The 110,714-nt window shown below is 56.8% G+C and carries 112 protein-coding genes, 7 tRNA genes, 1 other RNA gene and 1 pseudogene (1 of these 121 only partly in view); 60 read left to right on the top strand and 61 right to left on the bottom strand.

Annotation, left to right across the window (positions count from 1 at the left end; genetic code table 11):
- Window positions 1-333: 333 nt before the first annotated feature.
- From NQF87_RS03455 to NQF87_RS08840, 11 genes are all read right to left on the bottom strand, one after another.
- Window positions 334-933: a hypothetical protein gene (locus NQF87_RS03455; RefSeq protein ID WP_266127003.1), complete on the bottom strand. Its 600-nt coding sequence runs from the start codon at window positions 931-933 to the stop codon at window positions 334-336.
- Window positions 934-1,626: 693 nt separating this feature from the next.
- Window positions 1,627-2,274 carry a hypothetical protein gene (locus NQF87_RS03450; protein ID WP_266127002.1) on the bottom strand — a complete coding sequence of 216 codons (648 nt, stop codon included), beginning with the start codon at window positions 2,272-2,274 and terminating at the stop codon, window positions 1,627-1,629.
- Entirely contained in the window at window positions 2,267-3,163 is an 897-nt protein-coding gene (locus NQF87_RS03445; protein ID WP_266127001.1) for a DnaT-like ssDNA-binding domain-containing protein, read from the bottom strand. The genes NQF87_RS03450 and NQF87_RS03445 overlap by 8 nt, the downstream gene beginning before the upstream one ends.
- Before the next feature lie 2 nt (window positions 3,164-3,165).
- Window positions 3,166-3,579 carry a hypothetical protein gene (locus NQF87_RS03440; protein WP_266127000.1) on the bottom strand — a complete coding sequence of 138 codons (414 nt, stop codon included), beginning with the start codon at window positions 3,577-3,579 and terminating at the stop codon, window positions 3,166-3,168.
- A complete protein-coding gene (locus NQF87_RS03435) occupies window positions 3,576-3,806 on the bottom strand; it encodes a hypothetical protein (RefSeq protein ID WP_266126999.1) in 231 nt (76 codons plus the stop codon). The genes NQF87_RS03440 and NQF87_RS03435 overlap by 4 nt, the downstream gene beginning before the upstream one ends.
- Window positions 3,803-4,057 carry a DUF2312 domain-containing protein gene (locus NQF87_RS03430; protein ID WP_266126998.1) on the bottom strand — a complete coding sequence of 85 codons (255 nt, stop codon included), beginning with the start codon at window positions 4,055-4,057 and terminating at the stop codon, window positions 3,803-3,805. Before NQF87_RS03430 ends, NQF87_RS03435 begins: the two co-directional genes overlap by 4 nt.
- Entirely contained in the window at window positions 4,054-4,218 is a 165-nt protein-coding gene (locus NQF87_RS03425; RefSeq protein WP_266126997.1) for a hypothetical protein, read from the bottom strand. The genes NQF87_RS03430 and NQF87_RS03425 overlap by 4 nt, the downstream gene beginning before the upstream one ends.
- Entirely contained in the window at window positions 4,218-4,703 is a 486-nt protein-coding gene (gene ssb, locus NQF87_RS03420; RefSeq protein ID WP_266126996.1) for a single-stranded DNA-binding protein, read from the bottom strand. The genes NQF87_RS03425 and ssb overlap by 1 nt, the downstream gene beginning before the upstream one ends.
- Window positions 4,703-5,386 carry a hypothetical protein gene (locus tag NQF87_RS03415; RefSeq protein ID WP_266126995.1) on the bottom strand — a complete coding sequence of 228 codons (684 nt, stop codon included), beginning with the start codon at window positions 5,384-5,386 and terminating at the stop codon, window positions 4,703-4,705. The genes ssb and NQF87_RS03415 overlap by 1 nt, the downstream gene beginning before the upstream one ends.
- A complete protein-coding gene (locus tag NQF87_RS03410; protein ID WP_266126994.1) occupies window positions 5,383-5,877 on the bottom strand; it encodes a hypothetical protein in 495 nt (164 codons plus the stop codon). Before NQF87_RS03410 ends, NQF87_RS03415 begins: the two co-directional genes overlap by 4 nt.
- The gene (locus NQF87_RS08840; protein ID WP_407651995.1) at window positions 5,855-6,073 is read right to left on the bottom strand and encodes a helix-turn-helix domain-containing protein; all 219 of its coding nucleotides are present in this window, start codon (window positions 6,071-6,073) and stop codon (window positions 5,855-5,857) included. The genes NQF87_RS03410 and NQF87_RS08840 overlap by 23 nt, the downstream gene beginning before the upstream one ends.
- A 16-nt stretch (window positions 6,074-6,089) precedes the next feature.
- Here NQF87_RS08840 and NQF87_RS03405 point away from each other — a divergent pair, with 16 nt between their 5' ends.
- From NQF87_RS03405 to NQF87_RS08830, 10 genes are all read left to right on the top strand, one after another.
- Window positions 6,090-6,977 carry a S24 family peptidase gene (locus NQF87_RS03405; protein WP_266126993.1) on the top strand — a complete coding sequence of 296 codons (888 nt, stop codon included), beginning with the start codon at window positions 6,090-6,092 and terminating at the stop codon, window positions 6,975-6,977.
- Window positions 6,978-7,146: 169 nt separating this feature from the next.
- Window positions 7,147-7,422: a hypothetical protein gene (locus NQF87_RS03400; protein ID WP_266126992.1), complete on the top strand. Its 276-nt coding sequence runs from the start codon at window positions 7,147-7,149 to the stop codon at window positions 7,420-7,422.
- Window positions 7,419-7,742, top strand: coding sequence for a hypothetical protein (locus tag NQF87_RS03395; RefSeq protein ID WP_266126991.1), 324 nt, complete (start codon window positions 7,419-7,421; stop codon window positions 7,740-7,742). Before NQF87_RS03400 ends, NQF87_RS03395 begins: the two co-directional genes overlap by 4 nt.
- Window positions 7,743-7,783: 41 nt before the next feature.
- A complete protein-coding gene (locus NQF87_RS03390) occupies window positions 7,784-7,975 on the top strand; it encodes a hypothetical protein (RefSeq protein WP_266126990.1) in 192 nt (63 codons plus the stop codon).
- Window positions 7,976-8,099: 124 nt separating this feature from the next.
- Window positions 8,100-9,065: a bactofilin family protein gene (locus NQF87_RS03385; RefSeq protein ID WP_266126989.1), complete on the top strand. Its 966-nt coding sequence runs from the start codon at window positions 8,100-8,102 to the stop codon at window positions 9,063-9,065.
- The gene (locus NQF87_RS03380) at window positions 9,065-9,961 is read left to right on the top strand and encodes a PD-(D/E)XK nuclease-like domain-containing protein (protein ID WP_266127043.1); all 897 of its coding nucleotides are present in this window, start codon (window positions 9,065-9,067) and stop codon (window positions 9,959-9,961) included. Before NQF87_RS03385 ends, NQF87_RS03380 begins: the two co-directional genes overlap by 1 nt.
- Window positions 9,958-11,043: an AAA family ATPase gene (locus NQF87_RS03375; protein WP_266126988.1), complete on the top strand. Its 1,086-nt coding sequence runs from the start codon at window positions 9,958-9,960 to the stop codon at window positions 11,041-11,043. The genes NQF87_RS03380 and NQF87_RS03375 overlap by 4 nt, the downstream gene beginning before the upstream one ends.
- Window positions 11,034-11,219, top strand: coding sequence for a hypothetical protein (locus NQF87_RS03370; protein WP_266126409.1), 186 nt, complete (start codon window positions 11,034-11,036; stop codon window positions 11,217-11,219). The genes NQF87_RS03375 and NQF87_RS03370 overlap by 10 nt, the downstream gene beginning before the upstream one ends.
- A gap of 187 nt (window positions 11,220-11,406) precedes the next feature.
- Entirely contained in the window at window positions 11,407-11,775 is a 369-nt protein-coding gene (locus NQF87_RS08835) for a Lar family restriction alleviation protein (RefSeq protein ID WP_407651983.1), read from the top strand.
- Entirely contained in the window at window positions 11,745-11,969 is a 225-nt protein-coding gene (locus NQF87_RS08830) for a helix-turn-helix transcriptional regulator (RefSeq protein WP_407651982.1), read from the top strand. Before NQF87_RS08835 ends, NQF87_RS08830 begins: the two co-directional genes overlap by 31 nt.
- Here the strand turns inward: NQF87_RS08830 and NQF87_RS03365 are convergent.
- The 4 genes from NQF87_RS03365 to NQF87_RS03350 form a co-directional block, all read right to left on the bottom strand.
- The gene (locus tag NQF87_RS03365; RefSeq protein WP_266126987.1) at window positions 11,887-13,152 is read right to left on the bottom strand and encodes a tyrosine-type recombinase/integrase; all 1,266 of its coding nucleotides are present in this window, start codon (window positions 13,150-13,152) and stop codon (window positions 11,887-11,889) included. The genes NQF87_RS08830 and NQF87_RS03365 overlap by 83 nt on opposite strands.
- Before the next feature lie 153 nt (window positions 13,153-13,305).
- Window positions 13,306-13,395, bottom strand: a tRNA-Ser gene (locus tag NQF87_RS03360).
- A gap of 516 nt (window positions 13,396-13,911) precedes the next feature.
- Window positions 13,912-15,213 carry a DUF2130 domain-containing protein gene (locus NQF87_RS03355; RefSeq protein ID WP_266126986.1) on the bottom strand — a complete coding sequence of 434 codons (1,302 nt, stop codon included), beginning with the start codon at window positions 15,211-15,213 and terminating at the stop codon, window positions 13,912-13,914.
- Window positions 15,214-15,225: 12 nt separating this feature from the next.
- Window positions 15,226-15,993, bottom strand: a complete 768-nt coding sequence (locus NQF87_RS03350; protein ID WP_266126985.1) for an NAD(P)H-dependent oxidoreductase — start codon at window positions 15,991-15,993, stop codon at window positions 15,226-15,228.
- A gap of 202 nt (window positions 15,994-16,195) precedes the next feature.
- On the opposite strand from NQF87_RS03350, the gene ffh reads away from it, so the two are divergent.
- From ffh to NQF87_RS03300, 10 genes are all read left to right on the top strand, one after another.
- Window positions 16,196-17,617 carry a signal recognition particle protein gene (gene ffh / locus NQF87_RS03345; RefSeq protein ID WP_266126984.1) on the top strand — a complete coding sequence of 474 codons (1,422 nt, stop codon included), beginning with the start codon at window positions 16,196-16,198 and terminating at the stop codon, window positions 17,615-17,617.
- A 54-nt stretch (window positions 17,618-17,671) separates the two neighbouring features.
- Complete coding sequence (rpsP, locus tag NQF87_RS03340; RefSeq protein ID WP_266126983.1) at window positions 17,672-18,022, top strand: 30S ribosomal protein S16; 351 nt, start codon at window positions 17,672-17,674, stop codon at window positions 18,020-18,022.
- 25 nt (window positions 18,023-18,047) lie between these two features.
- Complete coding sequence (gene rimM, locus NQF87_RS03335; protein ID WP_266126982.1) at window positions 18,048-18,590, top strand: ribosome maturation factor RimM; 543 nt, start codon at window positions 18,048-18,050, stop codon at window positions 18,588-18,590.
- Entirely contained in the window at window positions 18,587-19,291 is a 705-nt protein-coding gene (gene trmD / locus NQF87_RS03330) for a tRNA (guanosine(37)-N1)-methyltransferase TrmD (protein WP_266126981.1), read from the top strand. Before rimM ends, trmD begins: the two co-directional genes overlap by 4 nt.
- A gap of 22 nt (window positions 19,292-19,313) precedes the next feature.
- On the top strand, window positions 19,314-19,691 hold the full coding sequence (rplS, locus tag NQF87_RS03325; RefSeq protein ID WP_266126980.1) for a 50S ribosomal protein L19: 378 nt from the start codon (window positions 19,314-19,316) through the stop codon (window positions 19,689-19,691).
- A 30-nt stretch (window positions 19,692-19,721) separates the two neighbouring features.
- On the top strand, window positions 19,722-21,164 hold the full coding sequence (gene leuC / locus NQF87_RS03320; RefSeq protein WP_266126979.1) for a 3-isopropylmalate dehydratase large subunit: 1,443 nt from the start codon (window positions 19,722-19,724) through the stop codon (window positions 21,162-21,164).
- A 2-nt stretch (window positions 21,165-21,166) separates the two neighbouring features.
- Window positions 21,167-21,829, top strand: a complete 663-nt coding sequence (gene leuD, locus NQF87_RS03315; RefSeq protein WP_266126978.1) for a 3-isopropylmalate dehydratase small subunit — start codon at window positions 21,167-21,169, stop codon at window positions 21,827-21,829.
- Window positions 21,826-22,935 (top strand): 3-isopropylmalate dehydrogenase, encoded by a 1,110-nt coding sequence (gene leuB / locus NQF87_RS03310; RefSeq protein ID WP_266126977.1) that lies wholly within the window; start codon window positions 21,826-21,828, stop codon window positions 22,933-22,935. Before leuD ends, leuB begins: the two co-directional genes overlap by 4 nt.
- Before the next feature lie 85 nt (window positions 22,936-23,020).
- Window positions 23,021-24,223 carry a pyridoxal phosphate-dependent aminotransferase gene (locus tag NQF87_RS03305; protein ID WP_266126976.1) on the top strand — a complete coding sequence of 401 codons (1,203 nt, stop codon included), beginning with the start codon at window positions 23,021-23,023 and terminating at the stop codon, window positions 24,221-24,223.
- Window positions 24,223-25,428, top strand: coding sequence for a pyridoxal phosphate-dependent aminotransferase (locus NQF87_RS03300; protein ID WP_266126975.1), 1,206 nt, complete (start codon window positions 24,223-24,225; stop codon window positions 25,426-25,428). The genes NQF87_RS03305 and NQF87_RS03300 overlap by 1 nt, the downstream gene beginning before the upstream one ends.
- A gap of 51 nt (window positions 25,429-25,479) precedes the next feature.
- Here the strand turns inward: NQF87_RS03300 and NQF87_RS03295 are convergent, their stop codons facing one another.
- A complete protein-coding gene (locus NQF87_RS03295) occupies window positions 25,480-25,992 on the bottom strand; it encodes a thioredoxin family protein (protein ID WP_266126974.1) in 513 nt (170 codons plus the stop codon).
- Between the two features lie 235 nt (window positions 25,993-26,227).
- Between NQF87_RS03295 and NQF87_RS03290 the strand changes: the two genes are divergently transcribed.
- The gene (locus tag NQF87_RS03290; RefSeq protein ID WP_266126973.1) at window positions 26,228-26,473 is read left to right on the top strand and encodes a hypothetical protein; all 246 of its coding nucleotides are present in this window, start codon (window positions 26,228-26,230) and stop codon (window positions 26,471-26,473) included.
- Here NQF87_RS03290 and NQF87_RS03285 read toward each other — a convergent pair.
- On the bottom strand, window positions 26,470-26,898 hold the full coding sequence (locus NQF87_RS03285) for a DUF423 domain-containing protein (RefSeq protein WP_266126972.1): 429 nt from the start codon (window positions 26,896-26,898) through the stop codon (window positions 26,470-26,472). The two genes, NQF87_RS03290 and NQF87_RS03285, sit on opposite strands and share 4 nt — an antisense overlap.
- A gap of 75 nt (window positions 26,899-26,973) precedes the next feature.
- On the opposite strand from NQF87_RS03285, the gene NQF87_RS03280 reads away from it, so the two are divergent.
- The 3 genes from NQF87_RS03280 (at window position 26,974) to NQF87_RS03270 (ending at window position 29,573) form a co-directional block, all read left to right on the top strand.
- Window positions 26,974-27,528, top strand: coding sequence for a DUF4142 domain-containing protein (locus tag NQF87_RS03280; protein WP_266126971.1), 555 nt, complete (start codon window positions 26,974-26,976; stop codon window positions 27,526-27,528).
- Window positions 27,529-27,778: 250 nt separating this feature from the next.
- Window positions 27,779-28,390, top strand: coding sequence for a hypothetical protein (locus tag NQF87_RS03275; protein ID WP_266126970.1), 612 nt, complete (start codon window positions 27,779-27,781; stop codon window positions 28,388-28,390).
- 79 nt (window positions 28,391-28,469) lie between these two features.
- Window positions 28,470-29,573: a glycosyltransferase gene (locus tag NQF87_RS03270; RefSeq protein WP_266126969.1), complete on the top strand. Its 1,104-nt coding sequence runs from the start codon at window positions 28,470-28,472 to the stop codon at window positions 29,571-29,573.
- A 7-nt stretch (window positions 29,574-29,580) separates the two neighbouring features.
- Here NQF87_RS03270 and NQF87_RS03265 read toward each other — a convergent pair whose 3' ends face one another.
- Entirely contained in the window at window positions 29,581-31,017 is a 1,437-nt protein-coding gene (locus NQF87_RS03265) for a glycosyltransferase family 2 protein (RefSeq protein WP_266126968.1), read from the bottom strand.
- Window positions 31,018-31,050: 33 nt separating this feature from the next.
- Entirely contained in the window at window positions 31,051-31,947 is an 897-nt protein-coding gene (locus NQF87_RS03260; protein ID WP_266126967.1) for a glycosyltransferase family 8 protein, read from the bottom strand.
- An 84-nt stretch (window positions 31,948-32,031) separates the two neighbouring features.
- Here NQF87_RS03260 and NQF87_RS03255 point away from each other — a divergent pair, with 84 nt between their 5' ends.
- Window positions 32,032-33,951 (top strand): glycosyltransferase family 2 protein, encoded by a 1,920-nt coding sequence (locus NQF87_RS03255; RefSeq protein ID WP_266126966.1) that lies wholly within the window; start codon window positions 32,032-32,034, stop codon window positions 33,949-33,951.
- Window positions 33,952-34,019: 68 nt separating this feature from the next.
- On the opposite strand, the gene NQF87_RS03250 is transcribed toward NQF87_RS03255, so the two are convergent.
- Window positions 34,020-34,622 carry a hypothetical protein gene (locus NQF87_RS03250; protein ID WP_266126965.1) on the bottom strand — a complete coding sequence of 201 codons (603 nt, stop codon included), beginning with the start codon at window positions 34,620-34,622 and terminating at the stop codon, window positions 34,020-34,022.
- Between the two features lie 159 nt (window positions 34,623-34,781).
- Here NQF87_RS03250 and ispH point away from each other — a divergent pair, with 159 nt between their 5' ends.
- From ispH to NQF87_RS03190, 12 genes are all read left to right on the top strand, one after another.
- Window positions 34,782-35,804: a 4-hydroxy-3-methylbut-2-enyl diphosphate reductase gene (ispH, locus tag NQF87_RS03245; RefSeq protein ID WP_266126964.1), complete on the top strand. Its 1,023-nt coding sequence runs from the start codon at window positions 34,782-34,784 to the stop codon at window positions 35,802-35,804.
- A 6-nt stretch (window positions 35,805-35,810) separates the two neighbouring features.
- A complete protein-coding gene (locus NQF87_RS03240) occupies window positions 35,811-36,761 on the top strand; it encodes a homoserine kinase (protein WP_266126963.1) in 951 nt (316 codons plus the stop codon).
- Window positions 36,754-37,233 (top strand): ribonuclease HI, encoded by a 480-nt coding sequence (gene rnhA, locus NQF87_RS03235; RefSeq protein ID WP_266126962.1) that lies wholly within the window; start codon window positions 36,754-36,756, stop codon window positions 37,231-37,233. The genes NQF87_RS03240 and rnhA overlap by 8 nt, the downstream gene beginning before the upstream one ends.
- Window positions 37,234-37,303: 70 nt before the next feature.
- Window positions 37,304-37,379, top strand: a tRNA-Asn gene (locus NQF87_RS03230).
- A 130-nt stretch (window positions 37,380-37,509) separates the two neighbouring features.
- Window positions 37,510-37,585: transfer RNA gene (locus NQF87_RS03225), tRNA-Asn, on the top strand.
- A gap of 98 nt (window positions 37,586-37,683) precedes the next feature.
- Window positions 37,684-38,205, top strand: coding sequence for a xanthine phosphoribosyltransferase (gpt, locus tag NQF87_RS03220; protein ID WP_266126961.1), 522 nt, complete (start codon window positions 37,684-37,686; stop codon window positions 38,203-38,205).
- 80 nt (window positions 38,206-38,285) lie between these two features.
- A tRNA-Pro gene (locus NQF87_RS03215) sits at window positions 38,286-38,362 on the top strand.
- A gap of 20 nt (window positions 38,363-38,382) precedes the next feature.
- A tRNA-Arg gene (locus NQF87_RS03210) sits at window positions 38,383-38,459 on the top strand.
- Window positions 38,460-38,739: 280 nt separating this feature from the next.
- A complete protein-coding gene (locus tag NQF87_RS03205; protein ID WP_266126960.1) occupies window positions 38,740-39,369 on the top strand; it encodes a hypothetical protein in 630 nt (209 codons plus the stop codon).
- Window positions 39,370-39,511: 142 nt separating this feature from the next.
- Window positions 39,512-40,162: a hypothetical protein gene (locus NQF87_RS03200; protein ID WP_266126959.1), complete on the top strand. Its 651-nt coding sequence runs from the start codon at window positions 39,512-39,514 to the stop codon at window positions 40,160-40,162.
- A gap of 18 nt (window positions 40,163-40,180) precedes the next feature.
- Window positions 40,181-41,236 carry a glycosyltransferase family 32 protein gene (locus NQF87_RS03195; protein ID WP_266126958.1) on the top strand — a complete coding sequence of 352 codons (1,056 nt, stop codon included), beginning with the start codon at window positions 40,181-40,183 and terminating at the stop codon, window positions 41,234-41,236.
- A gap of 106 nt (window positions 41,237-41,342) precedes the next feature.
- A complete protein-coding gene (locus NQF87_RS03190; protein ID WP_266126957.1) occupies window positions 41,343-42,860 on the top strand; it encodes a glucoamylase family protein in 1,518 nt (505 codons plus the stop codon).
- 298 nt (window positions 42,861-43,158) lie between these two features.
- Here NQF87_RS03190 and NQF87_RS03185 read toward each other — a convergent pair whose 3' ends face one another.
- The 26 genes from NQF87_RS03185 to zwf all read right to left on the bottom strand — a co-directional run bounded on the left by NQF87_RS03185 (window position 43,159) and on the right by zwf (window position 75,660).
- On the bottom strand, window positions 43,159-43,743 hold the full coding sequence (locus tag NQF87_RS03185) for an isochorismatase family protein (RefSeq protein ID WP_266126956.1): 585 nt from the start codon (window positions 43,741-43,743) through the stop codon (window positions 43,159-43,161).
- Between the two features lie 2 nt (window positions 43,744-43,745).
- Window positions 43,746-45,101: a hemolysin family protein gene (locus NQF87_RS03180; protein WP_266126955.1), complete on the bottom strand. Its 1,356-nt coding sequence runs from the start codon at window positions 45,099-45,101 to the stop codon at window positions 43,746-43,748.
- A 755-nt stretch (window positions 45,102-45,856) separates the two neighbouring features.
- Window positions 45,857-47,242, bottom strand: a complete 1,386-nt coding sequence (locus NQF87_RS03175) for a hypothetical protein (RefSeq protein ID WP_266126954.1) — start codon at window positions 47,240-47,242, stop codon at window positions 45,857-45,859.
- Between the two features lie 250 nt (window positions 47,243-47,492).
- Window positions 47,493-49,571, bottom strand: a complete 2,079-nt coding sequence (gene ligA / locus NQF87_RS03170; protein ID WP_266126953.1) for an NAD-dependent DNA ligase LigA — start codon at window positions 49,569-49,571, stop codon at window positions 47,493-47,495.
- A complete protein-coding gene (gene recN / locus NQF87_RS03165) occupies window positions 49,568-51,304 on the bottom strand; it encodes a DNA repair protein RecN (protein WP_266126952.1) in 1,737 nt (578 codons plus the stop codon). The genes ligA and recN overlap by 4 nt, the downstream gene beginning before the upstream one ends.
- Before the next feature lie 212 nt (window positions 51,305-51,516).
- The gene (locus tag NQF87_RS03160) at window positions 51,517-52,539 is read right to left on the bottom strand and encodes an outer membrane protein assembly factor BamD (RefSeq protein WP_266126951.1); all 1,023 of its coding nucleotides are present in this window, start codon (window positions 52,537-52,539) and stop codon (window positions 51,517-51,519) included.
- 63 nt (window positions 52,540-52,602) lie between these two features.
- Window positions 52,603-53,496, bottom strand: a complete 894-nt coding sequence (gene lpxC, locus NQF87_RS03155; protein WP_266126950.1) for a UDP-3-O-acyl-N-acetylglucosamine deacetylase — start codon at window positions 53,494-53,496, stop codon at window positions 52,603-52,605.
- A gap of 94 nt (window positions 53,497-53,590) precedes the next feature.
- Window positions 53,591-55,072: a cell division protein FtsZ gene (gene ftsZ, locus NQF87_RS03150; RefSeq protein ID WP_266126949.1), complete on the bottom strand. Its 1,482-nt coding sequence runs from the start codon at window positions 55,070-55,072 to the stop codon at window positions 53,591-53,593.
- 115 nt (window positions 55,073-55,187) lie between these two features.
- Window positions 55,188-56,519 (bottom strand): cell division protein FtsA, encoded by a 1,332-nt coding sequence (gene ftsA / locus NQF87_RS03145; protein WP_266126948.1) that lies wholly within the window; start codon window positions 56,517-56,519, stop codon window positions 55,188-55,190.
- A gap of 6 nt (window positions 56,520-56,525) precedes the next feature.
- Window positions 56,526-57,416, bottom strand: a complete 891-nt coding sequence (locus NQF87_RS03140) for a cell division protein FtsQ/DivIB (RefSeq protein WP_266126947.1) — start codon at window positions 57,414-57,416, stop codon at window positions 56,526-56,528.
- Window positions 57,417-57,424: 8 nt separating this feature from the next.
- On the bottom strand, window positions 57,425-58,423 hold the full coding sequence (locus NQF87_RS03135) for a D-alanine--D-alanine ligase (protein WP_266126946.1): 999 nt from the start codon (window positions 58,421-58,423) through the stop codon (window positions 57,425-57,427).
- Between the two features lie 16 nt (window positions 58,424-58,439).
- Window positions 58,440-59,357 (bottom strand): UDP-N-acetylmuramate dehydrogenase, encoded by a 918-nt coding sequence (murB, locus tag NQF87_RS03130; RefSeq protein WP_266126945.1) that lies wholly within the window; start codon window positions 59,355-59,357, stop codon window positions 58,440-58,442.
- Window positions 59,347-60,771, bottom strand: coding sequence for a UDP-N-acetylmuramate--L-alanine ligase (murC, locus tag NQF87_RS03125; protein ID WP_266126944.1), 1,425 nt, complete (start codon window positions 60,769-60,771; stop codon window positions 59,347-59,349). The genes murB and murC overlap by 11 nt, the downstream gene beginning before the upstream one ends.
- A 40-nt stretch (window positions 60,772-60,811) precedes the next feature.
- Window positions 60,812-61,921 (bottom strand): undecaprenyldiphospho-muramoylpentapeptide beta-N-acetylglucosaminyltransferase, encoded by a 1,110-nt coding sequence (gene murG, locus NQF87_RS03120; protein ID WP_266126943.1) that lies wholly within the window; start codon window positions 61,919-61,921, stop codon window positions 60,812-60,814.
- Window positions 61,918-63,123 (bottom strand): FtsW/RodA/SpoVE family cell cycle protein, encoded by a 1,206-nt coding sequence (locus NQF87_RS03115; protein ID WP_266126942.1) that lies wholly within the window; start codon window positions 63,121-63,123, stop codon window positions 61,918-61,920. Before NQF87_RS03115 ends, murG begins: the two co-directional genes overlap by 4 nt.
- Window positions 63,123-64,475: a UDP-N-acetylmuramoyl-L-alanine--D-glutamate ligase gene (gene murD / locus NQF87_RS03110; RefSeq protein WP_266126941.1), complete on the bottom strand. Its 1,353-nt coding sequence runs from the start codon at window positions 64,473-64,475 to the stop codon at window positions 63,123-63,125. The genes NQF87_RS03115 and murD overlap by 1 nt, the downstream gene beginning before the upstream one ends.
- Window positions 64,475-65,566, bottom strand: coding sequence for a phospho-N-acetylmuramoyl-pentapeptide-transferase (mraY, locus tag NQF87_RS03105; RefSeq protein ID WP_266126940.1), 1,092 nt, complete (start codon window positions 65,564-65,566; stop codon window positions 64,475-64,477). The genes murD and mraY overlap by 1 nt, the downstream gene beginning before the upstream one ends.
- Window positions 65,566-66,981: a UDP-N-acetylmuramoyl-tripeptide--D-alanyl-D-alanine ligase gene (locus NQF87_RS03100; RefSeq protein WP_266126939.1), complete on the bottom strand. Its 1,416-nt coding sequence runs from the start codon at window positions 66,979-66,981 to the stop codon at window positions 65,566-65,568. The genes mraY and NQF87_RS03100 overlap by 1 nt, the downstream gene beginning before the upstream one ends.
- Entirely contained in the window at window positions 66,981-68,468 is a 1,488-nt protein-coding gene (locus NQF87_RS03095) for a UDP-N-acetylmuramoyl-L-alanyl-D-glutamate--2,6-diaminopimelate ligase (RefSeq protein WP_266127042.1), read from the bottom strand. Before NQF87_RS03095 ends, NQF87_RS03100 begins: the two co-directional genes overlap by 1 nt.
- A gap of 40 nt (window positions 68,469-68,508) precedes the next feature.
- Entirely contained in the window at window positions 68,509-70,281 is a 1,773-nt protein-coding gene (locus NQF87_RS03090) for a peptidoglycan D,D-transpeptidase FtsI family protein (protein WP_266127041.1), read from the bottom strand.
- 238 nt (window positions 70,282-70,519) lie between these two features.
- A complete protein-coding gene (gene ftsL, locus NQF87_RS03085; protein WP_266126938.1) occupies window positions 70,520-71,272 on the bottom strand; it encodes a cell division protein FtsL in 753 nt (250 codons plus the stop codon).
- Window positions 71,269-72,243, bottom strand: a complete 975-nt coding sequence (rsmH, locus tag NQF87_RS03080; RefSeq protein WP_266126937.1) for a 16S rRNA (cytosine(1402)-N(4))-methyltransferase RsmH — start codon at window positions 72,241-72,243, stop codon at window positions 71,269-71,271. Before rsmH ends, ftsL begins: the two co-directional genes overlap by 4 nt.
- Window positions 72,240-72,716 (bottom strand): division/cell wall cluster transcriptional repressor MraZ, encoded by a 477-nt coding sequence (mraZ, locus tag NQF87_RS03075; protein ID WP_266126936.1) that lies wholly within the window; start codon window positions 72,714-72,716, stop codon window positions 72,240-72,242. Before mraZ ends, rsmH begins: the two co-directional genes overlap by 4 nt.
- Window positions 72,717-73,130: 414 nt before the next feature.
- Window positions 73,131-73,532, bottom strand: an RNA gene (rnpB, locus tag NQF87_RS03070) — RNase P RNA component class A.
- Between the two features lie 62 nt (window positions 73,533-73,594).
- A complete protein-coding gene (locus tag NQF87_RS03065; protein ID WP_266126935.1) occupies window positions 73,595-74,050 on the bottom strand; it encodes a hypothetical protein in 456 nt (151 codons plus the stop codon).
- Window positions 74,051-74,187: 137 nt separating this feature from the next.
- Window positions 74,188-75,660, bottom strand: a complete 1,473-nt coding sequence (zwf, locus tag NQF87_RS03060) for a glucose-6-phosphate dehydrogenase (RefSeq protein ID WP_266126934.1) — start codon at window positions 75,658-75,660, stop codon at window positions 74,188-74,190.
- Between the two features lie 375 nt (window positions 75,661-76,035).
- Here zwf and NQF87_RS03055 point away from each other — a divergent pair, with 375 nt between their 5' ends.
- Window positions 76,036-76,302, top strand: a complete 267-nt coding sequence (locus NQF87_RS03055) for a DUF2312 domain-containing protein (protein WP_266126933.1) — start codon at window positions 76,036-76,038, stop codon at window positions 76,300-76,302.
- A gap of 102 nt (window positions 76,303-76,404) precedes the next feature.
- Here NQF87_RS03055 and NQF87_RS03050 read toward each other — a convergent pair whose 3' ends face one another.
- Window positions 76,405-77,313, bottom strand: coding sequence for a LysR family transcriptional regulator (locus NQF87_RS03050; protein WP_266126932.1), 909 nt, complete (start codon window positions 77,311-77,313; stop codon window positions 76,405-76,407).
- Window positions 77,314-77,412: 99 nt separating this feature from the next.
- On the opposite strand from NQF87_RS03050, the gene budA reads away from it, so the two are divergent.
- The 5 genes from budA (at window position 77,413) to NQF87_RS03025 (ending at window position 82,879) form a co-directional block, all read left to right on the top strand.
- Window positions 77,413-78,144: an acetolactate decarboxylase gene (gene budA, locus NQF87_RS03045; protein ID WP_266126931.1), complete on the top strand. Its 732-nt coding sequence runs from the start codon at window positions 77,413-77,415 to the stop codon at window positions 78,142-78,144.
- A gap of 82 nt (window positions 78,145-78,226) precedes the next feature.
- A complete protein-coding gene (gene alsS, locus NQF87_RS03040; protein WP_266126930.1) occupies window positions 78,227-79,906 on the top strand; it encodes an acetolactate synthase AlsS in 1,680 nt (559 codons plus the stop codon).
- Between the two features lie 215 nt (window positions 79,907-80,121).
- Entirely contained in the window at window positions 80,122-80,865 is a 744-nt protein-coding gene (locus NQF87_RS03035; RefSeq protein ID WP_266126929.1) for a (Fe-S)-binding protein, read from the top strand.
- Entirely contained in the window at window positions 80,862-82,274 is a 1,413-nt protein-coding gene (locus NQF87_RS03030; protein WP_266126928.1) for a lactate utilization protein B, read from the top strand. Before NQF87_RS03035 ends, NQF87_RS03030 begins: the two co-directional genes overlap by 4 nt.
- Before the next feature lie 14 nt (window positions 82,275-82,288).
- On the top strand, window positions 82,289-82,879 hold the full coding sequence (locus tag NQF87_RS03025) for a LutC/YkgG family protein (RefSeq protein ID WP_266127040.1): 591 nt from the start codon (window positions 82,289-82,291) through the stop codon (window positions 82,877-82,879).
- 67 nt (window positions 82,880-82,946) lie between these two features.
- Here NQF87_RS03025 and obgE read toward each other — a convergent pair whose 3' ends face one another.
- From obgE to rplU, 3 genes are all read right to left on the bottom strand, one after another.
- A complete protein-coding gene (gene obgE, locus NQF87_RS03020) occupies window positions 82,947-83,954 on the bottom strand; it encodes a GTPase ObgE (protein ID WP_266126927.1) in 1,008 nt (335 codons plus the stop codon).
- Window positions 83,955-84,059: 105 nt separating this feature from the next.
- On the bottom strand, window positions 84,060-84,326 hold the full coding sequence (gene rpmA / locus NQF87_RS03015; protein WP_043559867.1) for a 50S ribosomal protein L27: 267 nt from the start codon (window positions 84,324-84,326) through the stop codon (window positions 84,060-84,062).
- A 28-nt stretch (window positions 84,327-84,354) separates the two neighbouring features.
- Window positions 84,355-84,666, bottom strand: a complete 312-nt coding sequence (gene rplU, locus NQF87_RS03010; RefSeq protein ID WP_266126926.1) for a 50S ribosomal protein L21 — start codon at window positions 84,664-84,666, stop codon at window positions 84,355-84,357.
- 301 nt (window positions 84,667-84,967) lie between these two features.
- Between rplU and NQF87_RS03005 the strand changes: the two genes are divergently transcribed.
- Together NQF87_RS03005 and rmuC are read left to right on the top strand one after the other, a co-directional pair.
- A tRNA-Ser gene (locus NQF87_RS03005) sits at window positions 84,968-85,057 on the top strand.
- 91 nt (window positions 85,058-85,148) lie between these two features.
- Complete coding sequence (rmuC, locus tag NQF87_RS03000; protein ID WP_266126925.1) at window positions 85,149-86,807, top strand: DNA recombination protein RmuC; 1,659 nt, start codon at window positions 85,149-85,151, stop codon at window positions 86,805-86,807.
- Window positions 86,808-86,816: 9 nt separating this feature from the next.
- On the opposite strand, the gene NQF87_RS02995 is transcribed toward rmuC, so the two are convergent.
- Window positions 86,817-87,371, bottom strand: a complete 555-nt coding sequence (locus NQF87_RS02995; RefSeq protein ID WP_266126924.1) for a helix-turn-helix domain-containing protein — start codon at window positions 87,369-87,371, stop codon at window positions 86,817-86,819.
- 66 nt (window positions 87,372-87,437) lie between these two features.
- On the opposite strand from NQF87_RS02995, the gene NQF87_RS02990 reads away from it, so the two are divergent.
- Window positions 87,438-88,832: an L-lactate permease gene (locus NQF87_RS02990; protein ID WP_266126923.1), complete on the top strand. Its 1,395-nt coding sequence runs from the start codon at window positions 87,438-87,440 to the stop codon at window positions 88,830-88,832.
- Window positions 88,833-88,895: 63 nt separating this feature from the next.
- Here the strand turns inward: NQF87_RS02990 and NQF87_RS02985 are convergent, their stop codons facing one another.
- The 4 genes from NQF87_RS02985 to NQF87_RS02970 all read right to left on the bottom strand — a co-directional run bounded on the left by NQF87_RS02985 (window position 88,896) and on the right by NQF87_RS02970 (window position 94,560).
- The gene (locus NQF87_RS02985) at window positions 88,896-89,594 is read right to left on the bottom strand and encodes an aspartate/glutamate racemase family protein (protein ID WP_266126922.1); all 699 of its coding nucleotides are present in this window, start codon (window positions 89,592-89,594) and stop codon (window positions 88,896-88,898) included.
- Between the two features lie 363 nt (window positions 89,595-89,957).
- Window positions 89,958-90,932, bottom strand: a complete 975-nt coding sequence (locus NQF87_RS02980) for a flagellin (protein WP_266126921.1) — start codon at window positions 90,930-90,932, stop codon at window positions 89,958-89,960.
- Between the two features lie 265 nt (window positions 90,933-91,197).
- Complete coding sequence (locus tag NQF87_RS02975; protein ID WP_266126920.1) at window positions 91,198-92,343, bottom strand: glycosyltransferase; 1,146 nt, start codon at window positions 92,341-92,343, stop codon at window positions 91,198-91,200.
- 12 nt (window positions 92,344-92,355) lie between these two features.
- Window positions 92,356-94,560, bottom strand: a complete 2,205-nt coding sequence (locus NQF87_RS02970) for an FUSC family protein (RefSeq protein ID WP_266126919.1) — start codon at window positions 94,558-94,560, stop codon at window positions 92,356-92,358.
- 202 nt (window positions 94,561-94,762) lie between these two features.
- Between NQF87_RS02970 and NQF87_RS02965 the strand changes: the two genes are divergently transcribed.
- Window positions 94,763-95,245 (top strand): MucR family transcriptional regulator, encoded by a 483-nt coding sequence (locus NQF87_RS02965; RefSeq protein WP_266127039.1) that lies wholly within the window; start codon window positions 94,763-94,765, stop codon window positions 95,243-95,245.
- A gap of 130 nt (window positions 95,246-95,375) precedes the next feature.
- Window positions 95,376-95,663 (top strand): HU family DNA-binding protein, encoded by a 288-nt coding sequence (locus tag NQF87_RS02960; RefSeq protein ID WP_266126918.1) that lies wholly within the window; start codon window positions 95,376-95,378, stop codon window positions 95,661-95,663.
- On the opposite strand, the gene NQF87_RS02955 is transcribed toward NQF87_RS02960, so the two are convergent.
- The gene (locus NQF87_RS02955; protein ID WP_266126917.1) at window positions 95,644-96,588 is read right to left on the bottom strand and encodes a LysR family transcriptional regulator; all 945 of its coding nucleotides are present in this window, start codon (window positions 96,586-96,588) and stop codon (window positions 95,644-95,646) included. The two genes, NQF87_RS02960 and NQF87_RS02955, sit on opposite strands and share 20 nt — an antisense overlap.
- Before the next feature lie 292 nt (window positions 96,589-96,880).
- On the bottom strand, window positions 96,881-97,852 hold the full coding sequence (gene trxB, locus NQF87_RS02950; RefSeq protein ID WP_266126916.1) for a thioredoxin-disulfide reductase: 972 nt from the start codon (window positions 97,850-97,852) through the stop codon (window positions 96,881-96,883).
- Window positions 97,853-98,150: 298 nt separating this feature from the next.
- On the opposite strand from trxB, the gene NQF87_RS02945 reads away from it, so the two are divergent.
- Together NQF87_RS02945 and NQF87_RS02940 are read left to right on the top strand one after the other, a co-directional pair.
- Window positions 98,151-98,615 carry an Lrp/AsnC family transcriptional regulator gene (locus tag NQF87_RS02945; protein ID WP_266126915.1) on the top strand — a complete coding sequence of 155 codons (465 nt, stop codon included), beginning with the start codon at window positions 98,151-98,153 and terminating at the stop codon, window positions 98,613-98,615.
- Between the two features lie 10 nt (window positions 98,616-98,625).
- Window positions 98,626-100,014: a glycosyltransferase family 39 protein gene (locus tag NQF87_RS02940; protein WP_266126914.1), complete on the top strand. Its 1,389-nt coding sequence runs from the start codon at window positions 98,626-98,628 to the stop codon at window positions 100,012-100,014.
- Between the two features lie 76 nt (window positions 100,015-100,090).
- Here the strand turns inward: NQF87_RS02940 and rpsU are convergent, their stop codons facing one another.
- Complete coding sequence (gene rpsU / locus NQF87_RS02935) at window positions 100,091-100,294, bottom strand: 30S ribosomal protein S21 (protein WP_026294133.1); 204 nt, start codon at window positions 100,292-100,294, stop codon at window positions 100,091-100,093.
- 208 nt (window positions 100,295-100,502) lie between these two features.
- Between rpsU and NQF87_RS02930 the strand changes: the two genes are divergently transcribed.
- The gene (locus NQF87_RS02930; protein ID WP_266126913.1) at window positions 100,503-101,033 is read left to right on the top strand and encodes a MarR family winged helix-turn-helix transcriptional regulator; all 531 of its coding nucleotides are present in this window, start codon (window positions 100,503-100,505) and stop codon (window positions 101,031-101,033) included.
- Between the two features lie 60 nt (window positions 101,034-101,093).
- Here the strand turns inward: NQF87_RS02930 and NQF87_RS02925 are convergent, their stop codons facing one another.
- Entirely contained in the window at window positions 101,094-101,711 is a 618-nt protein-coding gene (locus NQF87_RS02925) for an outer membrane protein assembly factor BamE (RefSeq protein WP_407651981.1), read from the bottom strand.
- Window positions 101,712-101,913: 202 nt separating this feature from the next.
- Between NQF87_RS02925 and NQF87_RS02920 the strand changes: the two genes are divergently transcribed.
- From NQF87_RS02920 to NQF87_RS02890, 8 genes and pseudogenes are all read left to right on the top strand, one after another.
- Window positions 101,914-102,516 (top strand): DUF177 domain-containing protein, encoded by a 603-nt coding sequence (locus NQF87_RS02920; protein ID WP_266126912.1) that lies wholly within the window; start codon window positions 101,914-101,916, stop codon window positions 102,514-102,516.
- Between the two features lie 219 nt (window positions 102,517-102,735).
- Window positions 102,736-102,939 (top strand): 50S ribosomal protein L32, encoded by a 204-nt coding sequence (rpmF, locus tag NQF87_RS02915; protein ID WP_182040803.1) that lies wholly within the window; start codon window positions 102,736-102,738, stop codon window positions 102,937-102,939.
- A gap of 104 nt (window positions 102,940-103,043) precedes the next feature.
- Entirely contained in the window at window positions 103,044-104,147 is a 1,104-nt protein-coding gene (gene plsX, locus NQF87_RS02910) for a phosphate acyltransferase PlsX (RefSeq protein WP_266126911.1), read from the top strand.
- 8 nt (window positions 104,148-104,155) lie between these two features.
- Entirely contained in the window at window positions 104,156-105,151 is a 996-nt protein-coding gene (locus tag NQF87_RS02905; RefSeq protein ID WP_266126910.1) for a beta-ketoacyl-ACP synthase III, read from the top strand.
- Window positions 105,152-105,257: 106 nt separating this feature from the next.
- Window positions 105,258-105,578: an integration host factor subunit alpha gene (locus NQF87_RS02900; RefSeq protein WP_266126909.1), complete on the top strand. Its 321-nt coding sequence runs from the start codon at window positions 105,258-105,260 to the stop codon at window positions 105,576-105,578.
- A pseudogene (locus NQF87_RS08825) lies at window positions 105,565-105,786 on the top strand (MerR family transcriptional regulator); the annotation flags it as partial. The gene NQF87_RS02900 and the pseudogene NQF87_RS08825, both read left to right, overlap by 14 nt.
- A 102-nt stretch (window positions 105,787-105,888) precedes the next feature.
- On the top strand, window positions 105,889-107,265 hold the full coding sequence (locus NQF87_RS02895; protein WP_266126908.1) for a coiled-coil domain-containing protein: 1,377 nt from the start codon (window positions 105,889-105,891) through the stop codon (window positions 107,263-107,265).
- 75 nt (window positions 107,266-107,340) lie between these two features.
- Window positions 107,341-107,417: transfer RNA gene (locus tag NQF87_RS02890), tRNA-Pro, on the top strand.
- Window positions 107,418-107,429: 12 nt separating this feature from the next.
- On the opposite strand, the gene NQF87_RS02885 is transcribed toward NQF87_RS02890, so the two are convergent.
- Window positions 107,430-108,548 carry an AI-2E family transporter gene (locus NQF87_RS02885; protein WP_266126907.1) on the bottom strand — a complete coding sequence of 373 codons (1,119 nt, stop codon included), beginning with the start codon at window positions 108,546-108,548 and terminating at the stop codon, window positions 107,430-107,432.
- A gap of 76 nt (window positions 108,549-108,624) precedes the next feature.
- Window positions 108,625-109,473, bottom strand: coding sequence for an NUDIX hydrolase (locus NQF87_RS02880; protein WP_266126906.1), 849 nt, complete (start codon window positions 109,471-109,473; stop codon window positions 108,625-108,627).
- A 154-nt stretch (window positions 109,474-109,627) separates the two neighbouring features.
- Between NQF87_RS02880 and NQF87_RS02875 the strand changes: the two genes are divergently transcribed.
- On the top strand, window positions 109,628-110,714 hold the 5' portion of the coding sequence (locus NQF87_RS02875; RefSeq protein WP_266126905.1) for an ATP-binding cassette domain-containing protein. 719 nt of this gene lie beyond the right edge of the window; the window shows 1,087 of its 1,806 coding nt (coding positions 1-1,087); the start codon lies at window positions 109,628-109,630; its stop codon lies off the right edge, out of view.

Raw genomic sequence — 110,714 nt, 5'->3', positions numbered from 1 at the left:
CGAAAACATGAAAGGAGTCGCTATGGCAGATAAATAGAAAACCCCCCGCACGGGTTTCAAAGCCGGCGGGGGTATGTTGCGCACTTTATGAGACCCACCTGAAAGCAAAATGCTTTAACAAGGGAAACCTTAACAGGGGAGGGCGCAACAATTCCAAAGCTAGCGATTTGATAGGGTTTTTTTCCGGTCACGTCAACAGCTTTCTACAATGACGGCTCGTGGTGATCTTGGCCAAGGGTGCCCGTCTGCCGTTTTGTTGGCTGTTTTCTGCCAATAAAAAAGCCGTGCAACCTATCCGGGCGCACGGCTAACGATCATGCCAATTTTGTACAGTTATCCGCCTATGGCTGTCAATCCATGTCGAGGACGGCTGAGCATTTTTTCTCCACGATCAATCAGTTTTCTCATGCCGGGTTGTGCCAGACCAAAATCCTTACACAGCACGGGCAGGGAAGGGCACGCCCTGTAGCAGCGGGCCGCATGTATGGCCTGCCCGGCGTCTGCTTTACGCTGCTGGCACCAGAAGTCATGCAGGGCCAGAAGGGCAGCCTCGCAGGCTTCAGATGCTCGGTTCCTTGCCCTGTTCTCGCTTAGTTCCGGCCAGTGTGACCGCCCGATGCTTGAGAATGACCAGCCATGAGCGAGCATCTGGACCAGCAGCATATGTGCCTCCTGCCCGGCGTGACGGCAGAACGCTCTTATGGGTAGCCACTTCTGTCCCCGCAGGGCGTTGAAGGTGAAGACATTCCCGGGGATCGCCGGGCTGCCGCTGTTCTTCATATCGTCGCAATATCCGTTCACGGCCAGTTCCCAGTCCGCAATCCATCGGTGTGCCTCTGCAATAACCTCATCTCCCACCCGGTGTCGCAGTGCCTCCAGGGTGTTGGAACGCCGCCGCCTCCTGCCATGAGTTTCCCAGTCCGGTTTGTTCATTCGTTCTCTGGTCGGTCCTGCCATTCTACAGCTCGTCCTGTTCTGCTATAAAAACTGCCACTCCTGACAGACAAGACCGGTATTCAGCCGCTCGGTTCCCCAAGACCGGGCGGTTTTTTTGGCCTGCCCAGCTCTATCATTCCCGAATGTGGTTTCAGGAATCATGCGGACATCCCATACCCTTTGAACGGTGGGAATTTCCGTGTTTTTCTGGTTTTTGATTGCCCGTTATTCTTGGTTTGACGGGCTTCTTTGTTTTTCTCGACGCATCCCTTGCAACGCCATTGCAGGCCGCAGGTTTTGCTCCTGTCTCGACTGAATCGGGAAACAGGTAATGTCTGTTGGCACTGTCCGCAGATTTTCCGCCCGTTCACCACGGATGTTGTTGAAATTTTTGGTATTTGTCTTGCTGCTTTTTCGGCATAAATCTTCTTTCGTTCGGCCCCGTAGCATTGCAAGCATGTGTGGCGATATCCGCCTTTGCTTCGGCTGTCCTTGCAGAATTCGGTGAGGGATTTCTCAGCCCCGCATTTCCGGCATGTTCTGTTCATGCAGACCCCCTGTCGTAGCCTTCAAAACAAAATACCTTCACAGAAGCTCTCTGAGCCATGTATGTGTCGTGCCCGGTGTCATCTATCGTAGAATGATCTGCACCGCACTCAGCGACGCCCTGTGAGGCTGATAGAGGCATATTCATCCCACCATCGCCTCTCGTTTGGTTTTTATCTCGTCATTGATGCCCTTCATGACCGATCCGAGCGTTTCTTCCTGGCCACGGGTGAGCTGCGGCGGTTCGGCCGGTTCGTGCTCTAGCGGCGGGGCATAGCCCAGCGTGAACCGTTTCCCGGCATCGTGGATCACGATCAGGCGAACCTTGGTGACCTTGGCCCGATATTCTTCCGCCAGCTCGTTGGCCAGCTCCAGAAAATCAGCCGGGGTTGGCATCCACTTGAACCGGGCGAAGCAGGCTTTGGCGAACTTGTCACCGAACGCACAGCGTGGTGCGTCTTCCAGTGCCATTTGGGCCGCTGCAATCCTCAGCTCCAGGGTTTCAGGGGCCAGAGGCTTGATGGCGATTGCGTTCAGCGAGTGATGCAATTTCACCAGAAAATCCCGCAATTCAGCCGGTTCTGCAGGGGACAGGAACTTTGCCTCAATCGCCTCTGCGGCCTTCCTCGCTTCCGCCACAACGGCACGGGGCAGGTAGGGGAGATGGCTGGCATCGGGGGCGTCCGTCTGCTGCTCGATCGCCTTGAGCAGGTCGGGACTGAACTCGATCTTTTCCCCCCGGATCATGGTGGGGAACTGCGATTTTCCGGGGACTGTGAGCTGGTTATCCATTGGCCAAACCCCTCAGGAAATCCATGGACGCCCGGCGGTTTTCCTCATCTCGGCTCATCCGGCTGGGGAACGGGGTGACGTTCCTGTTGCTCAGAAACCGCTGTTGTTGGCGGTCTGCGCTGCGGCGGCACCACGTCCGGAACGTGGCGGCCCAGTCCAGCTTCACGCCTCCGGCACCGGGGCGGGCGTGCCAGTAGTCCCGGAAATCCTCGGCCTCCCGTTGCGGGTTAAGGTTCCGCTCGTTGGCGTAGTCGATCAGCTCCGGGGATGGCTGCCAGTCGTCCGGCAGGCGATGCCCCCGCTTGGACGGTGGAGATTTTGTTTTTGGGGGAGCAGCCAGATCGCTTGCGTGCTCCTCTCGAACGGAGTGAGAGAGTATATCCTCTTCCTCCTCCTCTTCCTCTCCTCTTCCTATGGGAACTGGTTCCGAACTGGTTCCGAACTGGTGGGGAACTGGTTCGGAAATTTCTTCTCTATCTTGAGGTTCTTTGGACGATTTTTCGGAAGTTTTCTCCACCTGTTCCTTACCTGTTCCCGGTATGTTCTCGGTGGCACAAAACTGCATGATTTCTCCCGGCATCGGGAATTTTCGGCTTGGTTTTTTAGGGGACTGCCACTTGCCAAAATTGCGGATCGCACCGATCTCCTGGCCATCGCTTTCGTATTTTCGTATCACGCCGATCTGGACAAGCTCGGACAGAGTTTCTTCCGGATCGACATTGTGCATTGGCATCAGCCGTGCCTTCAGCTGTCGTGGCTTCCATGCGAAAGCCCCGCCATCATCAGCTTCATTCCAGAGGCCGATCATGAAAAGCTGAGCCTGAATAGACATCTCAAGTGTCGCTTCGTCGGTCCAGAATCCTGGGTGAATTGAGCGTATGCGGGCCATTCTCAGTCCCTTTCAATCTCGGTGATCGTGACCACCGTTTTTTGTTCGCACAGGCGGCATTTCACGGCGTGGTAGTCGGCAATCAGATGGGCGGGGCTGTCATCGACAATGATGCCCAGTCCCCGCTTGTTCCTCTGGCGGCCGCCCTTGCCCATGACAGGCGTTGTCAGGCAGTCGATGAGCTGTTTGCCGCCGCCGACCAGATTGTCGTAGTCAGGCGTTCCAACGCTGTGCCGTTCGATAACGACATGCGCCTTCTGAAACGGCTCATGCGGCAGCCCGGCGGCTCCTCCGATCTGTTCCAGTATCGTGCCCCTGATAGCTGCCTGCTGGCGCTTTCTGACGCTCCAGTGCGTCCGCAGAGAGCGGTTCAGAAGCGGGTAGGGTGAGGGAAGGATGAAACTTATCTGTCTCACCGGAACCTCCCTTTCTCATCACGCTTCCGGCGCACGAGGGCATCATCCCGCTGGGCACGCAGACGGCAGTTCTGTGCCAGAAGGGCGTCCCTGTCCTCTGCCAGTTTGCGGCTGTATGCCATCTCGGTGAACAGCCTCTCTTCTACACCGCTGAGGGCCAGTTTTAGGGCGAAGTTTTCATCCCTGATCCGGTCACGGCGGCGCACGATAAAATCCAGAATGCTCATACCCCCAGTGCCCTCCTGTACGTCTCTACGAGCGTTTCCTGTTCCTCCACCTCAGCCGGTTCCTGCTTGCGCAGCTTGATGATCTGCTTGATGGCCTTCACATCAAACCCGGCGCACTTGGCCTCCGTGAACACGTACCGGATGTCCGCCCCCAGGGCCTTGCGCTCATCTTCCAGACGCTCCACACGCTCGATGATGGAGCGCAGGCGGTCAGCGGCGATCCCGCCCACGTTGTTGGTTGTTTCGTTCATTTTTCTTCCTTCAGAACGTTTGCGAGGTCTGCAATCGTCTCAATCCTGAGAGCTCTTGAGAGAGCACCCATCAGCTCTACCTGCGACCTAAGAGGGATTTCCTCGTAACGGGCGAGGGCCAGCTCAAGGAGCTGTTTGGTTGGGTGAATGATCATGGGCATCAGAAGGGGATTTCGTCATCCATCGGCGGTTCGCCATACCCGGCGGCGTCGCTCATGGAAGTCCCGGTCTGGTAACGCTGGGTATTGTTCTGACTGGTGGATTGTGCGGGCTGATCCTGCTGCTGTGCCTGGTCTTGCCCGTCCAGGAAGACCAGGGTCCCTCCGAATTTGCTCAGAACAACCTCGGTCGTGTACTTATCCACGCCCTGCTGGTCTTTCCATTTGCGGGTACGGAGTTCGCCCTCGACGTAGACCTTGCGACCTTTGCTGAGATAGCGAGATGCGGCATCCACAAGACGTTCATTGAAAATAACGACACGGTGCCATTCCGCCCGGCTCTTCTTCTCTCCTGTATTGCGGTCTACCCATGTTTCGTTGGTAGCAATGGCTAGATTGGCAATCTTGCTGCCGGACTGTGTGTCGCGTACCTCTGGGTCACGCCCCAGATTCCCGACCAGAATGACCTTGTTGACGCCGTTGGACATTATGCGCCCACCTCCCCTGGGTCGGGGCTGCCAGTGTACCCGTATCCGATGTCGGCCCCGGGTTCTTCGACCCTCCGGCGTTCGATTTCGTTGTAGGCAACACGACCCAGCAGCTTCATGAGCGATTTCGGGACCGCACCGGCATTGATGGCGGCGAGGTCAGCATCAGAGAGTCGTTTGATGAATGGGCTGACGGACGTTTCCAGCCGTTCATGGCTGTCCTGCTCTTCCAGCTCTACCTGCTGCTCAGTGGAAGCTGATACGCATCCTGGGTGCCCTTCGGAGTGCGAGTCCGTGGGGTGCTGTTCATCAGAAGAAGGAGATGCATAGTGACTGTTTCTTACGAAAGAATGCGAACCGTCATTGCCTTGGCAGAATTTTTGAAAAATCAAAGCGAGAAAGTTTCTGCAAATGAGCTTTTGGAGCGTGCCAATTCCCTTATTGAGGAAGCAGAACGGAACGAAGGCCCTCTCGCTGATCCAAAAAGAAAAAGGGGAAGGTTGCCTAATTTTTCCAAGTTTGCGGGAAGCGAGATTAAGAGAAAGGACTTCCTCTAATACCCTGTAGAATTCGGCAACTTGGCGGGCAGTTTCAATTCGTTCCCCATTTATGCGGTAATTGTCCGTGATGAACTGGAACGTTAGCTCCAATAGCTCAAGACGTGTTTTTTCACTGAGACTCATGATGCGCTCCGGCTCTTGATGCGTCGTTGAATTTCCGCATGAGCTAGTTTGCCCATTAGGTCGGCGAGATGTTCTGTCCGAAGTCCAAAATTGAGCTGCTCTAATTCTGGGTCAGGCAGGCTCCTGATGAAGGTTTTAGCCAGCTCAGTGGATCCCCCCACTTGATCATCACAAGCCGATTCCTCACCTTTTGAGCATGGAGTAGGATTCTCACGCGTCTTTCCGGCAATCGCAGGGCTTTCTACGAAGCTATCTTCAGGTTCGGGACCGAAAAAATCTGCTCGCTCTTTATTAGTTTTGAGCGTTCGTATCTCTGGGAAGGTGCCCAGTTCTTCCAATTTTATCCCGACAACCAGTTCACCTAACAGGTATGCGTCGAAAATTGCCGCAACCCTAACAATGCTCATTACATCTGATTGAGCGTATTTTAGGTAATCAATTGCCAATTCTAGGCTCTTTTCTGACGGGCTATAGCGTGCGTATCCGCTCATGATGCGCTCCTCTGGGTGGGGGCGGGGCATGGAAAAAATCGTTCGCCGTCACGGCCCCGTTGGTGAATTCATGGATGCGACGCAGCATTTTTGAGGATGGCCTCCTCGTTCCTGCCGTATATCGGTAGATCGTCGCCACAGACTGGACCCCGATTTTCTGAGCCACATCGGCTGGGGTGAGGCTTTCCGCCTCCATATATTCGGATAGTTTCATGGAGGCATTTTGCCTAAATGGCAAAATTAATCAAGAAATTTTGTCTGTCTGGGTAAAGATATTTTTTCCACTTTGGAGAAAATCAGTCATGAGAAAAACGAGAAATACCCAGCAACCTCATCCGAATCACCTGCGTTCCTATCTGGTTGCGCTAGGGATGACATACGAAGAAGCGGGGGCCGCTGTCGGATTGCCTCCAACAGGGATATGGCGCCCGGCGAACGGAGAGCGTAAATTACAGCTTGAGGTCGCTATCCGCCTCTGGAAGGCATTCGGGTTCCCTGCCGAAGATGTTGGGCATCTCTACGTGAAGGAGCCGTGCCCCGAATATTTTGCCCTGCACAATGTAGAGTGGAAGGGTCCTCTTCCTAAAGGAGCCTCCGTCAAGCGAATTCCTGGGGTAAAAATACGATTGATCCCAGTAATAGGGGCAGTGCAGGCCGGGGTGTTTTCTGAGGCGTTAGAGGTGCCTGACGATGAGCGTTATTCTGTCAGCTACCCTACGGACGATGGATATCCTGCATCTCTGAACAGATATGCCCTAGAAGTGAAGGGGCAGAGTATGAACCGTGTTTTCCCTGATGGTTCGGTCGTGTGCGTTATTGACTACTCGGAGCTGGGGCGACCTCCTGAGACAGGGGACTTTGTAGTGGTCCGTCGTCGTGATTCGTATGGGCCGGGGGTTGAAGCGACGGTAAAAGCGTTGCAGATTCTTGATGACGGTTCGGCATGTTTATGGCCGCAGAGTACAGACCCTAATTTCCAGCAGCCAATCATACTCAAGGCGCCTGATCTCGAGACGCCAGATAATGCCGGTATCCCTGAGATTCAGATAAAAAGTCTTGTAGTCGGTATGATAAAGACACGGCTGAGAGCCACCTTCTGACAAGGTAAGTTAATAATTTTCTCATTAAAGCCGCCTTCCTTGTGGGCGGCTTTTTCTATGGCAACACGCAAAGCATAAAAATTGCCAAAAAGGCAAAAAATGCCTTGCTTGTTTTATCCAAATAGGCAAAAGTCTACCTCAGACACCACACAAACACGGAGGTGACGAGGTGGAAAACAACAGGAGCGCAGCCCTGTCCCGACTGAGGGCGGCCCACGACGAGCTGGAGATTGTCTCTGATGGTACGGGTCTGACACTGGCCGAGCGGGACGATCTGAGGCAGGCAATTCTGGCCATCGATACCCTGATTGACAGCTTGACCTACCCATATGAGCGCAACGAGACGATTACCGAGGCGTCGTTCCCGGCGATAGGGCCTTTCAACACGGCGGCACTGTCCGATGCCCTGGCTGGCCTTTCAGTACGTGCGGGGAATAAGCCATGAGCCTTATCTCCGAGCAGATCGCCCACCAGAACCACCCGACTGACAACGGCCTTCTGGAGCGTGTCGAGAATGGCCGTAATCCTTCAAAGCGTGCCGTTCTTGCCCTGATCAGCCGTACAGCTGACGTTCTGGACAAGAATGACTGGCTGAATGAGTGCCTGGAAGATGAAGCGTACGTGGCGTTCGATGCGCTTGATAAGCTGAGAGGCAAGTTAAGCGATTGTATCGACGAAGACGATACGGGCGTAACGGAAGTTAAGCGGCGTGAAGACGCTATAAGGCAACGCCACGATTATAACCGGAAGAGTGAAGCGGCGTAACCGCTAGTTAGAACTACCCAATAAACTGAGGATTTTTTGAGATGCTGAAAGATGCAAATGGGAGAGATGTGTCCAAAATCGAAGCGCGGCGGCTGCGCAAGTTGGCATCGCAGGTCATTCATGATGGACTGATTTACGTTAGTCGAGGCGACCTCCAGAAGGCGCAGAGAGCAGAAGAGATCGCAGCGATGCTCCTCGATGAGGCTCGGGCTGTGAGAGCGGGGGAGTTCTGATGGAAAAGGTGTTTTTCATCATACTTATTTGTGCCCTTGGGGCTCAGGGAATTGTCGCCTGCCACGAAGTTGCGGGAAAACCCGTTCATACGCCCGCATGCTCCAGTGAAAAGGGAGGAGCAAGATGAGCGAGAAAAAATACGAACTGACGGACGAGACAATAAGTTTCGAAGGGCGCACTCTGCACCGTATTCGGGCACTCGTCGACATAGCGTCTGCCGGGGTTTCACGGGGTGATTTAGGCGGATACGCAGAATCAGAATTTAACCTTGATCAATCAGGCAATGCGTGGATCTGCGAGGATGCCTGTGTGTTCGGGGATGCCGAGGTGTCCGGGAATGCCAGGGTGTTCGGGAATGCCAAGGTGTTCGGGAATGCCGAGGTTTTCGGGGATGCCAAGGTGTTCTGGAATGCCGAGGTGTCCGGGAATGCCAGGGTTTTCGGGAATGCCCAGGTGTTCGGGGATGCCGAGGTTTCCGGGGATGCCGAGGTGTCCGGGAATGCCAAGGTGTCCAGTGATGCCGAGGTGTACGGGAATGCCGAGGTGTCCGGGAATGCCAAGGTGTCCGGTGATGCCGAGGTGTCCGGGAATGCCAAGGTGTCCGGGAATGCCGAGGTGTACGGGAATGCCGAGGTGTCCGGGAATGCCAAGGTGTCCGGTGATGCCGAGGTGTACGGGAATGCCGAGGTGTCCGGGAATGCCAAGGTGTCCGGTGATGCCGAGGTGTACGGGAATGCCGAGGTGTACGGGTATGCCATGGTGTTCGGGGCCGCCAAGGTGTACGGGAATGCCGAGGTGTACGGGTATGCCATGGTGTTCGGGGCCGCCAAGGTGTCCGGGAATGCCCGCATTTCTAGAAAAACGGATTATTTTTTCGTTAGCCCTGTTGGATCAGAATGCGGCGTTCTCACAATATTCCGCACAGAGAACGGGGTTTCTGTGAACAGGGGGTGTTTTTCTGGAACCCTATCAGAGTTTGAAGATGCTGTTCGGAGAAAACACGGAAGTAATAGATACGGTGACGAATACCGCCTTCTGATCAAGCTTGCCCGCCTGCGGGCAAAAGAATGGCTTAAGGAGGGTGAGTGATGAGTAAGATCGTCGATCCCGGCATCTACAACCTAACGAGCGAGCAATACCATGCGGACCCGTGCCCGGTGGCCAGCCTGTCCAATTCAATCGCCAAGGTTCTACTAGATCAAAGCCCACTCCATGCACGGTTCAGACATCCTCGCCTGAATATTGACAGGACAGATGATTCCAAGCCGACGAAGCCAATGCAGAAAGGATCGGCATTGCACAGGCTAATTCTGGGGAAGGGAGCGGATATCGCCCACCTGCCTTTTAGGGATTACAAAAGCAAAATCGCCAGGGAAGAACGGGACGCCGCACAGGCAGAGGGGAAAATTGTCCTTCTGGAGTATGAGTATGAAGCAGTTCTGGCGTGTGCTGAGGCGGCTCGTGATCAGCTTATGAAGAGAGAGGATTGTGCCGCATTTTTCGGTCAGGGTCAGTCAGAGGCTGTTATCGCATGGCGGGAAAGGGACATCTGGTGCCGTGGGATGGTTGATTTCCTTCCTGACGACCCCAGAGCACCGTTATTTGATCTCAAAGGCACGACCAAGAGCGCATCGCCCCAGGAATGGAGCCGTTCCCTTGCAAGGGAATACCGCACGCAGGACCGTTTTTATGCTCGTGGCATGAAGGCAATACGGGGCATTACGCCAGAGCCAATGCGGTTCATCGTAGTGGAGATGAACGCTCCTTACGCTGTTTCTGTTCTCACCCCGGCTCCAAGTCTCCGTCATGTGGCGGATGAGAATGTCAGCCGTGCAATCCGTATCTGGAGCGAGTGCATGAAGAGCGGGGAATGGCCCGGATATCCTCACATGGCCCACGTGGAGGCCCCTGCATGGCTCATTAATGAGCAGGAAGAGCAGGAGATAAGGGATGATATTCTGGCAGAATTTGGAGATGCGGCATGAGCTTTACGATTAAACCGGCCGTTCGGGAAAAGATTGGTCTTCTGTTTGGTATCGCTGGGGCTTCTGGTTCCGGGAAGACATTCTCGGCTCTGACATTGGCCGAGGGGATCAAAGGTAAGGATGGCAAGATTGCCGTCATTGATACCGAGGCGGGGCGTGCCCTTCATTATGCTCCGCATCCCGGCCAGAAGGCGGACCCTTCCAAAGGTACGTTTGATTTCCTCCATGTTGACTTCCAGCCTCCTTTTGAGCCGATGCGCTATATCGAAGCGATACGGGCCGCCGAGAAGGCCGGGGCGACGGTTATCGTAATCGACAGCATGAGCCATGAGTGGGATGGGGAAGGCGGATGCTCTGATATGGCGGAGGAAGCCGCAATGTCAGCAGCGACTGATCGTAATGGCAATTTCCAGCAGTGGAAATTCGAAGCCATGACGGCCCCAAGCTGGAAAAAGCCCAAGCAGCAGCACAAGCGCATGATGGCGAGGCTTATCCAGACCAGAACACATCTGATTTTCTGCCTGCGGGCGCAAGAGAAAATCAAGTTCGAGAAGGTAATCAACCCCAAGACAGGCCGTGAGCGTAATGAGATCAGGCAGATGGGATTCCAGCCAATCTGCGAAAAGTCATTCATGTTCGAGCTGTCCGGCTCCATGACCATGCACCCCGAAACCCCGGGGCAGCCACGATATGACCTGCCCCATAAATTAAATCATGAGTTGCGGGACATATTCCCCAGCGGGAAGTGCATTGTCGCAGAGCAGGGGAGCCGCCTGAAAAACTGGGCGGAAAATGGAACTGACAGGCCTCCAGAAGACAGGAGCATGGTGGAAGCTCGTGAAATGGTGGAGGCCATCCAGGATGCGGCAACAGTGGACGCCCTTCAGAAACTCACAAGCGATCAGGGGTTCATGGGTTTAAGGGAGAAGCTGAGAGCAAGCCGTCCCCGACTGTCAGAGCGGGTTGATAAGGCGGTTAGAGACAAGATGGCATCATTCGAAGCCAATGAGGATGAACTGGGAGGAACAGAGGCCTCAACACACTCGGGCACTGATGATCTGGAGGTCCCATCATGGGTCTGATCATATCCCTACTTATCGCCGGGTATCTAACCCCCGGCATTCTGTGGCGCATCAGCATGCTGCGTACCAGCAGTGGATACCGTCCTGGCCTGACCAGTGCCGTGGTGTGTGTGACCCTCTGGCCGCTCATCGGGGCTGCTGAACTGAATGAATGGGTGAAGGAGAGAATGGCGTGATAGTAGTAAAATATTTGTGGTTAGTTGCGTTGTTATCAATCACTACGGCGGCTTTCTTGCATACCGACAACATAAAGACGGGTTTGATACATGCATTAGTGGTTATCGGCATGTTTTCTATAATAACAATATTATTTGTTCCTATTTATTTAGAGATTAAAAGATATTTTTATGGAGGTCGTTTATAATGACTTTGTCTAAAGTTAAGCCGTGCCCGTTTTGTCCGCCGGATGAAGCACTCGTTGAATATGTTCCCCATGTGGGGGTGCGCTGCCGGAATTGCCTGACATTCGGCCCGGAAGGAGCAGATCAACGGGCGTCCGTTAAAAAGTGGAACGCCAGAGCCAAAGAGAAGGTTGGGGGGCAGATAAAGAACTGCCCCTGGTGCGGGGAGGCTGCTGGCCTGTTTGAGATCAGATCGCCGGAGGCGGTAGCAGAAGAGGGATTTTTTGTGCAGTGCACTAACAGCGACTGTTGCGCAACCGGACCATTAACGTACCCGCTGGCAGCTGCTGCCGTTTCAGCATGGAACACCAGAAGAGGGGAGAAGGGATGAGTAAAATTGCCCCTTTGATGACGAAAGAAGAAGTGGCGGAATACCTCGGGGTCAGCAAGTCCACACTAGAGAGACACATCCGCCAGGGAAAGTTCCCTGACGGCTTCCGCCTCAAGAATGGTCATCTTCGCTGGACGCAGGAAGCGGTTCTGGCTGAGGTCGAGAAGGCCCAGAACGAGGCGCAATCTGCGTAAGCTCACTGGCCGTAACACATTTTTCAAGAAGGAGGTCTGCCCATTCTTGGGCGATCTCCTTTCTTTTCTCCAGATGCAGGGATCGATTGTACGCCGCTTCGACTTTATCTTTTGAGACATGGGCTAACATCAGGTCGATCACATAGCGATCTTCTGGCCGCCTTTCGTTCATGATTGAAGAAAATGAAGAGCGGAAACCGTGCGGAACATGACGCCCGGCGTATCCATTCCTTTTCAAAATCATTGATAGGGCCATATCACTCATCGGCTTTTCTGGTGATCGGATAGCGGCGAATATATAAGGGGAATGGGTAGTAAATGGCTTTACGGCCTCCAGAATCTCTAAAGCCTGCCTACTGAGCGGCACGATGTGGGGCCTCTTCATCTTCATCCGTTCGGCAGGGATTTCCCACACATCGCCATTTATTTCGGACCAGAGCATCCCCCGAACTTCTCCCGACCGAGCCGCCGTTAGAGCCAGAAAGCGCAAGGCAAGCAAGGACACAGGATAAGCAGCTACCCCGTCCAGATGGTGCATCATCTCCTGGAGTTCAGGCAGGTTCGTGATGGCATTCTGGCGGCCTTTCGGTACCTTCTTGAGTATACCTTTCAGAGGGGCCGCCTGGTCTGTCTGGGCCAGACCGCAGGCAATACCGTACAGAAACACGGCGCTGATGCGCTGGCAAATCCGATGTGCAGTCTCGATGGCCCGCTGAGCCTCCACTCGTTTCAGGAGAGCCAAAACCATCGGAGACGTAATCTCATTGAGAGGCACGTTGCCGATTGCCGGATAGACGTACCGTTCCAGGCTACTCACCACGTCAGAGTGGTGCTTGACGGATCTCCATGTCGGAGCCGTATGCTCGATCCATCGCTCTGCTACCCGGCGGAATGCGCCTTCATCGTTCGCAGCGGAGGCCTTCTTTTGTTTCTGTGTCAGGCCGGGGTCGATACCGGCTCGCAGCTCTGTACGGGCGGCCTCCTTTGCCTGCCGGGCCTCGGATAAGCTGACTTCCGGGTATGCTCCGAATGAGAGCTTGCGCTCTTTTCCCCCGATCCTGTATTTCAAGTGCCAGTGTTTCGAGCCGTTGGGCCGGACCAGAAGATAAAGCCCTTGGCTGTCCGCCATTTTGTAAGGTTTTTCCTTACCCTTGGCGTTTCTGATTTCCGTATTTGTCAGCATGGTGTCTCGCCGGAAAATGAGGCCCCCATATAGGCCCCCAAATTGATGCGCTGCGGTGCGTTATGATGCGCCGTAGTGAATAGGTATATCAGAAAGAAATGGCAGATTTCTGCGGGTTTTGGCAATGCTTGAATAGGTTTGAAATATGTCTTGTGGCGGATGGGGTGGGATTCGAACCCACGGTACGCTTCCACGCACGCTGGTTTTCAAGACCAGTTCCTTAAACCGCTCGGACACCCATCCGTTGTCTGTGTTCCCCAGGGTGGGAACATCTACTTCCCTACAAGAAAAGCTGAGACGGCTTCTGATACTGATTCAGATGTGGTGCGTCAAGCGGTGGAGCAGCGATCGGTGCTGATGGGGGTCGGAAAAGGAAAGGCCGCCTCATTGTGGAGCGGCCTTCTTTAATCCCCGCTGGAGCAGGGGATAGATGTTCAAACTGATTTTTAGCCTTTCCTCTTACGGGGAGGGTAAAGGGTAACTGCTACAGAAATGTTAATGTGCAGATTGGAGTGTTTGACCAGAAGCGGGAGGACGATCATTGTCACGAAAAGACTGGTATACGACCAGTTCTGTATGATAGAATATGCGACATCATAGAGCATGATATGTCTCCTTGGCTTTAAGGGGATGAAAAGGGCGGGGGCGGCCACCCCTGCCTTTTTCTTTAGTCAGTGTATATTCTGGTAGGAGCTTTGCTGTACAAACGGATTCAGTGCGCTAGCATGTCTTTTCGTGAAAGCTCATTTTTTGTCTCCTTTAAAGAGACTCAAACTTTGCCTTCATCGTCGCATTCCCCCGTGTGAGCCGCTTGATCGTGACATCCTGCGCCTTACCATTGGCAATGCGGAGGTTCTTCTCTGATGAGGCCAAGCTTTCTTTGACCTTCTGGAGATGGGAGATGGATTTGTCGATCTCCTCGATGGCCTTCTCGAACTGCCGGTGGGCGAGGTCATAGTTGCGGGCGAAGCCGTTCTTGAAGGCCTCCAGCTTTTCCTCAAAACTGGTCACGTCGATATTCTGCTGGCGTGTCAGTTCCAGCTCCCGTTTATAGGCCAGCGCATTGGTGGCGGCATTGCGGAGCAGGGAGATGATCTGAAGGAAGAACTGCGGGCGGATGACGTACATCTTGGGATAACGGTGTGACACATCCACGATGCCCGTATTGTACAGCTCGCTCTCAGGCTCCAGCAGGGAGACCAGCACGGCATATTCGCACTTCTTCTCCGTACGGTCCTTGTCCAGCTCCTTCAGGAAGTCCTCATTCTTCTTTCGGGTGGTGGTGCTGTCAGTCTCGTTCTTCATCTCGAACATGATGGAGATGATTTCTGTGCCGCTCTCATCTGCATCCCGGAAGATGTAGTCGCCCTTGCTGCCGGAGCGGGCATCATTGTCCTTCTCGAAATAGGCCCGGGGGAAGGCCATCGCCCGGGAGCGGTTGAATTCCACTTCGCAATGCTGCTCCAGCGTTTCACCGACCATCTTGGTGGAGAGGCGGGCCTTCATGTCTTTCAGCCGCTCGATATGATCGTCACGGTCCTTAAGCTGAAGCTCGTAACGCTCCTTTATCTGGGTGGCATCGAGCCTGTTTTTCAGCTCGGCCTCCTTCAGGGTGCTTTGCAGGGCATCACGCTCCTGCCGCATGGCATCGACCGCTCTGGTGATGGCCAGCTCATTCTCCGTCGCACTGGCGGAGAGCTTTGCCTGTAGGGCCTGAATGTCCCGCTCCTTTGCCTGGATCGCCTCCTGTAGCTGGGCCTTCCTTTCAGCTTCGGCGAGGCGGGCGGCTGTCTGGCGGTCGGCTTCGTGCCGCTCAAGCTGGTTTTTCAGGGTCTGTATTTCAGCATCACGCTCATGCAGGGCCTGATGCATTTCCTGTTCATGAGCGAACCTGGTCCGTTCTGCGGCAAGCCGTTCCTCCTGTGCCGCCGCTTCCAGCCTTTCATGAAGCTGCCTGGAAAATTCCCTGTCCCGCACCTGTTTGACGATGTCGGCATAGCCTGCATTGTCCAGCGAGAACGCCTTGTGGCAGTGCGGGCAGGTAATGTCATGTGTGGTCATGGAGGGAGCCTTTCAGGATGTGGTTTTCAGATGCAGCCTGAAGCCGCTGGCATTCTGGTCTTCCAGACCGGGGCGGAGTTCTCTGGTCCTGGGGGCATAATCCCCACTGGCCGCAGAGCGGAACGGAATGGGAGCTGTCGTCTCCAGGGCATAGAGACGCTCCCTGTAGCGTTCGACAAGCTCCGAAAACCCTTCGCCGTACTCTTCCAGCCGGTCGGCACTATGGACCAGAAAGGAGGGCAGGGTGGTGAAGCCGGTATAGAAGAGCGTTCCGTGTGTGAGGGGGAAGAGAAGATCATCAATGGGGCCACAGATGCCCCGGGCGGAATAGTCATGCTCCGTGCCGCCGATCGTCACGCTCAGCATGGCCAGCTTGCCCTTCATGCAGCCATCGCCGTAGCTTTTGCCCGTGCCATAGGCAAAACCGGCAGAGAAGACACGTTCAAACCACCCTTTCAGGATGGCCGGAGCCGAAAACCACCAGAGCGGAAACTGGAAGATGACGGCATCAGCCCAACGGAGTTTTTCCTGTTCCGCTTTCACGTCATCCGTCAGCTGGCCAGCTTTATAGGCCCGTGCGGAGGCGGCAGCGACATTCAGGGGGTCTGCTGTTTCATGAGGGAAGTCGGCCTGATCGACGGTCGCCTTCCAGTCCATGCGGTACAGGTCGGAAAGCTGGACGTCATGACCAAGGGAGTTCAGTTCACGGGTGGCAATGTCCACCAGGGCACCATTCAGGGAATGACGTTCAGGGTGGGCGAGGACGAGAAGGACATTCATGGGGTACATCTTTCGCGCTGTTCAGGGAAAAGCAGGCAGGCTACGCCTCCGGTCATGGGGAGGCAACGGCCTTCCCGTGCCGGAAAGCGGGAAAAGCTTGACGGGAAACGGGAGAGGCCGTAAAGGCGTAGGAAGTTTACGGACACGTCACTCCGCGAGGGTTCGCGCAGTGGCGCGTTTGTCATGGAATTAAGGATAGCCCGTGTTCGAGCAGCTCTCTGGCAGAATGTCGAAAGTTTTCGAAGGTCTCTCTCGCGGGGAGAAGCTTTCGGAGGGTGACGTCACCGAGGCCATGCGCGAGGTCCGTCTGGCCATGCTGGAGGCCGACGTGGCCCTGCCCGTGGTGCGCAGCTTCGTCAGCAAGGTGAAGGAGCGTGCTGTCGGTGGTGAGGTGCTGGATGGCGTCTCTTCCGGTCAGGCCGTGGCGAAGATCGTCAATGATGCGCTGATCGAGGCTCTGGGCGGTGCCGGTGCCGTTCCGCTGAACCTGTCGGCTCCGGCTCCTATTCCTTATCTTCTGGTCGGTCTTCAGGGGGCGGGCAAGACCACGACGGCCGGCAAGCTGGCTCTGCGTCTTGCCAGCCGTGAGCGGAAGAAAGTGCTGCTCGCCAGTCTGGACGTGCAGCGTCCGGCCGCCCAGCTCCAGCTCCAGCAGATTGCCGAGCAGGTGGGGGGGCGCACGAACGGGCTGGTCACCTCCCTGCCGATCGAGCCGGGTCAGGGGCCTGTCGAGATTGCCCGCCGTGCGCTGGATGCAGGCCGCCGTGAAGGCTTCGACATCGTCATTCTGGATACCGCAGGGCGTCTGGCGATTGATGAAGCCCTGATGGATGAGGTCCGTCAGGTCCGGGACGTGGCAAAGCCGGTGGAAACGCTGCTGGTTGTTGATGCCATGACCGGTCAGGATGCCGTCAATACTGCACAGTCCTTCAAGGACCAGATCGGCCTGACCGGTGTCATCATGAGCCGCATGGATGGTGATGCCCGTGGTGGTGCCGCCCTCTCCATGAAGGCCGTGACAGGAGAGCCTATCAAGTTCACTGGGTCCGGTGAAAAGATGGAGGCTCTCGAAGAGTTTCATCCCGAGCGTGTTGCCGGGCGCATTCTGGGGCTGGGCGATGTCGCCGGGCTGGTGGAAAAAGCGTCCGAGCAGCTCGATCAGGAAGAAGGTGAGCGTGTTGCCAAGCGGATGCTCGCCGGCAAGTTTGATCTGAATGACTATGTCTCGCAGATCAATCAGATCAATCGCCTTGGCTCCATCTCCGGCATTCTTGGTATGCTGCCGGGCATGGACAAGCTGAAGGATAAGCTGGCGGGGAAGGATCTGGACACGTCCATTTTCAACCGCCACAAGGCGATCATTTCCTCCATGACGGCGCAGGAGCGCAGCGCACCGGAGATCATCAAGGCGTCACGCAAGAAGCGCATCGCCCTTGGGTCCGGCACGAGCGTTCCGGAAGTCAACCGGCTGCTGAAGCAGTTCAGTGAGATGTCCACCATGATGAAACGTCTAAACAAGATGGGCGGTCTGACGGGACTGATGCGTGGCATGGGGGGTGCCGGTGGTCTGGGCGATATGTTCAAGGGGATGGAAGGTCCGGGAGGCCGTCCACCTTTTGGCTGAGTGTCCTCTTGGCTGTCTGTCTTTTTGTAATGTTCTGATGATGCAGGAGTTATTATGAGCCTGAAGATCCGTCTGTCCCGCGCAGGTGCGAAGAAGCGTCCGTACTACCACATCGTGGTTGCTGACAGCCGCAGCCCGCGCGATGGCCGCTTCGTCGAGAAGGTGGGTGCCTACAACCCGATGCTGCCGTCCGACCACGGTGAGCGCGTGCGTCTGAACGACGAGCGCATTAAGCACTGGCTGGAGAAGGGTGCCCAGGCAACTGACCGTGTGGCCCGTTTCCTCGGTCATGCCGGTCTGGCACCGAAGCCGGCTTTCCGTGAGCAGCCCAAGAAATCCGCTCCGAAGAAGAAGGCCCAGGAGCGTGCCGCAGCAGCTGAAGCCGCCAAGGCAGCCGAGGCCTGATCAGGCCTGAGCGGGAGATTTCTTCTTGTCACACCGTCCTTCACATCAGGATGTTCTGGTCGCCACGATAGGCCGGCCGCATGGCGTGCGGGGGCTTGTGCGCCTGCACCCGGCAACGGAACATCCCGAGACGCTCGAGGAACTCGGGCCTCTTCATGATGAGACGGGTACTGTGTGGCAGATATGCTGGAAGGCACCGGGCATTGCTGCCGTTCTGGGACAGGACGGACAGCCTCTGCCGGACCGTACGGCGGCAGAAAAGCTGGTGAACCGAAAGCTCTATGTGCCTCGTGAGGCTCTGCCGGAGGTGGAGGAGGATGAGTTCTATCATATCGATCTGATCGGTATGGAGGCCGTCCTTGCTTCCGGGGAAACCGTGGGGCGTGTTGTCAGTGTCCATGATTATGGGGCTGGCACCAGTCTGGAGCTGGAAGCAGGGCAGCTGATCCCTTTCACCCTGGCCTGCGTGCCGGACGTGGACATGAAGGCGAAACGCCTCGTGGTCGTTCCGCCGGAAGCCGTGGAAGTGGAGGGCGATCTGGCTGGTGAGGTGGAAGTCCGGTCATGACATGGCAGGCTGACATTCTGACCCTCTTTCCGGAGATGTTCCCCGGCCCGCTGGGCTGCTCCCTTGCGGGGCGTGCTCTGGAGCGGAATCTGTGGGCTTGCAGAACGCATGACCTCCGTCCCTTCGGGCAGGGCGTGCACAAGGCTCTGGATGATGCTCCCTTTGGCGGAGGAGCAGGGATGGTCATGCGGCCGGACGTGCTGGATGACGCCCTGACCAGCGTGAGGCAGGCAGATGATGGACGCCCGGTGATCTATCCGACACCACGGGGCCGTCGTCTGGAGCAGAAGGATATTGCACGCTACGTTCAGGGAGAAGGCGTTGTCATTCTCTGTGGGCGGTTCGAGGGAGTTGATGAGCGGGTACTGGAGAAACATGCGATCGAACAGGTCTGCATGGGGGATTTTGTCCTCTCCGGAGGAGAAATACCGGCACTGGCACTCCTTGATGGCTGTGTGAGACTTCTGCCGGGTGTGATGGGGTCAGCCCTGAGCGGGGAGGAAGAAAGTTTCTCCGCCGGTCTGCTGGAATATCCCCAGTACACACGGCCTGCCACATGGGAGGGGAGGGATGTCCCGCCCGTCCTGCTTTCTGGCAATCATGGGGAAATCGCCCGCTGGCGAGATGAGAAATCCATCGCTGTGACCCGTACACGCCGCCCGGACCTCTGGGCCGTCTATGAGCAGCAGCAACAGAGTTGAGTTTTTTTCAGGAGTTTGAAGCATGAACATCATTCAGCAGTATGAGGCGCGCGAAATGGAGCGTCTTTCCGCTATCCGCAGCGTTCCTGAATTCGCAGCCGGTGATACCGTGCGTGTCGGCGTGCGCGTTGTCGAAGGTACACGTGAACGTGTACAGGTCTTCGAAGGTGTCGTGATTGCCCGCTCAAACTGCGGTCTGGGCAGCAGCTTCACGGTGCGCAAGGTGTCCAACGGTGAGGGTGTGGAGCGTGTTTTCCCGCTTTTCTCCCCGGCAGTTGCTGATATTACGGTTGTTCGCCGTGGTAAGGTTCGTCGTGCGAAGCTATACTACCTCCGTGGCCGCTCCGGTAAGTCCGCCCGTATTGCCGAGCGTCCGCGTGATATCAAGAAGGAGGGCTGATTTTCAGCTCTCATAAGGAGATGAGAGAGAATGCAGAATCCGGTTACCCCAAGAACCTTGTATGACAAGATCTGGGACGATCATGTGGTGAAAACCCTTGAGGACGGAACAAGCCTTCTCTACATCGACCGCCACCTCCTCCATGAGGTGACCAGCCCGCAGGCTTTCGAGAGTCTGCGGGCCGCCGGACGCCCGGTGCGGCGTCCCGATGCCACGATGGCCGTGGCAGACCATAACGTCCCGACCTCTGACCGCTCCCAGCCGGTGGAAGACCCGCAGAGCCGCCTCCAGATCGAAACGCTGGAAGCGAACGTCAAGGCGTTCGGCGTTCCCTATTTTCCGTTGCGTTCCCGCCAGCAGGGCATCGTGCATGTCGTCGGGCCGGAGCAGGGTGTCTCCCTGCCGGGCATGACGATCGTCTGCGGGGACAGCCATACCTCCACACATGGGGCTTTTGGCTCTCTGGCCTTTGGCATTGGCACGTCCGAGGTGGAGCATGTCCTGGCCACCCAGACCCTGCTCCAGAAGCGCAGCAAGAACATGCGTGTGCGGGTTGAGGGTGATGTCGCTCCGGGCGTGACAGCCAAGGACATCATGCTCAGCATCATCGGCCGCATCGGCACGGCTGGGGGAACCGGCCATGTGATCGAATTTGCCGGTTCAGCCATCCGTAAGCTGGACATGGCCGGACGTATGACGCTCTGCAACATGTCCATCGAGGCCGGTGCCCGTGCTGGCATGGTGGCCCCGGATGAGACGACATTCAGTTATGTCAGGGGCCGTCCTTTCGCGCCGCAGGGTGAAGCCTTCGAGCAGGCCGTGGCCTACTGGAAGACTCTGGCCACGGATGAAGGTGCCCACTTTGATGAAGAAGTGGTGCTGGATGCTGCCGAAATCAGCCCGTCCGTGACATGGGGCACAAGCCCTGAAGATGTGCTGCCCATCACCGGCACCGTGCCACGCCCTGAAGATTTTGCAGACCCGGCCAAGGCCGAGCGCATCCGCCGTACTCTGGCCTATATGGGGCTGGAAGCCGGACAGAAGATTGCCGGGACACCGGTGGATGTCGTCTTCATCGGCTCCTGCACGAACAGCCGCATTGAAGACCTCAGGGCCGCTGCTGCCGTGCTGAAGGGCCGCAAGGTGGCCGAAGGCGTGCGGGCCATGGTCGTGCCGGGGTCTGGTCTTGTCCGCTATGCGGCGGAAGAAGAGGGGCTGGACAGGATTTTCCGTGATGCCGGTTTTGAATGGCGTGAGGCTGGCTGCTCCATGTGTCTGGGCATGAACCCGGACAAGCTGAGTGCCGGACAGCGTTCTGCGTCCACCTCCAACCGTAATTTTGAAGGGCGTCAGGGGCCTGATGGCCGCACCCATCTCTGTTCTCCCACAATGGCTGCCGCTGCGGCCGTGATGGGGGTGCTGTGCGATGCACGGGATTTGCTGGAGCCTGAACTGGCAGAAGGAGCCGCCTGATCATGGAAAAATTCACCCGCCTGACAAGCGTCGCTGCCGCCCTGCCGCAGGAAAACGTGGATACGGACCAGATCATTCCGGCCCGCTTCCTCAAGACCATCCGTCGCACCGGTCTGGGCAAGCATCTTTTTGCGGGCCAGCGTTACGATGCCGAGGGTAATGAGAATCCTGACTTCGTGCTGAACAAACCGGCCTATCGCAAGGCTGGCATCCTGATCACGCTGGACAATCTCGGCTGTGGCTCATCCCGTGAGCACGCTCCCTGGGCATTGCTGGATTTCGGCATACGCTGCGTGATTGCTCCGAGCTTTGCGGACATTTTCTATAATAACTGTTTCAAGAATGGCATCCTGCCCATTCGTCTGCCCCGTGAGCAGTGCCTCGCCCTGATGGACGATGCCAGTCATGGCGAAAATGCCCGTCTGACGGTTGATCTGGAGAAGCAGGAAATTCACCGCCCGGATGGTGAGGTCATTTCTTTCGAGATGGACCCGTTCCGTCGGCAGGTTCTTCTGGAGGGGCTGGATGACGTGGCCCAGACACTGAAGAACCATGAGCAGGCCATTCGTGCGTTCGAGGCCCGGCCTTCCCGTGCGTGGGTGCCGTCCACGAAGCAGGCTGGCCGTCCGCAGAGTGTCATTGGTGGCGGAGGAGAGCAGGTATGAGCACAAAACAGAAAATCCTGCTGCTGCCGGGTGATGGCATCGGCCCGGAAATCATGGAACAGGCCGTCAGGATCATTGACTGGCTGAAGGCCGAGCGTGGCCTTGATGTTGACCTGTCGGAGGACCTCGTGGGTGGTGCTTCTCTGGCGAAGCATGATGTGCCGATCCGGGATGAAGTGATCGCTAAAGCGAAGGCGGCAGATGCCGTGCTGTTCGGTTCCGTGGGCGATCCGGTATGGAAAGATGTGCCGTTCGACCGTCGCCCGGAGGTTGCTATCCTGCGCCTGCGGAAGGAGCTGAATCTTTACGCCAATCTGCGCCCTGCCAAGCTGTTCGATCCGCTGCTCTCGGCTTCCGCCCTGAAGCCGGATGTCGTGCGCGGGCTGGACCTGATGATCGTGCGGGAGACCGTCGGTGGCATCTATTTCGGGGAACCCCGTGGGGTTGAGACTCTGCCGGATGGGACAAAGCGTGGCGTGAATACGGAAGTCTATACGACTGCCGAGATCGAGCGTGTGGCCCGTGTGGCATTTGACCTTGCCCGTTTGCGGAGCGGCCGTGTCTGCTCCGTGGAGAAGGGCAACGTCATGGAGAGCGGCCTGCTCTGGCGTGAGGTCATCACGGACCTGCACAGGCGTGACTATTCTGACGTGACGCTGACGCACATGCTGGCCGATAACTGTGCCATGCAGCTCGTGCGTGACCCCCGTCAGTTTGACGTGATGGTGACGGGCAATCTCTTTGGTGATCTGCTGTCCGATCTTGCTTCCATGTTGACCGGGTCTCTGGGAATGCTGCCTTCTGCCACGCTGGGCACTCCGGAAGGGACGGATAAGCAGGCTGCCCTGTATGAGCCGATTCATGGCAGTGCGCCGGATATTGCCGGGAAGGGTATTGCCAATCCGCTGGCGCAGATTCTGTCCTTGGCCATGATGCTGCGTTATTCGCTGGATCGTGGTGAGGATTCCGAGCTGATCGAGCAGGCCGTGTCCAATGTTCTGGCTTCCGGGTTGCGGACGGCGGATATTGCCGCTGCCGGGGAAGCCCGTGTCAGCACGGCGGAGATGGGGGCGGCGGTCCTGAAGGAACTTCAGAAACTCGCCTGATTTCCGGATGACTGTGCTATGAACTGTCATGCGCCCGCCTGTGTCTCACGGGCGGGCGTTTTTTTGAGATGTAAGAGGAACGGACATGTCACTCGCTGCTGAACGGATGGGGCGTATCCTGCCAAGCCAGACCATCGCCATCACGCAGAAGGCCAGAGCCTTGAAGGCGGAAGGACGGGACATCATCAGCCTGTCTGCTGGTGAACCGGATTTTGATACGCCTGATTTCATCAAGAAGGCAGCGATTGAGGCCATCCAGCGGGGTGAGACAAAATATACCGATGTTGCCGGTACTCCGGCCCTCCGCAAGGCCGTGGCAGAACGACTGAATGCCGATTTCGGTCTGGATTACCGGGCAGAGGAAATCTGCATCTCCACGGGGGGCAAGCAGGTCATCTATAATGCGATGGTGGCAACGCTGAATGCGGGGGATGAGGTCATCATTCCAGCTCCGGCATGGGTGTCCTATCCTGACATCGTGCAGCTGGCAGATGGTACGCCAAGGATCGTGCCGACCACGCCCGAGACGGGGTTCCGTCTGACAGCGGAGCAGCTGCGCAAGGCCATCACGCCCCGCACACGCTGGCTTGTGCTGAACTCTCCCTGCAATCCGACAGGCAGTGCCTATTCGCGTGAAGAGCTGAAAGCCCTGACGGATGTTCTGCTGGAGCATCCGCAGGTCTGGGTTCTGACGGACGACATTTACGCCAAGCTGACCTATGAGGGGCGGGAAGCCTGCACGGTCGTGCAGGTGGAACCCCGCCTGCGGGAGCGGACCCTGACAATGAATGGCGTCAGCAAGGCCTATGCCATGACCGGCTGGCGCATCGGTTTTGCGGCCGCTCCCGTGGCCCTGACACAGCAGCTCATCAAGCTGCAGGGGCAGAGCACCAGCAATGCCTGTTCCATCGCCCAGGCAGCGGCACTGGCGGCAGTGTCCGGCCCGCAGGATTTCATCGGGGAGATGGTAGCCGTCTATCAGAAGCGGCGTGACCTCGTGGTGGATGCCCTTTCTGCTGTACCGGGCCTGTCCTGTGCCCGGCCGGAGGGGGCCTTCTATGTGTTCGTGTCCGTGCAGCAGCTTCTGGGCAGGCGCACGGCAGGCGGGCATGTGCTGAAGAGTGATGAGGATTTTGTCAGGGCACTGCTGGAGGAAACGGGCGTGGCTGCCGTTCACGGGGAGGCTTTCCTGCTGCCGGGCTATTTCCGTGTGTCCTACGCCACCAGTACGGAACTTCTGGAAGAAGCCTGCCGCCGCATTGCCCGCTTCTGTGAAGGGTTGGTCTGATGTTCAGGCCCTCTCAGCGTCTCACCACATTGCCGACACCGGCCACGATCGCCATGGCCGCCCGTGCCCGTGAGCTGAAAGCGCAGGGCAAGCCGGTCATTTCTCTGGCTCTGGGGCAGCCTGATTTTCCATCACCAGCGGCGGCTCTGGAAGGGGCCATAGCCCAGGTGAAGGCCGGGCACACTGGATACCCGCCCATTCCTGGTCAGAAGTCGCTGCTGGAGGCGATCGCCGGGAAATTCAGGCGGGATAACGGGCTGGAGGTGTCTCTGGACCAGCTGATGGTCTGCAATGGTGGCAAGCAGGCCATTTTCAATGCCTTCATGGCTTCGCTGGATGAAGGGGATGAAGTGATCGTCCCGGCACCATACTGGGTCAGCTATCCGCTGATTGCCCGGATGTTCGGTGGCGTGCCGGTGGAGGTTGCCTGCCGGGAAGAAGACGGGTTCCGCCCGCAGGCTGAGGCCATTCGGACAGCCATCACACCCCGGACCCGCTGGCTTGTGCTGAACTTCCCCAACAATCCGACCGGGGCCATTCTGGAGCGGGCTGATCTGGAGGCGATTGCAGAGGTTCTTCGGGAAGCTCCGCATGTCATGGTGATGAGTGACGAGATTTACGAGCACCTGACATTCGATGGCAGGCACCATCTCTCTCTGCTGAATGTGGCCCCGGACCTTGCCGATCGTATCCTCATCATCAATGGCATGAGCAAGGCCTATGCCATGACAGGCTGGCGGGTCGGGTTCGCCTGTGGCCCCGTGCCGCTCATCAGGGCGATGATCAAGGTGCAGGGGAACACGACATCGGGCATCTGCACTCTGGCGCAGGGCGGCTCCGTGGCTGCTCTTCAGGAAGACATTGCCGGTGTGCAGGCCATGCGGGAGACCTATGAGCGGCGTCGTGAACTTGTGGTCGGTGCGCTGCGGCAGATTGAAGGTCTGAGCTGTGCCCTGCCGCAGGGGGCCTTCTATGCCTATCCGGGGCTGTCAGCCCTGATTGGCAGAAAATCAGCCGGTGGGCGTGTGCTGAGTGATGACGTGGCTTTTGCGGAAGCCCTTCTGGAGGAAGCCCACGTGGCGACCGTGCCGGGTTCAGCCTTCGGGTATGGGCCGCATCTGCGTCTGTCTTTTGCGGCGTCTGATGCAGAGCTGAAGGAAGCCTGTCAGAGGCTGGCCCGGTTCGTGCAGGGGATCACGGACTGACAGGCAGGAGCCATTCTTCCCGGTCGTGGTGAAGAATGGCTCTTTTTTATTTCAGGGCCGCTGGTTCCATTCATTCAGCAGGGTGATGACGGATTGTGGGGTCATCTGGCGGGCCGAGCCGAGGGCGAGGGTGCCATCAGGGTTCAGCAGGCGGCCTTGAGGGGTGAGAACAAGGACAGTCGGCACGGCCTTGATGGTCACGCCATACTGCCGGGTCAGCTCCATGTTGGTGTCAAAGTGCCCGACATTGACAGGCACGACCACGAAATGCTCGTCCAGCCACAGGCTGACGGATGGTACGGCAAAAATGCCCGCAAGAATGCGGCAGTCCGGGCACCAGTTCCCTCCGAAATCCAGCAGGACACGGCGGTTCGTCCTGGCTGCGGTCAGGAAGGCTTCATGCACCTGTTTTGTGGCGAGATCAGCCGGTGGGTAGGGCGCACGGGCCGGGGTGATGGCGGCCATTTTGCTGATGTCCGGCAGGGGAGCTGGTGCCGGGGCTGCGCCGGCGGGCAGGGTGGCCATCAGGCCGGCAAGGATGAGGGCGGGATGATGGAAACGCATTGGCAATGTCTCCTGTAAGCAGGTGCAGAAAAATTACAGTCCATGATTAGCGGAAAGGTAACAATATGGCGTTAAACAGGGCAAACTGAGAGAGCTGTTCTTGATAACCCGCAATCTCCTGATTAGGGTATGCACTCACTTTAAGAAGGATGATGTGCTTGTGGTAAGACGGAAACGGCCAATTTTTTACACCTCTTCACGGAAGGAGATATCGGTCTTCTCAACATTGGGGAGGATGGTCGTTCTGCTGGGGCTTACTTTCATTTTCCTTGTACTGGTACGATTCTACCAGCCTGCAACCCATCTCATGCAGTATCTTGTCGGGACATCCGTCTGGCAGTGGCTCTATGGTCTTTTCCATGTGGAAACGGCCTTGGGGCGGGAACAGCTGATCCTTGTGGGGATCGTGCTGTCCTGCTTTTGTCTGGCCCTGCTGGTCCAGATTCTGGGGCTGTGGGTTCTCCGTCACTTCCGGCGTTAAGGCCGGGACCGACGGGCACGGAACAGGGCTGCGGACGCAACGCAGAACCAGGAAAGAATGATCAGCGTTCCTCCCAGAGGGGCCAGCCGGGCGGTAAAGAGAATGCCGAATCCGTGCAGTGTGACGGGAATGCTGAACAGGGCGGTACCAAGGGCCAGTCCGGCGCAGCCGATGGTGAGACGTAACGGGTGAAGCTGCCGGCTTCCCAGTGACAGGGCACAGAGGGCAATACCGTGCCAGAGGGCAATGTCGGCGGCCATGTGCATCATGCGTCTTCCATCAGGGACGGGAAAGACCGTATTGGGCAGATGTGTGGCCATGGCCTGACAGGCTACGGCCAGACCGGCATAGAGTGCTCCCAGAGCAAACAGGGCTTTCAGGAAAAACGCCATGCGGGAGGGAATTGGTCTGTCGTGGGGGAGCATAGTGGTTATAACCCGGCTGGATGAAAGTCAGGGCATTGTCTCAGCTGCCCGGAAGGATGAGAAGAGGGAAGCCGTATGAAATTGCATCATGTAGCCTGTATTGTGCTCCTGTCTCTGGGGGGCTGTGGCCTTACGCCGCCGCCTGCTCCACGGGTACCTCCCTTGCCCAAAGGCCCCGTGTCACCGCCCACGCCGAAACTGTCGGCTGATGACGTGTCCCTGTTACAGCAGATCAACGCCCGCTCCGCTTACATGAAGGCCGTGACGGGGCTGGCGGCACTGCACAGCGATGACGAGCTGATCCGGGGTTTTGCGGCCCAGCAGGCCAAGGATTACGACAAGACATATACGGCAGCCCAGAAAATGGCTGGCATCTATACCCTGTCACTGTCTGATGCACAGTCTGCCACGGAAAAGAACCGGCTGGCTGTATTGGGCAGACTTTATGGCCGGTCTTTTAACCGGAATTTTCTGTATGCGCTGATACATGCCTCTACAGTCAAGGAAAGGGCTGCACTGGGACAGGCAAAGAAAAATGGAAGCACGGCAGATATGAAAAGTCTGGCAGGAGCTGCTCTGGAGCTGCTGGAACGGAGCCGGGAGCAGGGGATCGGCCTGAAAAATCGCTGAATTCCGGCGGGATAAATGAAGATGGCAGCAGAGAGTTCTTCCACTTCATGATTTTGTCATAATTTTGACGCTTTCTTGATGGTGTGTTACATGACTTGGTCATCGGGAGTAAAAGACCTGTCATTCTGTCGGTTTCCACAAATATCCTGCTTCTTCCATTATCATGAGGCAGTAGGAGTAAATGCTCCGGAATAGAAGAGAGACGGGTTTTATGGTGTATCGCTTTGTTACGATTGTTGAATTATAGAAAATGCAGGATGAGTCTTATCTGAACGAACATTCCCTCCGTGAGGCACTGGACAGGATGGGAATGGGCAGCAGGGGAGTGTCGGTCGCTCAGGAAAGCGTGGATGCCCCGTCACAGCAGAATCATGGTGGCAGCATCGGCAGGGGGCGAACCGTCTCCCGCGGGCGGCCCCTTCAGCCAACGCCCCGTCGCCGCCGTTTTGCCGGGGATGATACGGTCGTCGTGGAGCATCAGTCTCTCGGCCGTCCTTCGCAGAAGCGGAATGTCAGCCGTATGGCCGTTGCGGCGGAAGTCGGACAGGAGCAGGAAAGGCTGAAGCAGAGCCTGCAGCGTGAAAGACGGCGGGCGCATGATGCGGAGACCGAGCTGGCGGCCTTGAATGAGCGCATCCGTGCCGTGAACACCCAGATGACGCATCTGCGTCTTCAGGTGGAAGAGGGAAAGAAGGCCATCCAGCAGCGTGATGACAGCATCCTGCGCCTCCGGGCGGAGCTGCATCGGGTCCGTGAGCAGAAGACCCGCCGTGTGGCGGCACCCGCCAGGGTGAAGACAGCTTCCGCTGAGATGGAAGATGATGGTCAGGAGCCGGCACCTGTGCAATGGTGGACAGACTGACCGATCATGCCGTGATGGCGATTTCCGCCCTGCTGTAGGGAGGGGCATGGCGGGCGGCGTTATTGACGGAGTGTCTGGAATGACTGATGGACTCTGGCATGGAAGGGAATGGCAGGCCTCCCGTCCGCTGAAGATCGTTCATGTCGGGGATTTTTTCTTCAGCCTGAAACGGAAGGCTCCCAGCCAGTTCAGCGTGGGTGGCAAGCTCTCCAATGGCCTGATACGGAATGGCCATCATGTCATCGACTTTTCCTACAGGGATGTGGCCCGTACCGGTGGCTGGTTTGGCAGCCGCAGGATGGGGCGGCATCATCTTTTCCGTGCCCTGAAGGAGTTTCTGGCCTTCAGTGCGCCCGATATCCTGCTCCTGGGGCATGGATACATGATCCCGCCTTCCGTCATTGATGAGCTGCGCCGTCAGCAGCCCGGCATGGTCGTGGCGCAGTGGAATGTTGATGCCCTGTTCGTCAAGGATAATGCACGGGATTTCGCGGCCCGTCATCAGGTCGTGGATGTCAGTTTCATCTCCACGGCGGGGCCGGTCGTGCGGCAGATCGTGGGGGACAAGGGGCGGGTCGCTTTTCTGCCCAACCCGGTGGACCGCAGTGTTGAACGGGGGCAGGCCTTCGCTCTGGCCTATCCTGAAGCGGATATTTTCTATTCCTGTGGAAATCCGGCCCGGCTACGGACCATCTGTGGGCAGGACTGGGACATGGATGATTTCTGTGAGCTTCTGGAAGAAAGGCTGCCGCCCTCAGTACGCTTTGCCTATGCGGGGGTGAGGGGGCAGCCTTATGTCAGTGGGGCTGCCTATGGCACCCTGCTGGAACAGGCCGCCATGGGCCTGAACATCAGCCGACGTGCGGATTATTACCTGTACAGTTCGGATCGTCTGGCCCAGATGGTCGGCAATGGTCAGCTGGTCTTCATGGAACGGCAGACAGGGTATGACAGTCTGTTCTCCGATCAGGAAATGACCTTTTTCAGCAGTCTGGATGAGCTGGTGGAGCTGATCGGCCAGTATCACAAGGCTCCTCAGGCCCGCAGGGAGGTCGCCCGGGCCGGGTGGCAGCGGTATCATGCCCTGTTCAATGAATGTGCCGTGGCCGATTACATCATGGGGCAGACCCTGGGGACGCTGCCAGAGGATGTCCATGCGTGGCGTTATCTGACAGGCCTGTGAAATCCTTTCAGGGGGTCAGGCCGATCCTGTAGTCGGAGAACATGCGGCCCCATCCGGCCAGTTCTTCGTCTCTGGAGCATGTATCAGGCGTGTCCGTATTGGCGAAGATCATGCGGCTGTCGGCAACGTGGTCCTTGCCGAAATTGACGAACATCACCCTGAAATCCAGAGATGGATAGCGGGCGGCAATCGCCTCCACCAGGGTCTGGAAACTGGCACTGGCAACGTGGGCCGGACGATGCTGCCCGGCATAGAAAAGACTGTCCCGCCAGCTGCGGACAAACAGTACCCGCTGCGACCTGTGGCAGAGACTGTCAATCTCTTGAATCATGGTATGGAACCGGTGCCGTAACAGGGGGAGCTGGGCGTGGAACATTTCCACGGAGGTATGTTCCCCTGCCTGTTTTTCCAGACAGTTGTGATAGACAAGCAGCGTATCCCGGCAGCGCAGGGCATTGTGATGACCATAGAGGCATTTTGTTGAAAGCAGCTCGGAAAAATCATGTTGAAATAGTGAGATCAATGTATGGAATGGTGTGAGGAACTGGTCGAAAAGCCTTGAACCAGTACGACCATAATGGGCTTCTATGGCCTGATTGACTATTTCATCTCCTCCTAGTGAAATAATGCCGTCGAACAGCTGTGTCTCGCCTTCTAGTGTAGGCATGGGACCGGGCCAAACTCTACTGATTTCTTCCCTGAATTCGAACATTTCTTCATCGGTACGCCAAGGATGACGGTAGAGAGGTTCATGGCGAATAGTGTCATGTATGGCTCTGTTGCGCATAGCCAATTCGTGACTACCATGGCTGTGGGAGGGTAAGGTATCTAGACCGCCTCTTAGATAGAAGAGTTGTCCACGTTCAGGGCTAAGATGTTGAGACAGCCCACCATATCCTGCGCGAAGAAAACGTTGAGTATGTTCGACATGCTCTTCGCCATACTTTTCAAATCGGATATCTAGATAGCCAACATAAGCTAATGCCTTAGCATGATAACCGACGCAGAGTGCTTGATGCATGGGGGCAATAAAGGGGTTTTCGGGAGTGCCATCTCCTGATGAAATGTCATTATCAATTTCTATAGTGATTTCTGGCATAAAGTTGACGTGGCCATAACGCTCAATGGCGTTGACCCAAGGTCGTTCCCAACCGAAGATGGTTGGGAAACAGTCGTCTTCAAGAATGATGATCCAGTCACATAGCTTTTCCTCTTTGAGATACCAGAGGACACGATTGCGGTTCCATGAGATGCCTTTGTTACGCCCAGTAATATGGGGGATGTTTTTTTGTTTTAGTAAGTCTGGCGTTCCATCAGTGGACCCATCATCAGCAACGATGAGTTCATGAGCTGTGCTGGTATGGCTTTTGATGCTGGCGATAACATTTTGAAGAGCATCTTTACGATTGTACGTAATGATACCGATACCTAGTTTTCCAGTCATAAGGCACCTTGTCAAGTGAGTGGTGAAGGGAGGTTAGAGAGCAACTTTGGACACATTATCGAACAATTGCCTAAATTGCTCTGCATAAGGGCCGTTCCAGCCGTTCCATGGTTTGGGAGAACCAGTAAAATGAACAGCAAAAGGGTTAACTAATCCTTCATCGTATATGTTTTTCCATGAAGTAGGAAGAAGCTGGCTAGCTTCAGCGCAACCGGGTCCGCAACAAACATTCCAGTTTTGATGAATAAAGTGGACATGGCTGTAAAAGACACGGTTTAGTATATCTTGTTCATTCATCCAGAATAGCGTGTTACATAGCTGTCCGCATTCTTCTGCTTGGGACGAATTGATTGTCAGCGTGTTGAATATTAAAATTCCGTCTTGGAAATAATCATCAGATTTTAAGACTCCTAGAGCTCCACGATGATAGTCAATAAGTTGAGCACCACCAGCAATAACCTCCGGGATGTGGAAGCCGCTCGTTTGTGCAGGAATGAGTAATAGATCTCTGGTGGCACCGATCTGTGCTGTGCGGGGGACGCTATAGTATAGTAGGCTTGGACATGCTTTGAAAAAAATATCATCATCTACATAGATAATACGAGGAAATCTAGCGAACAGAGTTGGAATGGCTAAACGATAGAAGACCGTGCGGTCGGTTGTTTCAAGGTGAGTAGGTTTATAAGTTGTCATCCACTCTGATACGTTTACAAAGTGAATTTGAGACTGCTCGTTGGCAAAAAGGCGGCGTCCCGTGATCATGGTATGGTCGGATATATTTTCATATAACATATAGAGGGCTACTTTTACTCCCGGGAGAAGGTGATTGACCCCCGAAAGAGCGGTAGCATAAGCGTTGGTGGCGTTATGCTCAGCAAGAGGTAGAGCAAGTGGTATAAATCCCGCCGGAGGTGGAAGAACGATTTGCATAACCCAACCAGATTATTTAACAGACGGTCCAGCAATATAGAAGTTTCCGGGGGGGGAGGCAACAGCGTGCAAAGGGATGTAGAGATGGCTGAAGTTGTTTTTCACTATGTGGAAACAGGGCATCAGGGCTGGCTGGCTGTTAGATGCAAGGATTACGGAATATGTCACGTTCGCCCTGACGAGATGGTTCGTCGGGACGAGCAGGGCGAGCCTCTCTATATTCCTTTGCTGGCGATGACGTTGCCCGGTCATCCTGACTATGTGTTCCTTATTGCCGCTCCGGAGGCGGAAGGGACGGTGCTGCCCGTTCTCTGGGTCAAGCATTTTTCTTACAAGGGGGCGGTGCTGCCGTTCCGTCGTGTCGACATCATCGGCTATGAACGGCGCATCGGTCTCCGGAATCTTCTGAAGCCAAGCCATTGCTGTACGGCCCAGCCCTGGAACAGCAACAGCGGTGTTAATGAGTTCATCGGTGATTGCAGCCATATGCTGGGGTGGGAGCATTTCCAGCTGCACGAAGTGGCGGCGACTGAAGAGCTGCGCCAGTTCGGTGAGGACATGGCGGCTCATTTCACGGCCTTTCCGTCCGTCGACCATTTTGAAACCCTGATCAGCCATTATGAAGGACCTTATCTGGGCTGGCTGCTGGACTCCATGGTGCCGGTAGCCTCATGGGCCGTCATCCGGGATATGGGGAAGGCACTGCTGGACCAGGCTCCGCTGCGTGACGTTTTCCTCCGCTGTGTCGGGGATACGGTCTGGCGGGATGGCTGGGACTGCCTTGCCCGCTGGGCGAAGGACAGGGACAGCTACCCGGCCGAAGAACGGGGCTGCCCGCTGGGTGATGCCGTCCTGACCTATGGGCAGCCGGATGCGCCGGCCGGTTTTGCCCAGGCAACCCTGCATACGGCCCGGGCCAGCATACAGCCACGCAAGCGTGTCTGCATCATGTCCACCATCCGTAATGAGGGCATCTATGTTCTGGAGTGGCTTGCCTACCACAGGAGCATCGGGGTCGATCATTTCTTCATCTACAGCAATGACAATAATGACCGCTCCGATCTGCTGCTGAAGGCACTGCATGATGAGGGGGTCATCACCTTCATCGAGAACCCGGTTGCGCCGGGCATGTCCGCCCAGATGAAGGCCTATGGGCATGGGCTGAACATTCTGCCGAACATTCTGGATTATGAGTGGTGCTTCATTCTGGATGGTGACGAGTTCATCACTCTGGCCCCATCCTACCGTATGGTGGGTGACTATCTCCAGGCGTTCTCCCGCTGGGAGAGTGACGCCATCGCCCTGAACTGGAAGTTCGTGGCCTCCGAGGTCAACCGGAACGGGCTGGCGGACCTGACCAAGCCGCTGACGCAGCGCAACCAGAAGATCGTTTCACAGGGGGGCATTGGTGAGGGCTGGCGTCTCGTCAAGTCCGCCGTCCGTCCGGGACGGGCGATCCAGTCCCGGCCTCACCATCCGATCTGGGTGGGAGCTGAGCGTTTCACGTACCGTCTGACCGACGGTTCCATTCATGGTTACCGCAACCCGCCGCCGGGCATCGGGGTCGATCCCGCTTTTGCCGACCACGGTAATTATGAGGACATCTACATCTCCCATTATTACTACAAGTCGATCATCGAATGGGTCTGGAAATATGCCCGCAACAGCGGGCTGGATGGGGCCATGTCCTTCGGTGTGGAGCGTTATGCTGACTACTGGGCCAATGCGTTCATCTGCCAGATGAACGACCCGCATGAGGGGCGGAATGACAAAATTCTGGTCCGGGCCGAGGCCCTGTTTGATGAACTGGCCAGGCTGCGGAGCATCAGCAGCATTGCCCATGCCGAGAACACCGTGCGTGAAACCTGGCAGGAGCGTCTTCTGGCCCTGCTGGACATGGTGGAAGAAGCGGATGTCGCTTCCCGCCTGAAAGAGGAATGGCGGTATGTGCTTGATCCTCTGACTGAGGAGAAGCAGGGCAGCATTCCACTGCATCAGATATGACGACATGAAAAAAGGCCCCTCCAGATCGGAGGGGCCTTTTTCAGTTCAGGGCCGTGGGATGTGATGGCTCACTGTACATGCTCATGGAACTGGGCAGCCCGCAGATGGCTGCGGTTATAGTCCAGCTCGGGATGATTCAGCTGGAGGCCGATCGCCATGGAGTAAGGGCTGATCTGCGGGTTGTTGCCGGTCGGTATGTCGATGAAGCGCAGGGGCGTGCTGCTGCGGCTGATGGAGACGGTGGGCGGCAGGTTGATGGTCTCGGTGAAGATTTTCTTGTCGACGATGGCTCCATCCTGAATGATGGCGACGAAGTAAGGTACGGTCACCGTATCATCAGTGGCGGCAGGGCCACGTTCCAGCTGAAGATTCAGGCTGATGCGGACACGGGTCATGGGGCGTTTCTGCTCATCCTGGGGGCCGGTACGGCAGTCACCCTGTACGGCCAGTATGTGGGTGGAGGTCAGACGGTGGGCAGCATCCAGGCCTTTTCCATCATACGTGATGCGGTCCGCCACCTGGCCGGGGATGTCAAATCTGGGGCAGGCGGGGGCAAATGTATGTGTGGTGTCCGCTTCTTCACACCCGCTGAGCAGACCAGCCAGCATGAGAGAGCCGAGGCCCGCCACAAGGCGGGAAAAGATGCGGGAAGAGAGGGAGAATGCGGGCATCGGACTCAGAAAACTCCACAAGAAAATGGTGCAGGACATTGCAGCAGACGGCAATACGGACGATATAGGGGCACAGAGCGGTGATGCTGGATAGCTTATATCCTTGTATGAGGCATCACCGGACCGTTCAATATGTTCATCGCCTGCCTGGGGAAGATTATGTCAGAACAGACGACGCCTGTAACCTCCAACTCTGCCGTCCCCGGAGCAGAATTAGCAGCCGGAAAGCCGCCACTGAAGATTCTTCTGGCGGGTCCGCGTGGTTTCTGTGCCGGGGTCGACCGGGCCATCCGCGTGGTCGAGGAGGCATTGCGCCGTTATGGGGCACCGGTTTATGTCCGCCACGAGATCGTTCATAACCGCACGGTCGTGGAAGGGCTGGAAGCCAAGGGTGCCATTTTCGTGGAGGAGCTGGATGAGGTTCCGCCGGATGGTCACGTGGTGTTTTCAGCACATGGTGTGCCCAAATCCGTTCCGGCAGAAGCGCAGCGCCGCAACCTGCTCTATCTTGATGCCACATGCCCGCTCGTCTCCAAGGTTCACCGTGAGGCGGAGCGTCACTTTGCCGGGGGCGGCCCGGAGCAGCGTCATATCCTGATGATCGGTCATGCCGGTCATCCCGAGGTTGTGGGCACCATGGGGCAGCTGCCACCAGGAGCCGTCACGCTGATCAATGATGCCAAGGAGGCAGCCGAGGTCCAGCCTGCGGATGTGAACCGTCTGGCCTTCATCACCCAGACGACCCTGTCCGTTGATGATACGGCCGAGATCGTGGACATCCTGCGTTCCCGTTTCCCCAACATCGTGGGGCCACGCCGGGAAGACATCTGCTATGCCACGACCAACCGCCAGATGGCTGTCAAGGAACTGGCAGCGGAGTGTGATCTGGTGATCGTCATTGGCTCTCCGAATTCTTCCAATTCCCAGCGTCTGCGTGAAGTGGCCGAACGGTCCCTCGCAAAACGTGCCCTGCTGGTCCCCAAGGTATCGGACATGGACTGGAGCGAGCTGGAAGGGGTGAAGACACTGGGCATGAGTGCTGGTGCCTCCGCACCGGAAAGCCTCGTGCAGGAGATGATCGAGCAGCTTTCCGTCCGTTATGATGTCACGATCGAGGAGCGCATCGTGAAGGAGGAAAACATCAATTTCCGCCTTCCGCACCCGCTCTCCGATGCGGTCTGATCTGTCATGGCCGTTTATACGGAACTGAAAGAGGAGGTCCTGCGGGACTTCCTCTCTTCATATGAAGTGGGGGAACTCCGTTCTTACACCGGGATTGCGGAAGGGATCGAGAACAGCAATTTTCTGGTCGAGACGACACGGGACCGTTTCATTCTGACGCTGTTCGAGAAACGCATGAATCCCGAGGAACTGCCCTGGTTTCTGGGTCTGATGACCCATCTGGCGGAGAAGGGCATTGCCTGCCCCCAGCCCATCATGGCGAAGGACGGCAGGGCGTTGCGGACGCTGGCTGGGCGTCCGGCCATCATGGTCAGTTTCCTGAATGGCCGTTCTCTGGATGAGATCACACCGGAAGCCTGTGAACAGGTCGGGTGCAGTCTGGCCCGTCTGCATGAGGCGGGGCGTGACTACCGGGCAGAACGCCCTAATGCTCTGGCCCCTGAAGGGTGGGGTGAGCTGTTTTCCCGCTGCACGGATGGTGGCGATGACAGGGTTGCTGCCCTGATCTCTGGAACAGGGACGGCCCTGACGGCCATCGTTGATTCATGGCCGGGCGTGGACAGTCTGCCCCGTGGGCAGATTCATGCGGACCTGTTTGCCGATAACGTTTTTTTTCAGAATGGCCGTCTGTCCGGCGTCATTGATTTCTATTTCGCCTGCACGGACTTCCTTGCCTATGATCTGGCCATCTGCCTGAATGCCTGGTGCTTCAGGGATGACCGGCATTACCAGCAGGACAGGGCTGAGGCTCTTCTGCGGGGCTATGAGCAGGTCCGCCCGCTGACCGTGGCGGAGCGTGAGGCTCTGCCGGTTCTCTGCCAGGGAGCCGCCATGCGTTTCCTGCTGACCCGCCTTTATGACTGGGTCCATACGCCTGCCGGTGCCCTCGTGACCCGGAAAGACCCCTGGGCCTATCAGCGGCGGCTTCTTCATTTTCAGGAAGCCTCTCATGTCTGACAGATCAGAAGGTGAAACAGTATCCCCGACGACACGGGTCGATATCTGGACGGATGGTGGCTGCAAACCGAACCCCGGACCGGGAGGGTGGGGTGTTCTTCTGCGCTGTCGGGGGCATGAGCGCACCATGAAGGGCGGTGAAGCGGACACGACCAATAACCGCATGGAACTCACGGCAGCGGCCGTTGCGCTGGAAACACTGACACGCCCCTGCGTGGTCAATCTCTATACGGACAGTGCCTATCTGCGGAATGGCATCACACGCTGGCATACGGGCTGGGTACGGCGTAACTGGCGCAATACGGCAGGGGACCCCGTAGCCAACATGGATCTGTGGCGACGTATTCTGGAGGCCGCAAAACAGCATGAGGTGGAATGGCACTGGGTGAAAGGCCATTCAGGCCATGAAGAGAATGACCGTGTGGATCAGCTGGCCACTGAAGGCCGTGAGGAACTGGAAGCCGGACTGTAGTTTTCTTTCCGGAAAATGCATTCAGGGCCTTTACCTCTCCGGGAAGTTTGGGTAGACAGGCTCCGGCTGATCCCGAATAGCTCAGTTGGTAGAGCAAGCGACTGTTAATCGCTGGGTCGTAGGTTCGAGTCCTACTTCGGGAGCCAGCTTTTTCTTTCAGGTCCGGCCATTCTGGTGCGGGCTTTTTTTGTGTCTGCTGGTGGACATATTTTTCCAGTTTCCTGAAAAAAGGGTCTTTACCTCGCCGGGGAGTTTGGGTAAATAGGCCTCAGCTGATCCCGAATAGCTCAGTTGGTAGAGCAAGCGACTGTTAATCGCTGGGTCGTAGGTTCGAGTCCTACTTCGGGAGCCAGTTTTTCTTTTAAGTCCGGCCATTCTGGTGCGGGCTTTTTTTGTGTCTGCCGCATGGTATATCCCAGTCTGACGGATCGGATTTTCATGGAAAGCGGCATGGCCATGACAGGCACAGTACAGACACGGAATGAAAAGACCATCACATATGCCACGGTGACGTGGGACCAGATGCATTGCGATGCCCGTCTTCTGGCGGCGACGCTGCTGCGTGACTGTTCCCCCTTCCGTGGGATCGTGGCCATTACACGGGGTGGCCTGATCCCGGCGGCCATTCTGGGGCGGGAGCTGGGCTGTCGCCTGATAGAGAGCATCTCCGTTGCCAGTTATGCGGGTGAGGAAGGGACGCAGCAGGAGCCGGAGCTGCTGAAGGCGGCAGCGGCCGCCGGTGATGGTGAAGGCTTTCTCATCGTGGATGACCTTGTGGATTCAGGCGTGACGGCCCGGTATGTGCGCAGGATGCTGCCGAAGGCCGTGTTTGCCTGCCTCTATGCCAAGCCGGATGGGCGGCCCCATGCGGATCATTTCGTGACGGAGGTGCCGCAGGATACATGGGTCCTGTTTCCGTGGGATATGGCCCCACAGTTCATTCCACCTCTGAATCAGGACCGGACGGTGTGATTTTTTGAAAAAACACCTTTCTGCGCCGAGAAAGGCCCTTGCCTGGGAGGCGGAGTCCCTTTAAGAAGGCCTCACGTCGTCGGGGCGTGGCGCAGCCTGGTAGCGCGCCTGTTTTGGGTACAGGAGGCCCCCGGTTCGAGTCCGGGCGCCCCGACCACGTTGCACAGCAAGGCAGGAGCGCCCTTAGCTCAGCTGGATAGAGCAACAGCCTTCTAAGCTGTGGGTCGCTGGTTCGAATCCAGCAGGGCGCACCAGTGTGATTTCTTCGGAAGTGTATGTGTCACGGCTGTAGAGCATAAATTGGAATTATGTTCCTATCGGGCTGGTTTTTGGTGTTTTTTCTTTTCTCTTATGTAAAATAGACTTATTTTTGGTCCTGTTTCTGTTCTCCGAGTGTGTTCAGTTTAAAGGAACTGACGATTTCGGTAGTTGTGCGAGGTTTAGAGTCGTAAATGTGGCTATCTAGGTTTACTTCTGATAGTCTTCAGGCTTGGTTATCGTTGAGTATGTTTTAATTCTGTAGAGAGGTGACCCATGAGTGAGGGGCGGCAGCGTTTGTGGATTATGGACTGGTTTGGCCATATTATTACTCAGCCTAAGGAAGGTGATGCGTTACAACGGCATCAATTGCGAGCTGGGGATTATCCTGACACATACATAATGGAAGAGTGGCCACTTAAATTGCCGGCGAGTGTGGTTTTCCAATACGCATCGTCGCGGGCGAAGGGTTTACCAGATGTTTCAGTGGTTGAGGCTGGTGAGAGTGTCTTTGGTTTCGTGGATAAGGATACGGGGACATTTTTTTCCATTGATCCTCGGAATCATGATACACATTGGAACTCCGTAGAATTATATGATTGGGAGCGGTTTATTTTATTAACGAAGGAAATGCTTGATGGTATTTTTCTTTTACAAGACCGTTCTTACGGTGAAGTGAAGATGAATGGGGTTCCTGCCCCAGTGCTTGTCTGGCCTTCTGTTGCTGAAAACGTTGGAAATTTTGCTTGGCTGGGTGGTTTTGCGTTTTCTATTTCTCGGAACTTAAGAAATTTTGCGAAGATTGGTCAGGCGCCCGTTGGTTCGTCTGTTGAGGTTGCTTTGGTAAGCAGTTTTGGAGACGTTGCACGTCTTGTAATTAATCGTAGTCAAAAGACTTTTGATTAAAGGAGTTGCTTATAAGAGTGTGTAGGGTATCGTGCTACCGTTCCTCTTTAAAAAAGGGGGGCGGTATTTTTGTAGACTGATACAGTCGATGTTGATTCCTTCAGGGTGAAGGGTATTGGTTCCGAGTAGAATAAAGGAGGACATGTTAATGAGTGGGAGAGGGGGGGCTTATTCTTTTGAGAGGGTGTGGTTTTTAGATTGTTACGGGCATTTAATTAGTTATAATAATTATTGGAGTGAGTTAGTTCGCATCCCTTTGCAGGGTATTTTAGTCAGTGGTTACTACATGGGGGCTTATCCATTTCCTAAAGATTGTCAGGTGAAAGTTTGGGATATTTTTGGTAATATGTTGGATGTGCCGCATATGTCATTGCTTGCATGGCGGGATGGACTAGTTTCTTTTTATTGTGCCGAGCGTCAAGCGTATGTGACAATAGATCCGGGAACAAATCGGACGGGTTGGGCAGCACATGTGGCTGACTGGGAAAAATTTCTTCCTCTTACGCAGGATGCTTTTGAGGGCTTGTTGATTTTAAGTGATCCTGTAATTGGAAGGATAAAAACTGAAAGCGGTGATGAAGTGGACTATCTTCAATTTGTTCATTCTCAAGAACGGAAAGTATTCACAGCTGGATTTGGCAGGAAAAGAATTAATATAAGAAGTAATATAGAGAACTTTTCAAAAATTGGACGATTAAAAATAGGAGAAAGTAGTTTGATTACGTTTTTTGGGTTCATGTCGGGTCGGACGTATAATTTAGTTGTTACGAGATTGGGACCTGTTAATTTTTGATATTTGGGAATTTAGGGTATGTTTGTATCTGCTCATGGTAGTTATCTGGTTCGTGGTCAGGCCGGGCTGGAACAGCGTTTTTTATGTGCGTTTTATGATGCTGATACGCCGCCACCAGCAACTGACAAGGACCTAGAGCGGGCAGGGTATAGTATCGAATGGCGGGCTGACGGTATCGTAACTTTCTTCAGGAATGATGCGGGGTTTCTGTCGTCTTCTCCCAGTTTGGCTCTCCATCACATGCCGGGTGTAGACCGTTGCGAAATATTCCGGGACGTTGATCTAGATATTCTTCCGCCACCTCTCCCACATATCGAGGAAGCGGAACATATCTCGAAGAAAATCCACCAGGTGGGAATTTTCAGGGACAATCCGGGAATTTACCCGGAGGTCTATGTGGAAAACAGAAATTCTGTCGTTTCCATGAATCAGAGCTATGAATATTCTTTCTGGTCGGAAGGTGGTTTCTACGAAATAAAGGATTTTATCAAAGAACATTACGGCGAAGACATCCTTCACTATTATCTAGCGATCAGTCCGGATTATCCGGCAGCCCGCGCCGACTTGTTCAGATATCTGTGCCTCTATGCTGTCGGAGGCGTTTATTTTGACTTAAAAACGTCCTTCACGCATTCACTGGATACGACCATCCGCCCGGGTGACCGCTTCCTGCTCTCCCGCTGGTATCATGGTGCGCAGGTCCATTTGGAAATAGAGCATATGCCGTATGGTGAGTATGAACAGTACTACATCATCTGTGCGGCCGGTCATCCTCTGCTCAGGAAGATCATCCAGCAGGCTCTGTGCAATATCAGGGTGTATCAGCCTTACCCCAATGGGACAGGGTCTTATGGTGTGCTGAGGTTCGTCGGTCCGCTGATGTATTCAATGATTGTTCATGAATACAGGAAACATTATGAGGATATTGTCAGGAATATCCATAGCTGGTCCAATGGTATCCAGTACAGCATTTTCAGAAAACATGATGATCATCATCAGCACCAGAATCAGATGGGTGAGAAGCATTATTACAGGGTGGATACGCCCATCGTGACGGAAGGGTATTTTTCATGACATGATAACCCGTCCGGCAGTCACGTCATCATGTTGAAGTGGCTGTCAGGAGGGCATTTTCATGAGGGTGGAAACCATCTCCAGGCAGAAGGCGGGGACAGTCATTATGAAGATCAGGGAACGTTTCATGTCGGGCCGTCATGACGTGACAGGCCATCTTTCCAGGGTAAAGTCCCGACCTTCTGCCGGTAAGGCTCTTCTGTCTCTGGTTTTTGCTTCGCCCCTGCTGTTCAGCTCTCCGGCTGTGTCCCAGGAAAAGGCCGTGCCTTCGGGGGAGGTTCATGAGGTATTTTCCCTGAATGATCAGAAGCATCGGGCCTTTCTGGATGATCTGGAGAAACGGACATTCAGCTGGTTCTGGGAGACGGCCAATCCCAGAAATGGTCTGGTGCCAGACCGTGCCCCCCTGATGAATGGAGCAGCCAGTATTGCCAGTGTGGGCTTTGGCCTGACGGCTTATGGCATTGGCGTGGAGCGGGGCTACATAACCCGGCAGCAGGCTGCTGAACGTACGCTTGCTACACTGCGCTTTCTGATGACTCTGCCACAGGGTGAAGCCACCAGCGGAACAGCCGGGTCTCATGGCTTTTTCTATCATTTTCTGGACCCGGAAACAGGGCTGAGGGTGGCGGACTGGTCTGAGCTTTCCAGCATAGATACGGCCCTGCTGATGGGCGGCGTACTGTTCGCACAGTCCTATTATGACCGTTCTGATGTACGGGAGCAGGAAATCCGCAGGCTGGCAGACCAGCTGTACCGGCGGGTGGACTGGCGTTGGATGAGGGGTGATGACAGCGAGTGGCTGAGCATGGGCTGGATGCCGCCGGGTCATTTCCTGTCCGCCCAGTGGAAGGGCTATAACGAAGGAATGCTGCTCTACATCATGGCTCTGGGAGCACCGGAACATGGCCTGCCGGAAGGGTTATGGGACCGCTGGACAGAGACGCAGCGGGGGCAGCAAGGTAGTTTTTACGGGCATAATTTCCTGAATTTCGCCCCCCTGTTCGGGCATCAGTATAGTGAGTGCTGGGTGGATTTCCGTCATATTCAGGACAGGGCCAGCCTTCAGCGGGGGTACGACTATTTCCAGAACAGCCGGGAAGCCGTCTATGCACAGCGGGACTATGCGCTGCGTAATCCCGGCCACTGGAAGGGGTATGATGGGGCCGTCTGGGGGCTGACAGCTTCGGATGGTCCGGGGGACAGCGTGCAGGAAGTGGACGGCGAGAAACGTCATTTTCTGGCGTACAGTGCCCGGGGGGCCGGAAGTGATTATGTGCTGGATGATGGCACGATCGCTCCTACGGCTGTCGGAGGATCTGTCGCTTTTGCGCCAGAAATTACTCTGCCTTCTCTGGAGGAAATGAAACGGCGGTATGGGGGGATGATTTATAATAAATATGGTTTTGTGGATGCTTTTAATCCTAGTTATCGCGTGAAGGATGGTTTTTGGGTGGATGGCCAGCAGCTAGGTATTGATCAAGGGCCGATTTTGTTGATGAGCGAGAATTTACGTAGTGAATTTGTTTGGAATGTTATGAAGAGGAACTCTTACATTCGATTTGGATTGATGAAGGCGGGTTTTACAGGAGGATGGCTTTGTAGAGGCGAGTGTGGGAAATAATTTTGAATGCTTGTACGTGGAGGAACATCGCCTGTGACTAATTGTAGGGAGGGGTACGGTCATATTTCGGGCAAAATCGTGCTGTCACGACATGGATGGTCAGGTATCGAGCATTTCTGTGGGCACGGGAATCTTTGGGAGACTTTTGAGTCGAAAGAAGATGGGATTAAGACCTATTATGACTACCTCTAGGCCTTTCTGGAGGAAGACAGAAAGGCTGCTCTGGTGGAACCCTGCTGAAGAAGTCGAGCCGCCGGGCTGAGATGGGCAGGGCAGACCGGTTATGGCCAGCCATGCATTATTGCCTGAATGTACAGAGGGTGATGCCGGTTTCCTGTTCAATCTGGTCGGTTGAAACAGGTCTGATGCCGACGGTGGCGTTCTGAATGATGAAGGTTTCAAATCCGTCCTGGATGGCGTGGCGGGCTGTCGCCATGACACAGACATCCAGCGCAACACCGCACAGGAAAACCCGTTTCACTCCCAGCCCTTTCAGGAGGGCGGTCAGGCCGGTGGCCGTTTCTGCGTCATCATAAAAAGCTGAGTTGGAATCAGCATCCAGGGCCATGCCCTTGCGGATGATGTGCGTGATGTGGCTCTGGTCCAGTCCACCAACCAGGGCAGCACCACGGCTGTCAGCCAGACAGTGAACTGGCCAGGGGCCACCCTGTTCCTCAAAAGAGCAGTGTCCAGCGGGGTGCCAGTCCTGTGAAGCCACGATGGCCCGGAACTCCAGCCGGTTCAGCTGGTTGATGACGGGGAGAAGATCAGGGCCACCAGACATAGGCAGGGCACCACCGGGCATGAAGTCATTCTGCATGTCGATGATGAGCAGGGCATCCTGCCAGGTAATGTCTCTGGTCTGGAACTGTATGGTGGTCATGTTCAGCTGTTTTTCATCCGGGTGACCAGAAGCTGGTTGATGCGGAACCGCTCAACATCCACCACTTCGAACCGGAAACCGGCGACTTCGATACGGTCCGTCTTGCGGGCCATGCGGCGCAGACGGTGCGTGATGAAACCGGCGATCGTGTCAAACTCGGCACTGTCGTGGAAGAGGGGAATATCCAGCTCCCGGATGACATCCAGAATGGGGGCGGCTCCATCAATGAGCCAGGAATCATCATCACGGCGGACGATGGCCTGTTCTTCGAAGGGATTGGCCAGTCCGTCCATCAGGGCACCCATGATGTCCTTGTAGGTGATCAGCCCGACAATCAGCCCGTATTCATTGAAGATGAGGGCAAAGCCAGCCCCATGCGTATCGAACTGGGCCAGCGTCTCCCAGAGATTCAGCGTATCCGGCAGGGACAGGACATCCCGTCGCATGTTGAATATCTGTTTGGGGGGGGCTTTCTGCGGGTTGGTCAGCGTGGCGGGTTCGTCCACGACGGCAACCAGAACATCTTCCGCACGGATGGACCCGACCACCTTGTCCAGCGATCCATCGCAGAATGGATAGCGGGAGTAGGGGCGGACGCGGACCTTGTCACGCTGGCTTTCCAGGCTCTCATTGACATCCAGGTAGACGATTTCATCCCGTGGGGTCATGGCCGAGGTGACGGAGCGGTTCTGCAAGGCCATGACATTCTGGATCATCTGGTGTTCCTGCTCCAGCAGGACACCCGAGGCCGTGCCGGCGGCGAGAATGGCCCGGAGGTCTTCCGGTGTTACGGCTTCCACCGTTGCCGTGGCAGGAATACGCAGCAGCTTCAGAATCAGGTCAGCAATATGGGAGAAAATCCATACAGCCGGGTAAAGAAGCCGGAGGACCAGGGCAGGGAACCATCCCACGGCCAGAGCGATTTTGTCCGGGGCGTTCATGGCCGTGCGCTTGGGCAATAGGTCGGCAAAGAGAACAAACAGCCCCGTCACCAGAATGAATGAGCTGAAAGAGCCTATCTTGTCTGCCAGCGGGGCAGACAGGCCCAGATAATGCAGGCCAGCAGCAAAAGGTTCACTGAGCAGGGCATCACCCACCACACCCCCCAGAATACCCACGGCATTGAGGCATATCTGGATGGCCGTCATGACCTGTCCGCTGTTCCGGCGGAGACGCAGGAAGGCCCGTGCCCGTTTGTCTCCTTCCTCGGCCAGGGCACGCATACGGGTTTCTCGTGCTGCGGCGAAGGAGATTTCGGAGAGGGAAATGAGAATGGATACCCCGATCAGCACGACTGTGACCAGAAGGCCGACGACCAGCATGATGAGGGAGTGGTGATTGGATGATGTGGTGGGCATGCGCTCTCTCTGTGGCCACCCTCCAAGGCAGCAATTATTGGTGGCATGATAATGGAGTTGGAGCAGGTTTCAATTGTTTTATGAATCTGGAACAATTAATTTTGTCATGAGGAGGTAGGAAATAGCCAAGAAAATGAGGTGTGTTTTAGAAGGGGTGATTATGTTCTAAGAATAATTCGGAAACATTAAAGATACTTAGAGATACGTATGATTAAAAGGTAAATATAATTGTCCATATTTTGATAGAATTGAATTCTACTTACTCTATCAAGATGTTAAACCACTTGCTCTAACACAGATTGTAGAATGTGTTGTGTTGTCTTTTGGAAGCATTATATCGTTCATTGACTGTCCGCCCCCGCTGGGAAATTTGAATTTTGCAATGACGAAAACTGGGCATCGGAAATATATGTTCCTTTATTGATATCTAGGATTTTTGAAGCATACAGAAAACGTACTGAGTATTTATGTTAGCATGCTGGTCCAGGATGGCCTTCTGAAAATTATCAACCAGACACCAAATCATGAAGATCACCTTAGCTTGGGACAAAAAACAAGTATAGGCTGAAACACTGTTTGTTGGTTGCTAGTGTGAAGGAAGAAATTAGATATTAGTCACCGCGGCTGGTATGCGGCTTTATGTGGAACGAGCTTGATGGAGCATAGTTCCTGTATGGCCGGAAATCCAATGGCCGTTTATGTAGTGCTCGGCCCCCTCATCTGACATGGATGAAGGGACCATAAGGTCAGATCACTCAGGCGTGATAGCCCAGAGTATTCATGTATTCTCTCATCCGTTTCACTTTTTCATCGGATGAGAAGCCCCAGAAATGGATCAGACCCAGACGCTGGTCATGGGTAGGCCCTTGATAGGCCGTAAATGGTGTTAGGGCATTGGAATTGACCAGGTTCGTTTTAATGGCAAGGTAATTATAAGCTTCTTGATCGGCCCAGCCATTGAATGAACGTCCAAATTTGAAGACTAGATTTGTTACTTCGTGCCGTATCTCATCAACGAAGCGGCGGATTGTATCATCTTCCGTATTGGGGAACAGGATGGTCCCGCCATTGATGCCGGGTGTGAAACGGCCTGGAATGTCATCCATTGAGAATAGGGACGAGCCCGCTGGAATATGGGTTTGTATGGGATGAAATTCTTCGGCAGGGGAGCATATCTTGCCAGTTGAGAGGCCACGTATTAACATCGGCTCCAGTGGTCTGTTTAGGATGATGTCTGGGTCCAGATATAGGAGCGGTTGATACCCTGCAAAAGTGTCTTTATTCGTTATTTCATATTTGGAGCAGACAAAGGACAGGAAGTCCTTTGGATACAGATTATGGATGATGAGATTGTCAGTGTACTCTTTCTTGCTTTCAAACAAGTTGTCTATATAGGCCTGATCCTTGTCGGTCATGAGGATGATTGGACCGGTAAAATTCCCCATTTTCCGCAGTGAGACGACACACATCTTGCATTGCTGCATGATGGATTCTTTATTGTAGGCGGTAATGTAAACAGCAGGGTTATAGAGGTGAAGCATTTCACGCTTCCAGCCACTGAAATAGAGCGTGACGTTATACTTGTTCCAGTATTTGAAAAGTTGATAGCGCATATCAACGTCAAAATCATCAATTACTATTTTGAAGACATCAGCGAATTTGAAATCCTTGCCATCAACAATCTTTTGTGTCTTGGGAAGGACCCATTTATTATTCAGAAAATGGCTTAATATGTCAATTTCTCTGCGAGTAAGTATAATGAACCCCTCCCAGAATGAGGGGTGTTCTCTGGAGAAAGAAAGCGTCTCAGAATCAAAGCATAGGAATAGCCCGTTCTTGTCCCGTAGATTCCAGACGCGCATATTGGAATTGAAGCTTATTTCAATATCATCAATATGATAGGGGGCAATATTCTCGCCCTGGGGGATAAATGTGCATTGTGCGCCAATGTCGTCTGTTGCCAGTGTGAGGCCGAAGGCATCGTTGGGGAACTGGCTGTCCAAACGGGAGCAGTAAAGTGTTCGGGTTGTGGGGTTCTGTCGAAGAATCTGAAAATTCCATGTTAGGAAATATCTTTTTTCATCCATCCTACGAATCTCCGGAAAATTACTGTCTTGTTCTAGGATATCTGAGATTTTCATAGAAGTCTATTCTATTCATAGAATTAATCAACAAGTTGTGGACTGAAATAATTAAAATTAATGTGTATTATATCATAATTATATATGAATTAAATAAATTTTTGAAATTCTCTTGCTTCTTATTTTAATTAAATTTAAAAATTATTTTCAAAATGAAATTTTATATGACATATTTTCTTCAAATAACTGTGACATAATCCTATTTTGGAGAATTGACCACTTCCATAGATGTCAGCTTCTGATTTCTGCTTCAGCTTGTCTCGGTCAGTCCGGCCAGTGAACGCCATCCGGTTTCATCCAGTGTGCGGATGTCCAGTTCATGTGCCTTCTTGGCTTTGGAGCCAGCCTTTTCGCCCAGTACGACCAGCGTCGTGCGGCGGGAGACGCTATCTGTCACCTGTGCGCCGAGGCGTTCGGCAATGGCTTTGGCTTCCGCCCGTGACATGGTGGTGAGCGACCCCGTGAATACCATGACCTGGCCACTCAGGGGAGCGGAGCCTTCGTCATCAGTCTCGGGGCCAGTTTCCTCACTGATGGTCAGGGCCGGGACGAGGTCACCCAGAGCAGCCCGGTTATGCTCTTCACCAAAGAAGGCTGCCACTTCTTCAGCAATGGCGGGACCGATGCCCATGATGGCACTCAGGGCGGCCCGGTCTTCGCTGTCTGCTTCAATGGCGGCGATCATGGCTTTGTGCCATGTGGGGAAGCTCTGATAATGGCGGGCCAGAAGCTGGGCGTTGCGCTCTCCGATGCGACGGATGCCCAGTGCGTAGATGAAACGGGGCAGGCTGATGGTGCGGCGATCATCAATAGCCTGGAGCAGATTGTCGACGGACTGCGGCCCCCAGCCTTCCAGCTTCTGGAGACGTTCCCTATGTTCGTGCAGACGGAAAATATCGCCCGGACGCTGGACCAGTCCAAGTCCATAAAAGCTGCGGATGCTGCGGTCCCCCAGCCCGTCAATGTCGAATGCCTTGCGGGACACGAAATGGATGAGCCGTTCGACTGTCTGGGCCGGGCAGGTCAGGCCACCGGAACAGCGGCGCACGGCCTCATCGCCAATACGTTCGGCATGGGCATGACAGACGGGGCAGTGGTAAGGAAAATGGAAGGACCCGGCCCGGTCCGGCCTGTCCGCATCCACGACGCCCAGTATCTGCGGAATGACATCTCCGGCACGCTGGATGCGGACGAGGTCACCGGGGCGAACATCCAGACGGCGGATTTCATCTTCATTATGAAGGGTCGCCCGTGAGACGATGACCCCACCGACATTGATAGGCTCCAGATGCGCCACGGGGGTCAGGGCACCGGTCCGCCCTACCTGAATTTCAATGTCATTCAGCCGGGTGATGGCCTGTTCTGCCGGGAATTTCCAGGCGATGGCCCAGCGAGGGGCACGCCCCACAAAGCCAAGGCGTGTCTGGAGGTCAATGGCGTCAATTTTGAAGACGATGCCGTCAATATCGTAATCAAGGTCAGGCCGTTCCTTGGCCAAGCTCTCTACATAGGCAGGGACGTCACTGGCATGACTGATGGCCCGGGACAGCGGATTGACGGCAAAGCCCCAGTTTTTCAGCTGTTCGAGCCATTCGGAATGGGTGGTGACGGTCACGCCCGTATTATAGCCCAGCCCATAGGCGAACAGCCCCAGAGGGCGGCGGGCCGTGACGGAGGCATCCAGCTGGCGGAGTGATCCGGCGGCGGCATTGCGCGGGTTGGCGAAGGGTTTTTCGCCCCGTTCTTCCTGCTGCTGGTTGAGAGCCAGAAATTCGGCCCGGCTCATGAAGATTTCGCCCCGGATTTCCAGAAGGTCCGGGAAAGGGGCCGGCAGGGTTTGGGGAATGGTGCTGATGGTCCGCACATTGGCGGTGACATCTTCCCCCGTCGTGCCATCGCCCCGGGTCGTGCCGACCGTCAGCTGGCCTTTCTCGTAGGTCAGGCTGATGGACAGGCCATCAATCTTGGGTTCGGCCACGAACTTCAGCCCGTTTGTCCCGGCTTCATCCAGCCCGAGAAACCGCCCGATCCGGCTGATGAACTGGGCGAATTCGTCTTCACTGAACACATTGTCCAGCGAGAGCATGGGGGCACGGTGTTTCACTTTGCCAAAGGCGGGATTGGGGGCTGCTCCCACCTGTGAGGAGACACCGTCCTTTTTCTTCAGCTCCGGATGGCGTCTTTCCAGCATGACCAGCTCCAGTCGGGCATTGTCATACTCGGCATCGGAGACTTCAGGATTGTCCTGCCCGTGATAGGCCTCATTCCAGCGGGCAATTTTTGCTTCCAGTTCGGCGTGACGCTGGGCAGGGGAGGCTGTTCTGGTCATTCTGCTGCGGGTCCAAGGAGGCTGTCTGCTGCTGCACGGGCGGCATCGGTTACGGTATCGCCAGCGAGCATCCGGGCCAGCTCTTCACGGCGTTCCTCATCCGTCAGAGGGGTGGCACTGGTCTGCGTCTGATTGTTGACGACCTGTTTGGCAATGCGGAGCTGATGGTCCCCGTAGGCGGCCACCTGCGGGCTGTGGGTGATGGCCAGTACCTGAACATCCCGTGCCACACGGTTCAGACGCTCACCAATGGCGGAGGCGGTCGCTCCCCCGACACCGGAATCCACTTCGTCAAAGACCAGTGTGGTGAGTGAGGAACGGCCTGCCAGCACGACCTTGAGGGCCAGCATGAGGCGGGAGAGTTCCCCACCGGAGGCCACCTTGCCAAGGGGGCCGGGGGGCTGTCCGGGGTTGGCGGCGATGAGGAAGGCCACCTGCTCCATGCCGTGGCGGTTCCACTGTTCGGCAGGCAGGGGGGAGAGTTCGACGATGAACCGTGCCCGCTCCAGCTTGAGGGGCACCAGCTCGGCCATGACCCGTTTTTCAATCTGGCGGGCTGCCTTGCCACGGGCCGCACTCAGTTCCTGTGCGGCGGTTTCGTACGCTGTCCGACTTTCACGGACCTGCTCTTCCAGCCGGGCCAGAGCCTCGGAGCTGGAATCAATGCTGGCAAGCCGCTGGTTCAGGGTCTCCAGAAAGGAGGGGAGTTCACTGACGCTGATCTTGTGCTTGCGGGCTTCGGCACGCAGGGTGAACAGCCGTTCCTCCGTTTCTTCCAGAAGGCGGAAATCAACCGTGGTATCCACGGCCAGACGGGAGAGCAGGGTTTCAGCCTCGGCAAGATATTCTTCGGCCCTTTCCAGAGCCGTGAGGGCTTCCTGCGCCTGTTCCTGCTGGGCGGAGGGTGTTTCCTGCTCTTCGTCCTGTGCCCGGTCCAGCGGGGAGGGAAGCAGCCGGGAGAGGGCACGGTTGGCAGAACGGAGGGCATTGGCCGGTGTTGCCGTGCGGCGATCCTTTGGCGTCAGTTCGGCGAGGGCAGCGGCCACGGCCTCGCCCCGGCGTTCATCCTGCTGGAGCTTGACCCGTAGGGCGGCGAGTTCATCCTCTTCACCCTCTCTGGGAGCAAGGGCCGAGAGGTCTTCCACGACCTGACGCAGCCAGTCTTCCTCCTTGCTGGCATCTTCCACATCCTTGCGGGCCTTGTTCAGGGTTCGCAGGGTGTTCTGCCAGTCATCCCAGCAGCGGGCGACCTGCTGGCGGAGTTTCTGCGGTACGGCAAAGGCGTCCAGAAGGGTCTGGTGGGCACTCTGGTTGGCCAGCCCCATCTGTTCATGCTGGCCCTGTATTTCCACGAGGAGGGAGGCGACTTCCCGCAGGACGCTGATGCCGATGGGCTGGTCACATATGTAGGCGCGGGAACGTCCTTCTTTTGTGACGATCCGGCGGAGGACCAGAGGTTCGCCTTCCTCGATGGAGGCGATGTCCTTGTTGCGGAGCAGACCATAGGCCGGGTGGCCCATGGGCAGTTCAAAGACGGCCGTGACGCTGCTCTGGGCGGCACCGGCCCGAATGATGCGGCTGGTGGTCCGCTCCCCCAGGGCGAGGCCGAGGCTGTCCAGTAGGATGGATTTTCCAGCTCCCGTTTCCCCTGTCAGGGCTGTGAGGCCCCCGTGGAAGGGGAGGTCCAGCTTTTCGATCAGGACGACATCACGGATGGAGAGATGTGTCAGCATAATGCAGCCTCCAGAACCGGGCAGAGCGTCGACAGGTGCGCCTGCTGCAGGTTTTCAGAAAATGCGGTGCCAGATATTGAGTAAAAAAGTAGCCAGCGCAATAGGTCACACTGGCGGGGAGCGAATAAATGATGTGAAGCCAGAAAATTCCGGCTTCACATTTTACGTTCCATAAATGGTCAGGAGATGGCAGGCCTGATGGCCTTCATATCCTATCGTGATTTTTTTCCGGCCGGTGCGGGAGCCGGAGGAATGTTCACGGAGGCAATCGGGGCAGACTGCGTCGTGGAAACGGGCTGGACGATGACGGCATCGGATGATGCCGGGGCTGTCTGCTGTGCAGAAGGCGGGGTCATGGCATGGCGCTTTCTGGAACGACGCTCATGCGCCTTCTGGCTCTGTGACGGCCTGGGCAGCTGCGGTGTCAGCTGGTGATGGTTTTTCAGCTTGTTATAGGCGAGCCGGTACCAGCGGCTGTCCGGGGCATTATAACCCAGCACGGCGGCGGACTGGCGGGCCTCATCCGGCAGGCCGAGGGCCAGGTTGACTTCGACCAGACGCTCCAGGGCTTCCGGCACATGGTTTGTCGTTTGGAAGTCCTGCACGACACGCTGATAGCGGCCATAGGCGGACTGATAATCCTTCTCCCGCTGGTAGTAGCGGCCGACATACATTTCCTTGCCGGCCAGATGGTCACGGCAGAGGTCAATCTTCAGCTGGGCATCACGGGCATAGGAGGTCTGGGGGAAACGGGTGATGACTTCCTGGAGGGCATCCATGGCCTCCAGCGTGCCGAGCTGGTCACGGGAGACATCGCCGATCTGCTCGTAATAGCACAGGCCACGCAGATAATAGGCGTAGGCAGCATCCGGGCTGGTGGGATGCAGCTGGAGATAACGTTCCAGCTGCTGGACGGAGAGGGCATACTCGCCCTGAAGATAGTAGGCATAGCCTTCCATCAGTTCAGCACTGCCCGTGTAGCCGGAATAGGGGAAATTCTGCTGGAGAAGTTCGAACTCGCTGCTGGCCAGCTTGTAATGCCCCCCGTGAAGGGCATCAATCCCATAGTTGTAGAGGGTTTCGGCATCAGCCGACCGTGGCAGCTTTGCCTGTATGTCAGCATCGGAGCTGGAACAGCCGGATAGAAGGCTGAGTCCGAGCAGAGCCGGAACGCAGAAAACCGCAAGACTGAAACGGGACGAAATCACGTGGGATTTTAGGATGCTGCTGACCATGATTTTCTTATAGCATGGGAGTTTTCTGGGAAAAGGGGGTTCTTGCGCTCCGGCCTGATATTCTCATGCAGGCCGGGGCAGAACGGACACGCTTCCATCAGAGAACTGCCAGTTTTCCGGGGAAGAGAAGAGTGCGCGCAGAAGCTGGTTGTTGAGGGCATGGCCTGTCCTGTGCCCCTCGAAACGGCCGGACAGCCTGTATCCTGCACAGTAGAGATCGCCGACCGTATCCAGCATCTTGTGGCGGGCGCATTCATTGTCGTAGCGCAGGCCGCCGGGATTGAGGATACGGTCATGCTGGATGACCAGCGCATTCTCCAGAGACCCGCCCAGGGCCAGACCCTGCGCCTGAAGGGCGGCAATATCCTGATGATTGACGAACGTGCGGCAGGAGGCCAGTTCGGTTTCGAATGTCTGGCGGGAGAGGCGGATGGCGCATGTCTGTTTCCCGATGGCCGGAGCGGGGAAATCGATGCTCAGGGAGAGTTCCAGTGCGTCGGATGTGCCGGGGAGCAGGCTGGCTCTGGCTCCATCCCTGCCTGTCACATGGACAGGACGGAGTATGCTGACAGAACGGCGGGGAACTGACAGGCTGACGGTTCCGGCATCATCCAGCAGGGACATGAACGTCCGTGAGCAGCCATCCAGAATGGGAAGTTCCGGCCCGTCACTCTGGATGAGCAGATTGTCGATCCCGCAGGCATGGAGGGCCGCCATGAGATGCTCCACGGTGGCGACTGTCAGATCAGCCGTGAGCGGGGATGAAGCGACCGTTGCCAGCGGGCTGGAGATGATGCAGTCCGGCGTGAGACGGAAGGGCGGCGTGCCTGCCCTGTCCAGACGCTGGAGGTGGATGCCCGTATTGGCCTCTGCCGGAAGGAGATGGAGCGTGGCGGGCCTGCCGCCATGCAGCCCCGTGCCTTGGCACTGCACAGGATGTTTCAGTGTGGTCTGCATCCGCCTGGGATGAAAGGTCCTTCTTGTTGAGGAGGGCATATGGTGTGATGGAGAAGAGAGCTTTCTTTTAGGAGTAACTTCACATTGAAGCTAGTTATCTCGGACTACGACGAAGATAGGCCGGAATATCTAGCTCGTCATCCTCGTTTGTTGAAGTTGGTTCTTCATTTTCTAGTTTACTATTGTGTGGCGATTGTTGGTTCTGGCTTTCGTGCTCTGGACGTGCGGTGCGGAATAAACGACTAAACAGGCCGCCATTTGTCGATGGCGTATCAACCCGAGAGGAAGAGGGCGCCGACACGGAATTAGAGAGTTGGTGATGTGGGCCAAGGTGAGGATCGTAGTTAGGTAGTTGCGGAGTTGCGTTGGATGATGGACTGTTTTGATCGTTACTGCTATAACTCGTTGGTGTAGGACCGTGGCTTATTTGAGAAGATGCTGTATGATTCAGTTCGTTTTCGTGGCAGAGGTTCTTTTCGCTTGATGAGGAATCTTTCTCGGAGACGGGGACAACGGCAGTTACGTCTTGCGTGGCCTCTTGCGGCTGTTCTTTGTACGTGGAGTGGCCAATGGAGTCGTTGCGCTCACGTCCATCTAGACCCGTGGCGATAACGGAAACTTGCACGCGTCCTTTCATCTCTTCATTGACGACGAAGCCGCTGTTAATTTCTTCATCTTCGCAGTTGGCTGTCTCGCGAATGAGGTTCATAATTTGGTTATAGGCCAGTAGGCTCATATCTGGGCCGAGTGTGACGTTCACGAGGAGGGCACGGGCCCCGGCAATAGAAGTCTCCTCTAGAAGCGGGTTAGAAATAGCTCGCTCGGCAGCCGTTATGGCCCAATCTTCACCGTCTTCGTCAGCGGATGCTGTGCCAATGCCCATCATGGCCTTGCCCATGCCGCTCATGACGGTGCGGACATCGGCGAAATCAAGATTCTGGTACCCGGCTTCAACCATCAGGTCGGTTACACTACGGACGCCGCTGTACAATACATCGTCAGCCATGGCGAACGCTTCGACTAGGGACGTCGTTAAAGATGCAGACCCAAAAAGATTTTGATTGGGAATGACGAGAAGGGTGTCAACATATTTTTCTAACTCTGCGATTCCAGCTATTGCAGCCCGGCTTCGGCGGGCTCCTTCGAAATCAAAAGGCTTGGAAACAACACCAATGGTTAAAGCACCGGATTCGTGAGCAATTCGCGCAACTACAGGAGCGGCACCCGTGCCTGTCCCGCCTCCCATCCCAGCTGTTACAAAGACTAAGTCAACACCTTCCAGATGCTGCCGAATCTCTGCTTCAACTTCTTCGGCTGATTGGCGGCCGATTTCTGGTTTGGCACCAGCTCCTAATCCTCTCGTAAGAGTAGGGCCGAGTTGAAGGCGTGTTTCGGCCTTGGAGAGAGCTAATTGTTGGGCGTCTGTATTGGCGGCAATGAAAGTTACGCCACGGAGTTTTCCACCGATCATGTTATTGACAGCATTGACGCCGCCACCTCCAACTCCGATGACGGTAATACGCGGAGGGCTTACACTATTCACGCCGGGGGTTGTCGGGGTTAGGTTCAGAGACATAGAGTTTTTGCTCCGGTTGGATAAAGACAGAAAGCGTGATCGGTGTTGTGTGAGGGTCTTTCGGGCACGATAGCACTTGAAGATATAAGGCTGGAAGGTGTGAGCTGTTTTTTGTCTATGTTTTTCGTTTTAGAAGGTTCGTAATACGCCACGCTATTCCCTGAGGTGCTGTGTTCTTCTCTGATAAGCAGAAGTGGTCTTTAGCTCCTACTGCCCAGGCAAGTTGCCCTGAGGCTGTAGAAAATCCCGTCCAGATTGAAGGATGGCTCGACTCGGGTAGACCCCGTATGTTCATTGGAGAACGAATCTGAACTGGGCGATTAAGAATTTCAGCAGTTACGAGGTCAATGCCATTGAGGAGGGCTCCTCCGCCAGTGAGTACGACTCGTCCCTCGGCCGGACGTCCTAATCCGGCTTCATCTAGTTCGTAGCGAAGCATTTCTAGCGTTTCCTCGACACGGGGAGCGATGGCTCGTACCAAATCAGCCCTAGTGATTTGACGAACAATGTTGTGATGGGGAAGAGGAAGTGCAATGGGGATAAAAGCATCATTGGCAGAGGCATGGGCCATGCCATAAAGGGTTTTCAGCCTCTCTGCCATGTCGATGGGGATAGATAAGGATTGGGCAATGTCACGAGTGATGTGATGTCCACCAATGCGGATGTGACGAGTGTAGAGGACGCGCCCACGGGCAAAAACGGCAAGGGTGGTCGTTCCTGCGCCCATGTCGACAACGGTGGCTCCGAGGTCACGCTCGTCATGGTCTAATACGGCAAGGCCAGAAGCGATGGGATTAGATAACATTCCCACGATTCGTAGTTCAGCTTTTTGTAAAACGGCATTTAGAGTCTGAAAGGCATTAGTTTGGGCATCTATAATGTGAAATTTGCCCATTAATTTTTCGCACCGTTGCCCACATGGATTAAGCACGGTGATGCTGTCATCGATGTTAAAGCCCAAAGGCAGGGCATGCACGATCTGACGACGTGGCTCTAGGGCGTTGTGGCAGGCTTGTCCATAAAGATCTCGGATATCTTCTTCGTTTACCTCTCGGCCGTTGGGAGTCGTGAAGGCATCTATGTGGTAGCTGCGGGGATTACCACAAGCAAGGTTAACAGTTACATCCTTAATACGACGGCTAATTTTGCGTTCGGCGTCACCGACTGTAGCTCGGATGACACGCTCGAGTTGAAGGACATCAACTATTGCCCCCGAGCTGATTCCTTCCGAGCGTCGCCAGCCCCAACTAAGGACTCGTAACCCGCCATTTTTTAATCCTTGGCCAACAAAGCAGGTTATTTTAGTGGAACCGATGTCCAGTACAGTTTTGAGGCCAGGTGACCATGTAAAGCCTTGTTGTTCTTTCGAAGGAAGAATTGGGAGGATGGCCCGCTCTTCTTTTTTTATTGCATGGGAGGACTGAGAAGTTGAAATGCGAAATGTCATGGAAGTTCAGTCTCCAGCTGGCGGAGGCACGGATGTAGCGTCTTGATTGGCAGTGACTGAAACGGAGCCTGCGGGGTGAATTACCATACGGTCAGATAGGCGCATGTCAATTGTTTTAAGGGGGCGATCTAGAAGCTGATAATTAGTCTGGTAGCTGTGCAGTCGGGCCAGCGCAGCAGCCTCGGCTCCCTCTGGCAGCATGAGGGTCGTGCCGTTTTGCATCAGGATGTTCCAGCGTCTCTGCCCGATGCGGATCAGGGCCAGCGTATGGCTGTTGATGTCCGGATACTGGTTCAGAAGGGAAATGATGGCATCGGCCTCCAGATTGGCACCCATTCCAACAATAAGAGGTAGCTTGCGGAAGACCGAGCTGTTGCGTGCCGTGAGTTCCTGTCGGGAAACTGTGTCACCTTTTTGGTTGATGAGGACGAAGTGACCATCCATCTGCCATATGGCAATGGGATTTTTTTCCTCAATGGTAATATTAATCGTATCGGGCAGGTGGCGTTCAACCGTTGAATATTTGACGAAGGTTAGTTCATCTATCCGCTGTCGGGCTGTTTCTACGGAGAAGCTGAAGAGGGAGTGATTCACGTCCGTGCCTAGGGCTTCCAGAATCTCACTCTCATCCGTCAGGTGCCGTCCCGTGATGATGATGTGACGGATGCGGAGTGGATCAAGGGCTGCCAGACGGACCCGCAGGCTGTCAGTGAGCCTGTGTCCTCCCAGGCTGCTCCAGGCCAGCCAGCCCGTCCCGGCCAGCAGGAGACAGACTAGGCCCAGAATGCTGAGACGCCGCATGATGATCTTCTGTCTCTGCCAGAAGAGGGACATGCTGGAAGGGCGATCTCCATAAGGGTCTATGGGTTCCTGAGGCCGTTCTCTGAAGAAGGACATGGGGTGTGTCAGCCGTTGCCGTCAGGCTGGGGCACGGGATGGAGCGACAGGGGCTGTGCCTTCCCCAGAGCGTCCATCACGAGCCAGTGGCACAGCAGGGGATAGCTCACGCCTCGGGCGGTTGCTTGTTCGGGCAGGAGGGATGTGGCTGTCATGCCCGGCTGGGTGTTGACCTCCAGAATGATCAGCGCACCGCTGCCGCCGTCATAGCGGTAATCCGTCCGGCTGGCTCCCTTGCAGCCCAGAGCCTGATGGGCCTTGCGGGCGAGGGTGAGGGCCTGGTCCGTAATTTCCGCAGGCAGAGGGGCGGGAATGATGTGGCGGGAGCCATTGGCCTGATATTTGGCGGCGAAGTCATAAAAGCCGCCGCTCTCCTGCGGGAGGATTTCTGTCACGGCGAGGGCGTCATCGCCCAGAACGGCAACGGTTAGTTCACGGCCGGGAATGAAGCGTTCGGCCAGAATCCGGGGACCGAATGTCCATGAATCGGCAATGGAACGGCGTGTCCCCGCATCATCCTCATGAAGGATATGTACGCCGACGGATGATCCTTCCGCCACGGGTTTCAGCACATAGGGGGCCGGCAACGGTGCCCTCTGTTTCAGCTCTTCCGGGGTGATGAGGCAGCCTTCCGCTACGGGCAGCCCGGCTGCCTGAAGAGCCATGCGGGTGCTGGCCTTGTTCATAGCAGTGGCGGAAGCCAGCACGCCGGAATGGGTATAGGGCAGGCCCAGCCATTCCAGAACGCCCTGAATGGCTCCGTCTTCTCCACCGGGACCGTGCAGCGCATTGAAGACGGCATCCGGCTTGCAGGCTTTCAGGGCCGAGATGGTGGCGGTGATGTCCGGTCCTGCATCAATGGCATGGACATGATGACCGGCCTCCTTCAGGGCTGCCATGACGGCCCTGCCGCTGGAGAGGCTGACGCTGCGTTCGCTGGATGTACCCCCCATCAGTACGGCGATGGAAAGAGGCGTTACGGTGGGGAGAATGTTTCTGTCTGTCATGCCCGATGTCTCATCGTCAGGAGGAAGAAGTGGAGGAAAGGGAGCGGCCCAGACGCTTGATTTCCCAGTGGAGGGTGATGCCGCTCTTGTCCAGAACACGGGCACGGACCATTTCGCCCAGTTTTTCCAGTTCCGTGCTGGTGGCGTCCCCCGTGTTGAGCATGAAGTTGCAGTGCTTCTCGCTGATCTGCGCTCCGCCGTGCCGCAGTCCCCGGCACCCGGCAGCGTCAATCAGTTCCCATGCCTTACGCCCTTCGGGATTGCGGAAGGTGGAGCCGCCCGTCCGGGCACGCAGGGGCTGGCTGGCCTCACGGCTGGCCCGCATCTCCTGCATTGTCTGCTGGATGGCGGCCGGGTCTTCCTCCCCATGCGCTTTCAGGCGGGCACGCAGGACGATGCTGCCTTCAGGCAGGGAAGTGTGGCGGTACTGCATGTTCAGTGATGCAGCAGGCAGACGCTGGAGCGTGCCCTCACGGGTCAGAATCTCCACCCAGTCGAGCAGGGTGGACATGTCCCCCCCGTAGGCTCCCGCATTCATGTAGACGGCCCCGCCAATGGAGCCGGGAATGGTGGAAAGGAAGGCAAAACCGGCCATGCCTGCCTGTGCCGCCGTCTCGGCCACGCTGCCATCCAGTGCGGCAGCTCCGGCGATCAGGCCATCACCATCGGCCTCAATGGCAGCAAAGCCGCCAGCGAGGCGGATGGTCAGCCCCGGGAGACCTCCATCCCGGATGATGACGTTGGAGCAGGCCCCAAGAACCGTCACGGGCAGGTCAGACGGGCACTGGCGCAGGGCTGAGGCAAGGTCCTCCGCATCCTGCGGGACGAACAGCCAGTCGGCAGCCCCGCCACTGCGGAACCAGCTGCGGGCGGCCAGAGGCGCCTGTGCTTTCAGCCGTCCCCGTACCTGCTGGAAAGGCGCATCAGCCGTCATGATGCGTTCCGTTCAGGCTGGTAAGCTGTTCAGGCAGGGCCTGTGCCCAGTGGGTGATGGAGCCAGCCCCCAGACAGACGACATAGTCGCCCGGCATGGCAACATCGGCAACGAGGCTGGCCAGTTCTTCCGGGGAGGCCAGAGGCAGGACATGGCGATGCCCGCGGTCCCGCAGACCTTCCACGAGCTGGTCCCGTCCGATGCCTTCAATGGGGCTTTCCCCGGCGGCATAGACATCCGCCACGATGACGGTATCGGCATCATTCATGCAGGTGCAGAAATCGTTGAACAGCGCACTGAGGCGGGAATAACGGTGCGGCTGGATGACGGCAATGACATGCTTTGCGCCAGCCTGCCGGGCGGCTTTCAGGACAGCGGCGATCTCGACAGGATGATGGCCGTAATCATCAATGATCTTCACGTCATTCCATGTACCCGTCAGGGTGAAGCGACGCTGTACGCCCCGGAAGCCCCCCAGGGCATCGGCGATGACGTGATCGGGGATTTCCATTTCCTGTGCCACGGCGATGGCCGCCACGGCATTGAGGACGTTATGATGGCCGAACATGGGCAGATGGAACGGTCCGGCCAGACGTCGGCTGCTGCTGGCCCGGTCCGTGATGGTGACGCTGAAGGTCACGCCCCGGCTGTCCGTTCCGGTGATTTCCGCCCGGACATCCGCCTGCGGGCTGAAACCATAGGTCACGACACGGTGGTCGGAGAGCTGGGGAATCATCTGCTGCACACGGGGATGGTCCACACAGAGGACGGCAAACCCGTAGAAGGGGATGTTGGAGACGAACTGCCGGTACCCGGCCTCCATGGCCTCGTCGGACCCCCAGTGGTCCAGATGTTCGGGGTCCATGTTGGTGACGACGGCAATGATGGCGGGGAGGCGGAGGAAGGAGCCATCGCTCTCATCCGCTTCCACGACCATCCAGTCACCGGACCCCATGCGGGTGTTCGTACCGTAGGCCTCGATGATACCACCATTGATGACGGTCGGGTCCAGCTTCGCCTGTTCCAGCACGCAGGCTACGAGGCTGGTGGTGGTGGTCTTGCCGTGTGTCCCCCCGATGGCCACGGCCCAGCGCAGGCGCATTAGCTCCGCCAGCATCTCCGCCCGCCGGACAACAGGGATGAGCCGGGCACGGGCGGCCATGACCTCGGGATTGTCCCGCTTCACGGCAGTGGAGATGACGACGACCCGGGCTTCCCCCAGATTGGCCTCGTCATGGCCGATATGGACATGAATGCCTGACCTGCGCAGACGCTTCACATTGGCATTTTTGGCCATGTCGGACCCCTGAACCTTGTAGCCAAGCATGTGCAGCACTTCGGCAATGCCGGACATGCCGATGCCGCCAATGCCGACAAAGTGGATCAGGCCAAGATTGAGGGGTAATGCACGCATTAGGGAGAACTCCGGCAGGGGGAAAAGGTGGGCAGGGGAATCAGGCGTCGATGGAGGCTTCGACCAGGTCGGCCAGCCTTTCGGCGGCACGGCGTTGCTGGAGGTTGCGTGCCCCCTCTGCCGCCTTGGCCAGTTCCTCGGGATGGGTGAGGAGCTGGACCAGATGCCTGCAGAGTGCCTCTGATGAGAAGTCACGCTGGCGGACCATCCAGCCACCACCGGCCCGCTCCATGGCCTGTGCATTCACGGCCTGCTCGTCGGATGCCGCAATGGGGAGGGGCACGAGGATGGACGGACGCCCGACCATCGCCAGCTCGGCAATGGAGGAGCCACCAGCCCGCCCGATGACGAGATGGGCCTTTTCCAGCTCTTCGGCCACGTTCCTGATGAAGGGTGTGACAGTGGCCCTGATGCCGACCTGCTCATAGATGCCGGAAAGGACAGGAACCATCTCTTCATGGGCTTGCTGGGTCACGTGCAGGCGGACCCGGACATGCTGGGGCAGGTTGCAGAGAGCCTGTGGCACGACAGAGCTGAAAATCTGGGCACCAAGAGACCCGCCCCAGATGAGCAGGTTGATGGGACCCTGATGGTTGTACATGTCCGGGGCCGTATAGCCGACATCGGCAAGGTCTTCGATGGCGGCACGTACGGGCATGCCTGTCTGCACGACCTTCCGGCCTTTTGGCAGGCGGGCGACCCGGGGATAGGAGGTGGCGATGGCATCGCAGAAACGGGCCAGAAGGGCGTTGGCCTGCCCGAGAATGGCATTGCCCTCATGGATGATGAAGGCAGGCTTTTTACCCAGCTTCAGGCGGCTGCCCAGCAGGGGGATGGAGGGATAGCCGCCAAACCCGACAACGGCGGCAGGCTGATATTTTTCCATGATCTGGCGGGCATTAAAAGTGCTCCGGAGCAACTGACTGAGAGCTTTGAGTTTCTCAACAGGTTTTTTGCTAGCTACGCCGCTACCCTTGAGGACAAAGCGGGGACTACCCCCAAAAACACCATCGCCTGCCCGGCTATTGCGGGCATCCGTGATGAGGACGGTCTGATGCCCACGCCGCTGAAGTTCCGCCCCGAGAGCTTCAGCGGGGAAGAAATGACCACCCGTGCCACCGGCGGCAATGATGATGGATGCGTGTTTCATTGGTGTTGATCCTTATGGAATGATCTGGTCAGGCGCGGGGCTGTTTCAGCAGAGGAAGGCGATGGAGTAAATAGGCCACTTTCCATACGATGGCGGGTCAGGGCGAGAGCCATGCCGATGGTCAGGGCCACGGAAAGGGCCGAGCTGCCCCCGTAGGAAATGAAGGGCAGTGTCATGCCCTTGGTGGGGATCAGATGCAGGGATGATCCCATGTTGACGAAGGCCTGGAGGCCGAAGCCAGTGACCAGCCCGCCTGCGGAGAGGATGACATAGGGGTTCTTCTCTTCCAGGAGGCGGTTGAGGGTGGAGAAGACCAGCACGGTAAAGACGGCAATGATGAAGAGGCACATCACGAAGCCATATTCTTCCCCCGCCACGGAAAAGACGAAGTCGGCATGGGCATCGGGAAGAAGGTCCTTCACCCGGCCTTCACCCGGCCCCCGGCCCAGCAGTCCTCCATTGCCGAAGGCCCGCATGGAGGTGTCGATCTGGTAATGGTCGCCCACATCAGGATGCAGGAAGCGTTGCACACGGGAATGGACGTGGTCGAACACCAGATAGGCCACGCCGAAGGCTCCCATTGCGGCCGTGACCAGCATGCCGAAGATGATGATGGGCAGACCGTCAATGAAAAGCTGGGTGATGAACACCATGCTGATGACGGACAGCATCCCGATATCCGGCTGGGCCTGGAGCAGGGCCGCAATGACGACATAAACCCCGCAGGCCACCAGCCGCCCCGGGAAACGCCATCCGTTGGCCAGTGTCAGGGTATGGCGGAGGCTCAGCAGCAGGCCTGTCACGACGGCAAAGCAGGGTTTGAGAAATTCCGAAGGCTGGACGGACATGAGCGGCAGGGCAATCCAGCGTCTGGCCCCCTTGATCTCCATGCCGTGGACAAGGGTCAGGAAGGTTGCCCCGAGGGCGACGACACCGCCCATGACGGCGATACGCCCGATCATGCGGGGGCTGAGGCGGGATGTCACGATGACGACCGAGCCGGCAAGAGCCAGAAAGACCACCTGTTTGAGAATGAACATGTTCCGGGAGGCCCCGATGCGGTGCGCCACGGCAGGGCTGGCCGCCAGCATGAGGATATAGCCCAGCGCAATGAGGATGCCCACGCAGCTCAGGCTGACACGGTCAAGGCTGCGCCACCACTGGGCCTTCTGGGAACTGTTGGAGCGGTCGGCAAGGGCCATCAGCGGGGTTCCTTTTTCGCACAGAGGCTGCGGGCCAGTGCCGCAAATTCCGTGCCCCGTTCCTCGAAGTTGCGGAACTGGTCAAAACTTGCACAGGCCGGGGAGAGCAGGATGGGCAGGGCCTCCTGCGTCCGGGCGAAAGTCCAGGCCGACCGGGTGGCCTGCTCCAGCGTGCCGCTGATCTCGAAGGGAACGCCGTGCGCTTTCAGCGTGTCGGCTAGCAGTAGCGCATCCTGCCCGATGAGGAAGGCACGACGTACATGGCTGAAGAGGGGGGCAAGGCTGGCTATGCCGCCTTCCTTGGCCATCCCTCCAGCAATCCACAGGCTTCTGGGGAAGGCTCGCAGCGCATGGAAACTGGCTTCCGCATTGGTGGCCTTGCTGTCATTGATGAAACTGATTCCATCAGCCTGCGCCACGAGCTGGAGGCGGTGATCCAGCCCGGTAAAACTCCTGATCCCCCGGGCAATCTGGTCTTCTGACAGGCCCAGATGGCGGGCGATGGCCCGGCAGGTCTCGATATTCTGGGCATTATGCTGCCCTGGCAGGAAAGGGGCGTCTGCCTTTGGCACGGCCTGTGTTATGGCGAGTGTCTGGACGGTGACACCTCGTGCTGCCAGACTCTGGCGCAGGGCCTCCGCCCATGAGGCGTCTTCACCCAGAATGGCAAGATCACCTGTGGTCATGTTGTCGAAAACATGTGCCTTGGCGTCCAGATAACCCTGCATGGAGCCATGTCGGTCCAGATGGTCCGGTGTCAGGTTCAGCAGGACGGCGGTGCAGGCATGATAGTCTTTCAGCCGTTCCAGCATGTAGGACGACATTTCGATGACATAGACGCCATCACTCCCCAGGGCGGGCAGGGCGAGGGAGGCCGTGCCGAAATTGCCTCCGCAGCAGGCCGGAATTCCTGCCTGTGTGAGGATATGGGTCAGCAGGGCCGTGGTGGTGGATTTGCCGTTGGTTCCCGTGATGGAGACAAACCGTGCCTCTGACCCTGCCCTGCGGACAATTTGCCAGAGCAGTTCGGCATCCGAGAGGATGGGCACATGCTGTTCCTGTGCCAGAAGGGCCGCAGGATGTGGCTTGGGCAGGTGATGGGGGATGCCCGGTGACAGGATCAGGGCCTCCATGCCTGTCAGGTCTGTGAGGGGGGCCAGTGTCAGGCGGGGATGTGAGGCGAGGTGAGCGGGAAGCTCCGGCCTGCTGTCATCCCATGCCTGAACGGCTGCTCCCATATCCAGCAGGGCCTGTACGACGGCGGCTCCATTACGGCCGAGACCGCAGACGGCATAATGCCGGTCCGCCAGCAGCGTGGCAGGCCATGTCGGGGAAGAGGATGAAGCCGTCATCAGCGCAGTTTCAGTGTGGCCAGACCACACAGCCCCAGAATGATGGCGACGATCCAGAAGCGGACGACAATTTTCGGCTCCTGCCAGCCCATCTTTTCAAAATGGTGATGCAGGGGCGCCATGAGGAAGATGCGCTTCCCCGTCCGGCGGAACCAGAAAACCTGAATGATGACGGAGATGGTTTCCACCACGAACAGTCCGCCGACAAGGCAGAGGACCAGCTCATGCTTCACGGCCACGGCCACGGCACCGAGGGCACCGCCCAGTGCCAGAGACCCGGTATCCCCCATGAAGACTTCCGCCGGAGGCGCATTGAACCAGAGAAAGCCCAGCCCGGCTCCGATCAGGGCGGCACAGAAGATGCTCAGCTCCCCGGTACCGGGGACATGGTGGAGCTGGAGATAATCCGCAAACACATGGTTGCCGACCAGATAGGCGATCAGGGCAAAGACGAGGGCGGCAATGATGGAGGGAACCGTGGCCAGGCCATCAAGCCCGTCTGTCAGGTTCACGGCATTGCCGAAGCCCGTAATTGTCATCATGGCGAACAGTGGGAAAACATAGCCGAGATGGAGGACGAAGGTCTTGGCAAAGGGGAAGGCCACGGCATTGCGCAGATCAGGCGGTGTCATGGCTTCCATGGCGATCCCGGCGAGGCAGGAGACTAGGAATTCTCCGCCCAGACGGAGTTTCTTGGAGACCCCTCTGCTATTGCCCTTGGCCAGCTTCAGGTAATCATCCGCAAAGCCGATGGCCCCGAAGCCCAGCGTTGTCAGCAGTACGGCCCAGACGAACCCGTCATACAGGTCTGCCCAGAGGAGAGTGGACAGGGTCAGGGAAAACAGGATGAGGCCGCCGCCCATGGTGGGGGTACCGGCCTTTTCCAGTATGTGCCGTTCCGGCCCGAGGGCACGGATGGGCTGCCCCTGCCGCTGGATGCGCTTGAGCTGGGCAATGAAGGGCTTGCCGAGCAGCAGGGAGATCACCAGTGCCGTCAGGCAGGCGCATCCGGCCCGGAAGGTCATGTAATGCAGCAGATTGAGCAGGCCGCCGTGGGAGGAAGAAGGTGCAGCAAGAAGGTTGAAGAGCATCAGGCGGACTCTGGGGCGTGGGGTGTTGTGGTTACAGGCTGCTCCAGCAGAGCAATGAGGGCACGCATGTTACTGCCCAGGCTGCCTTTCACGAGCAGGGCATCCCCGTCTTTCAGTGCGGGATGCAGCAGGGAGGCAAGCTGGACTGACGTTTCAGCATAGCCCCCCTGTAGGGAAGGAGGAAGGGCTTCGTAAAGGGATTTCATATGCGGGCCGCAACAGAATGTTAGAATGTCATGCTTTATTAACGGCCCGGCCAGGGCACGGTGTTCGGCCTCGGCGAAGGCACCCAGTTCCCTGATGTCCCCCAGAGCGGCGACGTGACGTTCTGCGGGCATGAGGGCCAGTGTTTCAATGGCGGCGCAGATGCTGGGGCCGGAGGCATTGTAGCTCTCATCCAGCAGGGTGACGTTGCCGGGCAGCAGGCGTTGCTGACCCCGCCCCGCCTCGGGCAGGAAATGGCGCAGGGCCTCGGCTCCAGCCGCTGGTGACAGGCCCAGTGCGGCAATGGTGCCCAGAGCCAGCGCAGCGTTGCGGGCCAGATGGGGGCCGGGGGCGGTCAGCTCCATATCGGTTTCACCCTGTGGCGTGAGCAGATGGAGATGGCTGCCTTCTGCCGTGCAGGTGAGGTCTGTCAGTTGGATGGTGGCTTTTTCCGTCGTGCCGACCTGCCAGAGGGATACGCCAGCAGGCAGGGCCTCTTTCAGGCGGGCAAGGCCCTGTGAAGCTTCCGGGCAGAGAGCGATGCCGGAGGCAGGCAGGGCCGCGAACAGGGCGGCTTTTTCCTCTGCAATGGCGTCGATGCTGCCCATATGGCCCAGATGGGCGTTACCGATGGTGGAAATGATGCCAATGTGGGGACGTATCTGGGCGGCCAGTGGCGCAATTTCCCCGGGATGGTTCATGCCCACTTCGCTGATGCAGAAGTCGGCCTCTTTCGGCAGACGGGCGAGGGTCAGCGGCACGCCCCAGTGATTGTTGAAGGACGCCACGGAAGCATGGACCTTGCCATAAGCCGCAAGGGCCGTGGCCAGCATGTTCTTGGTGGTTGTTTTTCCCACGCTTCCCGTGATGGCGATGACCTTACCCTGGAATTGTGACCGCCGGTAACGCCCCAGATCTTCCAGTGCCTGCATGGTGTCAGTGACCTTCAGCAGGCGGGGATCATCTGTCAGACCGGCTTCGGCAATGGCGGCTTCATCGTGGGCCATCACGCAGCTGGCTCCGGCTTCCAGTGCCTGTTTCAGATAGCGGTGACCGTCCGAATTATGACCGATCAGGGCAATGAAGAGATCGCCGGGCTGCAAGGTTCGTGTGTCGATGCAGACGCCACGCACCTGCACAGCACCGGAAAGCTCTCCCCGTGTGGCCTCACGGAGTTTCGTGCTGGTCCAGAGGACAGGACTGGTGGGCATCAGGCAAGCTCCTTTGCGAGGGTGGCAGTAATGAGGCGGTCATCGAAGGGATGCGTTTCTCCCTTGATGATCTGGCCCGTTTCATGGCCTTTCCCGGCGATGAGGAGAACGTCGCCTTCTTTCAGTCCGGCAAGAGCGGTCTGAATGGCTTGTCTACGGTCGCCGATTTCTTTTGCCTGCGGAGCCGTGGCAAGGATTTCGGCCCGGATGGAAGCGGGGTCTTCACTGCGGGGGTTGTCATCGGTGACGATGACTTCATCGGCGAGGTGGGCGGCAATCTGCCCCATGAGGGGGCGTTTGCCCCTGTCACGGTCTCCCCCGGCACCGAAGACGACAACCAGCCTGCCGCTGGCATGAGGGCGCAGGCTGAGCAGGACATGTTCCAGAGCATCCGGTGTGTGGGCGTAATCCACATAGGCGCAGGCTCCGTTCGGCAGATGGGCGACCGGTTCGCAGCGGCCCGGCACGCCTTTCAGGTGCGGCAGCAGGGCTATGACCGATTCAGCGTCCCTGTCATCATCCCAGCAGAGGGCCGCTGCCAGCAGGGCATTCTCCGCTTGGAACCGGCCCGGAAGCGGAAAATGGAGGGGGGGCAGTGTGCGGCCATGCAGCTGGAGTGTCAGGTCCAGACCCTGCGGGGTAGGGGTCGCGTCAAGAATACGGATGGTGTCGCCTGTCGTGCCGACTGTGCGGAGGTCCAGTTTCCGGCGGGTGGCAATCTCACGGAGTGTCCTGAAGCTTTCGGCATCCATGTCGGTGTTGATGACGGCCCGGCCTCCTTCAGGCAGCAGCTTTTCAAACAGGTGCAGCTTGGCCTGCCGGTAGGCTTCCAGCGTGTGGTGATAGTCCAGATGGTCCCGTGTGAGGTTGGAGAATGCTGCTGCCGTGATGGCGACACCATCCAGCCGGTGCTGCTGAAGTCCGTGTGATGAGGCTTCCAGCGCAACATGATTGACACCATGTTTCCTGAGGGCAGCAAGCGTATCGGCGAGGGTGACGGCATCCGGTGTGGTCAGGGACGGCAGAGGCGGCAGGTTCACATCACTGATGAGGCCCAGAGTGCCGAGGCTAGCGGCTTTTTCATGGCGGAGCTGGTGAAGCTGGCGGAGGAAGTCTGCCGTGCTGCTCTTGCCATTCGTGCCGGTAATGGCGGCGACGTGCTCCGGCTGTGGGCCAGCCAGAAGGGCTGCCGAGCGGGCAAGGAAACGGGCCGGGTCAGGCAGGGTGATGATGGGGGCCGTATGGCCGTTCTCGCTCTGTTCGGTGGGGTACTGTTCGTCTGGTGTGTCGGCCAGCACGATGGCAGCCGCTCCCTGGGCGATGGCCAGAGGAATGAAATGGCGTCCATCCTGCTTTGTGCCTTTCAGGGCCACGAAAAGACAGCCTGCGTCCGCTTTCCGGCTGTCTGCCGTGATGCTGGAAATGTCCGGGTCTCTGATGAGGTGACGGGAAAGACCATGATGATCGAGCAGGGAGGAGAGTTTCATGGTGGATGCCTTCATGATGGGGCAGTAACGGAATGCGGGTTCAGTGCGTGTGATGGGCACCATGTCTGGCTGCCAGACGGTTGACCGTGACGGCTCCCGGGTCATTGCCGGGACCGAGCGGGTGACGGACACCGGGTGGAACGGATGGCGTCAGCGGCAGGGCAAGCTGGTCGTCAAGCTGCTGTGCCCTGGCCGCATCCAGGGGGAAGAGGCCCAGCATGGGGGCCGTGCGTGTCACGATTCTGGAAAATGTCGGGGCGGCGATCCATCCGGCCGTGGTCCAGCCATGTGTCTCTGCCGTTCCCTGTGGGGCATCCAGCATGACATAGAGGGCGTATTTGGGATCATTCATGGGGAACATGCCCGTAAAGGCCGTGATGTTGACATGTTTCAGATACCCGCCATGCGCACCGATCTTCTCAGCCGTACCGGTTTTCCCGCCAACAAGATAGCCGGGGCTTTCGGCTTTCTTCCCAATTCCCTTGGTGACGACGAGCCGTAGGATGCGCCGCAGCAGGTTTGAATTCTCGGTCGAGATGAGGTGTGGGCCTTTCTGGTCTTCTGCCATGACGACATCATCATTGAGATGTTCACGGGCAAGGAGGGTGGGGGTGACGAGATATCCCCCGTTCCCGGTACAGGCTGTCCCCCGGACAATGGCGAGGGGTGATTCCGCCACACCATGCCCGAAGCCGACGGTCATGACGGTGGTTTCGCCCCAGTTTTTGATGGACGGAACCAGAGGCCGTCCCGCTTCGGGAAGCTCGACGGGGACACGGTCTAGAAAGCCCATGTTTTTCAGCCAGTCATGCTGGCGTTCCCGGCCGACATCCAGCGCGATATGGGCCGAGGCCGGGTTGGAGGAATAGGCCATGACGGACGGCAGGGCCAGCCACGGGGCGAAATGGTCCGTCTTGAGGTCGGAGATCGTGAAACGGCCGACATGGATGGGCGTGGTGGAAAACTGGTCCCAGGGATGGGCCACTTTCAGCTGGAGGGCCATGGCTGCCGTCTGGAGCTTGAAGGTGGAGCCAGGCTCATACATGCCCGTCACGGCCCGGTTGAAGCGGGCATCATCAGCGGCATGGGCGAAATTGTTGGCGTCATAGTCAGGTAGGCTGACCATGGCCAGAATTTCCCCGGTATGGACATCCATCAGGATGGCGGAGGCCCCGATGGCCCGGAAGAGGTTCTTGGCCTCGTTGAGTTCGTCTCGCACGGCGGCCTGCACGCGGGCATCAATGGAGAGGCGGAGTGGGGTGTGATCCTGCATGAGACGCTGGTTGAAGAATTTCTCCACACCGGCGATGCCCTTGTTGTCAATATCCACGCTGCCCAGTATCTGGGCGGCCACATTGCCCAGCGGATAGTGCCGCTGTTCTCCATTTTCAAAATAGAGGCCGGGAATGCCCAGATTGTTGATAGCCAGTTCGTCAACTGGTGCGATGTTGCGGGCGAGATAGACGAACTGCTTTTTTTGTTTCAGCCGACGGACGGTCTCTGCCACGTTGAGGGTCGGCAGGATCGTACGGAGTTTCTTTGCGACATCCTCAGGCTCGATGATTTCCATGGGATTGGCATAAACCTGCACGACTGGCAGGGAGAGGGCCAGAGGCTGCCCGTTGCGGTCCATGATGCTGGCCCGCCGGATGTTGGGGAGCACAAACCCGTTGCCTGCCATGGCCCTGGGGTCAGGATGCGGGATTTCCGGAATGGAACTGCCGATCTGGTTGGGCAGGGGGGCCATGGGGGCTAGTATGGTGGCAAAAAGGGCCTTGATGGCCACGCCGCCATAGAGGAACAGGAAACCCATTCCCAGATAGACAAGCCTGTTGCGGCTTTTTTCCAGCCAGCTGAGGGGATTTTCCTTGCGGTCGTCCCACCAGGCCCTGAGGCGTTCCAGCGGATATGCCAGGAAAAAACGCCGTTTTTCTGTCCCGTTCTTCTGTTCAGGCTGTGGTCGGCTGGTCTTGCGGGACGGTCTGAAAGCCATGGGGCGAGGGGCTCGGCAGGAGTGATGAATGGAAAAAAGGGCGAAGTCCGCCCGTGGTTCAGTCCGTCAGGGGAACAGGCGGGGGAAGAGGGGCTGGCTCATCCGTAGGTGCCGAGAGCGTATGGATGCCACTCATATGGCCATGTTTTGCAGAGGGATGTGCCGGATGCCATGCCACATCTTCCGCCGGGTCATTATGGGCGTGAGCGGAAGCAGAGCGGATCTTCCGGTGGACAGGGTTCGCCACGGCATCTGTATCATGACCATGATGCAGGGAAGGTGTATTGCTGCCCTGTTCGCTCAGGAGAGCCAGACTCTGTTCCAGCTTCCGGTCCGCCTCGCCATCGCTGTCGCCATGAGGCCGGGGACGGGCAGGCCTGTGCTCTGCATTGGCCACGACATCATGCGCCAGATGACTGGCAGGCGCAGGAGATGCAGCCTGCTGATGGGCTGTCGCCGTCAGGGCGGCCAGCTCCTTCTGTGCCTGCCCCCGTTTCGGAGACATGGGGATGATGCGGTGGTCGATGGCTGGCAGCCGCTTCTGAAGGTCCGTCAGCTGGACGAACTGTGTGGGGTCCACCTGTTTCATCTCCGGCAGCACACGCTGTGCCAGCGCACTGAGCCGGTCCGGCTGGTTGAGGAGTGCCCACTGGGTACGCAGGATGGCCGTCTGCTGCTGGACACGGCGCGTGTCCTCAACAGTCTTCCTTATGTTCTGGTTCAGGACGAGAGTTTCGTGCTTCTTCGTGTAGAGAAAGAGACCGGAACCAGCCGCCATGGCAGCACAGAAGAGAGTGACAAAACGGATCATGAGGAAGCTCCATGGGCGGGAAGGCGTCTCAGGGCACGCAGACGGGCACTGCGGGAGCGGGGATTGAGCTGAAGTTCTTTTTCGGCAGGCGTGCGGGGGCGTGTGTGGAGAAGAGCGAACTCCGGGGCTTCCGACTGCTGCATGGAAAGAGGCGTATGACGGGATGGCCCTGCCATGCGGCCTGCAAGCCGTGCAAGGGCACGTTTCGTCATGCGGTCTTCCAGCGAATGGAAGGTCACGATGCAGAACACCCCACCAGGAGCCAGAAGATCAGGGGCGGCTCCGAGCGTGCGCTCCAGCTCGCCAAGCTCATTATTCACGGCGATGCGGATGGCCTGAAAACTCCGGGTGGCCGGGTCGAAATTGGGTCGCTCCTTGGGGACGGCCCTGCGGATGATTTCAGCAAGCTGCCCGGTGGTCTGGATGGGGCCGCTCTGACGGGCATCGACGATGGCCCGTGCGACACGGCGGGAGCGGCGTTCCTCTCCATAATGATACAGGATGTCGGCCAGAGCCTCTTCCTTTTCGCCATTGACGATATCAGCGGCACTCAGCCCGTCGGTGCTCATGCGCATGTCCAGCGGACCATCATGACGGAAGGAAAAACCCCGTTTTTCCTGATCAAGCTGGAAGGACGACACGCCAAGGTCCAGCACGATGCCGTCGAAGGGGCCGAGATGCCCGACCAGCTCTTTCATGGCACTGAAGGTGCCCTGATGCAGGTGCAGGCGTCCTTCGGAAGCAGCGACGAGGGGCTGGCCACGCCTGATGGCGTCGGGATCACGGTCGATGGCATGGACCGTGCAGGGGGCAGAGCGGAGCAGGGCACGGCTGTACCCGCCACCACCAAAGGTGCCGTCCAGATACACGCCACCGGCTTTCGGGTTCAGCGTTTCCAGCACTTCCGGCAGCATGACGGGAAAATGGCCTTCCTGCTGCACTTCTTCAGCGATCTGATAGGCGTTGTTCATGATGCCGTGGCCTCCCGAGGGGTGGACTGCTTGCGGCGGCCAAGGTCTCTTGTGCGGCTGCGCGCCTGTTTTCTGCGTTCTTCGACGAGGGCGGGGTTCCATATCTGGAAGACACAGCCCAGCCCCATGAAGCTGACATCATCCTCCAGCCCGGCATGGTCTTTCAGGTTTCTGGGCAGGCTGACCCGCCCCTCCCTGTCGCAGTCCAGCGGATAGGCGTCAGCGTAAAGGCTTGTGGCCAGATCGTCATGATCTTCGGAGAAAGGATCATACTCATCCAGGGCACCTGAGAAGGTGAAAAAAGCCGAGGCTGACCAGCCTTCAAGGCAATCATGCAGATGGGAAGGCCTGATGATCATGAGAGGCTCCCCGGGGCGTGCCTGATCCTTCAGAACGGCCCGGAAGGGAGACGGAATGGACATGCGCCCTTTGGCATCAATCCGGCTGGCATGGGTTCCGAGAAACATGGTCATGATCTGAAAAGTCCCTCCCCCTATGCCTGAATGATGAAAGCTGATGGTGTACCCCTGCTGTGGGATTTCATGGGGTATCATGGGATTTTGTGGGACGTCAAAGTTTTATTGCGGAAAATGATGTGAAGGGATACTTTTTGAGAAATGGTCTATGCTAGGAGTTATCAACTTCATTTTTACGCATATAGAAATATATTGGTGTATTTATTGAAGTATAGGAAATATTTTTAAATAATAATATGTTGAGTATTGGAAAGTATATTATTTTACGCGGTAAAAATTATATGTAGTATAAATTAAAGATTTTTCTATATGTGAAAGGATTATACTTTCAACTTATATGCGGAAGGCTGAATTTTCCATTATAGAATATTTATGATGAGACTGTATTATTTTCTTTAAAATGACATAATCGGGACCAGATGGTCTGTAAGCCGGGTTCTGTCCTGCCTCCTCTGCAGGAGGCGGGGCGATCATTCCTCTGGGATGTATTTTGCAATACACCTCACGCAACCAACCCGAATGACAGGGCAGGACCCCTCAGCCATGTCTGGCTTGTCATTCCTATTCGGTCTTGCTCCCGGTGGGGTTTACCATGACCGCCGCTGTTGCCAGCCGCGCGGTGCGCTCTTACCGCACCGTTTCACCCTTATCCGCATCATCTCCCATGACGGGAGACAGCAGGCGGACGGTATTGTTTCTGTGGCACTGTCCCTGGGGTCACCCCCGCCGGCCGTTAGCCGGCACCGTCTTCCTGTGGAGCCCGGACTTTCCTCCATGTTCCGTAAGAAACACGGCGATCGCCCGACCATCTGGCTGAGGGTGCTTATGCCTGCCCGTCAGGGGTCGGTCAAGCGGGGGATGGGTGGGGGCGTGCCTCAGGGGGTGAGGGGGTGGTACATGTCGGGTGAGCCTGCATCCGTCATGATGCTCTGGCCTGCACGATCCACCCGGACATGAAAGAGCAGTTCTGCTGAAGGCTTGTCACCGGGGCAGCCATTCCCATGCCGTCCCAGCACGTCAATCGTGGGCGTGTTCACGCTGCCGTCGCCATTGACGACCATGACCAGGCACCGTCTGGGGAGAGGGGTCAGTCCCTTATGGGTGATGACGGTCCGTAGATGTTCCACGAGGGCGGTGTTGTCAAACCAGCTCAGCTTGCTGAAGGTGAACTGGTCGTAGAGGCTGTCCAGCACGCCTGTCCTGACGAAAAGGAACATGAGCAGGAAGGCGGGCACCACGATGATGAGACGACGAATGATGTGCTGTTTCAGGGAACGGGGGGGGCTTGGACGGCGGCGGCCCAGCCGGGGTGGGGTGGAGGGTTCGGTCATGACGGGTCTGCCCTGGAAGGAATGAGGAATGACGGAGAGGTGACAAGGCAGAACCGCCCTGCTGGAAGGAGCAGGGCGGTTCGCAGAATCATATGGCAGGTACGGTGAGGCCGTTCCTGTTGCTGTTCATGGGCAGATCAGTCCGCCATGTCTTCGTGCCACGCATCGCCCGTTGTGGCGATGAAGCGGCGGGCTTCTTCCGGCCCGTAAGACCCGGCGGCGTAATGGGCCATCGGTGCCTTGTTCGCAGCCCATGCCTTCAGGGTCGGCTCAACCCAGGCCCATGCAGCTTCCACTTCGTCACGGCGGATGAAGAGAGCCGGATAGCCACGGACGGCATCCAGCATCAGACGCTCATAGGAATCTGGAATGAGGGAGCCATCAGCCGGAGCGAACTTTCCGGACATGCTGCCATGCTGGAGATCGAACCCGGCGGCGGCGGGGTTCTTGACATTCAGGGCCAGACCGAAGCCCTCATCCGGCTGGAGGCGGATCACAAGACGGTCAGAGGCAGCGGACTTGCCGAACAGGGAGGAAGCGGACTTTCTGAAAGTCACGATGACTTCGCTCACCTTCTTTGTCGAACGTTTTGCCGTGCGGATATAGAAGGGCACATCCTTCCAGCGTGGCGTATCGACATAGGCCCGCATGACGGCATAGGTCTCAGTGTGGCTGTCTTCGCCCAGCTCTTCCAGATAGCCCGGAACCGGCTTGCCCTTCATCTCGCCCTTGACGTACTGGGCGCGGACCGTCTCGCTGGCCACCTTCTCTTCAGGGATGGGGCGCAGGGCCTTCAGGACGTTCACCTTGGCATCACGGACGCTGTCCGCTTCCAGATCGGCAGGGGCTTCCATGGCGCAGAGGCTGAGAACCTGAAGCAGATGGTTCTGGATCATGTCACGCAGGGCACCGGAGGTGTCATAATAGGCGGCACGGCCTTCCACGCCCACGGTCTCGGCAGCGGTGATCTGGATGCTCTGGATGTGTTCGGCAGACCAGACGGCATTGAAGATCGGGTTGGCAAAGCGCAGGGCGATGATGTCCTGCACGGTTTCCTTGCCCAGATAGTGGTCAATGCGGAAAATCTGGTTCTCTTCAAAGAAGCGGCTCACACCGTCATTGATGGCCCTGGCGGAGGCACTGTCCGTTCCGATCGGCTTTTCCAGCACGACACGGGACTGCGGGGTGATGAAACCGAAGCGGTGAAGGTTCTCGCTGATGGCCTCGAAAAGCTGCGGTGCCGTGGAATAATAGAACACGCGGATGCGGTCAGTCGGGGACTGGTCCAGAACGGCCTTCAGGTCGTCCCAGTTATGGTCGCTCTTCGTGCCGTCCAGCGTGACGTAATGCACTTTCTTGAGGAAACGGTCGATCAGCGCAGCATCCTTGTGCTGTGCTGGCAGGAAGTTTTCCAGAGCCTCACGGGTACGGGTAATGTACTCTTCACGGGACAGGGAGGAGCGGGCGGTCCCGATGATACGGGCCTCTTCCGGAACATGCCCAACACGAAGCTGGTTGTAGAGGGCCGGGAGAAGCTTGCGCATCGTCAGATCGCCCGTGGCGCCGAAAATGACGTAGTCGAACGGTGCGGTCTGCTGAGAGTGTGCCATGATGAGGCGTACCTTTCCTGTTCTGAAACTCCGGGGAGGCAGAATTCTGTCTCTTGTCTTGTTTCTGCCCTTATTTTAGAGCCTGTTTCCTGTCCCGTTCAAGCCATAACGGATGGATAAGGGACCGGAGATGGTTGAAATGTTTTTCTCCGGCCCAGGATGGGGCTGTCAGCGCGAATTCCTGCCGGTCCGTAACGTCGTGTTCATGTTTGCATTTTCTGGTGGTTCCGGCTTTTCTGGCACACGGGTGCGGGGTCTGCCGGTCCGTGGGAGAGATGGCGGAATCTCTTTCGCCGGAATGGTATTGACCGTGACGGCGAGGGAGCGATAAGCCGCCTGAGACGACGCTGTCTGAGCAGAGTGTGAGGAGTATGTATGGGTATGGGAAGTGGTGATGAGGGTGCCATGACGGGTGGCATTGCTGTTGATCGGCTGCGGTCCATCATCGACCGTGTCGAGCGTCTGGAAGAAGAACGCAAGGCCCTGGGATCGGATATCCGTGACGTGTTTCAGGAGGCGAAGTCGGCCGGATTTGACGTCAAGGTCGTCAAACAGCTGATCCGGCTGCGCAAGCAGGAGCCTGCCGAGGTGGAAGAGCAGGAGACGCTGCTCGACATCTATCGCCGTGCGCTGGGCATGTAGGCGGTCCGTCCGTTCCTGTCCAGCCTGGGAAGGCCTTTCCTGAGGGCATGACCCTGCCTGCGGGAAAGGCTTTTTTCATGTCCGGCCCGTCAGTCCGATCTGTCAGTCCGGCATGTCCCTGTAGGTTCTGCAGGCCTGCTGGAGAACGGTGATGAAATGATGGATGAGCGGGGGCTGTTCTCCCCTCCGTATGCCGATGGCCAGCGTGGCGTGAGGAGCGGGGCGGGCGATCCTGTGGAAGGTGACGCCTCCCGTATGGAGCTGATGGAGTGACTGCGGCACGATGGAGACGCCCAGTCCGGCAGCGACCAGGGGAATGGTTCCGGCAATCTGGGGGGCCTGCTGCCCGAGGGAGGGTGTGACGCCTGCATCCCGGTAGGCTGCCAGAATGGCATCAAAGAACCCCGGCCCCAGCTCACGGGGGAAGATGATGAGCGGTTCCGTGGCCAGCCGGCTGAGATGCAGCTCCGGCACGTCGGTGAAAGGGTGTCCTCTGGGCAGGGCGATCAGGGTCGGCTCATCCAGCAGGGGGATGACCTGTACGTTGGCCTGGTCCGGCACGGGGGGACGCAGGATGGTGATGTCCATGCGGTAGGAAAGCAGGGCCTCGCAGAGGGCAGGCGTGTTGCTTTCTTCCAGCGAGAGGGTCACACCCGGTGCGATGTTGCTGAACTGCCGGATGGCGAAAGGGATGCTGGGCAGCAGGGGGACGGCCCCGGCCAGCCCGATGCGCAGATGACCTTTCTTGCCCTGGGACAGCCCGTGGGCGTCTTCGATGAACTGGCGGCGGAGATCGAGGATCAGCCGGGCATGAGGGAGCAGGGTCAGACCGGTTTCTGTCAGGGTGACGCCACGGGGCTGACGGCGGAAAAGTGACACGCCCAGTGAGCTTTCCAGTCGGCGGATCTGCTGGCTGAGCGGGGGTTGCTCCATGCCCAGCTTTTCAGCGGCTTTCGTGATGTTGCCAGTCTCGGCGATGGTGACGAAATAGCGGAAATGACGGATATCCATGATCCATATATAAAATATATGGAGATGATGGTAACTATATATTTGTAGGAGTTTTTACCCTGCCTTACAGAAGGGAGCGTTAACAACACAGGGGGCAATATGACTCGACCTTCAGGTGTAAAGCCGAACCGTCTTTTCCAGACATCCACGATGGCTGCGCTGCTGGATGGTGTCTATGACGGTGAAATGACGCTGGGTGAGTTGGTCCAGCATGGTGATTTCGGTCTGGGGACGTTTGATGCTCTGGATGGCGAAATGATCGTGACAGAAGGTGAGGTCCGTCAGTTCCGTTCCGAAGGGATTGCCTCCGGCACCACGGCGGACATGAAGACCCCCTTCGCCTGTGTGACGTATTTTGAACCGGAAAAGACGGTCACCATCGACAGGCCCATGGGCAAGGAAGAGTTCGAGGAGCTTGTCGACAGCCTGATCGACAACCCGAACTTCTTTGGTGCCGTGCGTTTTACGGGTGAGTTCGAGAAGGTAGATACCCGTACGGTGTTCTGCCAGCACAAGCCTTATCCGGGAATGCTGGAGGTCGTGGCCAAGCAGCCGACCTTCCGCATGGGCGAGATCAGCGGCATGATGCTGGGCTTCCGTACACCGCCCTACATGCAGGGGATCAATGTTGCAGGATACCACCTTCATGTTCTCAGCGATGACCGCAAGCATGGTGGCCATGTGACGGATTACCGTGTGAAGTCCGGCAAGCTGGAAGTGGCCCGTATGTCCGATCTGGAAATTTCCCTGCCCAAGACGGAAGATTTTGCCAGGGCTAATCTTCAGCCTGCCGGTCTGCATGAGGCCATCCGTACGGCAGAGGGTGGCTGAGGCTGTAGACCTGCCCGGCTGAAACAGACATTATGACTCCCGCCCGGCAGACATCCAGGGCGGGCATGATCAGGAAGACATCATGACACAGAAAAAATCCTCAAAGGCACAGACAGCTGCCGATCTGATCGTCCGTAATCTGGAAGCGCATGGCGTTGACCATATTGTTGGTATTCCCGGTGCCAAGATTGACCGTCTGTTCGAGGCTCTGGAGGATTCCCCGATCCGCACGATCGTGGCCCGGCATGAGCAGAATGCCGTTTTCATGGCTGGTGGTATCGGCCGCATTACGGGTAAGGCCGGTGTGGCCATCGCAACATCCGGTCCGGGTGTCTCCAACCTGACGACCGGTCTGGCGACGGCGACTTCCGAGGGTGACCCGGTCCTGACGATCGGTGGTGCTGTCGGTCGTGCCGAGCTGCTGAAGCTGACCCATCAGAGCATGGATACGGTCAGCATGCTGCGTCCGGTGACGAAGTACAGCGCAGAGATCGGTGCTCCGGCGGCAACATCGGAAGTGATTGCCAATGCCTTCCGTGCGGCTGAAAGCCCCCGTCAGGGTGGTGCCTTCGTCAGCGTGCCGATGGACGTGTTGAATTCCGAGATCACGGAAGACTATCCGGTGATGGGCAACCGTAACGCCGTGAAGGCTGGCCCGGCTCCGGAAGATGTCATCAAGGAAGCGGCTGCTGCCCTGAAGAAGGCCAGGAAGCCAGTTGTCCTGCTGGGCATGAAGGCCAGCAAGCCGGAAAATGCCGAGGCCATCCGTGCCTTCCTGAAGCAGACGAACCTGCCGGTTGTCGGCACCTATCAGGCTGCCGGTACTGTGTCCAGGGAGCTGGTGTCCCGCTTCGGTGGCCGCATTGGTCTGTTCCATAACCAGTATGGTGACTATCTGCTGGATGAGGCTGATCTGGTCGTGACCATCGGTTACAACCCGATCGAATATGATCCCTCCCTGTGGAACAAGAAGCCTGCCCGTCCGATCCTGAATATTGATGTTGTCCCGGCCCAGCTGGACAATGCCTTCAATCCGGAGATCGAACTGGTCGGCTCCATTGCGCTGACCGTACAGCATCTGACCCGTGAGACCGGTGCCCTGACATCCGGTGCGGCTCTGGACAAGATTCTGGAAGTCTATCGTGCTTCCCAGAAGGCCGCGTTTGCCAAGGCGAAAAGCTCCCAGCAGGGGATGCTCCATCCGCTTGAGATCATCAAGGTGATGGAAGATTTCGTGGCGCAGGACATCACGATCTGTCTGGACATGGGGTCTTTCCACATCTGGCATGCCCGCTTCCTCGAGGTTTTCCGTGCCCGTCAGATGCTGATCAGTAATGGCCAGCAGACAATGGGTGTTGCTCTGCCGTGGGCCATGTCCGCCAGCATCGTGAATTCTGCCCAGAAGGTCATTTCCGTTTCCGGTGATGGCAGCTTCATGATGTCTTCCATGGACCTCGAAACGGCTGTCCGTCTGAAGAGCAACCTCATCCACATTATCTGGGTGGACCAGCATTACAACATGGTCCGTATCCAGGAAGAGAAGAAATACGGCCGTGATGCCGCCGTGGCCTTTGGTCCGATTGACTTTGCCGCCTTTGCCCGTTCCTTCGGGGCCAAGGGTATCAACGTCAACAGCGTGGACAGCCTGAAGGCAGCCCTGCGTGAGGGCATGGAGACACAGGGGCCTGTCGTCATTGCCGTGCCGGTTGATTACATCGATAATCCGGCTCTGATGAATCCTCTGCCGGAGCTGACCAAGTAAGGTCATCCAGTCGTCACCTGATGAATCAGGGTGCATGAAGAAAAGGGGGCGTCAATGACGCCCTCTTTTTTGTTTTTATCTCGTTAAGATGAGAGTAATTATCATTTTTGCTCATGGCGTGTCATGAAGAGTTATTGTCATTCATGTGATGACTGAAGCCAGTCACATTTTGTTTTATTGATGAAGCGGGATTATTTTCATAGAATCACCCCATTATGAAAATAGGTTTATTTATTCCCTGCTACATAGATGCTTTCTATCCTCAGACGGGTATTGCAACCCTGGAGTTGCTGGAAAAGCTGGGGCAGGAGGCCGAGTATCCCATGGACCAGACCTGCTGCGGTCAGCCTATGGCGAATTCCGGATGCAATCGTGATGCCAAAGAGACGGAAGCTCTCTTCATCCGCAATTTCTCGAAATATGATGTGATCGTGTCTCCGTCAGGGAGCTGCGTGCATCATATCCGGGACAATTTCGATGCCATCGAGCAGACGGATGAGGTGCGGCACGTACGGCAGAACACCTATGAACTCGTTGAGTTCATTCATGATGTCCTGAAGGTGCGGGAATTCCCGTGGGCAGAGTTCCCTCACAAGGTCGGGTTGCATAACAGCTGTGCCACATTGCGTGCCCTGCGGACAGCCAGCATGTCCGAGCTGGGTGAACCGTTCTTCTCCAAACCCAAGACTCTTCTTTCTGCCGTGAAGGGCATTTCTTTTGCTGCACCACGACGCCCGGATGAGTGCTGCGGCTTTGGTGGTACCTATTCCGTGACGGAAGAAGCCGTGTCTGCCCGCATGGGGCTGGACAAGGTGACGGACCATCATGATGCCGGGGCGGAATATATCGTATCGGCTGACACATCCTGCATGATGCACCAGCAGGGCTGCGCTGAGCGTAATGGCGTGCCCATCCGCTTCATTCACATTGCGGAAATTCTGAATGGAGCGCGGGCATGAGCAACAGACCGGTCCCCCATGCAAAACTGGCGGCGGAGTTCCTGAAAGATGAGCCGCACCGTCATTTCCATGATGAACGCCTGTGGGACATGCGCCAGAAGCGTGACGAGCAGATGCAGATCATGCCGGAATGGCAGGCGCTGCGGGAGCAGGCATCCCGGCTGAAGGAGCATACGCTGGCCCATCTGCCCCAGTATCTGGAGCAGTTCGAGGAGAATGCCCGCCGTAATGGCATCCACGTCCACTGGGCACGGGATGGGGCGGAACATAACCGCATTGTGGAGACAATTCTCAAGGATCACGGCCATTCATCCATCATCAAGAGCAAGTCGATGATTACGGATGAATGTGAGATGCGGGAATATCTGGAGCCGAAAGGCATCAGTGTGACCGAGACGGACCTTGGCGAGCGCATCCAGCAGCTGGATAATCAGCTGCCCAGCCATGTGGTCGTGCCGGCAGTCCAGAAGCTGACCACGGATGTGGCGAAGACCTTCGCCAAATATTACCATACGGACCCGGATATTGATGATCCGCACGCTCTGGCAGAGGCACAGCGCAATGCTGCCCGTCCTGTCCTGCTGAGCGGCGACACGGGCATGACGGGTGGTAATTTCCTCGTGGCGGAAACGGGTAGTTTTGTTGTCTGCACCAATGAGGGCAATGCGGATCTGAGTGCCAATCTGCCCGATCTGCACATTGCCACGCTGGGGATTGAACGTCTGGTTCCTCGCATGGCGGACCTTGGCGTGTTCATCCGGCTTCTGTCCCGCAGTGCGCTTGGTTCCCCCATTACCCAGTATACGACCCATTTCCGCAAGCCGAAAAAGGGCGGGGAGATGCATGTCATTCTCGTGGATAATGGCCGGTCCGAACGGCTGGGGATGGATGATTTCTGGACCTCGCTGAAATGCATCCGCTGCGGGGCCTGCATGAATACCTGCCCGGTCTATCGCCGTTCCGGCGGCCAGTCTTACGGGTCTGTCTATTCCGGGCCGATCGGGGCGATCATTGACCCGACCTTCAATGCCAGGAAGTTCAGCACGCTGCCCTTTGCTTCCACCATGAATGGAAGCTGTACGAATGTCTGCCCGGTGAAGATCGACATTCATGACCAGCTTTATAAATGGCGGCGTGTTCTGGCCGAGCGGCATGAAATTCCGTTCGTCAAGCGGGAGATCATGAAGATGGCGGGTCGCCTGCTGGCCCAGCCGACCATGTACCGTCTGGCCATCAGTGGAACGGAAGTGGCCCTGAAAACTATGCCCCGCTTCGTGCTGTATAATTATCTCAATCCGTGGGGCAGACATCGTGAGCTGCCTCATCCGGTGAAGGAGACATTCCATAGCTGGTACAAAAAGAACCGCCTGAACAAGGCCGGGGCACAGCATGAGGAGACGCAGGCATGAGTGAAGAGACGATGATGAGTGCCCGTGATGTCATCATGCAGCGTCTGAGAGCAAAGAAATCTCCACAGGAGGGAGCTTATCCTCTGCCGCCAGTGGTGACACTGGGAGACCAGGACGCCAGCCCGGAACGGTTTGAGGCCAGTCTGGCCCTGATGGGTGGCAAGATGCTGCCTTTGCAGGAGGATGAGGAGATCGAGCAGGCGATCCGGCGGGTTTTCCCGGAAATGCGCAATCTCTGCACTGCCGTGCTTGAAGTGAAGGGCACGCTGCGGATTGAGGAGCTGGAAACACACGAACAGGCCGACAAGGTGGATGTCATGGTCGTGCGGGCTGCGTTTGGCGTGGCAGAAACCGGTGGTATTTTCCTCAGTGAAGTGGAGCTGAAGGACCATCTGGCCGATGTGCATCTGGCCCAGCATCTGATTGTTCTGCTCTCGAAAGATGAGCTGGTGGGCAACATGCACAATGCCTATCAGGAACGTCCGGAATTCCGGACGGCAGGTTATGGCGTGCTGATGAGTGGCCCGTCTGCCACGGCTGATATTCAGGGTGTCCTGATCCGTGGGGCGCAGGGTGTAAGAAGCCTCTCCGTCATCTGGGCCTGACGGGTTTCTGTAACAGGATACAAAAAGGGCCGTGCGTTACCATGTCGCACGGCCCTTTTTGTGTGAATCAGGGGGCTGTGTTGCGGGAGGCTGTCACACGGTCCTGAAGGTGACGCAGCAGCTCTGGCAGGCCATCCCGGCTGACACCGGAAAGCAGATGCACTTCCGCTCCGGAGGCGGCTTCCAGAGCTGCTTTGCGTTCTTCGATCTCTTCCGGCAGCAGGGCGTCACATTTGTTCAGGACGAGAACTTCCGGCTTGGCGGCCAGGCCTTCATCATAGGCTTTCAGCTCCTTGCGGATGAGCTTCCAGTTCTGGACGAAGTTTTCATCCGTGCCATCCACAAGATGGACCAGAGCGGCACAGCGTTCCACATGACCAAGGAAACGGTCCCCCAGACCGGTGCCCTCGCTGGCCCCTTCAATGAGGCCGGGAATATCGGCGATGACGAATTCCTCCACGGCATTGAGGCGCACGACACCAAGCTGAGGGTGCAGGGTGGTGAAGGGGTAATCAGCGATTTTGGGGCGGGCACGGGAGGCCACGGAGAGCAGGGTGGATTTGCCCGCATTAGGCAGCCCGACAAGCCCGACATCGGCAATCAGCTTCAGGCGCAGCCAGACCCAGCGTTCTTCCCCGGGGAAGCCCTTGTCGGCACGGCGGGGGGCACGGTTGGTGCTGCTCTTGTAATGGGCATTGCCCAGCCCGCCATCTCCCCCTTCGCAGAGCAGGACGGTTTTGTTGTCTTCATCAAGGTCGGCCAGCAGTGTCTCACGGTCTTCATCGAAGATCTGCGTGCCGATGGGAACATCAATGATGACATCATCAGCTCCGGCCCCGGTCTTGTTGGAGCCAGCCCCGTTGCCTCCCTTGCGGGCACGGAAATGCTGCGTGTAGCGGAAGTCGATCAGCGTGTTGAGGCTGGGGACGGCCCGGAAATAGATATGGCCCCCCCGACCCCCGTCGCCGCCATCCGGCCCACCGAATTCGATGTATTTTTCCCGCCGGAAGGCCACGACGCCATCCCCTCCATCACCGGAGCGGACATAGATTTTAGCTTGATCAAGAAACTTCATGGGAAGGCCGCCACAGTAAAGGGGGATAAGAAGAAAAAAGGCCGGCACCAGTGATGGAGCCGACCTCTGTTCATGCTCTGTGCCTGTCAGGGCAGGCAGAGTGCGTTATTCGGCAGCTTCTGCCAGTGCAACGGAAACATGCACCTTGCCACCAGCACGACGCTGGAAGCGCACGCGACCATCGACCAGGGAGAAGAGGGTATGGTCACGGCCCATACCGACGTTCTCACCCGGATGCACCTTGGTGCCACGCTGGCGGATGATGATGTTGCCGGCGATGACGCTCTGGCCACCAAACTTCTTCACACCAAGACGGCGGCCGGCGCTGTCGCGTCCGTTACGGCTGGAACCACCTGCTTTTTTTTGTGCCATGACTGTGTCTCCTCAGGAACGGGCGAAATTACGCGTTGATTGCGGTAATGCGCAGAACGGTGACCGGCTGACGATGGCCGTTCTTGCGACGGCTGTTCTGGCGGCGGCGTTTCTTGAAGATGATGACGGTCGGCAGACGGTCCTGTGCGACAACCTCAGCGGTGACGCTTGCACCTTCAACCAGCGGCGCACCGATCTTCGTGCTGCCTTCACCACCAACCATCAGAACATCAGAGAAGGTGACTGTGTTGCCAGCTTCGGCATCCAGCTTTTCAACCTTCAAGATGGCGTCCTTGGCAACGCGATACTGTTTCCCGCCCGTGCGGATGACTGCAAACATGCAAAACTCTCTTTATGTTACCGAAGCCTCTGGCCTTCATTCTGCCATTGCAGGCAGAGGGAATGGCCCGCTCGCTTTTTGTCATTGGTTCAGACAGCCCTCCGCACGAGGCAGGAAAACCGTAGGAACAGAGGGCTTCCATAGGGCTTTTCCTGCGTATCGTCAATAAAAAAGCAGGGTTTGCAGCATGTGGGCGGAGGAGCGGGCATGTGCCTCTTGTCATCCTGTCAGAATGTCGCCATAAGGTGGAACATTACTTGGTGATGGCAGGCCGTGTTCCTGTTGTGACATCCCAAGCCCCGGAGAGGTGCCAGAGTGGTCGATTGGGGCGGTCTCGAAAACCGTTGAGCGTGCGAGCGTTCCGAGGGTTCGAATCCCTCTCTCTCCGCCAGGATTGTTGCCCTGAAATTACGGTATATCGCTTTCTTGTCATTCATGAAATGAGCGGGGATAAAGGGGTATCGTGCGTTTCAGGGGGCTGAATGATGTCCGTATCGGATATGTTGATTGACTTCATCATTATTGTGGTCGTGGCTCTGCTGTCCTTTTCTGTAGGCCATCTGTTGGCATCAAGACGGCATGGGCACCAGAAAGCGGAACTCACTGTCCGGTTGCAGCATTCTGAGGATGAGGTGCAGCGTATTCGCTGTCAGAACGAGGCGTGTCAGGGTGAACTTGAGGCTTACAGGAGCAGGCTTCATGCGGCCGAACTCTCTGTCAACACGGCCCAGACCCAGCTGAGTGGAACCCGTGAGACGTTAAGGCGTCTGGATGACGAGCTGGCGATGTACACGGCCGAACGGGCAGAGTTGCAGGAGACCCTGAATGCCCTGCGGGAAACGCACCATCATACGGAACGAAGGATGGAGGCCGTTCTGGTAGAGAACAGGTCTCTGTCTGACGTCCTGAAAGAGACGAAAGAGGCTCTGTCTGATTATGTCAGGCGTTATGACAGTCTCTCCCAGACTTATGCAGCTCTTCAGAGTGACCATGTCGAGATCAGGACGACACTGGAGAAGAAAGAAGACCATTTCAGGGAGCAGATGCAGCAGCTTGGCGATGCCAGACAGTCTCTGCTGAAGGAGTTCGAAAATCTGGCCAACCGGGTTTTTGAGGAAAAAGGCAGAACGTTTGCCGATACCAGCCAGCTCAATATTGCCAACATGCTGAAGCCCTTCCGGGAACAGATTGAAGGCTTTCAGAAGCGCATCAATGAAGTGCATGACGTTTCCCTTCAGGGCAACGCCACCCTCAATGCTGAGATCAGGAAGGTGCTGGATATTGGCCTCCAGATGAGCAAAGAGGCAAACAGTCTTGCTTCTGCGCTGAAAGGGGATTCACAGCAGCGTGGAGCCTGGGGGGAAGCACAGCTTCGGCGTACTCTGGAAATGAGTGGCCTGATGGAAGATGCTCATTATGAGGTTCAGAGTTCTTTCAGGGATGCCGAAGGCCGCCAGAAACAGACTGACTATCTGATCAAGCTGCCGGATGGGAAACACATCATCATCGACAGCAAGGTTTCCCTGAATGCGTATGACAGGGCCATCGGAGCAGAGACGCAGGCGGATCACCAGCTGGCCATGAATGAGCATGTCAGGGCCGTGCGCCGGCACATCGATGATCTGGCCTCCAAGGATTATACTAACCTGATCGGCATTCGCAGCCCCAGCTTTGTCCTCATGTTCATGCCGATTGAGCCGGCCTATATCGATGTACTCAAGGCAAACAGGGACCTGTTCGAATATGGGTACAGGAAGGGGATCGTGCTGGTTTCCCATACGACCCTGATTCCCATTCTGCGCACGGTTTCCAATCTCTGGATGATCGAGCGGAGCAATGCGGAAGCTCGTGAAATCAGTGAACGGGCAGGGGACATCTATAATTCCGTCTGCCTTGTTGCCGAGCGGCTGAGCAAACTGGGAGGAACTCTGAATACGGCGAGCAACCATTATAACAGTGCGGTCACGGCTCTGGCGGGGCAGCAGGGCCTGTATGGCAGGGTGGACCGTTTCAGGCAGCTTTCAGCCAAGGTCAGCAGGAGCCTGCCTGCACTGGAGACGAATCATATGGATTTTGAGGCGGACCGTCTCAGTCTGATCGTTGAACCCATTGTGGAGCCGGTGCAGGACACCGAGGCGTGAAAGAGGCGTTCACCCACCCATGATCATCAGCACGAAATGTGCAGGCTCTGATCCGACATTGCGGAACCAGTGTTCCATATCTACGAGAACGGTGGCCGTGTCTCCCGCCTGAAGGGTCAGGGTCTTCCGGGCGGTGTGGATTTCAAGACTGCCCTGGAGGATGTGGAACACTTCCTGGCTGCGGGATTCATGGGCAGCAAAGTGCCGGGAGGTCATGCCCGGTGGTACGACATATTTCAGCAGTTCAATGCTGGGATTGGGGCGGGCCAGGGCGATCCGTTCAATCCCTGTTTCCTTATCGACAAAGCGCAGGTTGTCTCCGGCACGGATGATTTCTGTCGGGTCGTGCTGGAGGAGTTCCATCAACTCACAGCCCAGCCCCCGCGCAATGCTGAGGGCGTTGTGCAGGGTAGGGCTGTGCTGGCCCCGCTCGACCCGGGACAGCACGGCTGTCGAAATGCCCGTCTGTTCTGAAAGCTGATCAAGCGTTACGCCCAGACGGTTGCGGCGCAGGCGGATGGCACTGCCAAAGGCGGCATCATGTTTCTGTGGTGTCCTGTTCAATTGACTCGTCTCCGGTATTTTTCATATTAGAAAAATAGTTTTCATATATGAAAGTTGTGGTGGCAGATGGCCGTTTTCCTCAGTGTCTTTCCCATTGTCCTCACCATTCTGGCCCTTGGGGTCAGAATGAAAGCCGTCCATGCGGCTCTTCTGGGTGCTGTCGCAACGGTTGTGGCCATAGCAGTGGCGTTTCCTTTATCCATGCCCCAGATGGGGGCTGCGGTCTTACGGTGGGGGCCGATCCTGACGGAAGTCATTGCCATCATTGCTGGCGGCCTTCTGCTCTCCAACGTGCTCCAGCATAATGGGGGACAGGCCTCTCTGGCAAAATGGATTGAGGAACGGTCAGGCAAGAATATCGGAACGATCCTGCTGATCGTGCATGGCATAACCCCTTTCGCTGAATCCGTTACAGGGTTTGGCATAGGCATTACCGTTGCCATTCCTCTGCTGGTGCATCTGGGGCTGCCTGCATCACGTGTGGCCGTGGTTGGCCTGATGGGGCTGTGTGCCGTTCCCTGGGGATCGATGGGACCGGGAACGCTGATTGCCGCCACAATGGCAGATGTGTCCTTTCATGACCTCGGCATCGTGTCGGCAGTCATCAGTTTCATTCCTTTCACGCTGACGGGCATGGCCGCAGCCCTGCTGAGCGGGTCTGCCGAACATCGTGGACGGGACGTGTTCTATGGGTTTCTGTCCGGTCTGTGCCTGACCCTGCTGGTAACGGGGATGAATCTGGTGTTTGGCACAGTTCCGGCCGGTGCGCTGGGGTCCCTTGTCATGATCGTCTTTTATCTGATGCTGGGCGGGAAGAGACCGGTGCCCTCTCTGAACCGGGAAGGGTGGACGGCCCTTCATGGTTATGCCGTCCTGCTCTCTGGTGTTCTGCTGACGGGCTGGATCGTCAGTCTGCTGGGGCTGCCTGCTGGCTGGCATTATCTGGCGTCACCGGCTGTCTGGCTGTTCGTGGCGTCCATCTTTGCGGCAAGAGGGTGGCCTCAGAGACTGCCTGTACAGAAAGCGTGGAATGCATGGGTGCAGAGTGCCTCCGTGACCGCACTGTTTCTCATCATCGGCATCCTGATGTCCGTGTCGGGCATGGCGGAATGCCTTGCCCGCACCCTGGCGCGGACAGGGCCAGCCTATGCCCTGATGGCTCCTCTGGGTGGTTTCGTGACGGGGTCGAATAGTGGGGCCAATGCCATGTTTGCGGCAACGCAGGCGGATATTGCCCGGTCACTGCATGTCAGCGTGCTGTGGTTCATGGGCATTCACAACGTGGCCGCATCTTTCCTGCTGATGGCGTCTCCCAGCAAGATTGAGATGGCCTTGCAGCTCATTCCAAGAGCGACAGGGACGGACAGGCATTGGATTCAGAAGATGGTCCTTTTTGTCTCCATCTTTGTGGTGCTGGCTTTGATGCTGCTGTCCTGCCTGTTCCTGTTGTCTGTCTGCTGATGATAGCTTTATGGCTTATTGCATGAGGGAGCCATTTTAATGGCTTCTCGTGTGGATCTGTTTTTAGCAGTGGGTATTCATTGCTGAGAGAAGAGCTTCCGTATGGATGCTCAGCGTGTCCAGACATGGCAAGGGAACTGGTTGATCTGAGAACAGGAGTGGCAGTTCTGTACAGCCCAGAATTATGGCCTCTATGTTATGCTGCCGCTGCATCTCATTGATAATTTCGAGGATTTTCTTTTGTGTAGCGGGGTTGACGATCCCAACCTCCAATTCAGAGGCTATTTTTTCCGATAGGAATCGGATGCCATCTTCGTTGGGAATGAAGATGTCGATACCTGCTTCAATGAAGGGTTTCCTGAAAAAGTCCTCCATCATCGTGAATGCTGTTCCCAGCAGGCCTGCCCGTTTGATGTTTTGCTCTACAGCTTTGTCTCTGGTTGCATCCACCATGCTGATGAGCGGTACGGCAGAACGCTCACATAATTTTTTGAAAACGATATGCGGGGTATTTCCGGTAAGGGCAACGATTTCACATTCTGCCCGGATAAGATTGTGAATACTTTTCATGAGATATTCTGTTAGTGAGTTATAGTCACTCTGTGAGCAGAAGTTTAGTATATCAAATACATTGACGCTATCAATATTTATATTTGGGAAGAAGTCTTTTCCAGACATCTCCTTTGCGCCATATACTATTTTCTTGTAATATATAAGTGTTGACTCTGGGCCTGTCCCACCAATCAATCCAAGCTTCTTCATTTTCTATCCTATAAGATAAATCGAGGATGTAAGTGTATGCTGGTATCAGCCAGACGAGCAAGAGACTGAGGGGACAGACATTCGGGTGTCAGGTCATTCCAGAGGCCGGACAGGTCACGCAATGCACCTGAACTGTCAATCAGTCCGGGTTTTTCGAGGCCATCAAGGCGATAGCGGCAGAGTTTCGTCATGAGGCCTGTTTCTCTGCAACAATGTAGTCCGGTTTTTCATAAATGATTTACGACTCTGTAGAAAAACGGTCTGGCTGTAAAGCTGTCCGGGACGTCTTTTTGTGGTCCGTGCTGCCGGGCTGGTCAGGCACAGGCCCTCATGATGCGAGGGCTGGGCATGAAGCTGGTCCGTTTACTGGAAGAGGGACAGGATGTTCTGTGACTGACCATTGGCGATGGAGAGGGACTTGATGCCGAGGGACTGTTTTGTCTGGAGGGAGGTCAGTCTGGCAGATTCAGCCGACATGTCAGCGTCCGTCAGGGCACCGGAAGCAGCCGTGAGAGAGTCGGACGATTTCTGGCCGTAGGAACTTATGGATTCGATGAGCTGCTGGTAGGCACCGAGATCGGATGTGACATTGGTCATTGCCTGAATGGCATCCTGGGTGATCTGGATCATTCTGGGAAGACGCTGCGACATGGCCGAGGCATTGAAACCGTCGCTGATGCGGGCGCCATCAGGGGTGGCTGTCAGGAAGTTGTTTACGGAGGGGTCCTCACCAGGCATGGCACTGCCGGGTGTCATGCCGAACAGTTCTGTCGTGATGTGGCCAATCCCGTAACCGGTCGTAAGGCCAATCATGTACCCGTAGCTGCTTATGGTCTGCGTATCTCCCTGAAGGCTGGTGACAAAGGTCAGGCTGTTGGACGTGATGCCCAGCCCGTCGCTCGTACCGCTCAGCGTTCCACCGGAGAGAAGGTTGACGCCTTTCACCGTGGCATTCCGGGCGATGGTGTCGATGCTCTTCATGTACCCCGTCAGTTCCTTGTTGAGCTGGCCGAGGAATGAGGCGTTGCCGATGTTGTTGCCGACAGTTGTCACGGCATTCTGGACATCCTGCAGAATCTTGATGATGCTGTTGGCCGCAGTATTGGTGGCACTGATGACCTGAGAGGCGTAACTCAGTTCGTCATTGACGGCACTCTGCCCGGCAATGTCCCCGCCAATCTGTGAAGCAATGCCGAAAGCTGCCGGATTGTCGGAGGCATTGGCCACCTTCTTGCCGGTGGAGACGGCATTTTCCGTATGGGCCAGATCATTCTGTGTGGTGTTCAGTGTTTCCAGGGCAACCATGGAAGACTGGTTCGTGTTGATGGAAAGACTCACGGTCTTTTCTCCCAGTTCATTGATGCGGAACCAACGGCAGGTCTGCCGGCTGACGCAGGAAAACACGAAAATTTTACAAGTATCTTGCATTTTGAATCAAAAAAGCAGTTTCACTGTCTTTTTCATCAGTCATTTTAGAGTTGTATTAATTTTGACCATGTAAGCACGTGACTGTTTACAGGGCGAAAAAATAATCCATTCCTTAATTACCTGAAGGGACTTCAGTCTGCACAGTGCTCATGACGACAAGGTGTCGTCATGAGGATCACGGCTCGGCACGTCCTTCGGCCATCTGGTGCAGTTTCTCCGCAATGATCTCACAGCGTTGCAGGAACGCCCTCCGGCTGTAATGCTGCTCTATATGGTGCTTTGCCGCCTGACCGTAGCTGTGCAGCAGGCCGGGATTCTGGAAAATCTCTGCCAGCGTTTCGCAGACTGTTTCAGGAATTCGGTCGGGCTGGAGCAGGAAGCCTGTTTTTCCGGGCTGTACGCTGTTGCGCATTTCTCCGACAGGAGTGGCCATGACGGGCAGGCTCATGTTCATGGCCTCATGGGCGGCGAGGCACATGCCTTCATACCGTGAGGGCTGGGCATAAAGCTGAAGCGTGCTGAGAAAGGCCGGAACATCCTGCTGGAAGCCTTTCAGGGAAACATGTTTTTCCAGCCCGTGCTTCTGGATGAGGGCTTCCAGCTCGGCACGCTGGGGGCCATCACCAGCGAAAGACAGATGAACAAGGTCAGCCCATGCGGGATGCCGCTCCCGGAAGAGGGCCATGCCGTCAATGAGCAGAGGATAGTTTTTCACTTCATGGAGTCGCCCCGTACTGCCGATGTGCAGCACTGTCCGGCCATCCCAGTCGGGAGCGGGGTGGGTATTGGGCGTGGCAACATAGAGGGGCCAGGAGGTGATCTTCTCTGGCGGGATGTGCATTTTTTCCTGAAGAAACCGGGCCACATAGGAGGAATCGGCAACCCAGAGCCGGGTGATGCGACGGCCCGCTGTGGTGGTGAAGCGGATGCTGGCACTGTTCTTCCAGCTCACGACCGGGATGTTCAGGATTTTTCCGGCAAGCTGGCCCAGTAATGTAGCACGGCTCAGCGATGTCCAGATGATGTCGGGGCGGTTCCGGCGGAGCAGACGCAGGAGACGGAAGAGGGTGAGGAAAAAACTGCGGCGTCTGGTGTCGAGCAGGCGGTAGGGGATTCCGGCCCGTTCCAGATGGGGAGCTGCCCCCATGTCACGGGGTTCACAGGCGGTGACATCGACATGATGGCTGCACTGTTCCAGGGCATTCACGATGTCAGGAATGGCGAATTCGGCACCGCCCGTTTCCAGGCTGGTGACAAGGTAATGAATTTTCATGGAGGGCAGGGTCTCGGGCAGGGAAAGATTGCGGAACTCTGCCGCCATGAGGGAGGGAGATCAAGCCTTTTCCAGAGCGACCTCATGGGGAGGTTCATGGCCGGGGAAAACCGAGAAACCTGTGCCGAGGAAGGGACGGCTGGCATCCAGGAAGTCTTCATTGGTGCGCAGCGTGTGCTCGACCACCACGAGATAGGTCAGGGCACGGGTGATTTCCAGCCGGATGATGGCTTCATGGTCCTGCGTGTCCAGTTCACGCAGGCGGCGTATGGCGGCACGGGTGAGGCGGGCGGCCCGGTCATGCCGACGGTAGGCATGTTCGATGTGGTAGAGAACGAGCGTGATGGGGCGGCGGGCACTTTCCGGCAGATATTCACGGTTCAGAAGGCTGCGGAGCCGAATGATGTTTAGCCCCAGTGTCAGGGTTGCCAGCGTGCCCTGTATGCCTGCTTCCACGACAGGCGTCATGACGGTGGCATGACGGATCAGGCGGGAGAAGCGGTCCGTGCTGTGGCCGATCCATGTGCTGATCTGGGGCGTGCTGTTCAGGTTGGCGAGGTTGCGGAGTTCCCGCAACGTGGCCCTGCGCAGACGGAATCCTTCGGCCTTGCTGTCGAAGGGAAGAATGCTGCGGAAGATCAGCACGGCTGTCACGCCGGAGAGCATGATGGCCAGATTCGTGTTGTAGAATTTCGTTTCATCAATGATGTGATGATTCTGGATGCCCAGCATGAGCGGCATGAGCAGATTGAAGGCCGAGGCCGCCGGGGCCGTGGCGGGGTTGGCACGGGCGAGGCCGCCAATCATCATCGCACAGGAGAGGATGAGCACGAGCGGTTCATAGGTCGTGACCATGGGAATGAAGATGAAGCAGAGCAGCCAGGCCACACACCATCCTATGGCCAGCCCCTTGAGGAACTTGACGGTTCCCAGCACGGGGTTTTCCTTCGTGGCGAACAGGCCGCAGATCAGGGCCGTGATGCTGATGAGCGTGTTGCCGTTGGACCATGCCGTCACCTCATAGATGAGGGACGTGACCAGAATGGCCAGAGCGGCACGGAAGCCATTATTAAAGGCAAGCCGTCCATCCCGGTGTGTGTGGTGTCGGAACTGGAAATGATCGCCACGGATGGTGTGGGTGCTGGCGTGATACTCCGTGATGGCTTCTTCAAGATCACCGATCAGGTCTCCAAGGGATGAGAAGAGGATGCGTTCATCCAGTGCGGAGTTGGTGATGACGGTTTCCTGTTCCTGCGTATGTGTCTCCATGCCGGATGCGGGGACGAGCTTCTGCCGGTGCGGTGTCGCATAGCGGCGGCAGATGTCCCGGAGATGCTGGAGTTCGGCAAGAAGTTCCGAGGTTTCCTCTTCCTTGCCAAGCCGTCCTGAGAAGGTGCGGAGGAACTGGATGAAGGCCCGGACAACCGTATCAAAATCCCTGTGATTGTCGGAGAGAAGGGCCAGCCGTGCCGCCATGCCGAAACTGCGGGACAGGAGGGCGGACACCGCTGCCAGAGCAGCCCGGGCATGGTCGCCTTCATGCCCGTGGGCACCCATCTCCACCTCGGCAAATTCGATCTGATCATTGATGGCAAGGATGGTGCCGAACAGATTGCGGGCCTCTGTCAGGGCACCCGTTTCCTGCTGGAGGATATGATAGAGGGTGTCGGCCACCAGAGTGAGGGCTGATTCCAGTTTCTGGCGGATCTTGAGATGAGCCAGCCGGTCCTGGTTGAAGGCGAAGAGAAGGCCGATGAAGGCCTCGCAGAGAACGCCCAGAATGATGTAACTGGCCCGGGACACGGCAAAGATGAAGATGTTGTCCGTATGGGGGACGACATCCATGCAGATGATGGCACAGGTATAGCCGGAAAGAACCAGAGCATAGGAGCGGAAGTTGCTGACGAAGGTCGCCAGCCCGCTGCACAGGCCAATCCACAGGGCGATCAGCGGGAAGAAGAGCCACGGTGCCTGAGGGTAGATGCCCACGAAGATCAGGGCCGCTGTCCCGCCGATCAGGGTCCCGATGATACGCCAGCGGGCCTTGGAAAGACTTTCCCCACGTGTCAGCTGGGCCACGGACCAGACTGTCATGGGGGCCCAGATGGGGCTGTCCAGCTCCAGCCAGAGGGCAATGCCCAGAGAGAGGCAGGCGGCAATGGTCGTCCGCAGGGCAAAGAGGAACCCGTTCAGGGATGGAACGAATATCCAGTAGAAAAAGGGAGGTAGCTTGAAGTTCAGAAAGGTTGGAAAATGGGCAGTCATTGTGCATCCAGTGGCATTCAGGATAGAAGAGTACTTTTCTTCGGATATAAATGCGAGAGGGGACACTTATAATTGAACGGTAATATCAGAATGCTTTTTTTAGGGAGGATAATTTTGTAGAAAGTAAACAATAAATCTTTTCACATAAGAAAAAACATAATACCATAATAAGGTTAAGGAATATATGCGGGAGGGTTAGGTGATGAAAGAGAAATTTTCAGTTAATGACTGTCAAGAAATTTCGGATACTGAGCGTGGGAGGATTCTTGAGCTCACGGTTGATATTGTTATGGCGAAATTGGCTGGATCGGATGTTTCTGCGGATGCGTTGCCAAGATTGATTCGCCAAGTTTATGGTGCCTTGGCCGATTATGGGTGTAGCAATGAAGAAGTAGTGGAATATTGTAAATTGCAGCCTGCGGTACCAGTGCATAAGTCAGTTTATTCAGATTACATCATCTGTTTGGAGGATGGCAGGAAACTCAAGATGCTCAAGCGTCATCTGAAGAGCACTTATGACATGACCCCGGACCAGTACCGTGACAAATGGGGCCTGCCGGCCGATTACCCCATGGTGGCTCCAGCCTATGCTGCCCGGCGTTCTGAACTGGCAAGAACGATTGGTCTTGGCCGTAATATTGGTGTCTCTGCCGAGAATAAACGGGATAATGAAAGTAAATCCTGAAATCTTTCATTAACCACGCTCTTTAAAAGGCCGGGTTTTCCCCGGCCTTTTCTGTGAGAGGGCATTTTTTCTTGACGTTTCTGCCGTTCTCTTGTCACCCTTCACGGAGTGATCAGTGGCGGAGAGTAGGATGACACGCTCGGAGTTTGTCGCTTTATTGACGTCCCGTCTGGAAGGCCTCTCCAGGGAAAAAGTCGGTCAGGCCGTTGATGGGGTTTTTGCTCACATTGCTACTGGCCTGGCTGCCGGAAACCGTGCCGAACTGCGGGGCATAGGCAGCTTCGGGACACGCCAGCACACGGCCCATCAGGGAAGGAACCCCCGGACGGGCCAGTCTGTTGCCGTTGAAGCCAAACGTGTTCCCTTTTTCCGTGCAGGCAAGGAACTGCGCAGCAGGGTCAATCAGCCGAATAAATGAACGGTTCTGCACTGTGTGAGGGAACGTCCCTGCCCGTCCGTGCCGTGCTGAGTTCTTCCAGCAGGAAGTCCCGGAACACGGAAATGCGTTTGGAGCTTTTCAGCTCTTCCGGATAGACAAAGAAGGCTTCTGCCAGCGGGCCATGAACGTCCGGAAGGATGCGGACAAGGTTGGGATGGGCAGAAGCGGTATAGAAGGGCAGGGTACCGATCCCGTTGCCCTGTGCAATGGCCATGCCGACCGCAGCAATATTGTTGACGGCAAGAGGAACACGGGGGTGAAGGATAATTTTTTCCTTGACCAGCCGTTCGATCAGCCAGTTTACATGCGGCAGGGGCAGATGCCAGCCGGCGAAACCGATCAGGCTATGGTTGGCAAGGTCTTTCAGAGTGGTGGGCGTGCCGTGTTCTTCCAGATATTCCTTGCTGGCATAGATGGGCATGTGGAAACTGGCCAGATGACGCTGGATCAGGTCAGGCTGGGTCGGGGGATGAAGGCGGATGGCCACGTCCGCTTCACGCATGCTCAGGTCGAGATCAGAGTCCTCCAGAAGAAGCGTGACTTCAACATGTGGGTGCTGTTCCACGAAGCGGTGCAGGCGGGGGGTCAGCCAGGAAAGGCCGAAACCGGACGTCGTTGTGACCTTGATCTTCCCGGCGGCTTTCTCCCGGTTTTCGCTCAGGAAAGCCTGTGTCAGGGCCAGCTTGGAAAAGACCTCACGCGCCGTGCGGTGAAGCACTTCGCCCTGTTCGGTCAGGATCAGGCCACGGGCATGACGGTGAAAGAGGGGAACGCCCAGCACGTCTTCCAGAGCGGAAATCTGGCGGGAGACGGCAGACTGGCTCAGGTTGAGTCGGTCGCCCGCATGGGTGAATGAGCCTGCCTCGGCCACGGTGTGAAAAATACGAAGTTTGTCCCAGTCCATTTTTTGATTCCCGTATGCCCCTTCGCAATAATCATGGCCAGCTCTGCTCATAACGCCCCACATCGTAGCCTTAACTGTATGTCTAATTTGTGAAAAATTCCCGAAAAGCAACGATCGGTCAAGAGTAGAATGGGAATGGACTACGTTATCTTTGTGTTGCCATTTCAAGGAAAGACAGCGGGAGGCTGAACTGTTTTGTCATGTTTTCTTGTTGGGGCGTGTATCGGAAGGGGCAGGCCATTTCCCGGAATGATGAAAATACCGGAAAATGGCTCGTCCTCAGGGAAGACCATCAGGGGGTATATTTCTGCTCGGCAAGGTAGCGTTCGGCCTCCAGAGCGGCCATGCAGCCCGTTCCGGCAGCGGTGACAGCCTGACGGTAGATTTTATCCTGAATGTCTCCGGCGGCAAAGATGCCGGGGATAGAGGTGGTGGCCGTTCCCGGTCGGGTGATGATGTAGCCTTCCGCATCACAGTCCAGCTGATTCCGGAAGGGGCCGGTGCTGGGGCTGTGCCCGATGGCGACGAACACGCCATCAACAGCCAGCCGCTCCGTTTCTGAAGGATTCTGCGTGTCTGCCAGTTCAAGAGCCGTCACGACAGCGGGTGAGCCTTCACCGACAATTTCCCGCACTTCCCTGTTCCAGTGAAGCCTGATTTTGGGGTTGTCATGCAGACGCTTCTGGAGAATGCGTTCGGCTCTCAGGCTGTCCCGGCGATGGACCAGATGGACGGTGGAGGCATGATGGGTCAGGTACAGGGCCTCTTCCACGGCTGTGTTGCCGCCTCCGATGACGGCAACTTCCTTGCCCCGGTAGAAAAATCCGTCACATGTGGCACAGGCGGATACCCCGGCCCCCTGATAGGTCTTTTCAGACTCGAGACCGAGCCATTTGGCCTGTGCCCCCGTGGCGATGACTACCGTGCGGGCACGGAACTGGTCTCCGGAATCACCGGTAAGGTGAAAATAACCTTCGGCATCCGGCCCCTGCTTCAGGGGAGCTTCGGTGATGAGATCATAGACCAGCTTCGTACCGACATGTTCGGCCTGTTCACGCATCTGCTCCATCAGCCACGGCCCCTGAACGGGCTTGGCAAAGCCGGGAAAGTTTTCGATCTCGTCAGTGATGGTCAGCTGGCCGCCCGGCTGCATGCCCGTCACCAGGATGGGCTGCATCCCGGCCCGTGCGGCATAGATGGCCGCCGTGTAGCCGGCAGGTCCGGCTCCGACGATCAGCATGTCGGTATGATGTGTCTCTGTCATGAAAAGCTCCATGATGAAGGGATGTGCCCCGCCTGCGGGGGAAAATGGACTGGTCGAAAAGGGCAGGGTGATACTAGGTCCGCTCCGGCCTGTAGGGTAATAGATATAGTATATGAAAGATGTCGATAAAAATGATTAGATCAGGCATGGTAACGAAATAATCTTTCGCTTCTCCGTGCAGAGAGTTTCCACATCAGAAAGATCAGTCTATATAGCGGGGGGTGAAGTCCTGCCATGGGCATGGCTGTTCCCCTCTGGGCCGTCAGGAGGGCCTGTAAGCAGAGTTGCTGGAAACCGTATGAGCATTGCAGACCTTGATGAGATTGATCGCAGTATTCTTGCCGAGCTTCAGCAGGATGGCCGGGTGACCAATGTCGAGCTGGCCCGGCGGGTCGGCATTTCGGCTCCTCCCTGCCTGCGGCGTGTGCGGCGGCTGGAGGAGATGGGTCTCATCCAAGGCTATCACGCAACGCTGGCTCCGGCGATGCTGGGCTGGTCCATCAGCTTCTTCGTGCTGGTCGGGCTGGACAGCCAGAAAAGCACTGTTCTGGAAGAGTTTGAGGCACTCGTTGCTGAGTGGCCTGAAACACGGGAATGTCATATGATCCGGGGTGGTGAGGATTTTCTCCTCCGGCTGGTAGCCCGTGATGCCGACCATCAGAATCGTCTGACACGGGACCTGATTGAGGTGACGCATGTCGTGCGGGTACAGACCTTCCAGGTCATCAGGACAAGCTGTGAGAGGGCTGGCGTCCCCTTCTGAAAGCGGAGCCGTGACAGGAATCTCACGGCGTCTGCTCTGGGGCGGGGTGGGGCTGCTGTTCCTGCTGCGTCTCATCGTGGCGGTGCAGATGCCTCTGGTGCCTGATGAGGCCTATTATTGGCTCTGGTCCCGGCATCTGCAATGGGGATATCTGGATCATCCTTTCATGATAGCCCTCTGGATTCGGGCGGGGACGTTTCTTTGGGGTGATACCCCTTTCGGGGTACGTTTCTGCGGCTTGATGGGGTTCGGGCTGGCCATGTTCTGGCTCTGTCAGGCGTCAGGGCGGTTTTTTCCACACCGCAGGGATGTGGGCCTCCGGGCCGTGCTGCTCCTGAACGTGACCGTGATGGCGGGTATCGGCCTTGTCCCGGCGACGCCAGACGTGCCCCTGTTCATGTTTCTCTGTCTGTCCTTATGGGGTTTTTCCAGGGCACTTTCAGTACAGGGGCAGGCAAAGGCATCGTGGGGCTGGTGGATGCTGTGTGGCGTCAGCCTCGGTCTGGCCGCTGATTCAAAATATACGGCTGTTCTGTTCGGGGCCGGGCTGGCAGGCTTTGTTCTGTTCGGAGGACGTGCCCTGTGGCGTTCTGCGGGGCCGTGGCTGGGGGGAAGCTGTGCCCTCGTGGCCGTGCTGCCCACTCTGATATGGAATGCGGATCATGGCTGGGCAGGGCTGCTGAAGCAGGGAGGGCGTGCGTCCCAGTGGCACCCGGAACGTGCAGGACAGTTTCTGGGGGAGCTGCTGGCCGGACAGCTGGCACTGCTGACGCCGTGGGTGGCCGTGCTGTGCTGTGTCGGGCTGTGGCGGTCCCGTCGTGAGGGTAGCCTGCTGCTCTGGCTTGTCGGCCCGGCCCTGCTGGTCTTTCTGCTGCATGTGACGGGAGACCGTGTGCAGCCCAACTGGGTCTGGGTGCTGTATCCGGTTCTGGTTCTTGCTGGTGCGGCATATGCCGGAACCGTTCGGGGAGCCGTGCTGACGGGTACCCTCTGCGTGTTGCTGGTCTATGGCCAGTGTCTGACAGGTTTTCTGCCCCTGTCGGCGCATCTGAATCCCATTGCCCGGTTGAGTGCGGGCTGGGAGGGAATGGCAGAGGCCCTGTCGGCAGAATCACAGGAAAAGGGTATTTCCGTCATGGTCACGGATGATTACGCTCTGGCGTCAATCCTCACGTTCCAGAAGGCGGAACATGTCGTGTTCATGGGGCAGGATTCCCGCTGGGCCTATCTGAAAGGCCTGACCCGGAAGACCGTGCAGACGGCCCTTTATCTGAAGGACCTGCATTATGGACCGGTTCCTGCGGGGGCATGGGCTTTATGGCGGAAGGACGGGGGTCAGCCCGTGCGACTCTATTCTCTGGAAATGCGCCATGATCTGTCCGGCTGGATCGTGCAGTAGAGGAAAAAGGCAGACATGAAAAAAAGCCACCCGGACCGGATGGCTTTCTCATTCGCAAAGCACGAAAAGGCTGAAATCAGAAGCCTTCACGCTCCAGACGCTTGCGCTCCATCTTGCGGGCGCGGCGCACGGCCTCAGCAACCTCACGGGCACGACGCTCGGACGGCTTTTCAAAGTGGCGACGGAGCTTCATTTCACGGAAGACGCCTTCGCGCTGCATTTTCTTCTTGAGGGCCTTCAGCGCCTGGTCAACATTATTATCACGAACGAGAACCTGCACGGTGTCGTCATCTCCTTTGGGGTTCTGATCCTTCCGAGCGGTGTCTGTAGCATCACTCATTGAAGGACGCGGATCCGATTACAGTGTGGAGTGGCCTAACATACTCCAAAACATGAGACAATAGTTTCTGACGGGATGAAAGAGTAAAGAACGGCTTTATCTGTGGATTATCTGCCCTGTCTGATGGCACCACATGGGGGAGAGGCGTATGCTGCATGTGGATTACCGTGTTGAAAGCATAGCGGGAGGAAAGGCTGTGGCACAGAATGACATGCGCACCATGGTCGACGCACATCTATATCTGAGGGAACATTCCATCAGACAGTCCTTTGAGGGACTCCTTGCTGTCTGGCGTTCACTTTCATGCGCCTGTGAAAAGAGGCTGGAGCGTCATGGGCTGGGGCCGGCCCATCACAGGATCATGTTTCTGGTGGGCAGTCATGAAGGGCTTCTGCCCAGTGAGCTGTGTAGGCGGCTGGGCATCACCAAACAGTCGCTGGGCCGTGCCCTTGGAGAGCTGAAAGACAAGAAGTTGGTTGAGCAGAAGGAAGATGAGGAAGACAGACGGAAAAGACCCATCTTTCTGACAAAGGAGGGCAGACAACTGGAAGGTGAGCTTTTTGCGTCTATACGGACGGTTCTGACACAGGCCTACCGGCAGGTTGACGGGGTCGCCGTCGATGGTTTCCGACGTGTCCTTTATGCTGTTATCCATTCCGGCAGGGACGGTAGGGCATGAAATGGGGAGAGCGCATGGCCTGCACTCTCCCTCCTGAAGTTCAGCGAGTCTGTTAGGCCGTCACGGCATCGAGTTACCGATACCGCCATTGCCAGTACCTTGGCCGTTAAGCGGACCACCTCCCATGCCGGCATTGCCCATGCCACCAAAGGTGCTACCCATGCTGCTCATTGGATTGTAGCGGCCAACGTTGCCCAACAATTCCTGAATGACGGAAATATGGGTCCCCGGTGTCGGGGTGACACCACCGGCCATGGAGACGGGAATGGCGTCATGCTTGTTCAGCACGTTCATCTTGCGGAGAACGCCGGCGTCATCAAAATTCAGGACCAGAACCTGCTGCTTGTCTATGACCGGATGAGCCAGCGGGACAAGGTCCTTCGTCATGGAAATGTATATCCATGTATTGTCATTGAAGGTCGCATGGGTCGTGGGGGAGCCAAGGATGCTCAGGGCGTCATTCTGGGTGCTGGAGTTGAGAACCAGCTGGTCATAGTCCAGCTTTTCAATCAGGGCACCACGGGGGATGGGGGGCGGACTGATGGCCTCACAGCTGCCGAGCATGAGCAGCCCTCCTGTCAGGACGCCTGCCCAGCAGCGGCGGCGCGCGGCCAGATGGCGGGTCAGGTGGGAAAAACGGGAACTCCGGTCCGGGGCGGCGGTAGAAAGGCTGGTCATGAAGGGCAAACTGTCCTGATGATATGCGGGCAAGCCGTACGTGCCCTTTCCGGTGCCTCACGGGAGGGAATATGTCAATCTTTTTCGTGGAACAGATACCGTGCCAGCATGTCGGCAGAGTCGTAGTTTTACCTTGACTTCATGCCGATACCATCCCTGAAAGGGGCAGTACTGTGAATGTTCACTCAGATGTTGTGAGGTCATGATGTCATCTGGCGATAAAGACGGGGCTGGCGTGCAGAAAGAAGGGGCGGTGACGGCGGAGTTCTCACGTCGCATCCCTCTGGCCAGGACGGGCCGCCCTCTGGAAGAGCGTGTGGACGCCGATCCCGGAGAAAGGGAGGCCCTGCGCCAGCGTTTCGGTCTTCTGTCCCTGAGCCATCTGGCCTGCGTGTTCCGTCTGGAGCGGGGGCAGGACAATATCGTGCTGGCGGAGGGGCATATCCAGGCTGAGGTGGAACAGGCCTGCATCATCACGGGCGAGCCGGTCAGGGAGGTGATTGACGAACCGTTCAGCCTCCGTTTCGTTCCGGCAGCGGACATGCCTGAGGATGAAGAGATCGACATTGAGAGCCTTCTTCAGGAGGATGCCGATGATGTCCCCTATGATGGCCGCGTGATTGATCTCGGTGAGGCAGCAGCCGAACAGCTGGCCCTGTGCCTGACCCCTTATCCCCGGAGAAGTGGAGCTGGCCTTGATCAGTTCGTGGAAGTCACGCCATCTGATGATGAACTTGACGCACGACAGGAAACGGACAGGAAAAGTCCTTTCGAGGTTCTGAACAAACTTCAGGAGAAGCAGTAAGGGAGTAGAAATATCCTTGCCGCCCTGATAAAGTGCGGAGCGAGTAACGATGTCTTGAATGACATTGATGTCTTGCAGAGGGGCTTCCTCTCTGCTAGAGGCCCACGCCTGAGCACCGCAGCTCTGGCGGTGGTGAGACTTAGTGAGATTTCTCTGGCTTGAGGCCGCGCCGTGCGGTAGCAGAAGCCGGATACGCAACCCAGTGAGAGGCAGATACCCATGGCCGTCCCCAAGAGAAAGACTACGCCGTCCCGTCGTGGCATGCGTCGCAGCCACCAGGCTCTTCGTATCGAGGCACACGCCGAGTGCGCCAACTGCGGCGAGATGAAGCGTCCGCATCACGTATGCAGCCATTGCGGCCACTATGACGGTCGTGAGGTTGTCAGTGCCGAAGGCCGTGCACTGAAGGCCGTCCGCGCCTGATCGTTCGTATTTTACGGATATAGCCCCGGACCAGTGTCCGGGGTCATGTTTATGTGATTCCTGCATCAGGCAGGAGAACAAGGAATCTTCTGGGGGCTGCACTCATGACAGAGGCGTCTGGCGTCAGAGCTGAGGCTGAGGCCGACAGGCAGGCTGTACATTTTTCGGCTCCTTATACCCTGGCCGTTGATGCCATGGGGGGAGACAATGCCCCCGGGATCGTTCTCGCCGGACTGGATACGACAGCCATCCGTCATCCTGAAATTAGGGTTCTTCTCATCGGTGATGAGAAGGTTTTAAACGCCTCGCTCGGCAGCTATCCCCATCTTTCGAAAATCTGCACCGTGCGTCATGCGCCGGACAGCATCCCCATGGAGATGAAGCCGACGGCTGCCCTCCGTGTGAAGGGGTCGTCCATGCGGATTGCGATGGAAGCCGTCGCTTCGGGTGAGGCCCGTGGTGTCGTGTCCGCTGGCAACAGTGGGGCCATGCTGGCACTGGCGAAAATCATCGTGAAGGCCCTTCCCGGCATTTCCCGTCCGGCAATGGCCGCCGTGCAGCCTTCAGCCCGTGGCGATGTGGTGATGCTCGATCTCGGGGCCAATATCGTCTGTGATGCCCGCAATCTGGTTGAATTCGCCATCATGGGGGAGGCGTTCGCACAGGCAGCCCTGTCCCTGAAGGCTCCAAGCATCGGGCTGCTCAATGTCGGCTCTGAAGAGCTGAAGGGTGACGAGCGTCTGAAACAGGCTGCTGAGAGGCTTCGTGACAGTGTCCTCTCTGACCGCTTTCATGGCTTTGTGGAAGGGCATGACATCACTGCCGGCGTGACGGATGTCGTGGTGACGGATGGTTTCACCGGCAACGTGGCCCTGAAGACGGGTGAAGGTGCCCTGAAACTGGCGTTCGGCCTGCTCCGGGACGTGTTCCAGACAAACTGGCTCACGAGACTGGGTTATCTGCTGGTCCGTCCAGGCCTGCGCCGGATGAAAGAGTGGATCGATCCCAGCCGGTATAATGGTGCCGTTTTTGTGGGGCTGAACGGGGTTGTCGTGAAGTCTCATGGCGGGGCCGATGCCGAGGGGTTCGCCTCTGCCGTGGATGTTGCCATTGATGCCGTGGAAAACAATCTGAATGACAAGATCCGCCATCGGCTGGATCAGCTGGGTATGCTCGGGCATGCTGGAGAGAGTAAAGAGCAGGAGTGACGTCTTTCATGGCGCAGGATCAACAGGCTCGGGGTAAAACGGCGGGTACCCGTCTGACAGGTGTTGGCAGTGCTCTTCCCAGACGTGCTTTCAGCAATGACGAACTGGCTGCCGAGTTCAGTCTTGACACGTCTGATGAGTGGATACGGACCCGGACAGGCATCCAGCAGCGTTATATTGTCTCCGGTGATGAAACGGCCGTTTCCCTTGCCCATGCAGCGGCCCGGAATGCGCTGGAACATGCGGGCCGGAAGGCTGAAGATGTGGACGCCATCATCGTGGCCACATCGACACCCGATCAGGTGTTCCCATCCGTTGCCGTGCGTGTTCAGGCGGCCCTGGGCATGGAACGTGGCTTCGGGTTTGATGTCAGTGCTGCCTGTTCCGGCTTCGTCTATGCCCTGACGGTTGCTGATTCCATGATCCGTTCCGGTCAGGCCGGACGTATTATGGTCATCGGTGTGGAAGTCTTCTCCCGTCTGCTGGACTGGGAAGACCGGTCCACCTGTGTGCTGTTCGGCGACGGGGCCGGTGCTGTCCTGCTGGAAGCCGGGGCCGGTGAGGGGGAAGGCATCCTCTCCACGCATCTCCATGCAGATGGCCGTCTTGGTGACCTGCTGTATGTGGATGGTGCCGTGGGCTGTGCCTCCGGCAAGGTTGCGCTGAAGATGCATGGGCGCGAAGTGTTCCGTCATGCCGTGGTCAATCTGGCCGCTGCGGTTGATGAAGCTCTGGAGCGCAATGGGCTGAAGGGTACGGACATTCAGTGGATGGTGCCACATCAGGCCAATCTCAGGATCATTGATGGCATGGCTAAAAAGCTGTCCCTTCCGTCTGAACGGGTGGTGGTGACGGTGGACCGTCATGCGAACACATCTGCCGCATCCATTCCGCTGGCTCTAGACGAAGCCGTTCGGGATGGGCGAATCAAAGAGGGTGATCTCGTGCTGATGGAGGCACTCGGTGGTGGGCTGACATGGGGATCGGCCCTCGTACGGAAGTGATAAGGTGCATTAAGATAGTTCTTTTCTGAGGTATCTTTATATTTATTGAGAGGAAGAACTCGTTTTTTGTGTGCTAATCAAATCGCTCGTGATACGTCTTGTGGCCATGGAGACGATTGTACGCACTGATCTGATAGAACTCCTCCAGAGGGAGCATGGCTTTTCCCGCCGGCAGGCTGTATTATTCCTGCAAGAAATGTTTGAGCTATTTGTCGAAATTCTTGAGCGGGGGGAACCGCTGAAAATTAGCGGTTTTGGAACTTTTTCCGTTCGGGATAAACCGACTCGGGTGGGTCGAAATCCGCTTACGGGTCAAGAGGCTATTATTTCGGCACGACGTGTCCCCTTTTTCCGTCCTTCTTGTTTGTTGCGAGAGAGTGTTAATAGTAAGATTCTAGAAGGGGGGAACCCTTATGATGCCTGTTGAATCACCGCAGGTGGATTCGGAGGAACTGCGGTCAGCTGCTAGCGTAGCGGAAGAACTGAGTCTTCCTCTTTATCGTCTACAGTCGTGGGAACGACTTTATCCGATATTTAAGACAGAGCGACGACAAGATGGGCAGAATTATTATGACAAGCGGGCCGTTATGGTCGTTAAAAATATTTCTCGTTTATTGTATCACGAAGGGGCTAAAAGTCACGAGATTGTATCTCAGCTCAGACGTGAGGGGATTGTCCCTGTCGAGCCTTCTCCTTCTGTAATTGAAGCAGAGGTTGAGGAGGGGGAGGCTGGGAATTTGTTGGCCTCTGATGGTGGCGATATTGTTCGATCTGCCGTGTCAGGCGAGTTAAACCAAGGTGATGGCAGTCTGAATGAACGTCATGAGGAATTTGGGCGTATTGCCGTGTTGCTTAAGGCATTGGAAGATGAAAACCTGTCCCTGAAGAAGGCCCTTGAAGAGAATCGCTCTCAGCCTTCCGCGGGAGAGGAACAGACGGCTTACGTTGAAGAGTTGGAAAAAGAGAATCTGCTTCTTCAGGAAACGGTCGAGCGTCTGACGGCTGAAATGGAAGTGCAGCAGGAGGCGGCTTCCATCCGTCAGCAAGATCAGGTGCAGCTTCAGGAGCTCCGTGCTCAGCTGGCTGGGATGCAGGCCAAACAAGAAGCAGTGCGGACGCTACAGGGTGAGCTTGAGGCGGTAAAAACGGAACTGACCGTTTTGATGACCGAGAATGAGACCTTGCGTGTAGCCGATCAGAAGCGGCGTGAGACTGAAGGGCGTAACCGTGAGTTACAGCGGACTATTGAATGTCTGATGGAAGAAGCGACGGAGTATCGGAAAGAAGCCGAGTTCAGGAAAGAGCGGCTGGCCCAGCTCGAAGTGCTGCGGGCGAAGCTGACCGAGATGCAAGTCGAGCATGGGCGGATTCAGGCTCTTAATGAAGAGCTGGAGAGTGTGCGTGCCGTAGCTGCTGAACAGGCTGCTTTTCTGAAAACGGAGAATGATGAGCTGCGTCAGGCAGGACAGCAGCAGTACGCCCGGTCACAGGAGAGAGAGAAGGAGCTGGAAGAACGGAATCTCGCTCTTCAGGAAACTGTTGCCCGTTTGAAATCTGAAACTGTAGAGCGGCTTCAGGATGTCAGGGGTCATGAAGAAAAGCTGGAGGCCCTCGGACAGAGGTTTAGGGCACTGCGGGGCGAGCATGAGCAGCTTCAGTCTTCTAGAACTGAAGCTGATGCTAGACAGCAGCAGGTTGTCGCGAAGTTTGAAGCCGTGGAGGCTGAACGCCAGGAGCTTCTGGGCAAGCTTGAGCAATCTGTCCTGATCATGCGGTCTCTTGAAGATGAGAATGTGCATCTCAAGCGGTCTCTTGAGGCCAGTGAAGAGAAGCAGGCTACTTTGGTTGTCGTTTCTGAAAAGGTAGCGAACCTAGAGGCAGAGAATGACAGGCTGCAACGGATTTACGCAAGCATGGCCGGTGAACGTGAGCGGCACGCACAGGCCCAGGAGAGAATACGCACTCTTGAGGCGGAAGGTGTTGCCCTGCATCAGAAGCTGGCAGCCCAGGAGAATGAGAACCGCCTTCAGGTGAAACGGAAGGAGGAGCTGGACAGGCTCCTGCGTGATCTTCTTGGCGAACTGGCCGAGATGCGGAAGACGCTTACCCTCTGAAAAAATATTAAAAAAAGCCCCCGGACCATTGCAGGAATGATCCGGGGCTGCTAGGGCTTCCTTACCGCAGGACGACGGGCAGTAGCGCAGTCTGGTAGCGCATCAGTCTGGGGGACTGGGGGTCGTGGGTTCGAATCCCGCCTGCCCGACCATCTCCTGCGGTTCTATTTCTCCTCATATTTTATCATACGCTGGCCTCCTGAGACCTTGTTGCTGGTCCAGAGTGTCCAGAGCAGGTGCAGCCCTGCCATGATGGCGGGGCCGACGAACAGGCCCATGAGCTGCCATGTCTCTGCACCACCGAGAATGCCCATCAGTACCCAGAGGAACGGTACCTTCGTGCTGCCGCCAATCAGGACCGGGCGGATGAAATGGTCAGCTACGAAGAGCACGACAGCTCCGATCAGCCAGACGATGGCAGCGGCAACAACACTTCCCTTGAAGGCGATTAGCAGACACACGCCCGTCACGGCGATCCAGCCCAGCAGAGGGACCATGGCGGCAATGGCCGTGGCCAGACCAAAGATGAGGGGCTGTGGAGCATCAGCCACCACATAGCACACGCCCATGATGGCACCTTCACCCAAACCGACCAGCACCAGCCCGGAAACCGTGCCGTGGATGGAGGACACGATCTGCCGTGCCAGACTTTCCCCCTGGGACCCGAAAAGACGCTGTGAAGCGATCATGCATTTCCGGATGATGCTGTCGCCATCCTTGAGCAGGAAGAAGAGCGTCAGCATGGAAAAGCCGAACAGGATGCCACGATGGATGATTTCCGAGCCGAACTGCTTGCCCACGGCCACACCATGACCGAGTTTTAGGGAGCGGAACAGCTCGTTCAGCGTGTCCGGGTTGCTGAGATGCTCGGCCCAGAGAGCCTTTGCCTGGGCAGAGGCTACGGGAAGGCGGTCCAGCCATGCCGGGACAGGCAGCCCCTGGCGGCGGACAAGGTCAATCCACATGAAGGCGGAGCGGATCTCATCAGCCGTCTTGATGCTGATGAAGGAGACGGGCACCAGAAAGATCAGGGCCAGTATTCCCGTGAAGAGGAGCGGCAGCCAGATGGTCTGGCCGAACCGTCTTACGGATCGCCTGTAGAGCGGCCAGAGGGCAATGGCGAAGATGCCACCCCAGAGCAGGGCCGGCAGCATGTTCCTGAGTGTCCACAGGGCTGCCAGCACGAAGAACAGGGCCAGAAAACCACGGGCGCGTTTCTGCAGGGTCTTGGAAGGAGAGGGCAGCCGGAGTGGAGGGTGTGCCCTGTGTGGGGTGTCATTCATGGTGCGTGGTATCTCAGTCATCTTGCCAGAATAAAGTGTGGAGCCGCACGGTGGCGGACCGGTCCGGAAAGGGCCGTCATTCAGCCTCTCCCATGTACAGACTATCTGCCAGAGCCAGACTGTCCTGCTTATCGAACATCCCAAGGCGCAGGAAAAGGTCTAGCAGGACAAGATTGACGTTAAATTTGAACTCGTCAGTGTCCCGGACCCGCCGGAACACTTCCTCAACGGGCATGAGATGAAAGGATTCCACTTCACCATCATTGATGTGAGGCACAAAATCTTCCGGGAGGAAGAGGTCATAACAGAGGAGCCGGTCCCGCCGCAGCCCCTCCGGGCGGGACATGGCGTAATGGAGCGTGCTGACATGGCTGGCCTGACGGGAGAGTCCGGCCGGGATGGTGGCTTCTTCCTCTGCTTCTTTCATGAGGGTTTCTTCCGGTGTCAGGCCGCTGCTCATGCCACCGGCCACCAGATGGTCCAGCTTTCCGGGGTCCAGCCGTTTCTGGGGGCTGCGGCGGGCCACCCAGAGATGCAGGCCCGATGCTTTCCGGACAAGACCATTCATATGCACGCCAGACGCTTCCACGCCGAAGACCGGGATAAGGGCACGGTCAATCTGCCCGATGATTTTACCTGTGGGGGACCGGACATCAAACCATTCATGGAATGGGGTATAACGTTCCTGTCGGGCCAGGCGGAGGCTCAGCTCCCGCAGGTTCCGGGCATCCGGCAGGGTGACGGCCTGATCGGTGACGGTCATCAGGCCCGTGCAGGCAGGGTCTTCCAGCCAGTACAGGCAGGCGGGGTCCACCAGACCGATGGTCGTGCCTTCATGAAACAGGGGCAGCCGTCCTGCCGAGAGAGTGACATTACGGCAGCGTTCAATGTGACGGAGGAAGGGTGAGGCAGCGGAGGACAGCATGGACTCTCTCAGATATTCAGTGATGACAGGGGACGTGTCTGTCCAGACTCCATCCTCCAGCGGGCAGTCAGGTGCTGGCAGAAAAAGCAGGACTGTATAAAAGCTGTCCCGTTGGCCTGCTCCGGGGCAGCAGAAGAAAATCTATCAGGTTTTTATGGCATCAATAAAGGTCAGGCGTCTGCCTCTGCGGGTATTCTGGCAGAAAATTCGTCCTTCTTCTTTGAGGGACTGGTCGTTCAGGTTCTGGCTGTCCTGCATTTTTCTTGTAATGGAGAGTGTGACATCCGTCACCACGCCCTGGCTGTTCAGCCGGATGGTGGGGCGTCTCTCGGTGCATGAGACCGTCATGGCGGCCATCATGGCCCTTCTGGCGCAGTATACGGTCCTGCGTATGCTGGGGGCCGTGGCAGGCCCTGTCCGCAGTCTGCTCATGGTTCCTGTGAGGGCGGCGTTACGGGAGCGGATCAGCCTGTTGGGGCTGGAGCATATCCATCGCCTCAGTGCCCGGTTCCATCAGAAGAGGCAGACCGGGGTGCTGACTCGGACCATAGACCGTGGGGCCGATGCGGCCAGCACGATCGTGGATATGGTGTTTTCCAATGTCCTGCCGAATGTTCTGGGGCTGGGCCTGACCTTTCTGGTCGTGCTGCGTGTGTTCAGCGGGCTGTATCTGATGCTGCTCTGCGGGACGATGCTGCTTTATGGGGGCATCTCCTTTGTTTTCACGCGCTGGCGGATGCAGGCCCGCCGGGCGCGGAATCAGGCGAACGGGAACGCCCATCGTCATCTTGTGGACAGTCTGCTCAATGCCGACATCGTGCGGTCTTTTGGTAATGTGGATCATGAAATCAGACGGCAGGCAGGAGCCTGGAAAGAATTGCGAGCCGCCGAGATACGTCTCCAGACACTGATCGGAAGTTCCCAGGCAGTCCGCAACATGCTCATTTCTCTGGCAACGGCCGGATTACTCGGGCTGGCCATACTGGATATTCATGCTCATCGACTCGGTGTGGCACAATTTGTACTGATGGGCACGTATCTTCGCAGTGTTTATGCATCCGTCGGGGCGTTGAACTATGTCAGTGCCGGCTGGCGCAATGCCCGTGTCGATATGGAGGCCTATCTGGAACTCATGGCACTGGAGCCGGACATACAGTCTCCAGCGCAGCCTGTTTCCCTGCCTGCGGGACGGGCGGAGGGCGTGACGCTGGAGATGCGGCATGTGTCCTTCGGGCATGATC

Source organism: Bombella dulcis, assembly GCF_026385505.1.
Classification (GTDB): domain Bacteria; phylum Pseudomonadota; class Alphaproteobacteria; order Acetobacterales; family Acetobacteraceae; genus Bombella; species Bombella dulcis.
This window is presented reverse-complemented; position numbering and strand designations above follow the sequence as displayed.

Bases quoted from the DNA above. Each gene is read 5' to 3' on its own strand.
- NQF87_RS03405 (WP_266126993.1), top strand. From the start codon at position 6,090: ATGGAGGCATTTTGCCTAAATGGCAAAATTAATCAAGAAATTTTGTCT.
- NQF87_RS03305 (WP_266126976.1), top strand. From the start codon at position 23,021: ATGTCACTCGCTGCTGAACGGATGGGGCGTATCCTGCCAAGCCAGACC.
- murD (WP_266126941.1), bottom strand. From the start codon at position 64,475: ATGACGGCTTCATCCTCTTCCCCGACATGGCCTGCCACGCTGCTGGCG.
- NQF87_RS02920 (WP_266126912.1), top strand. From the start codon at position 101,914: ATGATGTCATCTGGCGATAAAGACGGGGCTGGCGTGCAGAAAGAAGGG.
- NQF87_RS03055 (WP_266126933.1), top strand. From the start codon at position 76,036: ATGGGTATGGGAAGTGGTGATGAGGGTGCCATGACGGGTGGCATTGCT.
- NQF87_RS03205 (WP_266126960.1), top strand. From the start codon at position 38,740: ATGAGTGAGGGGCGGCAGCGTTTGTGGATTATGGACTGGTTTGGCCAT.
- NQF87_RS03350 (WP_266126985.1), bottom strand. From the start codon at position 15,993: ATGAATGTCCTTCTCGTCCTCGCCCACCCTGAACGTCATTCCCTGAAT.
- NQF87_RS03095 (WP_266127042.1), bottom strand. From the start codon at position 68,468: ATGAAACTCTCCTCCCTGCTCGATCATCATGGTCTTTCCCGTCACCTC.
- NQF87_RS03395 (WP_266126991.1), top strand. From the start codon at position 7,419: ATGAGCCTTATCTCCGAGCAGATCGCCCACCAGAACCACCCGACTGAC.
- NQF87_RS03355 (WP_266126986.1), bottom strand. From the start codon at position 15,213: ATGACCACACATGACATTACCTGCCCGCACTGCCACAAGGCGTTCTCG.
- NQF87_RS03200 (WP_266126959.1), top strand. From the start codon at position 39,512: ATGTTAATGAGTGGGAGAGGGGGGGCTTATTCTTTTGAGAGGGTGTGG.
- NQF87_RS03255 (WP_266126966.1), top strand. From the start codon at position 32,032: ATGGCTGAAGTTGTTTTTCACTATGTGGAAACAGGGCATCAGGGCTGG.
- NQF87_RS03175 (WP_266126954.1), bottom strand. From the start codon at position 47,242: ATGAAAATCTCAGATATCCTAGAACAAGACAGTAATTTTCCGGAGATT.
- NQF87_RS03365 (WP_266126987.1), bottom strand. From the start codon at position 13,152: ATGCTGACAAATACGGAAATCAGAAACGCCAAGGGTAAGGAAAAACCT.
- NQF87_RS02990 (WP_266126923.1), top strand. From the start codon at position 87,438: ATGGCCGTTTTCCTCAGTGTCTTTCCCATTGTCCTCACCATTCTGGCC.
- ispH (WP_266126964.1), top strand. From the start codon at position 34,782: ATGTCAGAACAGACGACGCCTGTAACCTCCAACTCTGCCGTCCCCGGA.
- NQF87_RS03065 (WP_266126935.1), bottom strand. From the start codon at position 74,050: ATGACCGAACCCTCCACCCCACCCCGGCTGGGCCGCCGCCGTCCAAGC.
- NQF87_RS03195 (WP_266126958.1), top strand. From the start codon at position 40,181: ATGTTTGTATCTGCTCATGGTAGTTATCTGGTTCGTGGTCAGGCCGGG.
- NQF87_RS03295 (WP_266126974.1), bottom strand. From the start codon at position 25,992: ATGCGTTTCCATCATCCCGCCCTCATCCTTGCCGGCCTGATGGCCACC.
- NQF87_RS03435 (WP_266126999.1), bottom strand. From the start codon at position 3,806: ATGAGCATTCTGGATTTTATCGTGCGCCGCCGTGACCGGATCAGGGAT.
- NQF87_RS02955 (WP_266126917.1), bottom strand. From the start codon at position 96,588: ATGGACTGGGACAAACTTCGTATTTTTCACACCGTGGCCGAGGCAGGC.
- NQF87_RS02925 (WP_407651981.1), bottom strand. From the start codon at position 101,711: ATGACCAGCCTTTCTACCGCCGCCCCGGACCGGAGTTCCCGTTTTTCC.
- NQF87_RS03285 (WP_266126972.1), bottom strand. From the start codon at position 26,898: ATGCTCCCCCACGACAGACCAATTCCCTCCCGCATGGCGTTTTTCCTG.
- NQF87_RS08835 (WP_407651983.1), top strand. From the start codon at position 11,407: ATGACTTTGTCTAAAGTTAAGCCGTGCCCGTTTTGTCCGCCGGATGAA.
- NQF87_RS02880 (WP_266126906.1), bottom strand. From the start codon at position 109,473: ATGCTGTCCTCCGCTGCCTCACCCTTCCTCCGTCACATTGAACGCTGC.
- NQF87_RS03090 (WP_266127041.1), bottom strand. From the start codon at position 70,281: ATGGGTTTCCTGTTCCTCTATGGCGGCGTGGCCATCAAGGCCCTTTTT.
- NQF87_RS03160 (WP_266126951.1), bottom strand. From the start codon at position 52,539: ATGGTCAGCAGCATCCTAAAATCCCACGTGATTTCGTCCCGTTTCAGT.
- gpt (WP_266126961.1), top strand. From the start codon at position 37,684: ATGGCCATGACAGGCACAGTACAGACACGGAATGAAAAGACCATCACA.
- rpmA (WP_043559867.1), bottom strand. From the start codon at position 84,326: ATGGCACAAAAAAAAGCAGGTGGTTCCAGCCGTAACGGACGCGACAGC.
- rsmH (WP_266126937.1), bottom strand. From the start codon at position 72,243: ATGAACAACGCCTATCAGATCGCTGAAGAAGTGCAGCAGGAAGGCCAT.
- plsX (WP_266126911.1), top strand. From the start codon at position 103,044: ATGACAGAGGCGTCTGGCGTCAGAGCTGAGGCTGAGGCCGACAGGCAG.
- NQF87_RS03275 (WP_266126970.1), top strand. From the start codon at position 27,779: ATGCAGGATGAGTCTTATCTGAACGAACATTCCCTCCGTGAGGCACTG.
- NQF87_RS02900 (WP_266126909.1), top strand. From the start codon at position 105,258: ATGGAGACGATTGTACGCACTGATCTGATAGAACTCCTCCAGAGGGAG.
- leuB (WP_266126977.1), top strand. From the start codon at position 21,826: ATGAGCACAAAACAGAAAATCCTGCTGCTGCCGGGTGATGGCATCGGC.
- leuC (WP_266126979.1), top strand. From the start codon at position 19,722: ATGCAGAATCCGGTTACCCCAAGAACCTTGTATGACAAGATCTGGGAC.
- rmuC (WP_266126925.1), top strand. From the start codon at position 85,149: ATGATGTCCGTATCGGATATGTTGATTGACTTCATCATTATTGTGGTC.
- NQF87_RS02960 (WP_266126918.1), top strand. From the start codon at position 95,376: ATGACACGCTCGGAGTTTGTCGCTTTATTGACGTCCCGTCTGGAAGGC.
- ftsA (WP_266126948.1), bottom strand. From the start codon at position 56,519: ATGACATTTCGCATTTCAACTTCTCAGTCCTCCCATGCAATAAAAAAA.
- NQF87_RS03455 (WP_266127003.1), bottom strand. From the start codon at position 933: ATGAACAAACCGGACTGGGAAACTCATGGCAGGAGGCGGCGGCGTTCC.
- NQF87_RS03185 (WP_266126956.1), bottom strand. From the start codon at position 43,743: ATGACCACCATACAGTTCCAGACCAGAGACATTACCTGGCAGGATGCC.
- NQF87_RS03450 (WP_266127002.1), bottom strand. From the start codon at position 2,274: ATGGATAACCAGCTCACAGTCCCCGGAAAATCGCAGTTCCCCACCATG.
- NQF87_RS03300 (WP_266126975.1), top strand. From the start codon at position 24,223: ATGTTCAGGCCCTCTCAGCGTCTCACCACATTGCCGACACCGGCCACG.
- NQF87_RS03290 (WP_266126973.1), top strand. From the start codon at position 26,228: ATGGTCGTTCTGCTGGGGCTTACTTTCATTTTCCTTGTACTGGTACGA.
- NQF87_RS03425 (WP_266126997.1), bottom strand. From the start codon at position 4,218: ATGCCCATGATCATTCACCCAACCAAACAGCTCCTTGAGCTGGCCCTC.
- NQF87_RS03375 (WP_266126988.1), top strand. From the start codon at position 9,958: ATGAGCTTTACGATTAAACCGGCCGTTCGGGAAAAGATTGGTCTTCTG.
- budA (WP_266126931.1), top strand. From the start codon at position 77,413: ATGACTCGACCTTCAGGTGTAAAGCCGAACCGTCTTTTCCAGACATCC.
- leuD (WP_266126978.1), top strand. From the start codon at position 21,167: ATGGAAAAATTCACCCGCCTGACAAGCGTCGCTGCCGCCCTGCCGCAG.
- murC (WP_266126944.1), bottom strand. From the start codon at position 60,771: ATGCGTGCATTACCCCTCAATCTTGGCCTGATCCACTTTGTCGGCATT.
- NQF87_RS08840 (WP_407651995.1), bottom strand. From the start codon at position 6,073: ATGGAGGCGGAAAGCCTCACCCCAGCCGATGTGGCTCAGAAAATCGGG.
- rplS (WP_266126980.1), top strand. From the start codon at position 19,314: ATGAACATCATTCAGCAGTATGAGGCGCGCGAAATGGAGCGTCTTTCC.
- NQF87_RS03250 (WP_266126965.1), bottom strand. From the start codon at position 34,622: ATGCCCGCATTCTCCCTCTCTTCCCGCATCTTTTCCCGCCTTGTGGCG.
- NQF87_RS03030 (WP_266126928.1), top strand. From the start codon at position 80,862: ATGAGCAACAGACCGGTCCCCCATGCAAAACTGGCGGCGGAGTTCCTG.
- rplU (WP_266126926.1), bottom strand. From the start codon at position 84,666: ATGTTTGCAGTCATCCGCACGGGCGGGAAACAGTATCGCGTTGCCAAG.
- NQF87_RS03280 (WP_266126971.1), top strand. From the start codon at position 26,974: ATGAAATTGCATCATGTAGCCTGTATTGTGCTCCTGTCTCTGGGGGGC.
- ftsZ (WP_266126949.1), bottom strand. From the start codon at position 55,072: ATGTCTCTGAACCTAACCCCGACAACCCCCGGCGTGAATAGTGTAAGC.
- NQF87_RS03190 (WP_266126957.1), top strand. From the start codon at position 41,343: ATGAAGATCAGGGAACGTTTCATGTCGGGCCGTCATGACGTGACAGGC.
- NQF87_RS03270 (WP_266126969.1), top strand. From the start codon at position 28,470: ATGACTGATGGACTCTGGCATGGAAGGGAATGGCAGGCCTCCCGTCCG.
- NQF87_RS03410 (WP_266126994.1), bottom strand. From the start codon at position 5,877: ATGAGCGGATACGCACGCTATAGCCCGTCAGAAAAGAGCCTAGAATTG.
- NQF87_RS03380 (WP_266127043.1), top strand. From the start codon at position 9,065: ATGAGTAAGATCGTCGATCCCGGCATCTACAACCTAACGAGCGAGCAA.
- zwf (WP_266126934.1), bottom strand. From the start codon at position 75,660: ATGGCACACTCTCAGCAGACCGCACCGTTCGACTACGTCATTTTCGGC.
- ligA (WP_266126953.1), bottom strand. From the start codon at position 49,571: ATGACCAGAACAGCCTCCCCTGCCCAGCGTCACGCCGAACTGGAAGCA.
- NQF87_RS02930 (WP_266126913.1), top strand. From the start codon at position 100,503: ATGCTGCATGTGGATTACCGTGTTGAAAGCATAGCGGGAGGAAAGGCT.
- lpxC (WP_266126950.1), bottom strand. From the start codon at position 53,496: ATGCAGACCACACTGAAACATCCTGTGCAGTGCCAAGGCACGGGGCTG.
- rpmF (WP_182040803.1), top strand. From the start codon at position 102,736: ATGGCCGTCCCCAAGAGAAAGACTACGCCGTCCCGTCGTGGCATGCGT.
- NQF87_RS03385 (WP_266126989.1), top strand. From the start codon at position 8,100: ATGAGCGAGAAAAAATACGAACTGACGGACGAGACAATAAGTTTCGAA.
- NQF87_RS03370 (WP_266126409.1), top strand. From the start codon at position 11,034: ATGGGTCTGATCATATCCCTACTTATCGCCGGGTATCTAACCCCCGGC.
- NQF87_RS03445 (WP_266127001.1), bottom strand. From the start codon at position 3,163: ATGGCCCGCATACGCTCAATTCACCCAGGATTCTGGACCGACGAAGCG.
- NQF87_RS03240 (WP_266126963.1), top strand. From the start codon at position 35,811: ATGGCCGTTTATACGGAACTGAAAGAGGAGGTCCTGCGGGACTTCCTC.
- murG (WP_266126943.1), bottom strand. From the start codon at position 61,921: ATGAAACACGCATCCATCATCATTGCCGCCGGTGGCACGGGTGGTCAT.
- NQF87_RS03180 (WP_266126955.1), bottom strand. From the start codon at position 45,101: ATGCCCACCACATCATCCAATCACCACTCCCTCATCATGCTGGTCGTC.
- NQF87_RS03115 (WP_266126942.1), bottom strand. From the start codon at position 63,123: ATGGCCCTTGCCGACCGCTCCAACAGTTCCCAGAAGGCCCAGTGGTGG.
- NQF87_RS02970 (WP_266126919.1), bottom strand. From the start codon at position 94,560: ATGACTGCCCATTTTCCAACCTTTCTGAACTTCAAGCTACCTCCCTTT.
- NQF87_RS02985 (WP_266126922.1), bottom strand. From the start codon at position 89,594: ATGAAGAAGCTTGGATTGATTGGTGGGACAGGCCCAGAGTCAACACTT.
- NQF87_RS03265 (WP_266126968.1), bottom strand. From the start codon at position 31,017: ATGACTGGAAAACTAGGTATCGGTATCATTACGTACAATCGTAAAGAT.
- ssb (WP_266126996.1), bottom strand. From the start codon at position 4,703: ATGTCCAACGGCGTCAACAAGGTCATTCTGGTCGGGAATCTGGGGCGT.
- NQF87_RS02975 (WP_266126920.1), bottom strand. From the start codon at position 92,343: ATGGCGGCAGAGTTCCGCAATCTTTCCCTGCCCGAGACCCTGCCCTCC.
- trxB (WP_266126916.1), bottom strand. From the start codon at position 97,852: ATGACAGAGACACATCATACCGACATGCTGATCGTCGGAGCCGGACCT.
- NQF87_RS03415 (WP_266126995.1), bottom strand. From the start codon at position 5,386: ATGAGTCTCAGTGAAAAAACACGTCTTGAGCTATTGGAGCTAACGTTC.
- rnhA (WP_266126962.1), top strand. From the start codon at position 36,754: ATGTCTGACAGATCAGAAGGTGAAACAGTATCCCCGACGACACGGGTC.
- NQF87_RS03100 (WP_266126939.1), bottom strand. From the start codon at position 66,981: ATGCCCACCAGTCCTGTCCTCTGGACCAGCACGAAACTCCGTGAGGCC.
- NQF87_RS03035 (WP_266126929.1), top strand. From the start codon at position 80,122: ATGAAAATAGGTTTATTTATTCCCTGCTACATAGATGCTTTCTATCCT.
- murB (WP_266126945.1), bottom strand. From the start codon at position 59,357: ATGACGGCTGATGCGCCTTTCCAGCAGGTACGGGGACGGCTGAAAGCA.
- trmD (WP_266126981.1), top strand. From the start codon at position 18,587: ATGACATGGCAGGCTGACATTCTGACCCTCTTTCCGGAGATGTTCCCC.
- recN (WP_266126952.1), bottom strand. From the start codon at position 51,304: ATGCTGACACATCTCTCCATCCGTGATGTCGTCCTGATCGAAAAGCTG.
- NQF87_RS03430 (WP_266126998.1), bottom strand. From the start codon at position 4,057: ATGAACGAAACAACCAACAACGTGGGCGGGATCGCCGCTGACCGCCTG.
- NQF87_RS03260 (WP_266126967.1), bottom strand. From the start codon at position 31,947: ATGCAAATCGTTCTTCCACCTCCGGCGGGATTTATACCACTTGCTCTA.
- NQF87_RS02965 (WP_266127039.1), top strand. From the start codon at position 94,763: ATGAAAGAGAAATTTTCAGTTAATGACTGTCAAGAAATTTCGGATACT.
- alsS (WP_266126930.1), top strand. From the start codon at position 78,227: ATGACACAGAAAAAATCCTCAAAGGCACAGACAGCTGCCGATCTGATC.
- NQF87_RS03025 (WP_266127040.1), top strand. From the start codon at position 82,289: ATGAGTGCCCGTGATGTCATCATGCAGCGTCTGAGAGCAAAGAAATCT.
- NQF87_RS03140 (WP_266126947.1), bottom strand. From the start codon at position 57,416: ATGTCCTTCTTCAGAGAACGGCCTCAGGAACCCATAGACCCTTATGGA.
- NQF87_RS03390 (WP_266126990.1), top strand. From the start codon at position 7,784: ATGCTGAAAGATGCAAATGGGAGAGATGTGTCCAAAATCGAAGCGCGG.
- ftsL (WP_266126938.1), bottom strand. From the start codon at position 71,272: ATGATCCGTTTTGTCACTCTCTTCTGTGCTGCCATGGCGGCTGGTTCC.
- rpsP (WP_266126983.1), top strand. From the start codon at position 17,672: ATGAGCCTGAAGATCCGTCTGTCCCGCGCAGGTGCGAAGAAGCGTCCG.
- NQF87_RS02885 (WP_266126907.1), bottom strand. From the start codon at position 108,548: ATGAATGACACCCCACACAGGGCACACCCTCCACTCCGGCTGCCCTCT.
- NQF87_RS03135 (WP_266126946.1), bottom strand. From the start codon at position 58,423: ATGACAGACAGAAACATTCTCCCCACCGTAACGCCTCTTTCCATCGCC.
- NQF87_RS08830 (WP_407651982.1), top strand. From the start codon at position 11,745: ATGGAACACCAGAAGAGGGGAGAAGGGATGAGTAAAATTGCCCCTTTG.
- NQF87_RS02945 (WP_266126915.1), top strand. From the start codon at position 98,151: ATGAGCATTGCAGACCTTGATGAGATTGATCGCAGTATTCTTGCCGAG.
- NQF87_RS02905 (WP_266126910.1), top strand. From the start codon at position 104,156: ATGGCGCAGGATCAACAGGCTCGGGGTAAAACGGCGGGTACCCGTCTG.
- mraY (WP_266126940.1), bottom strand. From the start codon at position 65,566: ATGCTCTTCAACCTTCTTGCTGCACCTTCTTCCTCCCACGGCGGCCTG.
- mraZ (WP_266126936.1), bottom strand. From the start codon at position 72,716: ATGACCATGTTTCTCGGAACCCATGCCAGCCGGATTGATGCCAAAGGG.
- obgE (WP_266126927.1), bottom strand. From the start codon at position 83,954: ATGAAGTTTCTTGATCAAGCTAAAATCTATGTCCGCTCCGGTGATGGA.
- NQF87_RS03050 (WP_266126932.1), bottom strand. From the start codon at position 77,313: ATGGATATCCGTCATTTCCGCTATTTCGTCACCATCGCCGAGACTGGC.